Genomic DNA, 115,343 nt, shown 5'->3' with positions numbered 1-115,343 from the left:
GCCATTCACCACACGCTGCTCATGGAACGATTATCATCGAGGGAGGCCGGCACGGCACAGCGCGTCCGGATTATTTTCCACATCACCGAATTTAACGACGGCGGCATTGAAAGCGCACTGATCCAATGGTTGCGCGTTTTCGATCGCAAGCATTTCAATGTGACGCTGTCAGTCATGTTCACGTCGGCTGCGTTGGAACGTCGTTTCCGTGCGTCGATCCCGGCCGACGTATGCATCGAGACGCTGGTCGATCGCAGATGGCTGAATTTTTTCCAAACACGACGACACCTGCACAAGCGCAGCAAACTCGAACGCATCGCGCGCGACATCTTCAATACGGTTGTTGTGCGCCGTTATGTGTCACAGCGCATCGCCCATCTTGCCCGCGAGCATCATCTAATCGTCGATTTCGATATGTCGCTGCGTCGCATCGCAGGCCGGTACGGTGTTGGATGGCTCGGAGTAAATCACTTCAGCTTCGATGCTCGGCTTGGTGGCCGGCCCCGCAAAATCCGGCGCTTGCTGAAACAATATCAAGCCTACGACCGGATTGCGGCGCTGACCGAGCACATGGCCGATGAAGCACAGGCGATGTTCGGCTCGCGGCTACCTCCGCTGCTGGTGCTGCCGAATGCGATCGATATCGCGGCGATCCACGAACGTGCGTCCCATCAGGACGGCAGCGCGTCAATGCCTGATGAGCCCTATATCGTCTCGGTAGCCCGCCTCGACGAGATCCAGAAAGACCATCGCACGCTGTTGCGAGCATATCAACGTTTGGTGATGGCGCACGTCGTACGCGAGCATTTGGTGATCGTGGGCGACGGAGCGTTTCGCGCCGAACTCGAGCAATTGGCGCGCGAGTTGGGTATCGGCGAGCGTGTGCACTTCACCGGTCAATTGAACAACCCGCATCCAGTGATCGCCGGCGCGACACTCCAGATACTGAGTTCGCGCTACGAAGGCATGCCGATGGTGCTGCTCGAGGGCCTCGCGCTGGGCAGGCCGATTATCGCAACCGACTGCCCGACCGGGCCCAGCGAAATCCTCAATGGCGGCCGTGCCGGCATTCTCGTTCCGGTCGGTGACGTCGACGCGATGGTAGACGCCATGCGCACGGTGCTGACCAACCCTGCGCTGCGCACCGAACTCGCCGGACGCGCTCGCCAGCGAGCGCAACATTACGGCATCGACGCAAGCAACGCGAGACTGAAGGCGTATGTCGACACGATTCTTGCATCCAGGCGCGCCGTACCAGCGGCGACCGGAACAGCCTGACCAGCGTCGAACAGCCGTCTTCATACCAATTGCACTATTGATTCGTTCGCGGCGATTTTGTCCGGCGTATGCTATAGGTGTCACGCCAGCTTGCAAGATACCCATGGAGATATGCCGCAATTACAAGGGCTACACGATATTGCCCAGCGCAGAGCCGCTGGGCAACGGCCTGTATGCCGCCAATCTCGACCTCGAAGGCCAGCAGCATGGCACACGGTCGCACGTGGAGCATTTCGAGGCGCTCGACTATTTCTTCGAGGCCGAACAGGCCACCGCATACGCACTGCATTGGGGAAAATTGTGGATTGATACACAGCACCGGCTCAAGGCAGCATGAGGTGACGTTCGGCATACCGGCGCCACGAGCCGGCTCGCGCGATGACAAACCGAAGACCGACCTAACGCTACCGGCGATCGAGTGCCTCCTGGCATTATCGGCGAGCGCGAGCCGCGTAGACCGGTTGCACTGCGTCGGGCAAAACCATTGACGGCAATACGAACGTGTCCCAAGGATTCACTAGGGACACGCCGGTTTCAACAAATCGGCCATATTGCGCGTCACAACGATCATGCGGTGCAGCTATGCCGTTGCGGTAATTAGATAGCGCCTGGATACCTTATAAAAGTCCGATGAAGTAACTAGCGGCCCAGCGCCATTCTCACGCCACCGGCAAGTCGGGCCACTTTCGCGGCACTGTCTCGGCTACTGGCGATCCAATGCCGGCGGCCGCCAGTTCGAGCGGCGCATCACTGCACTTGGGCCATAGATCCGCATGACCATCCTGAAATGGCCGGTCGGCGATACGAGCCAGTTCGCTGCGGCGGGGCGCGCTGGCGCGGTCGGCTGCACGGTGATATCAATCGACCCGTCCTGGTTGCGCACTAGATGATCGCGATCGGTCAGCACGACATGGCGATTACGCCACCCCGGCCTATGCGCGTCGCCCCTGAACGACGCGCCGACGCCGCCGGCTTCGTCGTCATCCAACGGCTCCGCGACGAGCGTCCAGCCGCCGGCCGAGACGGGCAACTGGTTACGCGCGAAATGCATCATGTAGCCATCCTTCCCCGATAGCGGGCGGTTGTCGCGGTCCACATCGGCGACCGGCGTCAGCACATCCTCCGTCAGACCTGCGCCGGGCACCACCGTGGCAACGTACGCGCGATACGCATAATCCTGTCCGTAGCTGCCCGCATCGTCATCAAACCAACGCCATCCGTTCGCCGCCACGACACCGTTCGGGGGCACGCTACGCACGCGTGCCCTGCCTTGCTCGATACCGGCCGCAAATGCCTTGGCCGAGACGGGCGACAGTGTAAAAGGCTGGCCCGGCACGATGCCGAGCTGCTTGAGCATTTGCAACGCGTGATCGTCCGTGTCAGCCACCGGTGGGCTATCGACCAGCGCCGCGGACAAGCGGGTAAAGAAGGTCTGAGCACTCATCTGATCGACGCGGGCGAGCGCGGCGGCAACGGTCGAGCCATCATCGGCCGGGCGCCACGCGCCACGCGCGGCGCTACCGGTCATACGGCTGCCTGTTGATGTGCCGGCCGGCGACGGCGAAACGCGGGCAAACGCCGACGACGGTACGGCGCCGTGCTTGCCCAGCCATGCGGTTAGTGGCGCGACCCGTGGAGTTGCATTCGGCTTATGCGACCGTGCGGCACCGCGCGGCACCGCGCGCCACCCCCGGCTCCACCACGCAAAGCATCAGATAACGGGTTGGCGAATCCACGCGTGCAACGCCAGGCGGCAAGCTGCCCATCCAGCCCGGCCCGACGAACGCGATGGTCTGCGCGCGCGAACCGGTCGTGCGGGTGCCGGCCGACACGGCGACGTTGGTCCACATGTCATTGGCCTGCACCAGTGTGTAGCGGCCATGCGCGTCGGGCAACGACAGCACGACCGGCTCAGGGCCGAGATCCAGCCACTCGCTGCTGACAAAGCCCGGCTCACCGGAGGTCCCCGTATAGAGTTGGTTGACCGGACGCGTCGCCGTCTGCGCCTCGCGCAGCACGTCCATCACCACCAGGGGATAGCCGAACACATACGAATCGGCCACCTCTGTCGTCGTCCAGCCGGCATTGCTCGCGCTCAACGGCGAGGGCCCCGCGCAGCCGATAGCCAGCACGGCGGCGGCCAATGCGCCACAATATGAAACAGGGGTAGGCACGCGTGCGACGACGCGCGACGCATGCAGCAGCGACTTGAGTTGCATCATCAGGATTGCCTCGTATTTGTTATTCGCAGACCACCCGATGCGGCCCATTCCGCCCCGGACCCCGTGCTGCGACCTGCGGCCGTGGTCCTCGGCCGGCTGCAAACTATGAACCGCGACAAGATTGTTGACATGCGGTTGGCTCTTGTCAATTGGACAACACATGCTGCACCTACCGATGGACGACACCCATGTTTCTGCAGCACGCCGAAGGCCAACCCCATGCCTTTCAAAATCGATGCCGGCGCAGAATGGCTCGACACGCCGCAGCGCCCCGTCGCATACCCTGATCCGGTGTGACGCGACGCGCGCACTGATTCGGACGCGCTCGCTTTGTTGCAAGGCTCAAGCGCTTACGTGTCGCCAGGCTGGTATCCGAGCAAACAACAGGCCCATCGTGCCGCACCGGCCTACGACTTATGCAGCGATGCACGCCTAGGACCGCCTCGTCGTACATGACGATTCGTGATAGGTGCGCGCGCTGTTCGCCCGGCTCATGCGACAGATGCAGGTACGTGTGACAGACTCGTCATGGAACGCATGTGACGGACTCACCATGGAAACTGAGCGACGCGCCGCCTGACTTTCTCGATCATTTAGCCAATCAAGTGGTCAGCATCGAATTAACGGTTACCCGTTTGCTCGGTAAGTGGACGGTTAGCCAGCATCGCAGCGCGCAGGATCGGGCACGCGCGAACGCGGGGTTGCGTTCAATGGCAACCACAGAGGCGGTCGCGATCGCCGAGTGGATTGACCGAGCAGCCCAGTAGGGGTGCACAGCCGCATGGTGCAACACGTGCCAGCCGCTTTGCACACCTTTGGTCACCACGATGAGGAGAACTTGTGTCAGGTTGAAGTTGAGCGCGACCATCAACTGCATCAGTGCGATCATCGGCAGCACGAATGTAGGGTGGTACAACTGGCGTTCAATCAGCGCTCTCATCGGATGCTCCACTTGCGATGCGACATCGCCTCGTGCATCGCGGCCACCGAGCCGCACGATATCGCTGTTCCTACGTCGATGCATGGCATGGTAGGAACCACGCGAGAACGGATAAATCGGCTGCAACGAAATGGACTTGTTGGATTGGATGAACAATCGGCGCGGCAGCCATCCGTCGGATGACCGTCGCGCCGATCAGCTGCATGGCCGCACGCTGGTTCTGTAGCACCGTGCGCTCCGAATCGATCACGTCCAGATAGCTGACTGAGCCCTCGCGGTACTGCGCGCGCGACAACTGTGCAGTCCGACCCGATGCCTGCACGGAGTCGTCGTTCTGCGCCTGGATCTGGTCGGTCAGGATGCGCAAGTTTGCGAGGTTATCCTCAACTTCCTGGAACGCGACGAGCACCTGCTGCCGATCGGATGACATGCGACTTGCGTCGCCATAGCATGCCGAATACACAACCAGCGGAGTAACGGAGCAGCACGATGCTCGATACATCATCGAACTCGCCCGATGCGTTTTCGTCGCTCGGAGACTGGACCCTGAGCACGCCGCTCTGGATGCCGTATCGACCGACGGTAGCCCCTTCGGTCGCGGCGCCGGACCCGGGATGGGCATCGTGGCGGTCGTGCTGTCGCGCGTGGCAGCGGCGTGACGGGTCGCCGTGTGACCTTGACTCTCCCATCATGGGAAGGCTGATACTGCATTCCTCCTGTATCGCGCCCCGACATGATGAAAACCTCCCCGACCTATACGACATCGCTGGATATCGAAGGCATGACATGCGCCTCCTGCGTGACGCGTGTCGAGCGTGCACTCGGCAAGGTGCCGGGGGTATTCCATGTGACCGTTAATCTGGCGACCGAGCGGGCATCGGTCACGGCCGGGCTCGATGTGGCGGCTCCCACACTCGTCGCCGCCGTCAAGAAGGCTGGCTACGACGCACGTCTGACGCCCGAGACGCCCGCTGCGGCTTCACACGAGAACGCAATGTGGCCGCTGGCGGCGGTGATCGTCTCCACCTTGCTGACACTGCCGCTGCTGGCGCCCATGATCGAGATGCTGGCGGGCGCCGCGCCATCGCCCCACTCCGGCGAGCCGATGGCGGACATACAGGCGGCGATAGGCCACGGTGCGCCGAGCGTGCCGATTCTGCTGCAAGCCGTGCTGGCGACCGTGATCCAGTTCGTGCTCGGCGCGCGCTTCTACGTATCCGGCTACAAGGCCGTGCTAGCGCTGTCCGGCAACATGGACCTGCTTGTCGCGCTGGGCACATCGGCCGCTTATGGATTATCCCTTTACCAATGGGCGACCCACCCACATGGCGGTGCTCCCCTCTATTTCGAGGCATCCGCCGTGATCATCACGCTGGTGCTGTTCGGCAAGTGGCTCGAAACCCGCGCTAAGCGACAGACCACCGCCGCGATCCGCGCACTAAACGCACTGCGGCCCGATACAGCCCGCGTGCGTATCGACGGCACTGAACGTGAGCTACCACTGTCCGACGTGCGCGTCGGCATGCAAGTGATCGTGCGTCCCGGCGAGCGATTCCCGGTCGATGGCCGCATCGTCGGCGGCCGCACGCACGCGAACGAAGCCATGTTAAGTGGCGAGAGCCTTCCCATGGCGAAAGACGAAGGCGACACAGTGCACGCCGGCTCGCTGAACGGCGAAGGCGCAGTCGTGATCGAGGCGACGGGGATCGGTGCACAAACGATGCTGGCTCAGATCATCCAGCTGGTCGAGACCGCGCAAGCCGCGAAGGCGCCCATCCAGCGACTGGTGGATCGCGTCAGCGCCGTATTCGTGCCGGCCATCATCGCGATTGCACTGGTCACGCTGTGCGGCTGGTTGCTCGCCGGCGCACCGGTCCAACATGCGATCTTGAACGCAATCGCCGTATTGGTGATCGCCTGCCCCTGTTCGCTTGGGCTTGCGACGCCAACCGCCATCCTTGCCGGCACCGGCGTCGCGGCCCGGCATGGGATGCTGATCAAGGACGCCGAGGCACTGGAGCTTGCTCATCGGGTTAACGTCATCGCGCTCGACAAGACCGGCACGTTGACCGACGGCAAGCCCGTCGTCGTGGCCTTCGATGCATTGGAGGGCACAGACGAGGACGCGCTGTCGATTGCCGCCGGTGTGCAGCAGCACAGCGAACATCCGCTGGCGCGCGCAATCGTCGCCTTGGCGCAGCAGCGGCAGGTGGTTGCCGCCAAGGCGCGCGACACCCGCGCTATCGCTGGACGTGGCATCCAGACAACGATCGGCGACGCGATCTTTGGCATCGGCAGCACGCGATGGCTGCGCGAGCTTGGCATCGCGCCCGACGCGGCACTGCAGGCGCGTTCGGACGCGCTGCAGCGGGCCGGCAACACCGTATCGTGGCTGGTGTGCGTGGCACCTTCGCCCGCCCCACTGGCGCTAATCGCATTCGGCGACACGGTCAGGCCATCGGCCCAGGCGGCGCTCGCCCGGCTCGCCACATCGGGCATACGTACCCTGCTGATGACGGGCGACAACGGCGGCAGCGCAGCGGCAGTCGCCTCAGCGGTTGGTATCGCCGAAGTGCATGCGGACATGTCACCGCAGGACAAGGCCGCGATGATCGCGCGGTTGCGCGAGCAAGGCAATGTGGTGGCGATGGTTGGCGACGGTGTCAACGATGCGCCGGCGCTGGCCGCCGCCGACTTGGGCATCGCGATCGGCAGCGGCACGGACGTCGCGATGCACGCTGCCGGCATCACGTTAATGCGTGACGATCCTGCACTGGTAGCCGACGCACTGGACCTATCACGACGTACATATCGCAAAATCTGGCAAAACCTATTCTGGGCTTTCGTCTACAACGTCGTCGGCGTGCCATTGGCCGCGCTCGGGTGGCTCAATCCGATGATCGCAGGTGCGGCGATGGCCTTGTCCAGCGTGAGCGTCGTGGGCAATGCGTTGCTGCTGCGGCGCTGGCGCAGCTGCAACGCACGGGTGCGCCGGCCCATGTAGAATCATTGGCATGCCCAACACTCCATCCCGTACTCCCGCTGCTCGCGCGGCGCAAGCCGGCTCACCGGTGGCCGATGTCACGCAGGCGTTGCAGCTCGCGCACGCGTACTGCCAGGAGCGCGGCGAATCGCTGACGCCGCTACGGCAGAAAGTCCTGTCGTTGCTGCTGCAATCCGGCCGCGCCACCAAGGCCTACACGCTGCTCGATGAAATGCGCAAGATTCACCCGGGCTCCGCGCCGCCGACCGTCTATCGCGCGCTCGATTTCCTGCAGTCCGTGGGATTGGTGCATCGGATCGAATCGATCAACGCGTTCACGGTATGTCATGACTTGACGCACTGCCGGCACGGAATCCTGATCGTCTGCCAGTCCTGTGGCGCAGTCGCGGAAATCGATGCGCCGGGTGTTCATCACGCGCTAGTGAACAAGATTGAATCGACCGGCTTCACACTTGTCCGAGGCGAACTTGAACTCAAGGGCTTGTGCGCAGAATGCGCGGCAAAGGCTGCGTAACGTAAAGCGTCTTTGGGTCAAGGATCGGGCCGTCGACCGGCCGATCGTTGCCTGATAGTCCATATCATTCGGGCCATCCATGGGTGAGCCATGAGAATCAAGGCGCTGAATACCGTTCTTGCTTCCTTCAAAGAAGCCTTCGCCTAGCAGACTCCAAGCCCAACTGGCCGGCGCCACCCGAAGACCGCCGGCTCACGCGGGGCGGCTACGCATCGCGACCGCTATTGCTGCACCCGGCGCTGCGCAAGAAAACGCTGCAGCATGCCGCCCGAATACGCGCTCGCCACCTCGGCGAGGAACGTCGAGAACGACACCGCGGCGTGTGCGTCAGCGACATCCGAGATCGTGCGGACCACCGCGCAGCGCACGTCGTACTCATGACAGACCTGCGCCAGCGCCGCCCCTTCCATTTCGACCGCCAATGCGTCCGGCGCGGCCGCTAGCACGGCTTCGCGTGCGGCATGGTCGGCAATGAACCGGTCGCCGCTAACGATGAGCCCCCGATGCACGCGCGGCATATCGTCGATCACACCACGGTAGCGCTGGACGAGCTGCATCGCCTGCGCGCGCACAAACGATGCCGCAGCCACTGCCAGCGCGTCCGACAAGCTATCGTCAGTGCCGAAGCGGGAAACGCCGAGCAACGGCACTTCGAATCGCGGAAACAACGGCGATGCGTCCAGGTCGTGCTGCATCAGCGCATCCGCGATGACGATGTCACCCACCCGCACCTGCCGCGCGACACCACCCGCGACGCCAGTGAAAATAATGGCATCAACACCGAATTGGTGGATCATCGCGGTCGCGGTGGTCGCCGCGGCCACCTTGCCCACGCGCGCCAGCGTCATCACGCACGGCAGGCCGCGCAGCGTGCCAAGCGCGTATTCGCGGCGGCCCAGCATCACCGTGCGCCAATCCGGTGCGGCACGCATTTCGTCGATTAGGGGGGCGATTTCCTCCGGCAGCGCGGCCATGATGCCGAGCGGACGAGCGTTCGATTCTTGTACTGTATTCATAGGTCGGAAAGGACGTTGCGTGCACCGGCCAAGCCGGGCGCGGCCGCCCATGGGTCGGGTCAGGTCGGGCTCTGGCGATACCGAGCCGCTAGCATAGCAGGCTGCCGGCCGCGCGCGACGGGTACGCACTCCATCGCCACGCCGACAGCAGGAAGGGGCAACAGTTGCGGTACACTCGCATCCTAGCCGTTCCCGGAAAAAAGCCTGTTGCATGAACCAGCCAAACTACGCCAGCGCAACCATCGACGAGTTGCACCAGCACCTGGCCAGCGTGATTTTGCCATTGTGGGCCACCCGGGGCTTCAATGACGCATTAGGTCTGCCTTATGACGTGATCGCGCCGCCAGGACAGCCTGCGTTGCCGCCCACGCGCTACCGGGCTATGGCCTGTGCGCGCCAACTCTACGTGTTCAGCGCAGCTGGCTGGCACGATCACGCAGACCGCTTGTTTGAATCGCTGCGCAGCCGGTTCGTGGATACGACACATGGCGGCTGGCACTATAGCATCGATGCACAAGGCGCGCCGCAAGAGACGCAAAAGGATTTGTACACACATGCATTCATCGTGTTCAGTTGCGCGGAATATTTCCGGCACCGGGGCAACCGGGATGCACTGGATCTGCTCGAAGCGACACTGCACGTGATTGAAACGCGCTTCGCGACCGACGCCGGTCTGTACAACGCGGTGCTATCCGCCGACTTTCGCACGCTCGTCGACGGCCCGCAGCAGAACCCGATCATGCACTTGGCCGAAGCCTACCTGTCCGCCCGCGACGTACAGCGCGACGCGTGGTTTTCCGATGCGCTGCAGCGTATCGCGGAACAGATGATTGCGACATTCGTGCATCGCCCGACCGGCTGCATCGCGGAGTTGCCGATCGGCTGCAGCGCCTTGCGCATCGAACCCGGACACCAGTTCGAATGGTTCTACCTCGCGTCGAGCGCGCCGGATGTCTTTGGACACAGCGACCTGCCCGAGTGGCTCGGCTCGGCCTATATGTTCTCGCTCCGGCACGGCGTGTCGCCTGTCACCGGCGGAGTGTGCGCTGCGTTGGACGAGCATGGCCATGTGATCGAGCCAAACGAGCGGTTGTGGGCGCAAACCGAATTCGCCCGCGCGCTGGCCACATCGCAAGCGCTGCGGGGCGCCAGCGAGGCGCAAGATGCGTACGTGTCCCTGAAGGCTCAACTCGGCCGTTTCAAGCAGCGCTTCTTGCGCGACTACGGCTGGGTAGAATCGATTGCGCAGGACGGCGCCGTGGTGCGCGCGGACATGCCGTCAACGACGCCCTACCACATGGCGACCATGTACCACGCGGTTGCCCGCTTGCGCACGGGGTCGTGACGCCGGTCCATTCGCAGCCCTATCGCAGGCGGGCCCCAGCGATAGGGGGCTCGTATGGGTACCTCGTCAATCAGTCTATCGCTTCCTCGAAGCGACGGCATTGCGAACATGCCGGGCGAGGCCCCTAGCAAGCTTGTCGGCGCATCACTCGATGACGCTGTCTCGCCGCCGCGGTGACTATTATTGCGCCACGAACGAGGTCTCGGCAAACGGCTACATGTCGTCCGTCCAGCCCACCCACGCGAGTAAAACCGGCCGTCTCTCCCCTCTGAGCGATCTCGTCCATGCTGTACGTCTAGATCGTCTCATGCTGCGCGGAACGAACTTCCAGGTCCAGGTCCGCCGCACGGCCTATGCACCAGCAGTTTTTAATATTCAGCCCAAGTTCACTGTCAGCCTTTCGAAACGAAGCACCGGTGCGGGCAAACGGTCGGTCTATGGCAGTTACATCGTATGTCTGTGCTGGTTTAATAAAACCACCGCCTTTTTATCTCGACGGCAAGCCAGTTTATGACAACCTTCTGTGTCGCGGCCAACACGCGAATTACAGCGATGATATCGGTGTGATTAAAGCGCAACACCCAAACGAACTCGCATAGGCAAAACAGCGACACCGCGATAAGCGAGGCGTTTTTAAGCGTTTTGTCTGCAGCGTGCGCTTGCTGTTCATCGTCGCGTACGACACAGCGAACTGATGACGCCCTACAGCAACGGCCTCGTCGAGGGGCATGTCAATCTCGTACACGCGTGTTGATCGGTGCTGACGGTGAAAAAGCCACTTCCAAGTTGCTGTTGACAGCATGGAATGACCGGGCGAGTTCCGTGGAATATGCGGGAAGGCAGCGTAGACCCGGAATGGGACCGGTAGGAGGAAAGCGCGGGTTGACCACGTGAGAGCATGCCTCACCTTATCGTTTGCCGCCAGAATGGCTCGCATGGCATGCCCTGGCTTCGGTTACTTCTCAGCGTCGTGCGGTGCGTGCCGCAACAATAACCTCACCTTTCTTGCCACCACAGGCAGCCGCCACGCGGCTGACACGCCCATAATGGATACTCGTTATTTGTTTGCTCCCCACACATCGGATCCGACCTCGCTTCGAACCGAGATGGACAACAGGGCCGAAGCGCCGACACCGCAACCCATTCAGCGACCAGCTCCGCGCTCGATGAGCGGGCATGCGTTACCGATGCTGAGTTGGTCCTCCAGCGATCGGCGTGGACCGCATACGCGGCCGGAGAGCCGCCACGCGTATGGCATGACGTGGCACCAGACGGTCCAGGTGGGATCCGCCCACCGCCCCACATCGTCTATGGCGTCAACGCCGGCGCGGCGAGCCGAATGGCCATCCGACGCCTCGCCGCCAGGCGTGGCGACCCGAACCGCGCCGGCCGGCCTGCGCAACGCCACCCGTGCCAAGGGTTACACGTTTCGTACCAATCCCCAGGACGCTGCGCTTCTCCAAGATCTGTCCGCGCGCCTGGCTGCCTATTTTGCCTATTGCGACTCGCGGGATGCGGATAAATCATTGAAAAAGAGTACTATAGAGCATCACGTGCGTAACTTACAAGGGCTATCGGAATGGCTGATAGAACAGCCTGAGCAAAGCCTGACCAATGTGCTGACACGGCTTGAAGCCGGTCATCTGTCAGATCTCGACCAAAAGCAATTATTCACTCGGTATCAGGCCAACCCGGTAGGCGGACGCAACGCCCAAGATGACGCTTCGTCCATCGGCGCCTCAATCCGGTGGCTACGAAAGTTGCGGGTATGGGAGTGCGAGCGGGCGTTGAACAGCATCGATTTGCCGGGAGTTGCTAAACACCCTGTGCCCGCAGAGATAGATACTCAGGTCAAACAGGAACTGATTGCGTACTGGTTGGCGACGCAATCTTCGACGCAAACCGATGAAAAAGTGCTTCAACAGGCTTCGCATTTGTCACCACACGATAAAACCGTCTTAAGATCATTGGCACGGTGGTTTTCCAAAACATACGATCAAACGGACAAACTGGATTGCATTGCCAAAAATGCAAAGCCGGACATGCTAGATTTAATCATTGAGCATTACAAGTCAAGCGCCAGTAAATTTTATAAAGAAAAAATCAATGCATCAATAAAACGCCTTATTTCAGGAGAAAAAATTGTATTCAACAGAAATCTGGATGCGCAGTTGCATACGGATGATAAGCTGGCAATCGATATTATCAAACAACATCCATTTGATAAGACAACTATCACGGCATTTAAACAGCTTGCCATTTGGGAAAGAGATCAGCCGCAGCCGGTGGACTTGGCACAAATTATTGCAAATCCGGCCTATCAAGCTCACTCTGACAGGTTATTGAAAGCATTCGACAATGATAATAATATATTACCTGATTATAAAATCCGTGTAAAACGAGAGATCCCCAAGGCTCAAGGAAACGACGAGTTGAAGCAAGCGTTGAGTAAGCTATTGCCTTAATGCGTGAAACGACCCGCCATCGGTCATCGAGCGATTGACATTGAATTTTAACATACGAGTGTCACGCCATTGACAAAACTTGGCCCTGCAATATCCGATACCCCTCCTATATCGTTATTGAGAGCGAAGTTGGCGATCGGGCAAGCCTTGAAAGTTACTGAAGATCAGCGGCAACTATGCCGAAACCAAAAACAAACCCGCCGCTGGCATTGCCAAAGGACTGAAGCGCCTGCGCTATCCGCTACACATGATGTTGTTATAAATATGCTAGAAGCTGGCTGCTCCACAGTCTCCAGCATACATTCAACTTGTCATACTGTGCCGCAATACCTACAGCCGGCATGCGCTTGAGAATCGCACATGGCGCCGGGGCTCGAACAGGCGGCACAGGTCAGCGTCGCGGCGCACGAACAGAAATAGTCTAGGCCGGAGACGGAAATGTAACGATGGCATCTGGTGCCTACTACTGTGAAAAACTCAAACTCCAGTGTTTGCTCCATCGGGCACAGGCAGTCATCGGTCAACAGATCAAGGCCCATCTCCCGTCGTGCCAAGTGTGCGGGGCAGGGCCAACGCGATGCGCTCACGCTGTTCCTCGATTGTACGCCGCCAGCTGTTATCGGATTCTTATACTGACACCAGATGTATTCGTGCAAGCACGTTGGCGATACCTGTCAAAGCTGGTGTCGCTTAATCGAACAGTGTGGCGACCTGCTCGGGCGGCCGTCCGATCACAGCCCGGAAATCGCGAACAACAATCGGGCGTTGCAACAATACCGGATGGTCGGAAACCACCTTAAGAAGCGTGTCTTCAGATAGCGAGGTATCGCCCAACCCAAGTTCGGCGAAAGTCGGCTCATTGTCCCGAATCATTTCGCGCACCGGCACACCCAACAATGCATGCAGCTGTTTCAAATCGTCGAGTGTAGGGGGTGTTTTCAAATATTCGACCGTTCGGACTTCCTCGCGTCCTGCCAACTCGTCAACCAGCAAGGCGTAGGCGGCGCGTGATTTCGAACAACGGGGATTATGATAAATCGTAATCATGGATACCTCGGTCACGACATGATGAGAAAATGAAGAGCATCATTGTGCACGGTGAATAACCTGCAAGCACGCACGTCACGCATCGCGCCATTGCGAACGCTCATCCGCAGTGCTATCAGCAATATAATTTCATAAAAATTTAAACTGTGTCGATATAAATCGAATGAAAGCGATTGTTGTGACCTGCGATGTTAGAGCCAATTGTGGCGCGTGAAAATTAGCCACTACGTAGTAAAGCAATACTGCATCAAATCCCTGGTTACCAGCGGCAACGATGAATGACTGATCTCTAGGAATGCATCGAACCAATAGAGGAGGCGAAGCTTTATGCGGATAAAGTCAGCACCGTATGTGCTGTGGCAGCCGTTCACCCATTCCATCTGCCTTAGCGACCGGAGCTAGCTTTTAACGTCGATCTCTGGCACCTCCTACGCAAAACGCCTCGCCAAAACATTGGCTTTGCTTCGCAGCTGAAGATCAACACATGTCTAAGGTTCACCGCATCATGCTCACGATTCATGCAAAAGCCACTGATCCATCCCTTGACATGGCCTCCGCACCACTCTCTTGTGTATTGGAAGTCATGTCTGATTAAGGCTGATAAAGCACTCGTCGCGGCAAAGAAGAAATCATCGAGCATCAAATATCTTATTGCCAATAGGCTGTCAAATCACCTCCTCCAGGTGTGCACAGCATTCACTGTCCGTGAGACCTATTGGTGGTTACCTGGATCGATTGGATAGACCAGGCGCCTCCAACCAGCTGGCTTCTGATATAACGCAACTATCGGTAAGTCATGGGACACCCTTTACAAAACAATCAGACAAGCCTTCGCCGATATCGCTGTTACCCACCTCCTGCCGGCAGGCGGGCATCGTCAAACCGTACCCTGTCGACCACCACGTAGGCAGCCCATGCGACGCTCTCCTGCCTCTGAGTCCCCATCCTAATTTATGCGCATAAAGTCTCGGCTGAACGACATCCTCCGAACGGGTTATGGATTTTCAACCGCAAACTCCGATATACTCCTTAAAGTTTATCTAAGGGAGTAACGAGTGGCAGCTGAAATCATTGCGGTTACTCAGCAGAAGGGGGGCGTGGGCAAGAGCACGATCGCAATGCATCTTGGCGCAGCGTTCCATGAAAGAGAAAAGAAAGTTTTGGTCGTCGACGCGGACGGGCAAAATACATTGGTCCACTGGTCTAGCGCCGCCAGTGAAGAATCAGGCATTCCGTTCCCGATTGTGAACTTAGCGGAGGCAGGGGGCCAGATCCATAGAGAAATCAAGAAATTCGTCAACGATTACGATCTCATCATTGTGGATTGCCCGCCATCGATCACAGAGAAGGTCTCCGGCGTTGTACTGCTGGCGGCCAGTATCGCGGTTGTGCCAACGTCTTCGTCGCCGGCCGACTATTGGTCGAGCGTTGGTCTGGTCAAGCTGATCCAGCAAGCGCAGACAATGAACGAAGATTTGAAAGCCGTCTTCCTCCTCAACAAGACCGAAGAAAAACGGATGCTGACACGCGAATTGAAGCGCGCGCTCGAGGAACTCGGCTTCCCACTTCTGAAGACTCAGATCCCTACTCGCGAGTGCTACAAGCAGGCGATGGCGTTGGGACAAACCGTCCTGCAAATGTCGGACCGTGGCGCCAAACTGGCAAGCGCCGAAATCCGAGCCTGCGCCGATGAAATCGCGGCGCTATTGCAGTGACTTTATGCGCATAAAGGAGCCGTATGAAATCCTCTCAACTCGCCCGAGGCTTCCAGGCACGGCCGGATACGACGACCAGCGAAAAGCGAACAGCACTGGAACGTCTCAACGCGATCGACACGTGGGTCAAGCAGCCCAGTAGCCCCGATACGCCCGAACCGGTCGCGATTGCTAAAAAGGACGGGGCGCCTGATCCGTCCGAGACCATCACCCCGCGCTCCAACGAATCGGCGGCGTACCGCGCGTGGCGTACTGCAAATGGATATACACCGGGACAGGTCATTGAGTTACCACTAAAAGCGATCAAACCCAGTCCCTTCAATCCGCGCCATTTCTACCTGAAGTCGTCGATTGCCGAACTTGCCGTGAACCTTGCCAAGCAAGGTCAGCAGCAGGCTATTCACGTCATTCCGGATCATCAAAACCCCGGCACATTCTTCGTCAGTGACGGCGGCCGCCGCGTGCGGGCATTGAGAGAAGCCAACAAGGAAAGTGTCAGGGCAATCGTCGTAGACTTGCCTATTGGCATTGAGAGCTATAAGCTCGGCTATGATTTGAACGTCCAGCGGGACTCGCAAACAGTCTTCGACAACGCCATCGTATGGCGACGCTTTCTCGACGAGCAGCATTTCCAAAGTCAACGCGAACTTGCCGAGCATCTTGGCATTGATGAGTCGACAGTTGCCGTCGCATTAGGCATTGCGAAACTCCCGGAAGCCGTCATGCAGGAAATGGTGGCTAGGCCGGATCGGTTTGGCTCTAACATGGCGTACCAAGTTGCCCGATATCATTCCGCAAAGGGTACAGATGCCACGCTTCGATTGATCAACAAAATCGTCGCCAACGACCTCAGCACCCGGCAAGTTGCCGATATCGTCAAGGGCAGGGGAGTATCTAGTGACGCGCCCAAGCCGCTGCGCCGACAGCGCTACGCGCAACGGCTGGAAATCAAAGTCGGCGGAGCGACGCTTGGCGACCTAAAGTCGTATGGTGACGACCGCCTTGAGTTGAAGCTGAAGGGACTGACACGGGAAAAGCGCGACGAATTGTTGGCACAGATCGAAGCGCTATTGATGCCAAAAACCTCGGACACCAGTGGCCACGGCGCCAACACAACCGACGCGTAACACCCCGCACGCGCCACCGGCAGCATTCCGCAAGACGATTATGCTGCGGCGCGTGCGTGGTTCAACGTGAACGCGAGCAGGTCGCCATCCGTCGGCTCGCCCCACGTTTTCAGCGCCAGCCAATCAAAAAAGGCCGTCTCGGCGATCTTTGACGCGATGCCACGCTTACGCCATTCGTCCCGCAGGTGAGCGCCCAGACCCGGCAACGCTTCGTCCTCGAATGATTCCCGGGCAAGCTCCCGCCCCGCATCGTCCTGCTCGTCATAAAGCTCACGCGCCTGTTTGCGACGATACGCAGCGTATTCAGCCAATAGCCGGGCCTTTGGATCCTCTTCTCCAGCGACCTTCTTGACTTGCAGCGTTGGGACTTCTTCGACCGGCGGCGCGTAGCCTTTCTTCAGGGCATCCTTGAACAGCGCCGCAGCACTGCGTACCGCAGGCAGCGTCGTGCTGCGCATCCGTTGCTCGGTCATCTGCAACGCGGCGCGAATGCGATTTTCTTCACTGTCGGCGTACAGCGTCTGCGCCTCTTTCAACGGAATACCGAGCTTGACCATGCGATCGACCAACGTGCTGTCGAACACGTTTGGATGTTCATCGAGCGCCAGCATCGGTTGCTTGCGCTCTGCTACTCGAAACTGGATTTCCGATACACGCCGTCCTTCACGATGCTCGATCAATTCAACATTAATATTGGTTACCGCATTCACTTCCGCGATCGCAGGACGAAGATAATCGCGCTTGAAATACTTGTATTCGCGCTTGGCTTCATCGCCAGCCTCCGAGTCCGGTGTTCCGGACAAGATGGGACGCCACCACTCCCATGGCTCACGCATCGTAAGATGGCTTGGATTGGTTAAGTAGCGTACGCAGATCTCATACAGCGCCAACCCGGCACTGCTACGCAGTTGGCTTTGAAACTGCAAGCTCAGGCGGGCATACTGGACCGGATCGAGAAGCTTCTTCTTGATCTTCGGGGCAAACGAGAATTCGACCCATACGCGCCGGGTAGTCGCATCCTCGAGAATTTCGGCGTCCGCGATTAACGTTGAGATACCCCACTTGCGTCCCGGTTTCTGGCTCGATGTCCCAGTGCTCCATTCGACCTGCACCGATACCATCCGACGCAAATGTTCCTTGACCAGCGCCGTGTCATTAGAGTCGAACGCGGAATTTGCGACGATATCCGAAAGCAACGCCCGATAGGTGTCGCCCGACTCATCGGCTTGCTGCGCAACAGCCAACAGCACATTGAACAGCTTGCGAGTCAGCAAGGTAATCTTACCGCTCTTGGGCTGAATCGCGATGGCTTCAACGGCCTTGCGCAACTCCGAGGAGTTCGGGCTGACAACATCGGTCTTCTTCTTTGCAACGCGGGTGGCCATGTGTCAGGTCCGGACAGTGGTTGCTTGAAGAATACCCGCTATGGTGAGAGCCGTCTACATCCATCGTCTCACCCCTGATGGGTGAGACACCGCGAAAACACCCACCTCACCGCGAGGTCCCCCGAAGATTCTCACCTATGAAAATCGGGCTGATACGGTAACGCCCCTTGTAGTCGGGGCTGCAGACGTATGCATAACCGTCTCCCCCTCTACGAACCCTAAAATTGAGTCCCGAAAAGCCTCACCTTTGGCCTGTCGCAAAATTCATACGTCGGCTGAAATGGACTGCATGTCCTTGTCCTTAAAGCGGTTTTTGTTACGATTGCAGATAAGCAAAGGTTTATTGCAGGCCTTTCCTGAAAACGCTCACCGTTGATCAACGACCTGCGCCCCGCTGGCGGGGGATCGACAGAACAACGCTCTCTTATTGCGCTGCAAAACCTCCCGAAAACGCTCACCTTTGTCGGGAGGAAAGCCGCCACAGTCCGTCATTGGCCATATAACACGCCGAAAACACTCGTCATAGCGCTCGAAAAAGGGGCACCTACCCGTTAAAAGTGCATGCGGCTTCGAGGCCAAATGCTATAAGTCCCGAAAACCCTCACCCTTACGCAGAACATTGAACAGCATCAACCCCGGCGACAGTGCCCCCCTTCTTCTGTCCTGAGGCCCCGAAAAAGCTCACCTTTATAGTATAGCAGCAATGATACGGTGCTCAGAATCCCTTATAAATCAAATACTTCATGAAAAGTGACGGCTCACCCCACGTAACGGAACGGCCGAAATGGCATTGTATGCTCACGCTGGCCGATCCTGTAAAATCTCACCTTATTGCCCGGTAACGCCTACTGAACGGCCTACCTAAGCTGCAATCCGGCTCCCGAAAAGACTCACCTAACGGTGCCGTCATGCTTACTTGAGCAAATATTCGTACTGAACTCCCGCTCAATGCGCCTTCATGCCGTTCGGAGGCGAGCCATGATCCGCGAAGGAAGAGAAAACCACCGCCCCCGAAAAAGCTCACCTTTGCAGCGCCACGATACGCAGAACGCCGTCTACCTTACGTCTACTCCCGTATCGGCTCACCTTGAAAGGCGCTTAAGTCCCGAAAAACTTCACCTTGCCAAAAAATTGAGCAACGAAAGGCAGCCCCGCACGGCGACCACTACCTCCTGAAAAAGCTCACCATAATGTTTTTCAACCAAATACTCCACCGCACCAACGCTTTACTGGTTGGGGGCCCGCGCGGGTATCGTCCTGAAAAGTCTCACCTATAGCCACCAAAGCTGCGTGACCTGCCCCCGAATCCGCTCACGATGTTTCCTGTCACTCCTCACCGGACTCCCTGAACCCCATCACCGTGGCATCCCGTGAAGTCTCACCTGAGTTCCTGGAAACCCTCACCTTGTCGCCCGGAAAGCCATGCCAGACAAGGGTTTGAGCTGGCGTTAACGTTTTTAAAGATACTTCTACGTGTTTCTGTTAACTGACTCAAGAAACCCGCGAGTCTCTGAAAAAGCTATGGCATAACGCGCTACTGTGGTTACCCTGTACCACTGCAATCATCAAAGTAGCAACCGCTACGCTTTTTCTCTTTAGCTAGCCGGCGTTCTGGGAGCACCCAGCGGGGATTAACTAGCCTAACCAACTGGGCTAACCGGGCTCGTGAAACATTAAGTTAAATCCTGCGGAGTGCGCCAAGCACTTGGAACATAAGGATATTTTTGACCGCCCTATTTAATGTTTCACACCGATTCCAGTTCCTTTTACTCAAAATATGGTGATCCAACACCATGGCAGGGAGAGTAACGCTCAGTGAATAAATTGGTAGCAAATCTTACGTAGTTTGTTATGATTGCTCCAGTTGACTATGCTAGGCTTGCTCCGATGAATGATGAAGACAAGCAGGCGATACGGGACGAACTGCTAAGCTTGAAAGCGCAGGGCACCCGGCGTCGCGAATTGTCGCTGCATGCGTGTAAACGTCTATTTTTCGATCACGCGGTCCGCCCAACACTAGCCAATGTCCGGGAATTGACCGGTGTCGGCAGCGCCAGTGACATTCCGAAAGATATCGAGTTTTTCTGGGAGCGAGTGCGCGACACGTCAAAGGTGCGGATCGATGCCGGTGTACTGCCGCCAGCGCTCCACAGCACCGCTGGCGAACTGCTTCGCAGCCTTTACGATGCCGCACTTGCCGCAGCACGGGATGAACTCGCGCAAAAACGTGTCGAGATGCAACAGACTATCGCCGCAGCAGAGCAAAAAGCCCGAGATGCGCAGCTATTGTATGAGCATGCCCGTGCCGAATTACAACGGCATCATGACGCGTGGACTGGTGCAACGCTCAAAGAAGGGGAATTGGCCGAGCGGCTGGCAACCGAACGGACCATGGCCAGACGGGCGCACGAACAAGTGATCTTGCTGAAAGGCCGGTTGGCGGATAGCGAAGCAGAGATTTCGACGTTACGCAATAAAGTCGAGTCACTACAGACTGAGTTGAAAGCCCGTACTGAGCACTATGCAGCCGAGATTAAGGATGCCATCGCGAACGCTGAGCGCCGAGTCAAGCCGTTATTGGTCGAACTGGACACGCTACGTTCAGCCTCGTCTTCGTACCAAGCCGGCTTGCGTGAGCAAAGCCGTAAGGAATTCGAGCATGTCCAGCAACTAGCGGCAATCAAGGCGCGTGCCGACACGCTGCAAAACCAACTGGATACAAAGTCGGACGAAGTTGACCGATTGAGTCGGCAAATAGAGCAGTTCCGCGTACAAGCGGGCGTACCGTCGACACTTGGCAAATTGGTTGCCGACCTGGCGCTAGCTGGCCGTCTCACCCATGAGGAAATTGCGTCGATTGGTACCGCTGTTGACGGTTTCGTCGCACTGCCATCGACATGTGCGGCATGCGGTGATGCGGAGCCTGAACTGTATGAGCACGATGGACGCTTCGAATTGCAATGCCCAGCATGCGAGCGCACCTCCGGTGAAGCCCCTTCTCGGCTGTCCGCTTATAATCGATTTGCCGCTGCCGTCTCATCATCGGTATCAAGCTGAACGTGGGACAAGCGGCTTGCAACGCTGTCAGCTTGGCGGCTTACGATACAGCTAGGCTAAGCGATGCGCTGACGCAAGGCGTCACACTGCATTCAAAGGTGAGATTTTTCGGGAGCTATCATTTGGTACATTGCACTGCGGGGCGGCCGCGCTCGCATCTGAATAGGCCGTAAAAGGGCATTGCGGCGCTGGATATCTTTTGAGGTGAGCTTTTTCGGGAGATAAGGTGATATTTTACAGGACATTGATGGAAGCGCTTTCGCAGAAAACGATGGTGAGAATCTTCGGGGGCTGAGGAGTGAGCTTTTACAGGATCAGGACATGAGCCGCCACGGGGGGGACCTGAGGCCTGCCGTCTTGCTGCGCCATCCGGTTGTTCGCTGAACGCGTCCGACCACGTATCCTCGTTTGACTGGATGTCGGGGCTGAGCACGTGCCTCTGCATCTGCGTTTACCATCGACGGATCCCTGTCATCGTGCTGCTGCCTGCATAAGCATAAAGGTGAGGGTTTTCGGGGCCTATAGCAAAATCCAGGCAATTCGTTCCACATCGCGGATGTCATCTTTCCCTCGGTAATCAGTGGAACGCGATGGATTGGCGGAGAGCCGCTGGCTAGAGCCTCTCCCTTTGACATGTCAGTGTTTACGCGTCGATAGCCTTGATGCGCCGTGTACAACCAGCTGTTCAGTATCGGGATCTATCTGCATTACTAGAAAATGGCCTTTGCCGTGCGTGGCAAGGTTTGGCAAATCGTGCGCATAGGTACGACCCGCCCCCCGGAAAAATGGCAACATGGACGTTGATCGTGGTGTGACCAACAGAATCCCGTGCAAAAAATCGCAGATATGCCAACGATTGCCGACCTCGATTTAACATCGGACAACTAATGTTTGAAAAGATGGAGAGCAGCCGGCGTGAATGCGGCTTCTACGGCTAAGGTGAGGATTTACGGGAGAGGGGGAGGCTTTATCGGCGAGCTATGGTCGTGACTCGCCGACGTGGATGGGGATCACGTTGCCGTCGTTATGGGTGTACGACGACCAACAGTGCCGTGGCTTTGCCCTTGCCGGCGTTGCGGATGGCGTGCGGTTTATCTGCCGGGTAGCGTGCCGTTTCCCCCGCCTTCAGTTTGCGGCTCGACGGACCCGATTCCAACTCGATTGTGCCATGCAGCACGGTCAGGTGTTCATGCGTATGGGGCTCGTGTGCACCGGAAACTAGCGCACCGGTGGACTGCAGTGTCAATTCATACCACTCGAATCGGCCTGCCAACTCGATCGGGCCCCAGACCCGCAGCTGATATTTCGCGTCCGTGCCGGACAGCGTCGGGATGTCATGCGGGCCGGCGACCTGTATGGGATCCGCGTCATGGCTTGCCGATGCAAACAGGCGATCCAGGTTGACGCCGAGCGCATTGGTCAGGCGCCAGGCCACTGCGATTGTGGGATTGGCTTTGTCGCGTTCGATGTCGGATAGCATCGACTTCGATACCCCCGCCGCGCGGGATAAATCCTCGAGCGTCATTTTGCGTTCGTTGCGCAACCGCTGGATGTGGGCGCCAACACGGGGAGGCGTAACACCATCGTCGCTCCGCGTGCTGCCTGGCGGTTTGCGCGGGGGGTACGGCGCGCCGGCGAGCGTGGGCCGGAACTTGTCATGGATGTCTCGGTAGAGTAAATTGTTCGATATACCGAACATGGATTCGATATTGAATCGGTTCAGCAAGCCAGAATGCTTGGATGTTAACAGGCTAAGCGCTGCGGCTTGCATCGGCATTATGCATCCCACCTCAGGAGTGTTCATGAACGACGCTTATCTCGCGCACGTGCGCACTATGCTGGAGCAGATCCGTGCAGACGGATTTTATAAGTCAGAGCGCGTGATTGTCTCGCCACAATCATCGAGCATCGCGCTGGTGGACGGTGCTCAGGTGCTAAACTTCTGTGCGAACAATTATCTGGGCCTTGCTGATGACCCGCGCATCGTGAAGTCAGCAAAGGACGGCTTGGACCGGGATGGGTTCGGCATGGCGTCGGTACGCTTCATTTGCGGGACCCAATCGGTTCACAAACAACTCGAAGCGGCACTAGCCTCGTTCCTGCACACCGATGATGCTATTCTTTACTCTAGTTGCTTCGACGCAAACGGTGGATTATTCGAGACCCTGTTGACGGAGGACGACGCGGTCATCAGTGACGAATTGAATCATGCAAGCATCATCGACGGCATACGGTTATGCAAGGCCAAGCGCTTTCGATATCGGAACAACGACATTGACGACCTGCAAGCGCAGTTGCAGGCGGCCGACGCGGCCGGTGCGCGGTTCAAGCTAATTGCGACCGATGGCGTATTCTCCATGGATGGGAGCATCGCGCAGTTGAAGGCGATCTGCGATATGGCGGACCGTTATGGCGCGCTGGTCATGGTCGATGACTCGCACGCTGTCGGTTTCATTGGGGAGCACGGACGGGGCACGCCCGAGCACTGTGGTGTGCAGGACCGGGTCGACATCATCACCGGGACACTGGGCAAGGCGCTGGGCGGTGCATCGGGCGGATACGTCGCGGCCCGTGCGCCGATCGTCGAGCTGCTGCGACAACGCTCGCGGCCATACTTGTTCTCCAATACGCTCGCGCCCAGCATCGCGCATGCGTCGCTCACCGTGCTGGAATTGCTGCGCAGCGACGAAGGGGCGGCATTGCGCCGACGCGTTCGCGAGAACGGCGCCCGTTTCCGTCGCGCAATGAGTTCGCTGGGCTTTACATTGATTCCGGGTGAGCACCCGATTATCCCGGTCATGCTTGGCGATGCGCAACTCGCCGGCCGGATGGCCGAGGCATTGCTGGCCGAGGGAGTCTATGTAATCGGGTTTTCGTATCCGGTGGTGCCGAAAGGACGGGCGAGGATCCGCACCCAGATGAGCGCCGCGCACACGCCGGAACAGATTGATGCGGCCGTCGATGCGTTCGAGCGCGTCGGCCGAGCATTGAATGTCATTTGAGGAGCGCCCATGCGTGCGCTGGCGAAGCTGGAGCCGGGACCAGGCCTGACATTAACTAGGGTGAAAAAACCGGAGATCGGACATAACGACATATTAATCCGCATCGGCAAGACGGCGATCTGCGGCACCGACCTCCATATCTGGAAGTGGGACGAGTGGGCGAGCAAAACCATCCCGACTCCGATGCACGTCGGACATGAGTACGTCGGCGAAATTGTCGACATCGGGCAAGAAGTGCGAGGGTTCAAGGTGGGCGACCGAGTATCCGGCGAGGGTCATATTACTTGCGGGCTCTGCCGGAACTGTCGCGCCGGCCGGCGTCATCTGTGTCGTAATACTATCGGAGTCGGCGTAAACCGCGCAGGCGCGTTTGCCGACTATCTGGCGATTCCGGCCTTCAATGCTTTCAAGATACCGGATGACATCGACGACGAGTTGGCCGCGATCTTCGATCCATTTGGCAATGCAGTGCATACGGCGTTGAGTTTCAACCTTGTCGGTGAGGACGTGCTGATCACCGGTGCGGGGCCGATCGGCGCAATGGCCGCGGCAATCGCCCGCCATGTTGGTGCCCGCAATATTGTGATCACGGACGTCAACGAATACCGACTCGAGCTTGCCAAGAAGATGGGCGCAAGCCGTACTGTCAATGTGTCGCGCGAATCATTAACGCAGGTTATGCACGAACTCGGCATGACCGAAGGATTCGACGTCGGACTCGAAATGTCGGGCGCGCCGAGCGCGTTTACATCGATGCTGGAGCATATGAATCACGGTGGCAAGATTGCGCTGCTGGGGATCCCGCCGGCAAGCACTGCGATCGATTGGAACCATGTGATCTTCAAAGGACTGGAGATCAAGGGGATATACGGACGCGAAATGTTTGAAACTTGGTACAAGATGATCGCGATGCTGCAAAGCGGGTTGGACTTGTCGCCGATCATTACGCACCGCTTCCCCGTGGAGGCATATCGCAGTGGTTTTGATGCAATGTTGTCCGGACGCAGTGGCAAGGTCATCCTGGATTGGACGGCGTAGTCGATTCTGCAGGGCGTATGAACCGAGGTTCCCCGCTGGGGATGCGGTAAAGTGCGTGTTTTCCGGCCCTGGCTTGCCTTTGGAGAAAGCATGCCTATTCGAACGATGTTTCAGCATCGCGATGCTCGCGTGCGCGTCAGCTTGACGTTGTTGTGCATAGCGATATCCGGATTCGGGGCGCCGCGTGCCTACGCCGGCTGGTGTGACCAGGGTATATGGATCGACGCAATGCTGAGGTCGTACCATATTGATCCCGATCCGTCGAAGCGCTTCGAGCAGTTTAATCCGGGGGGCGGCGTCGAGTGTTATTTCTCGCCGCAGTGGGGTGTGACGGCAGGGTACTTTCGCAATTCGATTCGGCGTCCATCGTTCTACGGCGGTGCTGTATGGGCACCGGAGTTTGTCCATTGGAGATGGTTTCGGGTTGCCGCGATGGGTGGCGTGATTTCCGGCTACAACTACGGTCGTTGGGGAATGGGACACAATCGGACCGTCGGGCCGGTTCTGGCCCCCGTACTAATGGCGAATTTCAAGCGTGTTGGCGCGAATTTCATTTTGATTCCGCCGATACCGTCGGAGAAACTGCCGTTCACCGTGGGGTTCCAAATAAAGGTTCGTGTCGATTGAATCTCTAACGAAATCCAATAGAGGCCGCCGCCTGCGAATTTGAAGATCTGCGGGCACAGGCTAGTAGCCGATCATCGTGCATTCAGGTGAGATTTTTGGGGGAGTGCTATCGGTGTGACCGATGTCGCCCGGACGCTTGGGTTGACACGAAGGCGACAGTCATCGTCCCGCGTTACCCCCACCGTCGGAAGTCGCTGGTATTTTTCCATCTCTTTTTAAATCTTTCGATTGCTGGCTCCATTACCAACGTGGACGAAACCAAGATCCTTGGAACGGGAGAATGCTCGCCGCCACGTCGCTGCAGCGCGACGCGACGAATCGGTGGCGCTTGAGTACAGCAGCGTAGACCTGCTGCGTCATGGTCGATTTGCAGCCGGATATTGATAATTGGGCCCGTAGGGCACAGACTTCAAACCGCGTGGAAGCGTCACTGCGGTCGCGGACCGGCTCGGTTGCGGCACTGGTATTACCGATTCATATAGTCAATAACGAATATTTGATTTCCGCGCACGAGGTGCCTCTCATAGACTGCTCTTAACTCTTGAATACGCAGGAGTTGTTGTGAGCATCGAACCGGTCACCGCGTCGCCCCAACCCCGCTTGTTACGGCACTACATCGATGGTGAGTTCGTGGTGGGTGATGTCACGTTCCAGGACTTGAGCCCGGTCGACGGCTCGCAGGTTGCGTTGGTCTGCGAAGCTGACGCGCACGCCGTGGACCGCGCGGTGCGAGCAGCATGGACGGCCCAACTAGCCGGTTGGCGTGACACGAGGCCGGCGCAGCGGGCGGACTGGCTGTACCGGATTGCTCAGGGCATCGAAGCGCGCTTTGATGCATTCGTTGCCGCGGAAGTGGCGGACACCGGCCGTCCGGTTGCTCAAGCGCGGGCGCTGGATGTGGCGCGGGGCATCGCTAATTTCCGCATGTTCGCTGACTTGGTGCGTACCGCAAACAGCGAGTTTTTCGAAACTCATATGGCGGACGGCGGTGAGCTAATCAATTATGTGACGCGCAAGCCGCTCGGTGTGGTGGGCATCATTTCGCCATGGAACCTGCCGCTGTTGTTGCTGACGTGGAAGGTGGCGCCCGCGCTCGCGATGGGCAACTGCGTGGTGGCCAAACCATCGGAGGAAACGCCCGGCTCGGCGACACTGCTGGCCGAGGTGATCCATGAAGTCGGCTTGCCACACGGGGTATTCAACTTGATCCATGGTCATGGGCCTAACGCGGCAGGCGAGTTCTTGTCCCGTCATCCGGACATCAGTGCAATCACATTCACTGGCGAGTCGCGCACCGGCAGCACCATCATGAAGACGGTTGCCGATGGCGTGAAGAACATCTCGTTCGAGTTGGGTGGCAAGAACGCAGCGGTCGTGTTCGCTGACGCCGATTTCGATGCTGCGGTCGACGGTGTGGCCAAATCGAGCTTCACGAACGCCGGGCAGGTCTGCCTGTGCAGCGAGCGAGTGTACGTCGAGCGGCCGATCTTCGAGCGCTTCGTGGCCGCACTGAAGCAAAAGGCGCAGGCGCTGCGCGTGGGCGCGCCGGAGGATCCGACCACTACGATGGGGCCGTTGATTTCACAACACCATCGCGACAAGGTGCTGTCGTATTTCCGGTTGGCCGTCGAGGAAGGGGCCAACGTGGTGACCGGCGGCGATGTCCCGCATTTCGGCGATGCCCGGGATCGTGGCGCATTCGTAAATCCGACCATCTGGACAGGCCTGCCGGATACCGCGCGCTGCGTGACCGAGGAGATCTTTGGGCCGGTTTGTCATGTGGCGCCGTTCGACAGTGAGGAGGAGGTGATTGGCCGCGTCAACCATAGCGCCTACGGTCTGGCGGCAAGCGTCTGGACGACGCGCCTGGCCCGAGGCCACCGTGTCGCGCGCCAGATCGAGACTGGCATTGTGTGGGTCAACACGTGGTTCGTGCGCGACCTGCGCACGCCATTCGGCGGTGCCAAGCTGTCGGGCATCGGTCGCGAAGGCGGTCGACATTCACTCGACTTCTACTCTGAACTTACCAATGTTTGCGTGAAGATCGGATAAACGCACGAAATACGGAACCGTTATGACTGAATCGACTTCTCAAGGCCGCGTTGTGCCAGGCAAGGCCACGCCGCGCGGCCGATTTCCGCACCTGCAGCGTGCCGGTGACTTCTTGTTCGTGTCGGGCACCAGCGCGCGCCGTCCCGATAATACGATCGTCGGCGCGTCGGTCGATGCGCTCGGTACGGTCAACCTGGACATTCGGGCACAGACCCGGGCGGTGATCGAGAATATTCGCGATATTCTGCGCGCCGACGAGGCCGAACTCTCGAATCTGGTCGACATCTCGGCGTTCCTGGTCAACATGAATGACTTTGGCGGATACAACGAAGTCTATGGCGAGTTTTTTGACGAAACTGGCCCAACCCGCACGACCGTGGCCGTCCATCAGCTACCCCACCCGCACCTGCTGATCGAGATCAAGGCTGTCGCGTATGCGCCGCGCCAGCGTTGAGGGCGGGCGTCAGGAACGGAGTGCGGGACGTCTGGCACGTCGGCTATGCCGGCGTGACGCGGCGGCGGTACCGTGCATCAATAGAGGAAACCAACATGCTGGGATATGGGACGCCGTTCAACTTCCAACGCTGGATTGACGAACACATGCACTTGCTGCAGCCGCCGGTGGGCAACCAGCAAGTCTGGCAGAACAGCGACTTGATCGTGACGGTCGTGGGCGGTCCGAATCATCGTACCGATTACCACGACGATCCGCTCGAGGAGTTTTTTTACCAGCTGCGCGGCAACGCGTATCTGTATCTGTGGATCGACGGTCGCAGGGAGCGTGTGGACCTAAAAGAAGGCGACATATTTTTGTTACCGCCGCATGTGCGGCATTCGCCGCAGCGGCCCGAGGCCGGCAGCGCGTGCCTGGTGATTGAGCGTCAGCGGCCACCAGGACTGCTCGACGGGTTCGAGTGGTACTGCGACGCGTGCTATCACCGGGTGCATCGGGTCGAGGTCCAGCTCAAGAACATCGTGACCGACCTGCCGCCGTTGTTCGACGCATTTTACGGCTCCGAAGACAAGCGGCGATGTCCGCAGTGCGGCCAATTGCATGCGGGCAAAGCCGCTTAATTAACCGAACTTGATTGGATTGCCACACTGACTCGCGATGAAGCTTCGAATCGACATGCATTCTCATTTCTTCCCGCGCATCACGCGAGAAGAGGCGGCGCGCTTGGACGCCACACATGCCCCCTGGCTGAATATCGATGCAGATGGCCAGCATGGCATGATCATGACGGGGGACCGGTCATTCCGGCCGGTGTACCGTGCGCTGTGGGATCCGCGCACGCGTATCGCCGAGATGGACGAACGCGGCATCGGCATCCAGATAATGTGCGCAACGCCGGTGATGTTCGGCTATCGCTACGACGCCAGGGTGGCCGACGAATGGGCGCGACGGATGAACGATCTCGCGCTGGAAATGTGCGCGTATGCACCGGACAGGTTGATGGCGCTGGCGCAGGTGCCGTTGCAGGATGTCGAGCTGGCATGCCGCGAGGCGACGCGCGCGTTCCGTTGCGGACACCACGGTGTGCAGATCGGTAACCACCTCGGCGCGCGTGACTTGGACGACGAGCAACTGGTCACGTTTCTCACACACTGCGCAAACGATGGGATTCCGGTGCTGGTTCATCCGTGGGACATGATGACCGATGGCCGGATGAAGAAATGGATGCTGCCGTGGCTTGTCGCCATGCCAGCGGAGACGCAGTTGAGCATGGTGTCGTTGATTCTCTCCGGTGCCTTTGAGCGTATCCCGGCTTCATTGAAGCTGTGCTTTGCGCACGGCGGCGGCAGCTTTGCGTTCTTGCTCGGTCGCGTGCAGAACGCGTGGGAAAACCGGGATATCGTCCGTGAGAATTGCCCGCACCCGCCGCTGTCATACTTGAATCGGTTTCATGTAGACAGCGCGGTCTTCGATCCACGTGCGCTGAAAATGCTGGTCGATACAATGGGGGAGGACCGGGTGCTACTCGGCTCCGACTACCCGTTCCCGCTCGGGGAGCAGTTGATCGGCGAACTGGTTGCGACGCATCCGGAACTGAGCGATGACGCGAAGAGCAAGATTCTCGGTCAAAACGCGTTGCGCTTTTTTGGTTTGTCGGAGCTGGCCGCCGTATAGGTGAACAAGCTTGCCGCCCTTTAAAGCAGCAAGCCCGACGTGATCTTGACTGCCAACATCGGGTGCCAGGCCCATCTGAATGGCGCGGGGCGCACGTCGGTCATCTATTGGATCGAACTTGTCGACGCGTCGCTCGGCTAGAGTCGGTCGGCAGTGTGGCGCGGCTCCCCGTGTGTCCGACGAATTCTCGATAAGCGCGGTGGCAGTCTTACTCGTCGGTATTGTTATTCGGAATCGTGACGCGGCGCTTTCGGGTGACCACCACCGGTCGGGAAGCGGTGCCTGCTGACGCACCCGCGCGCGGGAGGACCGACAGGCGGGACGTCGGCCCCCCGCGGACGGGTCCGGCGCCGCGGCCCGATGTTGAGGGTCGGGCGGCACGGCTGTCGGGCGTGTCGTGCTGGACCGTCGAAATCGCTTTCTTATAGATGACCTGCATGCCGCCAGGGGTACGAAGCATCACGACGTATTGATCGAATGATTCAACATGGCCGACGATACGGATGCCATTGACCAAGTAGATCTGGACGCGCTTGCGTTCTTTGCGCGCTGAATTGAGGATGTCGTTTTGCGACAGGCCGGATTCTGACGCCATGCGTTGTGCTGAGCGTGCGTAGTGATCGATGCCAGGTGCATGACCACTGGAGGTTGATGGATACGGAACGCGGCGAAGTGGAACCACGGTTCAAGCCCAAATGGTATCAGACTGGCGGCGCGCCGGGGCGGCACGCTTTTTATCGCGCTCCGGCGCGGCGGTTATCCGGTGCTTACTTCGCACCCGTGGCCATTGATCACCGCCGGCAGGTCCCGTGCCAGCCAGCCGTCAATCTCGATGCCGATCCTGTAGTGCAGTGCGTGGTTTTGCCAGTGTAACGAGAACAGGCCATGCGCCATCCGTGTGAGGAATGCCGCGTGTCAGTGCGATGTGGTTCTCGCCATCCGCGACCGGCCGTGTGATAGAGCGGTGTGCGAAGATTACCCGGGTACCGATGCGCGCGCATAGCTCAGCAGCGTATCCTTGCCCGCGCCGGATGACCCCCTGACGTAAATGACACATGGTCCGTGCCGTTGTGCTCATCGCGCGTGCCTGGTGGGGGCTAACGGGATCCGCTGCAACAGTTCGAGAGACGCGCCGGGGCCGGTGTCACGCCAGGTCCGCATCGGAAAGGCGTCACCAGGATTGCGTACTAGCCGTAACGGCGCTGCGCATCGGCGGCGGTTGTCGTTTTGAGGCGACAACCGATGCGAAGCCACGACCGGTTAAGCGAGGTGGCGCGCTAGGGACAGCCCAGCACAGCGTCAATATCATCAAATGCGGCGTCGCTAATGTTGCTAAGCGGATAGAATGCCGCTCATGTCCATCCAGCACGCCCTCCTTACGTCGCTGCTCGAAAAGCCAACCTCGGGTTACGACCTGGCGCGCCGCTTCGATCGCTCGATCGGCTATTTCTGGCACGCCACGCACCAGCAGATCTATCGCGAACTTGCCCGCATGGCGACCGTCGGATGGGTGGCGTCCGTCGATGACGTGAACGATCCGGCAAGGCGCAAGAAGTGCTATCAGGTACTGCCGACCGGTAGGGCAGAACTCGTGCGGTGGATCCGCGAGCCTTTGGACGACAGCGACCGGAACTGCCGGCAAGCGTTCCTAGTCAAGCTTCGTGCGGCCGCTGTGGTTGGCCCAGACGGGCTGGGGGAGGAGCTGGCACGACTGCTCGAGCAGTGGCAGGCCCGCCTCGACACCTACCGGAACATCGAGCAGCGGGATTTCTCCGCCCCCGTCCTCTCGACGAAGCAACGCCTGCAACACGCGGTGCTGCGGTACGGCATCCGTGCCGAAGAAACCTGGATCGAATGGGCGCACGACATCGTGGCACTGTTGCACGAACTCAGCCACTGAACGCATCGCGCGCGATGCTGCGCGATCGGGCACGAACGCGCAGCATCGGTGTCGCGCTTGTCGATTAAATTCGCGAACTAGCCTCATTGCTGCCTTTACCACGCCTTGTCCCCTTGGCGGCCGCGCGCGGCTTGCCCATGAAGGTATGGGATCCATCGCGACGCAGCCGGTCGAACGTGATCCCGGACATCGAGACGTCGACCAACGGCTTGATATTGACATCGGTTGCAAAGCGGTGGTGAACCACTTCGTTCTCGTCGACCCGAGCCGCGCCCACGTTGGCATCCACAAGTAGCAGCGCCGTCGCCAGGCCTCTTGCCCACGGGGACAGGATCGGAGCAGACTCATGGGCCTCGCTACGTTCTTTCGTGATCAGGGAAGCCAATCTCCACGAAGTGGGATCGGCCAGGATCTGCTCGCGTTTGGCCTCGATGACCTGTTTCATTTTAGCGAGGTCTTTCGCGGACACGCGTTCTCGCGAGCCGGCCTCCCAAGGACGCAGGTAATGTTGCTCGAAGTGCGCCTGCAACAGGTTGATCTGTTCCGCAGCCGGGTCCGTCAGCGCATAGCGATGGATATGGCTGTGCATTTGCCTCGTCCCGTTGCCCAGCTCCAGCACGTTTTTTACCGCGCTGGCCACCTGGTTCGCTAGCGGCTCGGTAGATTGAGCCCGTTTCTGTTCGAGATACGTGCCAACCGCCTTGATTCCGGTATCGTCATGGTCGCCATCGTGGTCAAGCAGCTGGCGCGTCGCATATTCATATGCGGTTGCGTCCGGGAAATCGACATCCAGAAAGCAGGCGCGCGGGTCGATTTTGCCGTGGTGGGTTTGCAACTTGCGCGAAAGCGACACCTTCACCTGGTAGATTTGTTTGTCCCATAAGCGTTTGGAGGTTGGGCCGGTGCTGACACCGCTCTTCGGGCTGCTCGAGGTGGTGGCTGAAATGGAAGCGCCGACCTTGGCCTCTATCTTGACTTCGATGCTGCGCTCCGTGTGCCGCTTTTCGGTTGACATGCGGCCGGAGTCGCTGCGAGACGTCGATATGCTGTTCACGTGCTTGCCAGACACCGGGACGGAAGCGCTGACGGACGTACTGAGCGGTGCCGGAAGCCCGATGGGAACGCCGGTGCTGACGAGGGGTCCCATCGACGCGCCATGACGTTTTTCGTCCACGGTGCCTTCGATCCATCCGACGGACACATCGCGCGCGCCGACCAGCGATTGCGCCAGTGTGTTCCAGCATTGCTCGCTGGTGCCGCGTGATTCGGCTGCGGCGCCGGCGGGTGATAGGCTCTTCATAGTGTCGAGGATGTGATTCATGCTAGCTTGCATGGCTTCGTCGTCGTAGCCGGAACCGTCCTCCTTTAGTTGACGGGCCACTTGAACGAGGATGCCGCGGGGGCGCGCGTGCTCCGAATCGTAGAATTGCACACCGACGGTGCCACCGGCAAGGCTGCCTGGTAACGAGGCGCCGACCAGTACACCGACGCCCGCGCCGTCGCCCGTCGCATGGGCCGTGCCGATAAAAAGCCAGGCGTGCTGCTCGGTACACCCCATTTGCACCGTGGCCTTGCGTTTGCGTGAGCGCTTGGCGTTGATGCTTGGGACCACCACGGGTAAGGGTACCGGGCTCGCTTGGGCGGCTTGGCTTACCGCCGCTGTTACCGACGCTGATACCCGTTCTGTCGTGACGGCGAGCTCGCCTCCGTCACTGAATTCGACCGCCATGCCGGGACGCAGTGACGGCACGATGTGTTTTAGTGCATCCCAGCCGCTATCGGTTGCGTCAGCAACAGCAGTCGTGACCGACTGAGTCGCGGTCGATGCCGCACGGGTCAGCTCGGAAGCCTCTGCAATCGAAGCCGCTGACGCGTCGTCTGGCGCCGAGGCCTGCATGTCAGCAGCGCTAGACTTCTCGGCGGCTCTGCTGGCGCCTGACGGGATGCGGGTTGCGATCATCGGGGCTTTCATGGCTCCGCGGATCCGCTGTATAAGGTGGGAGCCACAATGTTCGCGGTCCCTGAGCGCGACTTCCGACACAAACTTGTTCAAACGGTGCGATGCCTTCGCTTTATCGGTTTCGTGCAAGCCTGGTCGCTGATTGAAAAGTGCGGCAACCTTGGCAGGCACGACTTTTCCTATAATCGAAGTTACGACCTTTCTAACATTATTCAACCGGCCCGATGCCTTCGCCTTGTCCGTTCCCCGGCCGCTTTCATGGAAGCGCTGTTGCCAGTCAAATAATGCCTCTTTTTCGCTGGGCGCGAGTGTTCTAATGAACGAGGCGAAGCGGTCCTCTGGCGTGGAACCACTCGTGCTGTGCGGGTGTTCGGTTTGATCGAAGTATTTCTTGGCGATGGCAAAGACCTGGCTGGCCAGTAGCGTGGCTTTGGCGTCCTGCCCGTTCATTGCCAAGTGACTTTGAAGCCACTGCTGACGCTTGGCGGTTCCCGATGGCGATGGGTCGTCAAAATCGAGCGCGGCGTGCACCGACGTCGCGTGACCGTCGCGCTGCTGAGCTAAGCGTACGTGGTTCTCGATCCACTCGGCCGTATCTAACAGCACGTGGAGCATGTCCCGATTCGCGCTGCGGGACAGCTGCGCGCACTTCTCTGCGCGCAGCTTGAGCAGCGTCTCAAAGCCGTATTCCGTACGCGCGAGCACGCGAGCTGTTTCCCATGACGCGCGCCACGCTTGCCGCTGATCGGGCAAATGGGCGCCGCCCACTGCGGCGGATGCGTCGTGGAACGGCTGATCGAAGTTCAACGCGCGCAGCTGCCGCAGCACCATCGTGGCTGTCGTGCTGTCGCGTAGACCCGCTTCATGCATCGCAAACAAGACCAGCTGGGCGCGCGCGGCGCTTACCTTGCCTGTGCCGTCATCCAATCCTGTATGGAGCTGGTGCGCCAGTTCGGCTGTTGCCAGGTTCGGGCCTGGATAGTTGGCTTCGACAAGATGGTTCAGCAACTGCGCGCGCGTCCAGAGGCGCGGTTCGTCGACACCTAGCACGCCTATCGTGTCGATGCTGTAGCCGGGCGTGTCGTAATCTGCTGGCGTGACTCCGATCGCACGGGCCGGTATGGCGGCTCCCACCGACGGACGGGGCTGCTTTCCGCGAAGAGGAGCGCCGATTTTAGAACGCAGCTCGTGCAGGGCAGCCGTGCGTCGTGACGTGGCAGCAGGCTTGGGAGCGGTGGATCCGAGCGATTTTTTGCGATTGGATTTCGGGCCGGCGTGCTCAACCGCCGGGGACGCAGTGTACACGACGCCTGAGGAGGGCGAAACGATCACATTGGCGGGCATGGTCGGCGCTGGCTGAAAATGTCAACGGCTTCACTATTGCACTCCGGTGTGTCATATCGTCACGTTTAGCGCTCCGATGGCGCATCGAACGAAGTGTGCCACGGGTTTCCGGTGGTGTTTTCATCGATGCGCCAGAACGGCGCATCGGCGTTGGCGGCGAGCCACTCATTGACTTTCAGCATCGCTTGGCCGGCAATGCCGATGTCCCGTATCAAGCGTGAATCGATCAACCTCGACAGCGATGCATCGAGTACCGCGTTGTCCGGCATTGACGCCAGCTGTGGTATCCCCCTTAATCGATACAGCACTTCATCGTATGTCACGGCGTGCTCGAAAGTGGCTAGGCTGCGTAATATGACGTGCTCTAATGAGCCCAATTGGGCCATGCACTGCCGGATAAGCGGCAGGAACGCCGCCGCGCCGGGCGCTGCCATGCTTGCGTGGCCGGTATTGATGTTGCCGGCGGCCGGACGCATCGTGTCGGCCAGCGTCGCCAGCGCTGTCTCGAGCGACTCCCCGACACGAATCCGCTGCGCGAGTACAAACGCGGCCAATTCCAATGCGAGCGGCATGCCCTCGGCCAGTGCCGCGACCCGCGCCGCCATCGCGATGGCCTCCGGGCTTGCGTTGGCGTACCACATCGAACCGGCAGCTGTCGGCGGGCGTCTTTGTTGCGTGGCGCCGCGCGGGCTCGTCAGGATGTGCAAACGGGCGAACAGTAATTGAAGCGCGTCGCATTGCGGGATCAACGATGAAGCGCCACAAGAAGGGGAGGGCGTCTGTAACGGCGATATGCGCACGACGTGTTCGGCGCGTATGCCCGGCGCATCCGTGGCTGTTACGATCACGCACGCTCCTGGCGCTGCGTCGATCAGTCTATTGATGTACCGAGTCGTTTCGACAGGTAGTCCGTTTACGTCATGGATCAACAGCATCATACGGCGCGGCTTGAGCCATTCGCGCAAGTATGGGCCCGGCGCGTCGCCGCGGTACGCTTCGATGTGCGATGCTCGAATACATGCTCGGGCAAATGCATCGACGTGCTGCTGCGGCGCGCAGTGCACAAGGGCGGCGCCGTGTGGATACAACGCGCCCAGACGGCGGACTAGCTCCAACGCGACGCGTGTCTTGCCTATGCCCGCTGGGCCGGTTAGTGCGACGACGCGGGCCGTTGGAACCACTGCCAACAACTCTGATATTTCGGCATGGCGCCCGACAAACGGTGTCGTACCGTGCGGCAGCATCAAGGTTGTCCGGGTTTGCGGCGCGCCGGCCGCCTCTTCGGAAAACGGCTCGGCCTGTGCCGATTCGACGCGAGGATGAGGCGGTGCCTGAGCGGTGCTTGCGCTTCCCATCGCCGTGACGGCGCCGTCGCCAGACGGTGCTTCGGGCGCAAGCGTTACGGAACGTTGCTCGCCGGTGAACCGGTATCCCTGGCCTCGGACCGTCGCGACCAAGTGCTCATCGCTGCCGAGCGCGCGCCGCAGTGTGGCAACCTTCGACTGGATCGAGTTGACGCTGATGTCCGCGTTGTGCCATACCTTCTCGCGCAATTCACCGGTGCTGACTGTGCGGCCGTTGGCCTCCAGTAGTATTCGAAGGATCGTGAGCGATCGGGAGCCGATCGTGACCGGTTTGCCGTCTACGTTCAGTTGTGCCGGATCGAGGATCAGTTGGTATCGCCCGAATGCGATAGCCACCATCGCGGGTTGAGTTGACATCGATGCAGGCTTTCCCTATAGGTGTGTCGACGGTCCACGCGAGCGCAGTGAAGTGAGCCTATGGACGGAAATTGAACAGTGATAGTGACGAACTACGCGCAGGCAACAGTATGTTGTAATTGCGTATCGTACTGTTATATCAAAATAGATGGCATGCTCGGATAGGCGCAGCTTACGCACGCAGCCACGTGAAATCGCCTGCCACGATGCCTTCGAACATCTCGTCCGTCGATTCGATGATGTTACGCCGCCAGTAATGACCGTGCTCAGCGTAATGGGACAACAGGTCGGCTAGGGTCTCGCCGTCCAGGTCGGGATCCATCGGTATTCTAATGATGAGGATGATGCCGCCGGTATCGGTGTCCAGACCCATTTGAGCCTGATCTTGCGCGTAGATCAGCAAGTTGGCTTCGAGCATCAACCGGAATACGTTCAGCGTGCGGCCTGCGGTTACTGTGCCGAAATGGAAGTTTAGGTAGATTGCGTCTAGGTCGTTGTCGAAGTATTCGAGGCGTACGTCGTAGCCTTGGACTTCTATGGTCCGCGTTTCCAGCACGTATTCTGGATCGGCGAGCCCGACGACATCGCACAGTTCGCGAACTAGTTCCCCGTACCGTTCGCCGTTCATTGGGGACCATTCATTTGAGGTACATTGGGAGACAGTAGACCAGTGCGCATCAAATGCGCACTGACCAATTATATTATATCTGTTTGCTGCCGACCTCCTTGACGGCTTGCGACAAATTCTCCTGGAATTGGCATGCCATAGAATTCAACTGACTCTCAGTGATCATGTTGGCGTACTCTCGCATCTCAGCATTGGCAGCCGTTTGGGTCGTCTTGCCCGCGGCGGCACTCGTGCCAAAATGGGCCAGCGACTCTGCTGTGCTGGCAATGTTAGTGCCGTGGTTGATTCCACTAGGGATGTTCATATATCACTCCATTTGATCAATAGTCGGATAGAGAAGCGACAATGAGTCAGCCGGTGCTTCGCTTCTCGTGCAGCTGCGCGACGATCCGGCTCGCCGCGAGAAGACCGCGATAAAGTTTAGCCAAGCTATCGCGATCTACTTCGGTTTCACCTGTATCCTCGGCAATCCGGCGCGCGGTGGCATCAAGTGCCGAGCGGATCGTTTCGACCTTGGACGCATCGGTGAGGATTTTGGGCAGATCATTGAAATCTGCTGCGCATGCTTCCAGTGCTTCGTACATGGATATTCTCCTGCTCTATTTACCGACTTGAGGTCGCTGCGACGCAGTGGCTTGAATCGCCGTGCCGGTTGCATCCTGGCCTAATGGGACAGGAACGTTATCCGGACGGATGCCGCCACTTTCCGGGGTTTCGGACTGGTCATTCGGCTGCTGCGCAATGTATATGTGCTTCGTGCCGTCAGGGGCCTGGGCATACTGGATCGCGTCGGAGGCGATCATTTCCGAGTACGTCGAGGGCAGCAAATCCTTGTCAATGGTCGTGATGTGAGTGCGCAGCGTTCTAACATTTCCGTTCAAATCGTGCCTTACCCGCTCGAGTGACTCCCGGAATTGTTGGGGGTCAGCGACCTTCGCCGTCACGTCAAATACACCGTTTCCTGCGTAGGTGATTTGGACGCCTGGTGTACCGAGCGATTCAGCAATGCTGCGTGCATCGACCTCGGCCACGTCATACTGCCGTAGTGCGATGCCGGCTGCGGCACGTTGCAGAAGCTCGCGTGTATTGGCATCTTCCGCGGGTGTCTGAACCATCCCTGTGACCCGAATAACAGATCCGGATACCTGTGCACGTAACTCCGTCAACTTCTGCTCCGCGAGCAAATGATTGATGTGCTGTGCAAGATCGTTGATGTCATGCCTGCGGGCAGCTCGGCTGTCCTGCGCCGACATTAATAGCGCACTGAGCCCAATGATCATGCCGATCGCCGTACAGGCAAGCGTGATGCCTGCGATTTTGCGATGGCGGGCACGTTTCGCTTCGCGTTTTTCTTGGTCCGGTTTAACCAGCAACGTCGATAGTAGTTCGACGTCCGACGGCCATAGGGAATCTGCCGGGCCAACGCAGATGACGGTATCGTCGAATTGCATCGGCACGAAGTCCAGCAGCAGAATCAACTCCTCGTCCTGCTGGGTGACTTCTGACGAGAGTGTGGTCGTGCGTTGGTCTAGCGCCTGTCCCAGCGTTTTTGCATGTTGCTCAATAGGTTCGTCGCGGGTTACGGCGTGATGCGCGTTGACATTATCGCCGTTTGCCGGTGCTGCGCCGCGTCGTGCATGTACTGTGTCTTGCGAGTCGACCGTCAAGACAAGCTCCGCACCAGTCCAGTCGGACAATCGGATGTCGGCGTCATCGTCTGCTGCCAGCCGATATGCGCCGGGCACCAGCTTCAGCTGGGCTCCTGCGTGGATACCGGTGAGAATACGTAACAGCTTCATGATCGTCAATTTCCGATGGGTCGACGTACATTCGCCTTTGGGCGCGATATTGGCTTGCAACTACTCTAACGCGGCGGATTAGAAAAGCAATGCGCAACGCGAACCGGATGTGGATTACGCGAAGCTCACATCGGCTAGTGGTGAAAGCCGGCGCTATGCCAAGGTGTCGACGTGTAGGGCGATCGTCGAAGCAATTCGCAGTTCTTGGTAACACTTCGCACGTTTAAGTTGGCTCGGTGTTCTCGGCCGCAGTGCATTGAACGCGATCAGCGGCATCATGGGATTGAGCCGCTGTCCGCGATTCAACTCGCCGGCGTAGCTCTGTGGGCTAGATGAAGCGGGTTTCTGTCGGGTATTGACCAACATTTCGATCACATGCTGTAGTGGCAGCGGTTCCGGCGGCAGGCGGGCTTGCAGGTCCAGACACTCGCTCATCAAATGATAAATATCGGCATCGATGCTTGTGTGTGGGTTTTTCTGCGACTGGTCAACCAGGTCCCGTAGTTTCGCGATTAATACGCGCATCACATCATTGCTGGCGATCGTCTTACCCGATCGGGTCAACTCGTGCAGTGGACCTGCGTCGAGCCCCGGTATGCCGACACGTCGAGTAGTCCTGTTGTGCCGAAAGCCGGGAACTTTGCTTTGGGCGTCGACGTCCTGCTCTTCTTGGTCACGCTGTCCCCTTCCATGGCCACTGCCACCGTCTGATCCGTCACGCTGTCCAATACCCGTGATGTGTGCCGGCGTATCCGCTGCGCGATCTTCTGACCCATCCTCCTCGTTTTCCAGCAGGCTTGTCCTGCTGCGCGCCCGGCGGCGAGTCAGGCGCGCCGACGAACGTATCGATGCCAGCAAGCGTGCTCGGGCGGCTGCCCGTCTTACTTGCTGCGCGTTGGTCTGCGCGGTATCGGAATGGGCGAACACAATGGATCCTCGATGCAAGACCGCCTTGCGGGGCCGTCGCGCAGGTGTACGGACGCGCTGATGGACGGATGATCCGGTCAGACCGCCTGCATGATCTGGAGGAGCTGACTTGCGGATGCTTGTCATTGTGGTATGGCGACCTGAAACACTTCGTTAGCAAACTGGAGTACTGTGGCGGCGGAAACGGGCGCTCCGACAACGATCGCAATCGTTACAGCGATGAGCTTCACTCCGTGGGACAACGCCTGGTCCTGCATGGATGTGATCGCTTGCAGGAAAGACACAGCCAACCCCACCGCCGCGGCGACGATGACGATCGGTAGGGACACGTACATGCATAACAGCATGCCGTGCATCGTTAGCCGGATCAGTGTATTGATGTCCATGGCGGCGCCTAGCGATATGTCAGAATCAATCCGTGGATCAGCGTTGACCAGCCATCCATCACGACGAACAGCAGTAGCTTGAAGGGTATTGCAACGTTGGTCGGCATGACCTGGTTGAGTCCCATCGCGAGCAGCACATTGGCGATGATCAGGTCGATGACCACAAAGGTAATATAGAGAAGAAACCCGATCTTAAAAGCGTCGGTCAACTCGGACAAGGTGAATGCCGGAGCCAGTACGATAAAATCGTCCTCACGGAGGCTGTCGGCCACCTCCTTGGGCCAGATGACAGTCGCCGTACGCATGAAAAAGCGCTTTTCCCTCTCGTTGGCGTGTTGTTTCAGGAATGCACGGAATGGCTCCTGCGCCGCACCGAATACTTGCACGACCGACTGGGAGGGGGTGCCGGCATTCGGCTGGTTTTCCAGTTGCTTTGCTGCAGCCATGCCGATGGGGGCCATGACGTAGAGCGAAACAAGGATCGCAATACCGTTGAGTACCATGTTCGGTGGAACTTGCTGTGCGCCAAGTGCGTTGCGCAGCAGGCTGAGTACCACGACAATCTTCGTATATGACGTGATGACGACGGCGACGAGGGGGACGATGCTGATTGCAAGAACAATCAGCATCAAGCTCGTCAGTTCACTGGGCTGGAGCATTGCCTTGCACCATTCGGAGGATTCGGATGCCGAGATGATCACCGACGCTGACGAGTTCCGCGTAGCCTATCGTGCGCCCATGGGTGACAAGTTTGATTTGGACAGCGTCCACCGGATTGGGCAGCTCAAGGACGTAACCGGCGCGCAATGCGCAGATTTCGTGCAACGGCAGTGCGATGGTGTCGATCTCCAATTGAATCGGCAGCTCGAGTTGATCGACGCAGGCAGCCTCGTCGCGCGCTTCGGCGGTAAGTGTGTCGTTGGCGAGCGACTTATCGACATGTTCGGTCATGTACGGGTCCTTCAAAATAGAAAGCGTCTGGCCGCCTATTTCGGCTTGTGCGTGGAGGCGGACGAGCCCGGGCGTACCCCACGCGACGGTCGTATGGACTGGAGCGTGGTGGCCGGCTATCAGCGGCTCGACATCTGCTGATACCGCGCGCAGGATGACGTCGCCAGGAGCAAGTCTGTCCAGCGTGGACACTGTCAAGGTCTTGTATCCGATGATCAGCCTGCCTGGCACGCGGACTTCGGCGAGCGGGTGACCGCTGTGCGACGGGCGCTGAGCGGCGGTCGTAGCGTGCTGGTCCAAGCAGTGCTGCATCAACTGCAAGAGCGGAGCATCCGGTACGACGATTACCGCGTGGGTGCGGCCGTGATGGACAAACGTCATCCGCATAATCGGTATGTCGACAGACGGTCGAATCGGCAAGCCACCGCGTTGGGGAACCCGGTATAGGCCAGCCAGGCGAAGCTCCTTGAGGCCGACGGCTGCCAGCGCAGCTAGTACCGGTTGGACCAGTATATGGGCGATTGCCAACTGCAAAGCCGGATCGCCATGCGACCGGTCCGAGTCCGACACATCGTCCGCGCCGGTAACAGGCCCCAGGGCCGGGTATTGTGCCAGGTCGAAGCTGATTCCCAGCCGTCCGGACGGATGCGCAAATTCCAACCATGCCGGTTCGATCCACCGGGCTGCGCCGACGAGGTCCATCGCCGGTGCGGATGAAGGTTCCAGCGTCGCGGTCCATTGCTCGATGCCGCACAGCCTCTCGAGCGTGTCGGGTAGGCGATTGTCGCAAAACAAGCGCGCAGCGCGAGCGATGGCGGGCTGTAGTGGCCGGGGGAGCCAGCGCGTGTCGCCAACGTCACTGGTCAGCAAGTCGACGGTCGGATCAATCATCCACTATGGCGGTCATATTATGTGAAGGTCCGGCGGTGACGGCCCCGGTGACCAAAGTCGGTCACCAGACCGTGAGCTGGATCTGGCGCGGCACGTCCCATGCTCGCATCAATGCGTCGAGTTCGCGTTCGAGCATTGGTGTATGAGTCAAGAGTAGTTGCTTGATATCGTCGTCGTCTGTGTCGAAGCGAAGTGATAGTGTCGAATACGAAAGCGTCAAATTGAGTGTCGTGTTTCGCAGCAGGCTGGCATCGAGCGGCAACTGCGCGTCCCAGGTCCCGGTCTCGTTAATCGAGCGGTCACCGCAGAAAGCAGCGATTTCCTGCGTGAGTTTGCAAACCAGGTCCATCACCTTATCTTGGGTTCGAAGGATTTTCGCTACGACAGGCTGTAGCGCTTTGCGTAGCCGTTTGTCCACCATGGACGATGCGTCTGCTGTGCCGTCTTCCGAGGATTGCGAATCATCGTCGCTCGTGTCGGCGTCTTGACCGGATGGATAGGTCAGCGCGAGTTTTGTACTGGCTATGCCATGATGTAAAACCGGCAAGGTGTCTTCATGCGTGTCGGCCGACCTGCCGCGGCGCGCGAGCGACGCATAGTCGGGCCGCGCACGGCGACCGTACACGGGAGCGGCGTGTTCACTGTCGCGAGCGATGATTCGTACCGGCCGGTGTCGAATGGATGTCATGGCGCGCAACCCTATGCCGTTACCCGCCCGAGCGGTTTCAGCTCGACGTGCTCGCCAAGTTCCTGATAGGAATAGACTGGCAGCCAGCTGATGCGATTCTCTACCATGCGCCGAACATAGCGTCGGATGTCCATCGACGTGACCAGCGCTACGCCGTCACGCTCGTCAGTACCCGCCAACGATTGGATCTTGTCTACCAGAAAGGTCACCTCGTCGGGGGCTAGCGCCAGATAGTTACCGGTGGGTGTCTGCTTGATCGCTTGACGAATGTGTTGCTCAACGGGCAGGTCGAGCAACACCGCCTGGAGCACGCCCGCACCTGCGGCAGCACGATGGGCGAGGAACCGCGCAAGGTCTCCCCGCACATACTCGGTGAGCATCAGCATGTCCTTTTCTTTCGTTCCCCATGCAAGCATGCTTTCTAGGATCGTCCTCATGTTGCGGATAGGTACTTGCTCTTCCAGCAGGCGCCGCAATACCTCGGCGATACGCTGAGGCGGTACAGCTTTCTGCACTTCAGCAACCAGCCCGGGATATTCGTTACCCTGCTGCTCGAGAATCCATTGAACTTCCTGGATGCCCAGGAACAGTGATGCGTGACGTCGCAGCAACGCAATCGCACCGTGAGCAATGACGTGCTCGGCGCGCCATACCTGGACCTTTGGAGGAACCGCTTTATCATCCACCCACCAAGTGGGGCCTGCGCCACCGTCTAGCCCGGCCCTAGGTTCGGCACGGGCGCGCAATGCAGCCAGCACTGCATCGGCCTGATTGGCGTCGAGATCGCCATTGCCTGGTGGTAACATGAACTTGCCGGGCGGTAGTTCGATTGTCACGTATGGCACGTCGTGTATCAGGATCTCAAAGTGTGACGCACGGATATTCTCGCCTACCCACATCGTGATACCCGGAAAAGGCAGGCCCAACTCCTCCTGGAGTTGGTTGCGCTCTGACGCAAATGACTGGTCCAGCGCGGCAGCGGACAGGCGTGGCATCAAATCGGGTGCGATTCTGACGCCCACTGCAGGCGTGAACTGTGGCGCACGTGGCAGGATGCCGCTTGCTTCCCCCTTGCTACCTGCGCGCTGCATCGAAGTGACCGGCTCGCTATGATGTTCGCCCGAAAGGGGGCGCTTATGGTTCAGCTTGTAACCGCAAAATGCCAGCATGGCGGAGAGCAGTAGGAACAGCGGGGCGGGAAAGCCCGGGACGGCGGCGAAGCCGAGCAACAAAATCGCTGCAAAAAAAAGCGCTCGCGTGCTTGAACTGAGTTGCCGACCCATCTCGCTGCCAAGCGACTGAGGATGCGCGTCGCGTTCGTCGGCTACCCGGGTGATCATGACGCCGGCAGCGACTGATAGAAGCAACGACGGAATCTGCGAGACCATCGCGTCGCCAACCGACAAGACCGAAAACCGATTGGCTGCTTCCCCGGCACTCATGCCATGGTATGCGACGCCCACGGCGATGCCGGCGATGATATTGATTCCGGTGATGATCAACCCGGCTATCGCGTCGCCCTTGACGAACTTCATGGCGCCATCCATGCCACCATGAAGCTGGCTTTCGATGGCCAGCGTTGCACGTTTGCGGCGTGCTTCGTCAGCGGTGAGCAGATTGGCTCGAAGATCGGCATCGATGCTCATCTGCTTTCCGGGCAGCGCGTCCAGCGTGAACCGGGCGCCGACCTCCGCTACCCGCTCCGACCCCTTGGCGATGACGATGAATTGAACCGTGGTGATGATGACAAAGACAACCAGGCCGACCACCAAGTTGCCTCCGACGACCAATTGCCCGAAAGCCTCGATAATATGTCCCGCGTCGGCATGCAACAGTATGGATTTTGTCGATGCGATATTCAACGACAAGCGATATAGTGTCGTGAACAACAGCAATGACGGGAACACCGATAGCGCTACGATGTCTGGTACGTACATGGTGATCATCAACAATGTGACGCTGATCGCGATGTTGCATGCCAGCAGTACATCGATCAAAAGAGTCGGAAGCGGCAGGATCATCAGCGAGATGATTGCCACCACGACGAGGGCGACGCCGATTTCGCCGGCGGCAGGCAGCTTCAGTGCTTTCGACATGACAGTATGGGGCTGGAACTCAGTGGGTCGAAGTGGCAGCGCCGCCAGAGTCCGTTTGCCTTGGGCCAAGGGAGTCGACCCAACGCAGAATGGCTGCAACTGCTTCGAACAGTGCTTCTGGAATAGGCTCGTCAATCTTCACGCGGTGCAGCGCGCGGGCGACTGGCGGATTGCCGATGATCGGCACGCGCGCCTGCGCGGCGTACCGTCTTAACTCGGCCGCGCTCTCATCGTGACCCTTTGCGATTACGACGGGCAGTGGACACTCTTCGGGTGCATAGCGAATTGCTACAGCATAATGAGTTGGATTGACGATGAGTGCGTTTGCAAGGCCGACGCGCAGCCTCGGTGGTGCTTCCTGTGCCCACTCCCGCGCGATGCGCTTGCGTTCGCCTTTGAGTTGGGGATCGCCTTCCTGCTGCTTGTACTCCCGCTTGATTTCATCCTTGCTCATGCGCATTTGCCGCGTGAAAAGAAATTTTTGCAGCTTGAAGTCGAGCGCCGCAATCACAATGAAGACCAGCGCGGCGGCGGAGAATAGCTTGAGCAGAACCGTCCAGAACAGTCTCGATAGTTCGGGAAGTGGCTGGTACAGCGAGGTGGCGATGAGCGGTATCAGCCCGCGAATCGTGTACCACATGACGCAGGCGACCAGCGCCGCCTTGAGCAGTGACTTGGCCATATCGACCACAGTACGAAGCGAGAAGATCCGTTTAATTCCGCTTGCAGGGTTGACCGCCGTGGGATTCGGAGTTACGGGTTTCGTGCTGATTTGGAAGCCCACTTGTGCGAACAGTGCTGCGAACGCGCAGAGCGCCGCCGCGGCCACGCATGGCACGATGATGGTCAACGATTGGCGACCGAGCTTGAATGCTGATGCGACCAGCATCGTATTGCTGCGGTCCGTTGTAACGAAGTCCAACGTCGTATGGATCAGCGCACGAAAGGCGTCGGTGAACATGCTGGCGGCAGCCACTAATACGGCGATGGATGCGCACATAACCGCAGCGTCGGCCAAGTCAGTGCTTTTTGCTACTTGACCGTCGCGTCGAGCGTCACGTAGTCGCTTTTCGGTCGGTTCTTCGGTTTTCTCGTCGCTCATGATGCACTCTCCGTCGATCCGGTCCCGGACCGGGGGCAGGCCGTTGGGCGAGGGCCCACACTAACAACATCTCGCTGAACCTGGTGTAAGAAGGCGAAGCGGGAACTTGACTATGCGAAGCAGCCGGCATGCTTCGCATGGACGACGTGTGCTTCGCGGCCGCTAATTGATTGTGGCGGCCGTTACGCTAATGTTGTCGCATCGGCATCGCGTATGAGGCGAGTTGGCGTCGTCGTACAAAAATAGAAGGAGCCTGCGATGGGATTTGTCTGGAGCCTTACACCATGAGCATTTCGTCACAGCAGTACATGAAGGCCGACAAGCTTATCGTCGGCGGACTGATCGAGGTCGTGTCGCTTTTTCTGCAGGTAAATTTTCAGGCTGCATCTGGCGATACTGAGGATGCGGAAATGGTTATTGACGCGTTGCGGGTCGTGCGCCCTAACGCTCCGGAGTTCGAAACGCTGGAAGGCATGTTATGGCTCTCTCGGGGACGATGGGATGACGCAGTACAGGCGCTGGAAGCGGTACTGCACGAGCGCCCTGGCTTCTTGTATGCAAAGGCATTACTTGCACTCGCGTTGTTTTATAGAGGCGATTCCGCATGGCAGGTGCTTGCCGACGAAATTGATGAATCGGACGCGGGCGAAGACAGCCGCAAGCTTGTGCGCGCCATGCGCGCCCGTGCTGATTTGCGTATGGCCATGGATGCGTATCGCAGGACAGGTAACTTTGTGCTACCCGAGTCTTGCGCAGAACAAATGCGGGAGATTGAGCAGCAAGGGACGGCGCCGGACAAAAGCGAACTGACCGATGCTGGTACTGCGTTTACCCCGCAGGCCAACTTTCTTCGACTGTAGTGTTTGATCCGATATGGAGCAGTGACATGACTCAGCCGCTTCAAATGGCAGGTATGGAGACCATTCTGGGCCGGGCTCAGGACGCTGACAAGGCGATGCTTTCACCGGAGGCGGTCAGTCGATTTCAGGCGTTGATGCAGCAAGCCGACGTCGCAGCACCTACCACCGAGCCGAGTGGTGATATGTCGGCGCTAAGCAAGATCGTCGGCACACACGATGTACAGATGGAGCAGGTGCTAAATGACGTCGATGCATTACAGCATAATATGGGAAGCTTATCTCCTGGTGAGACGGCAGCGGCATCAAACTTGGTGATGACCAGGATGGCGAGTCTTAATGTAGAGACCACCGTTGCGATGTCGTTCGCAACTTCGACAAAAGGTTCTATCGAAACATTGCTGAAGAATCAATAGCACATGTCGACGGGACAACAAACTATTATCATCCGAATCAGCCGGATGGTGCTGGCTCTGCTGGTGTGTGTCTCGTTATGGGGTTGCCATAAGGAGCTGTATAATAACCTGTCCGAACAGGACGTCAACGAAATGATGGTCGCTCTGCTGGAGCGCGGCGTAGACGCATCCAAGAGCACGCCAGATAACGGAAAAACGTGGTCGTTGAGCGTAGAAGAAGCAGAGATTGTGCGTGCGATGGAGGTGTTGCGTGCACGTGGATTGCCGCATGCCAAGTATGACGACCTCGGAAGCCTGTTTAAACGAGATGGGTTAGTTTCCACGCCGACTGAGGAGCGCGTGCGGTTCATATACGGACTGTCGCAGGAATTATCCAACACGTTGTCCAAAATCGATGGTGTTGTAGTCGCGCGGGTGCAAATCGTATTACCCAATAACGATCCACTTGCCTTGCAGACCAAGCCCTCGTCTGCATCGGTATTCATCAAGTACCGGCCGGATTCCGATGTGGCGGCATTGGTGCCACAGATTAAGACGCTGGTGGTACACAGTGTCGAGGGTCTGACCTATGAGGCGGTCAGCGTTACCGCGGTCCCGGCGGATCCACTGGATCTATCGCGTATGCCAAAGAAGCAGTCCTATATATTGCCCGTCGTGGTGGCGATACTGCTTTTGATACTGCTGCCGACAGCTTGGTGGCTGTTTCGCAATGACGCGAGCGATGGCCGTAAGCTGTTTGACCGCATAGCCGGGCTATTGCGCGGGCGAACGAAGCAGGATGGTGCGGCGTCGGCTCCGTAAGCGGGATGGTCGCGATGTCGCCTTTCGACCGTGCCGCTGCAGCGCTTCAAGCATACGACCGTAACGTACGCGACGCGATTTGCTGGGCGCACCCATCGTGGCTCGCCGGGGCACTGAGCATCGATGTCCGCGCAGCCGAAACGTTACGAGCCGCGTTGTCTAGCGGGCCGCGTACGCAGCTGGACAAAGCTTCCTTCATTCTATGTCGTGCCAGCGGCGTGCCGATGCCTAGCATGACCTCATTCCTTGCGCCAGGCGCGGCGATGTTGGATGCGCTTCCGCCCGAGCAGGGCTTGCGCATGCTCAGAGTGCGCGCGCTGTTGTTCCGTAGTGCGCAGATCCGTCACCTGATTGATAAGGGAAGCCGCATGCGCTTGGTTGACTGGACGGGTGTTCCTCTCGACTCGATTGTACAGGCATCTTCTGGCGCGCCCGACATTTCGACGTTTGAATTGGGTGGAACAATGCTGCCATTGGATGAAATAGACGCGCAGACATTGGCGCAGGAAGGCTACTTCCTGGTTATCCGGGATGAAGAGGGTGCTGCGGCCATGACCACACGCCGTACGCTTTTGCGGCTTGCGTTGCCACGTGATGCTGGTCCGTCGCGATGGTTCAATGGGCGCGTGGGCGGACTGGACAAGCAAGGAACGCGCAATATGATAACTCATTTGAGCGCGTGGCTACCGGAGTGGAAATGGCTATTTGGCTGAGGTCGCCGTATTGCTTGCCTGAGACACTCGTTGCTCGCGTTGGCGCCGGCAGCGACATCATTCCGGCGCAAGAGTTTGGCGCACTGATGACTATTGAGCAGGCCTATGCTCAGCTGGAAGCGGATCGGCGCGCGGCAATCGAGCGTGCAGAGAAAGAGGCTGCTTCATTGATCGACGCAGCGCACGAGGCTGCCCAACAGATACTCGATGATGCCAAGCGGGAGTATGAGACAGCGGCAAAGCGCGGATATCAGGAAGGGGAGCAGCGCGCGCTGTCCGAGTGGATGGAGCGGCTGGCGGAACTGGCCGACGGCGAGCGTCGAATGCAGGTCCGCATGCGTGAACGATTGGCGCAGATAGTGACTGTCGGTGTCGAACAGATCGTACAGGTTCAGCATAGCGACGCACTGTTCGAGCGTGCATTGGAGGTTGTCGACCGAATCGTCGAAGGCGCAGCATATGTGCGGGTGGTTGTCAGCGAGGTGGATCACGACAAGGCTTGTGTTGCGTTTGAGCGCTTGGCAGCGCGGTGGCGGGAAATGGGGCGCCCGTTTCCACTCACTGTCGTTGCGGACCGGCAATTGCCCGCCGGAAGCTGCATTTGCGAATCAGACTTTGGTTCGATAGATGCGAGCCTTGCTACTCAATTGCGGGCCATGCGTACCGCAATCACAAAAACCCTGAAACGTTCGTTGGTCGAGATGGAAGAAACCGGAAAGGGGACGGACCGTGTCGCGCAACCAGACGTCCGCCTGTCCGCCGACGGCGATGAAGATCAACTGGGCGACGATGTGTATGATGAAGGGGCAGGTGACGAAGAGATTTTGGATGGCTATCTTGTTGATGATACGGATGACGAAGAGGATGCCATGAATGTCGGCGAGGACGCCGCGGATGCAGAGGAGGAAGACACCGCGGATATCGGCGAGGATGCTACGGATGTTGAGGAATACGTCGCGGATGTCGATGAGGACGAAGGCGAGTTGGACGACGATGCGGACGTCGTGTCGGACGAATGGGGCCGATTCACTCGTGGGGAGTCGGAGCGCGCGCCATGAACCGTGCACACAACGTCGGCCGTACCGGTGACGCCGAATATGAGAAAGCGCTTGAGCTTGATGCGCATCGCCTGACCGATGCAATCGAGAAGGCCATTCTGTCGACCCAGGCGATCGCGCGCAACGGTAAGGTGCTGGAGGTCATCGGCACGCTTGTGAAGGTCGGCGGCTTAGATGTGACACTGGGCGAGCTATGCGAGTTGCGCGCGGCGGACGGCAGCTTGCTGCAGCATGCCGAGGTAATTGGTTTTACGCGCGACGTAGCATTATTGTCGCCGTTTTCGCGGTTGGAGAACATATCACGCTCGACCCGGGTGATCGGGCTTGGACGTCCGCTGTCGGTTCCCGTCGGCGATGTGTTGCTTGGCCGTGTGATTGACAGCCTGGGCCAGCCGATCGACGGGTTGGGCTCCATCGACGCAGACGAGGAGCGCCCGATCTTTGCGGATCCTCCCGATCCGATGAGTCGTCGTATGATCGAGTACCCGATGGCCACGGGCGTGCGTGTCGTGGATAGCATGATGACGCTCGCGGAGGGCCAACGCATGGGCATTTTCGCACCCGCTGGCGTCGGCAAGAGCACGCTGCTCGGTATGTTCGCGCGCGGTGCGCAATGCGACGTTACAGTCATTGCGCTGATCGGCGAACGGGGCCGCGAGGTGCGGGAATTCGTCGAGTTGATTCTCGGCAAGGAGGGCATGGCACGATCGGTGGTCGTCTGTGCAACATCGGATCGGTCCTCGATCGAGCGCGCGAAGGCGGCATATGTCGCCACTGCAATTGCCGAATATTTTCGCGATCGCGGTCAACGCGTGTTGTTGATGATGGATTCGCTGACGCGGTTTGCCCGTGCGCAACGCGAGATTGGACTGGCAGCGGGCGAGCCACCGGCGCGACGCGGTTTTCCGCCCTCTATTTTTGCTGAGCTGCCGCGGCTGCTGGAGCGTGCCGGCATGGGCGCGACCGGCTCGATTACGGCGCTATATACGGTATTGGCCGAGGACGAGAGCGGTAGTGACCCGATAGCGGAAGAAGTCCGGGGCATCCTGGATGGCCATATGATCCTGTCGCGCGAGATTGCAGCGAGGAACCAGTATCCGGCGATCGACGTGCTCGGAAGCTTGTCTCGCGTGATGTCGCAGGTGATGCCCCGAGAGTATGTGGACGCCGCCGCGCGCGTGCGCGAAATGCTCGCAAAGCACCGAGAAGTTGAGATGCTGCTGCAGATCGGTGAATACCAGCCCGGGGGGAATCCGCTTGCCGACGAGGCGATCGCCAAGATTGACGCAATCCGCGATTTCCTGAGCCAGCGCACCGACGAGCGGGCGGACCCCGACGATACACAGTCCCGCTTGTTTGATCTGGTAAGCAACTAGCGAGAGCGTCATGCGAGGCTCAGATCGCCGAATCACTGCATTGCGCCGGGCGGTGGCTCGCCGAAAGCGCATAGAAGACGAATTGCGCGAAATGCTCGCTCGGCAGCGCGACGAACAAGCGACGTTGCTCCATAGCTGTGAAGACAAAGGCACCCAGATCGAGCGGGAGCGGGACGTAGTGCGCGCCCATGAAGAGCGCATTGCCCAAATGATGACCGGCAGCAGTTGCTTTTCAATCGCTGAAATGCAGGCTTCGATGCGATATATGGATCTTGTGACGGATCGTATCCGAGTGCTGCAACGTGAGTTGGCTGCGCTCGAACAGCAATATCGGGAAAAGACCGATGAAATCTCCCGTACTGCACAGGCCATCGCGAGCAACCGTGGTCGGATCGATGTATGCGAGCGTCGCATTGGCGTGTTGCGCCGCAAACTTGATGAACTTGCGAGCGACATCGCTGACGAGGAAACTGAGGAAGCGGCGTTGGCACGAGCCAGAAACCATATACGATTAGGAACGGGGCGGAGATGAACAAACTATTGGAGATCTATGGCGAGTATCACGACGCGATACACGGCTATTTGGCAATGCTGACATTATGCTCAGAACGCGCCTTTATTTTATTCTTTATGTTTCCACCGACCGCCGACAGCGTTCTGCAAGGCGTTGCGCGCAATGGCGTTGTGCTATTGTTCAGTTCATTCATCGCTTACGGCCAGCCCGTGGCTTTCTTTGAATCAATGTCGAGCCTAAGATTTGTTGAAATCTTCGCACGTGAGGCCGTCATCGGACTTGCACTCGGCTTTTCGGCGTCGATCGTATTCTGGGTTGCGGAAAGTGCCGGGACGTACATTGACGATTTGACCGGCTACAACAATATCCAGATTACTAATCCGGCCCGCTCCGAACAGAATACACCTACTGGTACATTGCTGACACAGATCGCCACCGTGGCATTCTGGACCCTTGGCGGCATGCCTATCCTGCTCGGCGTGCTATACGACTCATACAACTGGTGGCCGATCACGTCTCGTACACCGATTGCCGAGAATATCCTCAAGAGCTTCGTATTGCATCAAACGGATACGTTGATGCAAATGACGGCAAAACTGGCTGCTCCGATCATGTTCATTCTTCTGCTGGTCGATTTGGCTTTTGGTTTCGTCGCCAAATCGGCGCAGAAGCTAGAAGTCATGCAACTGAGCCAACCCGTCAAAGGCGCATTGACCGTCCTGATCCTCGCGCTATTCGTCGGCATCTTTGTCGAGCAAGTCCGCGGTCAACTCGTGCTGGCAGGGCTGTCAGACTATATGCGGGAGTTGGTGCACGGACCGCGGTGAAAAAAGAGCCGGCCAGCGACAAATTCACAGTCGGCATTGATTCTGCCGCTGGTGTGCGGCGATCAGCACCGCCATCACATCGCCATCACGCACAGCGCGACAGTGACATGAATATGCATACGTACTATGCATCCGAACGGCAAAGCCAACCGGCCGTTCGTCATGGTCGAGACAAACGCAAGCGTGCCTCAGCGGCAAACTATTTCACCCCACACGCAGGCATCTCAGACTTGCAATTCGCCTCCACTGCCTGCTGGGAGACATCGGTCGTGCCATCACCCGGCGTGACGGGCTGCCCGCGCCGATAAAACAGATAAGTAGCCGAGTACGGTACATAAAGCGCCGTGCGTTCAACCGAGCAGACGGGATCGGGAGGCAGTCCTCCAGACGTTTGCACGCGCTGTATCGACGTGATGTTGGCGAACCTGCCGGCTTCTCCGGGTTCCGCGGAGGAATGGACGGCGGTCAACCGTTGCCACGGCAGCGTCGACGCACTGATTATTTCCTGCGCAAGCAACCTTGTCACGACGTAGCTGCCGTCGGTTGCTATGAAATATCCGCCTGGTGATATAACTCCGGCGCTGTGGCGCGACGCATCAACCAGTGTCGCCAGCGTTCCGGTGGCATGCCAACTCAGTTGGTTACCGTTGCGTTGGCACACATACGTTTCATTCCCGTGTACGCGGAATACTTCCTGCAGTACTTCGACTGGCTTGGCTTGGAGCGAAGCGGGCAGTGTGCTGTTCGACGGCGGCACATCGGGCGCCGCACAAGCCGCCAGCCCTAGCGCGCAAGCGCCCGACACCAGTATGACGGCGCGTTGGCCATGCGCGGGCGGCCGGCGCGCCGGCCCGCCGTCGTTGCCGCTTGACGGGACTCGATGTGCCCGCGCCCAGTTTAGAAGATAGGTAAGAGAATTCACCGTGCGGCATCCGTCAAGATCGGCTGGAAAGAACCGAAGTACAACGCTATCGGGCCGCGGCCGCTTGACGGCATGCGAAACGATGAATGACCAGGCGTAGTAATGGGCTGCTGTCTACATCCCACCAGCGGCGGTTCCGATATGCTCTGTGCCGGTGTCGCGTTCCTAATTGCGCGGAAGAATTTCAACAGTCCTCAAAATATCGCAGTTTGGTCAGATTTGTTGAAAATGTTGCAGGATGGTTCGACTAGATTCCGATATGTCAGACCCGCAAGGGCGCTTGTAATGACGTCGTGCGTCAGGCCATGAGGCGCGCGCATATTGGAGTCTCACGATGCTCATAACACCGTATTTCCCGTTGGCTGCAGCCCTGTCGTCGAAAGACGTGCCAGCCGAATTCATGAACAAGTTGGTCGAAGCGAATCTCACCGCCGCAGGTGGCCAGGCAAGCCGGTGGGGCGAGGATGAGCGCGAGGACCAACAGGTCGCCGGGCTGCTGCAACTGCACGCCGATATGCAAATGACGCTGGGTATCGATGACGAGGCAGAAACGTCGTATCGGCGCGCGCAGCGCGCGGTGCGAGAGTGTGCTCATGCAGTCCGGGCCGCCTCTTGTCGCAATGCCGGCTGGCAGGCGCTGTTCCGCTGCAGGCTGGCGACGGCGCTGTCTTGCTTTGTCCGCCTGGTCGACGACGCGGAGCTGGGTCCGTTGCAGCGCCTGGAGGCTCAGTTCGGTCTGGTGTGCACATTGCACGAACTCGGGCAGGGCCGCTTCCTGCGCGATGCGATCAAGCAGTTGATCGAGCTTACCGAGGAGGCGCCGCCCGAGGTGGCGGAACGCTGGCAGGAGGTTGTGCTGACGCTGCGTCTGGATATCGCGGTGCAGCGCGAGTTGAGATTATCGTCCCAGCTTGGTGACCACGCCTACTGGCTGTCTGGTGCTGGTGACGAACGATCGCTTGGCAGCCGTGACTCCGGTGCGTTGATCGAAGCTTTGGAGACCGATGCGCAGCGTGTCCAGATGCCGTTGCTTAAGCAACGAATCATATACTTGCGTCATTTGCGGCTGTTGTCGCACGGCGTGCGCGACGCAATGATGAACATCCAGCAACACTTGGACTGGGCGTCGCGTAACGGATTGTCCGAGTATGGGCGATCAACTCGGATCGAGATCGGATTGGCGGCGTTGCACGCAGGCGCGCCCCAGCTGGCCGAGTCGGTGGTGGAGTCGCTGAACCGCGTCGATTACGTTTCCAGTACCGGACGCCGGCAAATCGACTATCTCTATTGCCTTGCCAAGATCAGGCAAAGCCAGGGTAAGGTCAACGAGTCGATGCAGTACTACACGCGCTATGCGGTTGTCTCAACGCAATGCCTGCGGGATGACTCCCAGGCGTTGGTGTCGTTCTCCAGCCGTGCGACGCCCCAGACGGGCCAGCTGGACGACATCAGCGCGCGGCTGCCGGCCAAGTACCGGCGAGCGTACCGATACATGCAGGAGAACCTGAATCGGCATGACCTATCGGTGCGCGAGATCGCCGCGGAGGTTGGCGTGACCGAACGGGCCTTGCAAAGTGCTTTCAAGAACTTCCTCGGATTGTCTCCAACCGAATTGATTCGACGCCAGCGCATGGAGCGCATCCGGGCGGAGCTGTTGAGTGACTCGCTGGAGAGTGAACGCAGCGTGCTGCGCATCGCGAACAAGTGGGGCGTGCAGAACCGGTCGACGTTGGTGAGCGGGTATCGGAAAGAATTTCAGGAAGCGCCGTCGGAGACGCTCGACCGGTAGACGAATACCCGTTAATCGTCTTGCGTGTCCGACCGTTGGTGAAGGATCCATGCAACCTTGACAACGCGTAAATCGATGACAACAATGAACTGGATGCAGTCAACTCGGGGTGTGGTTTCAGCAGGCGCGGGCACAATGCGCAAGAAGCTGGTCTGTGCGGCATGCATTGCATCGCTTGCTTTGGCCGCCACGCCGGTCTTCGCCGATGACATACCGATACGCTGGCATAGCCGAATGGTCCATGTGTCCGTAGAGGGCAAGGATATCAAGGATGTCCTGCGAGACTTGGCGTCCAGCCAGGGTGTGCCCGCGACGATATCCGGCGATGTTCACGGTAAGGTCACGGGCCGTTTCGACATGCCACCGCAACGATTCCTCGAGACCTTGGCATCGACCTTTGGCTTCGTCTGGTTCTACGACGGAACGGTGTTGTCAATCAGCGATTCGAGCGGCGTGACACGGCAGGTCGTCCAGTTGCAGCACGCAACCATCGACGACTTGAAGGCGGCACTCGACAGACTGCGGATCACCAATCCGGCCTTTCCGTTGTCCTACGACGATACCCGCAATACGGTACTCGTTAACGGGCCGCCGCAGTACGTCCAGCTGATCGCCGAGGTTGCGCGGCGAGTCGACGCGGCCGTGGCCCGGCAAGCCGGTTCGCAGGTACGCGTTTTTTCACTCAAGCACGCCTGGGCCGCTGACCATAATGTGGACGTCGACGGACAGCGCTATGTTGTTGCTGGCGTAGCCAGTGTGTTGTCAGCGCTATACCACCCTGAGAGCAAGGCGGCGCTGGGCGGATCGGAAAACGGCTCGCAGAGCGGCTTCGCGAAGGCTTACATGCGGCGTGTCGATCCAATGGCCGACGCTGGCGGCAATCTTGGCGGTACGGCAGCCGGCGGCGGACCGAACGGTTCCACGGTGTTGATGCCGCCCTTGCCGGATAACATGCCCGCGGGTACTGTGTCGCCAGGACTGGCTGGGCTGCTGGGCGGGATCGGCTCAGGTGGCCGTACCATGGGCGGGAGCATGGCCGGGCTGCCGGGGCAAGGCGCAGGCGATTATGGCGGCGGCGCCGCACGCTACACGGCTGGCTTCTCCGGTGATTTGGGGCCGGCCGCCGATACCGCGTCACTGCCCGTCATCCAGGCGGACGAACGCACCAATTCGGTGCTGATCCGCGATTTACCGGAGCGCCTGGCACAATACCAGTCGCTGATTGATGCGCTTGATGTCAAACCACGGCTGGTGGAAATCGAGGCTCACATCATCGAAGTCGACGATGACGCGCTCAAGCAGATTGGGGTGGACTGGCGGGCACACAACAGTCATATCGATTTGCAGACCGGCAATGGTTTGCACAGTCCCTCGTCATACGACGGTACCCTCAATCCTACATTTACGTCCAAAAGCAGCGACGGCACGACCGTTATTAGTACCGCGCCTCTTGGCGCGTCTCTGACGGCTGTGCTGGGTAATGCCGGACGCTACCTGCTGGCGCGGGTGGACGCGCTGCAGAGTGCCAATCTCGCGCGTATCGACGCAAGCCCGAAGGTCGCGACATTGAGCAACGCGGAAGCCGTCATGGATCACAAGACACGCTTCTTCGTGCGCGTGGCCGGTTACACGTCGGCAGACTTGTACAGTGTGTCAACGGGCGTGTCATTGCGTGTTCGGCCCCTGGTCGTGGAAGAGGATGGGCGCACGCAGATCAAGCTGGAAGTTCACATCGAGGACGGGCAAGTGACTAATCAGTTGGTAGATAATATCCCTGTTGTCACGACTAGTACGATCAATACCGAAGCGTTTGTAGGGCAGAATGAAAGCTTGCTGATAGCGGGATACCGAACAGACTCCTCGTCCAATCTCGAAACGGGGATACCGCTGTTGTCCAAGATTCCGCTGATCGGCGGCTTGTTCAGATATCGTAGTGACCAACGCAGTCATATGGAAAGAATCTTCCTGTTGTCACCGCGCATCATTGAGTTCTAGGATCGGTGCTACGGACGCCGGGCACTGCCATTCGTGCCTGGCGTCGAGCACGCATTCCACCGTCGGATTGACGTCGTCGTGGCGACGTAAAACCTTTTCGTCGCCGAGCGACCTGTGGGCCGTGGCAAGCGGAGTCTCGAGGGGGCTGTCCATCATCGCCGACGTCGCGGTATCGGCCTCAGTGGCTTCGACCCGATAGCCATGTGCATACATGGTGCGCAGACGCAGGCCATGCGTGCCATGTAGTTCCAGCTTTTTGCGCAGCTTGTAAATATGCTGCTCCAATGTTCGGCCTACGATGTCCTCGGAACTGCTCCACACCGCACCAGCGATTTGCCGACGGCTGACATATTCCCCGTAGTGTGAAAATAGCAGCCAGGCAATCGCGAACTCTCGCGGCGTCAGCCGCACCGCATCGCCGTTGACGCGGACAATGCACGTATTCGGATCGAGACGATAAGGGCCGCACTCGATCACGCCGGCATGGTCTGTACGACGGGTGACATTGAAGCGTCGGATCGCCAGATGCACCCGCAGCAACAATTCTCGTGGATCGATGGGTGTGAGCACAACATCATCCGCGCCGGCATCCAGCACGTGCACGATACTCGCCCGGTCCTCGAGGGCCCCGATGACGATCAAGGGCGCGCGACGGTCCGCATAGCAGGCCCGGCGCGCGAGGAATGGCCGCAAAGGGTGAATTCCAATGGCTGAATCGACCAGGATGGCTTGAAATTCCTCACGATAGACTGCACGGGCGAGCGCCACATCGTCGACGAACTGCTGGCATGGCTCGTCGTCGGCCTTGAAGCACGCTTCGATAAACTGAAATAAAACTCTATTTCCGGTAAGAATGGCAATTCCCATTTCTTCTCCAGTAGATTCTTAATTGAACCGCTTTTCGCGACTGGCGCTATGTCAGGGAGCGGACAGGGATGCGACATTCCAACTGTACGGCAATACGAGTGCCAACTATGTAACGCGTTGTTTCAAACAAGCGAACGCGCATTGCTTTATCCGCAGCGTAGGTGAGTTGTCGATAGCACTGTCCAATATTTGTCTTGTGAGCCAGGATCAGATTTTTGAGATTTGTAGACTCGGCGCGACTGTTTGTATTATCGGATACCGCTGTGCAGAGCGTCTCCGAGTCCATGCAGCCGGTAAGCCCAGCGTAGCGGTAGTGTGGTGGCTGCTACAGCGGATGGCTGTTTTACGGGTAGCCTGCGCTAAATTGATGTGTATGGATTTTGAAAGGGAATTGTGATATTTCAGTAAGCGATATATTGCTGGTACCTTAAATCTGCCACTTACCGCAGGTACGCGTCGGCATAGGTATTGCACTATTGGAACCATTATTCTTTATTGCGACACCTGGAAAGCTGATATTCTGATATTGAAATAGTACAAGCTAATTTGCTTTGTGCTCATACTGCGTAAAGCGGCGTCATATTGACGTGCCCTGTCGTCGACAAGAATGGATTACTTGCGAGGCACGGCCGCGGACTCAGGGCGCTGGGTTCGCGTCATCGTGCCAGCAAGAATAGATTAAGAGTCGCTAACACAAGTCGTCCACGAAGCGCGAACAGATCACGGCAGCGGCCAAGCAGAGCAAGGCGATATGAATGTCCAGACGCCGCTCGAAGCGGACGCGCAGCTTACCAAAACCGGCAAACCAGGCGTGCGTGCGCTCGACTACCCAGCGATGCCGTCCAAGCCGCTCGTGCTTTTCTACGCCGCGCCGGGCGATACGTGCAGTGATTGCGCGTTGTTTCAAATAGCGCCGGCAGCGGACAAAGTCGTAGCCCTTGTCCGCATGCAGTTTGCCCGGGCGTTTGCGCGGCGAACCGCTCAAGCCCGGCACGGCTGGGAGGGTATCGAGGGTGCGCTCGAAGGCCATCGAATCATGCCGGTTGGCACCCGTGACTGTGATCGCCAAGGGAACGCCTCGGGCATCTACGACCAGATGCCTTTTGCTCCCGAGTTTGCCCCGGTCCGTCGGGTTGGGGCCGGTTTCCTGGCCCCCCGGGGGCTGGCAATGCTGGCCGCATCCAGGCTCGCTCGCTCCCAATCAATCTGGTCATGTTCACGCAACCGGCAAAGCATCGCCAGATGCAGCCTGCTCCACACGCCTGCGGCCTGCCAGTCGCGCAATCGGCGCCAGCATGTCATGCCGCTGCCAAAGCCGAGCTCCTGCGGCAAGTCTTCCCATGGAACGCCTGTATGCAGGACATACAGAATACCGTTCAATGCCGCCCGGTCGTCAACAGTGCGCCGACGCCCGCCTTTAGGTGAGGGCGTGAACGCTGGAATCAACGGCTCCAGCACCGCCCATAATTCATTGCTGATTTTGCGTCTTGCCATGACCTTAGAATACGCGCCTTACGGCCTGACGTCCAGGTTGCGTTAGCGACTCTAAGCCGACTGGCGTAACGGGTAGATTGGCCGAAGGACGATAACAGAGACGCTGGTGTAACCTGACCGACCGAAGCGGAGTTGGAGTTGTATGACCGGCCTATTCTAGTTACTAGCCCAGCCCAGCCCAGCCCAGCCCAGCTCAGCCCAGCTCAGCCCAGCTCAGCCCAGCTCAGCCCAGCTCAGCCCAGCTCAGCCCAGCTCAGCCCAGCTCAGCCCAGCTCAGCATCCGTCTCGGATGTAGTCGGCGGCCAATGGCCACTCCGCGCAGGGCACGCTCGGCAGGTAGGTTGTCGATCTCAAGCCGCCTATCATCGCAATAGTGTGTCAGCGCCTAGGCGGGCGGCAGGTCGGCACGATATGCTGATTGTGCCCGGCGGAGCGCCGATGCGGATGCCGCACTATCGTCGTAGCACCGGTGTGACCCCGGCTCGCGCGTTTCTGCGCCGTTTGCATGTCAATCCGTCCGACTGTCGCCGGTTCTCATCGGGGTCGTGACGGTGCGGCGGTGCGCCTCGCTAGTACGGTAACCGGTATTCAGCGTGCACACGCCACCGCATGCTCGATTTGTGCGCGCATATGCTCGTGAGCGTCGCTGTCCACGCCCGAGGTGTTGCCCCCCGGGCGCATATTGAGCCGAAGAAAGGTGGCGACCACGGACAGGGCGACTGGATTGCCGTCTTCTAACACCAGCTCGACATAGCGCCGCCATTCAGTGTCCCGCAGGTGATAAAGGCAACACGCGATCAGGGCAGCACAGGCCGCGCCGCCTTGATGCCGTGCCTCTATCGACTTGAGCACGCGCAGCGCACCGATCCAGTCCGACTGCCGCACACGCAGATTCGCTTCGCTGAAGTCGACGTGGGTTGACGATGGCTTGAGCACGCGCAACGCCAGCAGTAGGTCGTCGAGATCTTCGGATGGCACACTGGCCATGCCCAAGGCGAAGAGCCGCAGCAGCGCGCCAACTGTCTTGTCGCTGCAGTTTAGGTAGGAGGCGCGGCGAACGGACGATAGCGCATTCATGACGATGTCGCAGTGTGTTATCAGACTTGACGTGTCGCCGATCACGTGCCGACGACCCTGTCGATGGTATGTCGACAGACGCAACGCACCGGCCATACGTGCGAACTCATGGATGGATATCGGAAATAGATGCTCGAGCCAGGCCGACTCCGCGTCTGGCTGCGTGCGTAACGGATTGCATGTGGTTGGGTTGCCTGATCGTCGAGCGTTTCGTGCTGATAGGCGTGTGGTTTGATCACCGCGGGCCATCCGTTGTCTTATACCTTCGTTGCTTAACCCTATATCGTATTGTGCTTCTGAATATTTATAAGAAATACTAATGAAATGGATTTAATAAGGATAACGATTTATTGGGAGAGTGGGTAAGACTTGGATCATGGCGTGGCTTCAGCGGTGACGCGTCATCCGGTGATTGCGCGTCAGGAACGAGCGTAGGCCGTTGCGCGGTTCGTTGACTGGGTCGACGGCTTCGCATAACCGCCATGGTGGTCCGCGATTGTCGAATAAGCTTCTGCTCCTCGACACTGTCATCGTGGTGCGTTTGCATTCTTTGCCTGCAGCCGATTTTCAACTGCATCGTCAGCGCGGAGCGCGAATGTACTAACGCGTGGCCCGACCGCCGCGACCACGCGGCTTTCGCGTAGCTGCGCCTTCCTGCGGGAGGCGTGTGCTATGCAACGACTCCGGAGGTGCGTCAGCCGCCGTGATACACCGGTCGATCCGTGCCGTAACAGTCGATGTCTAATCGCATTTGCCTGGCGTGGCATTGGCGATATGTTGCTGGCTGGATGCGACTTATATGGCCTTTGTGAGCGGAATAATTTAATGAGCGTGCCCGATTTATTGGCAAATTGTGAAATTGCTCAACGAGTTGCATATGGCCTAGCCGACATATCCCTTTTGATTTCCGCACGAATATTCTTGTCCGATTGCATTCGGAAGTGCGTAGACATACATTCCGCTTACATCCCGTTCCGAGGTCAAGCGCCTACAAGGGGAGTCAAATGAGCGGATTTACGAGAGGACTCGGTTATGAAAGGCCAACGTTGATGCAACAGATCGCGTTCCAGTGTCGCTCGAATTACCCCCTATTTAGAGCATCGGGTAACTTGCGCATGCTTGGTATTGCTGTGGGAATAGCGCTCTCACAAGCGGTAGCGGCGGCGGATAATGTTTATGTTAATAATGGCGTCAGCCCGTTCGATCCTGCCTTTTCAAGCGCTGCGAGAAACGTCGTAGACCATTACACTGTTGACTTGTTATCTCCAGTAGTGTCGCCGCTTCCACGGCGCTTGGATTCCCGTAGCCAGCGTGACTTGACCAGTCCTGGCATTGAAGGCAACAATGGAAATGGGGAGCGACTTGTTACCCGCAAAAGTCAGCAAAGTCCGCAGCATCAGATCAGCCCTGAGCTAGTTTCGCGCCTAGACGGGATGGGTCGTCAAATTCGGGCGCTGATTGAGGAAGGTGCGGCAGCCCTTGTAATGCCTGCTCCTAAGATGATGGAGCCGAACTCCCCGTTGCCTCTGTATGTTCGTCCTGTGCAGCTGCCCCACGCGGGAGAGCGTGCATCCATGTTGGAGGAGGTCCATGAACTGGTCGATAAGGCGATATCGCAGTGGGAAGCGGCCAACGAAAACTCGGCGGCGATCAGTCAGCGGTTCGCCGCTGAAACGCACATGAAGAACGTCTACGCGCATTTGCTCAAGCGCGAGAAAGCAAAGGCGAGCATTGCTGCTGCACAACTGGCTCCTGCTGAAGACGGCAGCGTTGTTATCAATACACCTTCCCCCACAGGTTTAGTCGAGGCTGGACATCCGGACTCGGATCAGCCTGTGCCGAGCGGATCGATGTCCGGCGGTGAATCACTTAATTATGCCCTACATCCCGAATGGCTGCACTCATTGGTCGCCGAGATTATCTCAACAACGCCGTTGAGGTTGCCTCCGGGCATTAGCATCGATGACGCTCGCATGTCCGTCGGGGCGCCAGGTAGCGAACGCAAAATCGTCAACGTCGCGCGTGGCACTCATTCCACCGACGCAGTCAATAAGGGGCAGTTGGATGAGGCTGTTGCCCGCGTTGATGGCGACGCGTCCGCCGGCATCGCGTCGGCGATGGCCGTCGCCGGATTGCCACAACCCACTTCTGCTGGACGAAGCATCGCGACAGTATCCAGTGCGTCGTACCGCGGTAGGCCAGGCATGGCATTGGGCGTATCGCACGTGACGTCGGATAACCGTTGGGTGATGAAACTTGCCGCAAGTGCCAATGGACGAGGTTACTTCGGAGCGGTCGCGGCAGGCGGTTTTCAGTGGTGATGGAGCGGTCGATGGCTTGTAACACGACGTCGCGTGCGGTCCGGATCGATGAGGCTTCCCCCATCCGGCGCGTGCTTGACGCGGCGACGGAGCCGAATCGCAGCACAGGCAACCGCGCGAGTCTGGGTCTGTGGGCATGTCGTGGCAGCCCGCTATGGCGCCGGCCCAATGCCAGGGGTGCTTGCCGAAAGATGAAAGCAAATTAGCGGATACCCGCCATTAGTTTTCGTTCATCCGACGCGCAACGTTCGAAAACCGGCAATGAAGCTTACGATGCATGTTGATGCATTGGCTCTTGCCAAAGATAGTTTTGACAGGCCATATGGGATACTTAAGACATACAGAGTTATTGGAGGAAGTCAGGGGCGACGTCGGGGTAGCCAAAGCCTCAACCGACCGGGTCGTCGTGATCTTTCTCTACGAGTCATTCTCGCTGGCGGACGTCGCTGCCGTGGCGGATGTGCTTAGCGTCGCTAACCGGGTGCTGGAGCGCAGCAGTGAATGGCGCAACCGCTACGTGGTCAGGCTGATGTCCACGCGTGGCGGCGTGATGGCCTCGACCTCCGGCATTCGTGTGTGGACGGATGGGCTAGACGCTCGCTATTTCGGCGCTTCCACGGATACGGTGCTCATTGCCGGCGGCCCAGGCGCTCGCGCGGCGTCTGAGGATTTCGGGCTGGTCGGCTGGTTGCGTAAAATCGGTCCGTCCACACGGACCGTGTGTGCAGTGGGCGAGGGCTCAATGGTGTTGGAAGCAGCCGGCGTGCCTGCTTGGCCTGAGCAAAGTCTGCGGCGTATTCGCTCCTCGCCAAAGCCGGGGCCTGCGTCCGGTTGTGTTTCGGACTGCTATCGATCTAACGATGGCTTCTTTACTGCGATGTCGCTGGTTTCGCGCGATTACAGCCAAGAGGTTGTCCGGGACGTAGCTGAGTTTCTGATGCCCCGTTGTGCGCGCCGCGTTATCGAATGGATGGGGCATCCGACCGCGGCAGTCAGCGACACGATTCGCGCCGCGGCGCGTCGGTTGCAGTCTGGATGCGAGCGCGCCTTATCGATTTCAGATGCAGCACGGGCAGCCGCCATGAGCGAGCGTAATTTCCTGCGCCGTTTCAAGCTAGAAATGGGTATTACGCCGTCGGAGTTCCTGCTCCGTTGCCGCTTGGAAAAGGCATGCGAATTGCTAGTCCGCTCAGACTTACCGGTCGACAAAATTGCCCGCCGTACCGGCTTGGGCAGCGGTGTGCGGCTGGCGACATTGTTCCGTAAGCGCATGTTCACGTCGCCGACGTCTTACCGAAACGCCGCCCGCAGGCGCATGGATCAACCCTGATCGTCTTGCGCGCGGTCAGACGCGCAGCGCGCGACGCAACCAACGGATGAGCGCGGCCGCGACGGGCGACGCTGTATTATGGAGGCGGCTTACCCGAGTCACGGGTGAACGGATGATCATGGATATGCAAAGCAGCCTGCGCAGGGAGCTGGATATCTACACCAGGCGTTCCAAGGCGTTGGCTGAAGCAGCATGGATCGATGCCAGCCGCGTGATCGATCTCATCGCCCGCGATGGCTTGGATGTGCGCTATGTACCTAAGATCGCCGCGTCGAACTTGCAGTGCGTCGGATTCGAGGCTCTGGCCCGCCTCAAAGGTACGTTCGGGCGTGCCGGAACGGACAGCTTCCTCGGTTGCCTGGAGCGCGCTGGTATCGTCAGCCCAGTGGATGTGTGGCTCTGTGAAGAAGTCGAGCGGGCCATTGGTCGATGGGCGCAGCGCGAGATGTACCCGGCTGTCTCGATCAAGCTTCATTCGGATACGATGGCATGCGGTCCGGCATTTGACGAAGTGATCAAGGCGTTGCGCTACTTGAATGTCGAGATAGAACTCGGTGCGGGTGTGTCGCTTGCCAAGGACAGCACACTGAGTTGTGTTGGGCGCTTGCGTGACAGCGGTGCAAGAGTGATTATTAATGACTTCGGCGTCGGCTATACGAACTACCAGCGATTTGCCGGCACGCATTTCGACTCGGTAAAACTGGATAAGGACCTTATTTGCGGATTGGATTGCGCCCGAGGGCGCGTCGTTCTCGCCGGCGCGTGCGATCTGTGTCGGAAACTCGGTTTGAAAGTCATCGCGGCAGGCATCGAGACGCAGAACCAGTTGGAAATCGCCAGAACGCTGGATATCGATTTCTTTCAAGGCCTATATTTTGGACCGGAGTTGTCGTGGGACGAGGCGAGCGAGTATTTTGCCATGCAGCGCGTGCGTCACACGGCCTGAACGGTCAAGCTGGGCAAATATTATGCGCTCGTTGAGATTTGCCAGATCCGCGCTCCTCGTGCTGATAGCAGGCAGCGTCAGCTTTGAGGCATTTCGTACTGCTTATCTATTTTACTACGGTGGCGCTGCACAAGTGTTCGACCACGGCGCCGAGACGTTGCACGCGCTGTGGATGGGTTGGCGATTTGACTTAAGGGTGCTGTCGATCGCGATCCTGGTGGTGCTGCTGCCCGTCTTTGTGGTGACGAAGTGGCGCCCCCTTAGGCGTGCCGCCGGGCTGCTGCAGCGCCTGTCCATCGCAGCGATACTGCTGTGCGTGAACCTCGGCTCCGCTTGCCAATTCTATTACTACGATTTCTATGGCAGCCCATTTAATCCGATGGTGTTTGGGTTGCTGGGTGCCGATCCGTGGGGAACACTGGTGGCGGCGCGAAGTCAGTACCCGGTCGTGCGATGTGCACTACTGATGGCTCTCGTTACCGCTTTGCAGATGTGGGTCATCCTGCGGCTTTCCGGGAGCGCGCGTGTCGATCGAAACGGGCAAGCGCGGCCTCGCGAACGCATGCGTTGCGTGCTGGACGGCGCAGTGCTGGTCGTATTACTGCTCGGCTTGGCCCGTGGTGGCCTGGGCGAGGCTGCGCTCGGCTCGCGCGAGGCGGAGATTTCCACGCGTGCATGGATCAATGACTCGGTGCGCAACGCAGCACAGGCGCTATACGACGCCTATGCCGACCGGCGCAGCCAAGCCAAAATCGACGAAGACCCCGCATGCCAATTGGCGCGCTATGGGTTCCGCTCTACCGATGAGCTGGCCCGCGCGGTCGGCGCCGCCTCCGGTGCGCCGCCGGATCTGGAAAGCGTGGTGTTCCGCCGCACTCCGGAGAACCGATTTCTGGCCGCGCATCCACCCCATGTGGTTTTCGCGCTGATGGAATCATGGGGCGCGCATCCGCTCGAATTCAGCACGGCCTCCACCGACCTGGCGGGCGTGATGGCAGAGCACTTGCAAAGCGATTACCTGTTCCGCAATGTTTTCCCCGCTCGGCTTGGCGGCCACGCGGCGCTCGAGGTGCTATTGCTCAACTCGCCGGTCTCGCCGCTGACGCAAGGTGACCAGGGGTTTGTCACGTATTCGACATCGGCCGCGCTGCCATTCAAGACCAAGGGCTATCGAACCGTGTTCGTCTATGGCGGCAGCGGTGCGTGGCGATCAGTGTCGCGTACGATGCGGCGTCAGAACTTCGACGAAGTGTACGACATGGCAGACATCATTGGCAGGTACCCGGATGCAAAACGCACGATCTGGGGCGTGTACGATGAGTACCTGTTTCGATTCGCGTTCGATTTGCTTGCCACTCGTGACGCGCTGGGCCAGAAGATCCTCCTGTTCGTCATGAGTACGACGAACCGCCCCCCTCACGTCGTGCCGAGTCATTATTTACCTCCGCCGCTGGACTTGAGCGACATGCGCCGGCATTTCGCGGCCGATTTCGACAAGGGTAGCCGTATGGTGCAGACGTATCAGTATGCCACTCACCAACTGGGCATGTTCGTCAGCCGGGTCGAGGCCGCACCGTTCGGCAGCAAGACTATTATCGCGGCAACCGGCGATCACAACATGCGCGGGCTGTTTCGGTATCAGCGGCCGGAGCAGAGCCGGGAGCTGTATCGTGTACCGGGTTTCTTCCGTGTGCCGCCGCCGTACCGTCCCCGCTTCGTGCCGGATCTGGAGCGATACGCCGGGCACGCAGATTTCTTTCCGACACTGTATCATCTCGCGTTGTCCGACGCGCGCTATCCGGCGTTCGGGCACAGTTTGTTTGCGCCCGCCCCGCAGACCGAGCAATTTGCCGTGATCGGCTTCAAGACGATGTTCAGCCGCGACGGCGCGATGATGCCGCTGGTCGGCGAGCCAGCCGCATTCCGCTGGCAGGGCCCCACGTACGCGCTTGTGCCGGATGAGGCACCATCAACGCTGCTGCGCGAGCAGGCCGCACGGGCGCGGGCGCGGATCGCGCTGGCGGACTGGTACGTGCGCTACCAGGTCATTCGTGCGCGCACGGGAGAAGGATACTGACTGATAACGTGTTGGCTGCGGCGCAGGCTGATGCGCCGCTTCAGGTTCCCGTCACGTTGCGGCCGCAGTACGCTGCGCAACTGCTACGATTCGCAGTCTGAGACATGCTCAGCTTGCACGGTACGTGCAAATCGACTACGGCCGGGAGATGGCGCTCATTGCGTGCACGCAGTAGGACACGCGCCCGGTTATTCATGGCGTGGCGCGAGCGGGAACTGATTCGGACAACGACAAGGCTGAGTTCGCGAATGTTGTTGTTTGCGCGGGACTGTGGGTTTGCGCTTCACAGCGACGATCCGGAGGTCGTCGAAGTCGAATTGCCGCTTCGGTAGCGGGAGCGCCACTCCTTTGTGGCATCGGGAGCTTCGCCGCGACGGGCGGCAACCGTATGCGTCACGCGGTCGCATTCACGGCGCGGGGCGCGATTCATGCCGCCGGCATCGGTATAATTTGCGCCATGATTCTCTCCATAGCTGAACACCATGCCGGGCCGCCTGCCGATGCTGCACATCGCGCAAATGTGGCGAACTGTCACAGCGTGCATCACGTCGACGAGCATGTCGCGGTCAACAGCGGCGAATCGATGCGGCGCGACGTGTCGCGCTGCTCGGGCTGTGCATTGCGCAATCTGTGCTTGCCGCCGGAATTATCGAGCGACGACATCGAGCAGTTTCATCAGGTCGCCAGCATGAAGCGTCTGGTGCGCCGTGGCGACGTGCTGTATCGTTGCGATGATCCATTTCGCAATATCTTTGCCATCAAGACCGGCTCGTTCAAGACGGTCATGGTGCTGCGCGATGGTCGCGAGCAGGTTACCGGCTTTTACTTGCCGGGCGATGCGCTAGGCCTCGATGGTGTGTGTTCGGACCGCCATCGTTGGGATGCCGTTGCGCTCGAAGACAGCCTGGTGTGTACGGTGTCGTTTGCTCGGCTCGAGGCGTTCTGTCATCGGCAGCCGGCGATGCAGCGGCATCTGCACCGGATGCTCAGTGGAGAGATCGTGCGCGAATCCGGGCTTAACGTATGGCTGGGCACGATGAACGCCGCGGAACGCGTGGCGGCGTTCTTGCTGAACCTATCGAAGCGCTTCGCCGTGCGGGGTTATTCGCCGAACGAGTTTCAATTGAGGATGACTCGGGCGGAGATGGGCAGTTATCTGGGTTTGAAACTCGAAACCGTGAGCCGGATATTGTCCGGCTTCAGCCGGGCAGGGCTGGTCGACACGCAGGGCAGGAACATTCGAATCCTTAATGCGACTGCGCTCGCCGCCGTCTAGGCGCGCCGCTGCCCGCTTGGACGGGGGCGCTGCCTGGCGTGCCGATGAGGGAGTGACCCATTCGCGCACGCCGGTGACGGACCACGCCTGCCGCGTGGCTTGTTGAATCTGTTGCAGTGTCGTACGCCAAGCCTGCGAGTTCAACTCCGTCACCTTTTCGACACCATCGAAAACTTTGCCGGCTAACCCGAACAGCGTATTGATACCGGATTTTTGCGCAGCGGCAAGTTGTTCCGTGATCACGAGACTCATGACTAGGCTTGTTGGACGTTAGAGGCGGACGCGGGCTCGGATGGCTTGGCCGGCGGAACTACGCGGAAAATCGCACACGCGAGCATGCGTCGAGGATCGACTGGCCAACTCGCGTCAGCTGCGGCGAACGGCCGCCGGAGGCCTGATCGTGTAATACGACGAGTTGGCGCTCGAGCAGCGTGCCAAGTTCGGCGCGACTCAGATCGATCTGGTCTGGCGAGTGCTTGATGAGCATGAGGGTCGCGAATTCGTGTGGACTCAACATTTTCGGCTCCTGACTAACAACCCCGGTTCTGTAAAAATGACTTGGCTCGCAAAAAATCCGGTTAAATATGCCAATTTTCCTCGGCGGCTGGAAAACAATTCTTCTCCCACCATTGGACGGAATTTTTGACTGTGTCCAATGGATTAACCGCAGCGAGTAGGTATTAATTGCAGCCTGGACAGAATAATGTGCTGGCTCGAATTGCGTTGCACCACAAACGTTTTACGACGCCAGGAGCGCATATTAATCTTCTCTAAATCGCACCGCAATAGCTGAAGAAAAATTATACGGTTGCTTAAATCACGATGTGATGAATGGACAAGCGCAGGAACCGTTTGAATGAGGTAAATGAACGGCAGAGCGCGGACTGGGGCTTGTATGTGGACACCTCGGCATCTAACAGGCGTTTGAAACAAGCATCCTGCTGCCGTTCATTGATACGGAAATGCGGAGCGGTGGGATGCCGCAGGGATGCGACGTATTGAATCTTGAAATAATGCTACGCAGCTAATTAACTTGCTATTAATGGACACGGCAAATTTATCGCGCGCTGCGTTTACTTTACGACAGCATGGGAGAGACGACGCTCGAAGGACTGGGATACCACCCGAGTTGTTAGATTCCCATAATCAACACCCGCCAGAGTACTTCATTCGTGGCACGAGGCAAACGCCCTGCTCGCGGAGGGCGACAATGAAGAGGCAATCTCGACAGCCTGGAGGAGCTTGAAGCGCGCGCGACTACTGGCTTAGGCATATGTAATGCCAAGCACTTTCCCTGCGGTTATCCAGAATCTTCTGTACGAACTTCCGTGCCATGGCTGGCATGCTCCGATACTCGCTGGAATCAGGCGAAAGCAGCCAGCAATGTGCGCTGCTTCGTGCCGATCCACTGCGCGAACTATTGGACATGCATTGAGGCAGTCGCCGAACGGGAGGTGGTAGCGGGCGCTGGTCTATGCAAGCCGCTCATGCCGCAAGGTTCGGCGCTCCAGTGCATCAACGTGTGTATGCATAGTTGAATGATCGCATCGGCGCCTTGTGTACCATACACCGAGTGATCGAGTTGCGCGATGGTTTGCACGTCGATCTGCCGTTGCCTGCGAAATGCCCGGTGAGCAGGCCCGAAGTGACGGGACAGTTCGTCCAGTCCCGGGTCGAACTCGCCATAGACCAATAGTGCCTTCACACCACGGCGCGCCAACGCGTGCATCACCCCGCGCTCGGAGTGAGCCGGCGGGCGCCAACCTGCCCGTTCGAGCAGCCGCATTGCTGGCACGCGTAGCTTGGCGGCCGTCAGCCGTACGAGCGCCTTGACAACGGGGCGCAGGTCACGCCGGCGTCGCAATAGGCTTTTCCACTTCTGCGGGTTGCGTGCTGACGCGAGGTAGCCGCGTGCCGAATTGGTCTGCTGAGCAATCGCGTCTGCGAGCGTCAAGCCGGCCGGCCAGATGAACCGGGGCAAGTTGATCACGATCATCCCGGTGACGGCCGCCGAACGCGATGCAGCCTGAAGCGACGCATACGCACCCGAGCAGATACCGAGCGCCACGACATCGCGGTATCCCTGTTCCACGAGCCAGTCCGCGGCCGCAACCACGTCCGTTACGGCTTGGTCAGAGTACGGGACGACGGATTGGTCGTCCAGCACGCAGGCGCCACTGTCGCCGACGCCGCTCACGTCCACGCGCAACGAGGCGATGCCGTGGGCTGCGAGTTGCCGCGCGACACGCACCGCGAGTCGTGCATCGGCACTGCGAGGATTGGAGGCGGTCGTGACGAACAGCAACGCCGGCATGCCCGAGCGGCCCGGCATCGGGGTGGCCGGCCGACACAGCGTTCCGATCAGCGGTGCGGCGCCGATCTGTACGGTGCTCTCGGTGGCGTCGGGCAGCACCAGGTGCGCACCCGTCGTACGCAACGAAGCGGCCGGTTCTGGCATAGGTTGCGCCACGGGGGCATCCTGCATTTGCCGCGTGGCGATCCATGCGACGCTCGCTTCGATGGTGGCGAGCGGCAGTCGGGAGCGGATGCTTTCGACCAATGTCGTGGCGGACTCGGGAAACGGCTGCACGGTGGTCTGGACGCCACGCGCCTGCAACGCCGTTTGCAGCACGGCACTGTCACCACGATCGGTATCGATGAGCAGTACGGAGCGTGGTAGCGAAGCCGCGCCCCCGATGGCGGCGCACAGGTCAATTGCTCGCAACGCGGCGACGAAGTCAGCAGGATAGCGATGCCCGAGCACGCTCAGGCAGGGCTCTTTCGCATGGGCCTGCTGCACTGCGGGCGGCGTCGTGTCCAGCCATTGACGCTCGACCATGGCTACTTCGCGCATATAGGCACGCCCTCGCACGACGGGCGACAGTGCGACGAGTGCATCGACCTGCAGGGCGGCAGGTGTATCCATCGTGCAGGCCAATAGCGCCATGGCGGCACCGGTGCGCAGGCCGACCAGCGTCACATCGGTCAACTGCGCATGGGCGCGCAGTGCGTGCACAGCCCGGCCGATACTGGCAATGCTTTTGTCAAACCGGCCGCTGTCCAGGTCGTCGCCCGCCGAGTCGCCGCAGCAGGGGTAGTCGAACCGCAGCGCCCAGATGCCCTCGCGCGCCAGCCGCTGCGCTAGCGCACGCATCAGCTTGTGGGTCCACAGACCTTCGTGGCCGACGGCGGCGCACAGCACGACGCCTCGTGACGAGCGTCCTTCGTGCAGCCATCCGACGCAATTATCGAATGTAATTGGTATCACGATGGTTTCCTCAAGCGAATGACTTTGTTGGAATTGACGGCGCGTATCTCAATCGTTCCCGGGCCGTCGTGCGTGTCCAGATGCGGGGTTCCCAAGTAAAATGACATAAGAGGGGAGTGCAAGGGTGTCGATTCCGGCAGCAGCGGGATAGACACGTTCGCGCCGGGCGCCAGATGGAACCAGTCGTCCTTCGGCAGCAGACCTGGCGCAGTGATCTGCACATAGCGCGCGCTCGCGCGCGTGCCGACATTGATCCACCATTGGCCGTCACGCTGTTCCAGCGAGGCGTTCAAACCGATATCGTCGCGTTCGAAGACGGCCGGCGCGGTACGTTCGGGGAAATAGAACGATTGCGCGAGCAGCCGCTCCTCGTGGTCGTACAGCGATGCGATGACCGTGTCATGTTCGCGCGGGCCAAACCGATACGCGTAGGTGAAGTCGAAGAAGCGCCCTAGGCACTGCGCCGCGCTGACCTGGAGTGCACCGTGCGGTTCGATATGAAGATCGCAACGGGCCCGTGTGACCGGCACGACGGCGTCGCGCAACGCGACCAATTCCAGCCGTCCCCGCAACGGGGCGGGGCCGTCGTTGAACACGTGTACGTCCAGTCCATTCAACCCCTCGTCACACAGGCACACTTGCTGCGGTTGGAGCACGTGCTTGAGTGCATACCAGGTCGACTTGGGACGCCGGAACGCGTCCACGATGCCCCATCCGGCGCCTGGCATCACGTCCTGGAATTGCCACAGTAGTGCGCCCGTGCAGCTGGACGCAGTGCGGCGCCATTCCACCATTATCTCGGATACGACGTCGGCGAGCACGGCTCGCGATAGTTCGAGGTAGCGTGACGGATCCTGTCCCCTGAGCCGCGCCGGGTCTTGCCCATACAGCTCGCGCAAATAATGATCGCGCACATCGTCGAAATCCCATGGCGCGCCGGGATCGCGCGGCACGGCCATTTTCCACGCGATTTCGTGCACCGACGGCGAGCCGATTGCGGCGAGCGTTGCATCGGCGGGAACGTGTGCAAACGCTAGGCATTCGCTGGCGAAGCGGACCGCTGCGCGGCGCGCATCGTCCAAGGGCCGCAGATAGGCGCCGACCCCGTAGTAATGCGAGATGCCCGTGCGGGGATAAAATGGCAGTACCTGCCCGGACGGCGTGTCCGATACGTACGGTACGTCGCCCCGATGTGTCGCGGCAAGCTCGGCGAGCAAGCTGGCAGTCAACGGCATATCGCGCTGCTCGTCACTCAGGCCGACCATTGACGCTTGCTGCGCGATTTCGCTGCCTCCGCATAGCACGGCCAATGAAGGGTTGCCTGCCGTACGCGCGAGAAACTGGCTGGCTTCCAGCTTTACCGATGTGACGAAATCAGGAGCGGTGCACGGATAGTCGAAATTGGCGAACATGAAGTCTTGCCAGACCAGCAGGCCCAGCTCGTCGCACGACGCATAGAACGCGTCGTCTTCGTACGTCATGGTGCCACCGACGCGGATCATGTTGAAGCCGGCGTCCCGGGCCAGCGTTAACCACGTGCGATAGTCGTGCGCGGACACGCGCAACCCCAGCGGATCGGCGGTGCTCCAGCACGCGCCTCGCACGAAGATCGGCAGCGCGTTGACGGACAACGCGAAGCCCTGGCCGTCGTGGCCGCGCGTGACCTCGATGGCACGGAATCCGACGTATCCCAGGGCCACGGTCGTGTCGCCCAGGTGCAGCGAGACGGCGTAGCGCGCTGGTTCGCCATGCGTGTGCGGCCACCATCGCTTGGCGTTTGGCACGGTGAGCCGCGCGCGCAGCGTGAACCGGTCGTGGCGTTGCAGGCGTACATGATGGCCCTCGCAGTCCAGGACCGCGTCCAAATGGCCGGAAACCGGTGCGGCAAATGTGATGGTCGCCTCCACGATTCCATCGCGGCCTTCGATCGAGGCGCTCAGCTTGTGGTGCACGATCTGCGCGGCCGTATCGGCGTCAGCGTTGATGACGGCCACGGCGCCCCACGGGCCGATTGGCTCGATGCGCGGAAACCAGCCTGGCATATGGCCGAACAGCGAGATTCGTACCGCCCGCAGTGCTGGCGCATCGACCAGGCGCGTGCGCCAGCGGGCGCGGCGGGGCGCGGGCATGGTATCGAGGTGGCGGGCCAGTGACCGAAAGCATAGATACAACGCGCTATCCTCGGGCAGCGGGTCGATGTGCACCTGCTGCGAGACGAACATGTTCGTCGACTGCAGCAGCAAAGTGTCGTTCAGCCAGACCTGCGCGATGCCCGCCAACCCGTCAAACCGTATCAGGCGGGCGCCGCCGCGTCGCAGCGGTAGCCGGTACCAGTGGTCGTATTCACCCAGCCGGCTTGTACCCAGCGGGGTGAGCCGGTTCGCGGCCGCGAGTGCCTGGCCGACGGTCCCAGGCACGGGCGCGTCGATCCACTGCGATGCATCCACGTGCGGCAGATCGCTTGGTCGGGTAGCGGTGTCGGCCGGGGTAGTGCACAAGCGCCACATAGGCGAAGCCGCGCGCCCATGAACAGTTCCGGGGCCGGCAGTGCTGCGCCCGGCCGGGGCAGGCTGCGGATTCATTGCAACGAGGACCTGGCGTCGGGGCGGGCCGTGTTCGAGTCGTGGCACAGCCGTGGCGGTGCATCGTTGTCGCCCAACCGCACACCCAGTTCGTCAATCAACGACCCGTACGCGTGCTCGATGGTTTCCAGCGTACTTTCGCAACGGTCCTCGTTGCGTCGCGCGCAAGCCCTGGCGAGCCGGAATTCGAGCACCATCGCCTCGGAGGCGATCGTGTTGCAGGCGGCCACGCAAGCGGTAAAGGCCCCGTTGCCGTCGGTACCGTTCGCATCGGGTGCGTCCAGCCATCGCAGGCAGCGGCCCAGTAGCTCGAAGTTCGCACCGAGTTGACGCAACGTGTTGAATGAATACGAATGAAAGTACGAGATCGGGCGCGATGCGATGACTGCAGCGTCTTTGGCAAGCGCAGCCCGAAACGCGGCGATCGGGCTACTGGCGGGGCGGCGTTTGAAGTGCCGCGTCAGCAGCGAGAGCGCGGTTTCGTGCAGTGCCGGGCCGCGCAACGGCTCGAAGCGCCGCTTCGCGCATTCGACGTAGGGCGCCAGCGACGTACTGGAGCTGATGTCGAACAGCCCACGATAGTCGTCACCGGCGGCCCGATAGTATCCAGCGTTATGGAAATAGCCGATTTCGCCAGCTTGCAAGTCGATCGCGTCGATGCCGATGGTCGTCTTCGTGTGCTCGCGTTGATAACTGATGCCACGGGTGTCGGGCAGATGCCACGCGTCCACCTCGACCAGCATCACGTTGCCGCGTCGGACCTGCTGCTCAATATGGTACGGCAGTGGCTCGAAGATGGCGTGCTCTTGCACGACAATCCCGTACAGCCGCTCTAAGTCTTCCAACGGCACCTTGAAAAAGGTGAACTGGTCCCCCTCAAAGTCTTGCGTGACTGTGAAGGACAGCATGGCATGGGGCTCGAAACCCCATTGTGACAGCAGCTCAATCCACAGGTCGACGTAGCAATTGGTCTGCTTCCAGACCATGGTTGAGTCATGTAGCGCGTGCGGACGATAGCCAGCCGGGTCGCGCGGCAACGTCATCGGCAGCGCTGGCCGTGTGAGTGCGTGCGGCGTGGCCATGGGCGAGACGACGTCATTCATTAGCTCCCCCACAGCGCGTTGCGTACCGATTCTGGCCACGCCTGCACACCGAACCCATGATGCTTGAACAGTCCGAGCGCCAGGCGTTCCATGCCGAAACCTACACAACCGGTATGCGCGACGCCGGCATCGCTCGTCTTAATGCCCCACAGCAGGCCGAAGTGGTCCATGTGGTAGTTGAAGCTCAGGCAGGCAGTGAGTCGGGTGTTGCTCTCGATCGGCACCAGCATTTCGAATTTCAGGTTTTGCTCACGCTGGCTCGACGCGGCAATGCGGCCGCCGCGGCCAAAGAATGGGTCGTTGGCCAAGTCTACTTCGTGCGGCAGCGCCAGTATCGCCATCATTCGCTTGCCACGCTCGATCCACTCGGTGCGAAATGCCAGGATCTGATCTGGCGTACCCAGGCGCACATACTCGCGCATGCGAAACAGCTGCATCCGGGTTGCGTCCAGCGACGGCTCGTGGCGAAAGCAATACGAGAACAGATCCAGCGTCCTGCCCTGCGGTGGCAGCGCGCCGCGCCGCGCGATGACCGGATAGGCGGGATAGCATGCAGCCGGCGTCATGACCACGTAGGTCGGCTTTTGGAACTCGGTCCAATCCTCGCCCCGGTCCAGGCATTGCAGCACACGTTGATGCTCGTGCTCCGAGCCGCAGAAGCTATGGACCGTCCCGGCGAGCTGCGGAAATCCCTTCAGGTATTCGCTATGCTCAAAATCGGTCCGGTTCATTGCGGGCGGAAAGCGCAGTACCTCGGCGTGCTGATCAGCGCCCAGGCGCGTGACCAATGCATCGATGGCCCCGATCACGTTCTCGAACACTTCGCTCCTGCCATACAGGCCTTGCACGCCCATCGGGATTAACAGGCCCGCGTCCACGAGCGCATCGCGTAGTGCGTTCACGCCGTGCCGATCATCGATGTCGGCCGCGTGCGCCGGTGGGTTTTGCAACGTGATATCACCCATTATTCTTTCTCCAGCGAAGCGGGCCGTTGCGCCAGCAATAGGCTGGCCGTATTGGCATCGATACGGTCATTGTTGATCATAAGGGGTGCAGAATAGAGATCGCGAATGTGCCGGCTCAGCGTGAACGGCGTGCCGTTCTTGTACGCCGCCATGCCGCAAATCATCACCGCATGCATCACGACCTGTAGCGCGGTGATGGACACGTAAGTCTTGAGCGTGTTGATCTGAGCCGCGTCTGCCATTGTCTCGGACCACGAGCGCGTGGCCGATGCGCTGGCGCGCGCGTGGACGCGCAGCGCGCTGTCGATGCGTCCCTGCATGGCTTGCAGCAGGCCGAGCGCTTCGGCGATTCGACTACCGGCGGGCGATGCGCCGGTCGGCTTGTCTTGTGCCTGTGTGCGGAAGTAGCGATGCGCGCGGGAAAACGCGTCGCTGGCGATGCCGGTCCACAGTGACGACCACAGAATGTGGGAGGCCGGCACCATCGTGCGCTCGGCGATCTCGCCGAACGGTACGGGGAAGACCTGTTCCTGGCGGCCGCGCGACTCGAGCACGAAGCCTTCGCTGCACGTGCCCCGCATGCCGAACGTATCCCATCCGCTGCGGCGAGTCAGGGTCGTGTCGTCTTTCAAAATCGTCACGAGCACCTGCTCCACGGCCGGCGCGTCCGGCGAGCGCCGGGCGGTCGTCAGAATGGCGTCGGCATAGGCGCCGTAGGAGATCGTCGGCGTGCGCTTGTGCAATGTGAACGCACCGTCGCCGTCGGGTTCGATCGCGCAGCGGCTGTTGCGCAAATTGCCGCCCACGCCATCTTCGGACGTCGCGGACGCCAGCAGCCACTCATGCTCGGCAACCTGTCGGAGAAACCCGCGATGCCACGGCACCGACATCGCATGTTCCAGTACGCAAATCACTTCGATCTGATGCATCGCGTAGATCATCGCGGCGGACGAGCACGCATGGCCGAGAATGCGGCACGCTGAAGCGACCGCTTCCAGCGACGCGCCCATGCCGCCCAACTCGACGGGCACCATCGCGCCGAGCAGCCTATGCTCGCGCATGGCGTCGATGGCTTCGCTTGGGAATCTGGCTTCGCGGTCCACGGCATCGGCGAAACGCGCCGCGACCTGCGCCACCGCGATCGCGGCTTGGTCCAACGCGTGCTCGCCGGCGCCCGACGGGTGCGCGTCAGGTTCGGGCAATGCAATGGCGTGCACCGGCTCACCACCGTTGGCGGATTGGATAACGCTCATGCTGATTGCACGTCGCGCTGCAATTGCGAGACGGCCTCAGCCAGTGAATCGATGCTCTGAAACAGATGGCGATTCAGCATGCGGTCGGGAATTTCGACGTTGAAGTGTTTTTCGATCGCAAGCATCAATTGAATCGTGTTCAGCGACGACAAACCTGCTTCGTAGAGGTCGTCACTGTCGGAAAGGCGGTCAACGGATAATTCCAGGTGAGCGACTTCCTGGATGATCTGTCTTAATTCGTTTTTCATCGGATGCTCCGGTATCAATCATTTTCCGGCTCGGGTCGTCCAAATCCCGGCGGCGGCACTCCCCGTGCGCGAAGCTAGTAGACCAGTCCGTACTCGCGAGATCTGTGCGGCACCCGACAAAACGCCGGTGCCTCTAACAGCGTGAAAAAGTGCGTGCAAAACGCAGCGTTCACACAAAGAAGCGCTGTGCAACGCGGTTTGGAGGCGCTGCACACTACGGCGGAGCACCAATCGGCGGCGCCGGGCAATAAAAAACCCGGTGGCAGCAGGTGCAATTGGCGGAAAAAACGGTATCCAAGACCCGCAGCCCGAATGCGACTACGCTGATTGTGCGCGCTCGCACGTTGGAGGTACTGATTCGGCATGCAAAATACCTGGCATGGCTTGCGGCGCAGACGGCGGGAAGCGAGCGAGATGGATTAACCGGCCTGCCCGCCTGAGGGACCAGCGGCGCGATGCTGGAGCGGTTCGCGCGACAGCCGGCTGCGCAATGCGTCGCGCAACGGTGCGACGATCCGCTCCTGGCACACCACTGCTGCCACCACAGTGCCAACCAGATAGGCCGGGTAAAGCGCCATCGACGGCACGACGTCGCGTGACGCGTTTACACATGCCGTGAACTGCTGCACGCATTGTAGCGGGTCCATGCCGATCGCCAGCAACTTTCCCAGCTTGGTGAAGACGAGAAACAATGGCAAATGGATGGCGAACAGCGACAGCGCTGCGTTGCCGAGCCGGGTGGCGAGCCGCGCGGCCGCGGTGGGCATCGTAACATGAGCACACACCAGGATCAGTGCGGCCTGGGATGGCAGCAGCGCGCCGTTATGCACAATGTACTGCCAGCCAAATCCGCCATGCTCGAGCGCCTTGACGCCGCCGATGAAGGACAGCGCGACGAAAGCGAGCGTTGCGGCACGGACCGCCCGCGCCCGGCTATGCCAGGCGTGGGCGCCCATGATTGAGCTAGATGTGGATGAACCGGGGAGGACGCTTGGGGAACGACGGAATGAAAGTACGGAACCGGTCGGTCCCCGCCGGCGGCGAGCGCCGGACAGACAGCATGGGAGGGACGTTGGCGCACGTGCGGCATGGCAGGGCGCAACACGCGTCGACGCAGCACAGCCGTCCGTGGGGGCAGCTGCAGCGGTCGCTGTCGTGCGCTTGCTGCGGCCGGGCCGTCGCTTGCGTCGCGTATGCCGTCGCGCGCGCGGCAACGCGTGCGCCGTGGGTGCGCACCGCCGGCGTCGCGCCAGGCGCGAACGCTGGAACCAGCGTGTTTCTGACGTGGTGGCTGTTGTATGCGTACGACAGCGATGGCATTGCCGTCGCAATATGTCGCGATGGCGATGAATCCGTGCCGGCCGGCTGTTACGCTTGAACGGGCGACGGCTCCTGTCGGTGCTGCGTATTGTGCGACTGCCGCACGCCGACGTCGCCAAGCAGGTGTAGCGGCGTTGCCGCACACGGGATTTTGTGAACGAATTGGTAGCGTAGTGCGTGGTAGCTGGCATCCGGATCATCGAAGGCTGCCTTCATCCGCTGCAATTCTTCGTCCCGATAGGCTTGCAGCGGCTTGCGTCGTTCGTCCATGCTTCGCACGCGCGCCTTGATGTTCAGATACGTCGAGAACCGTTCGTCCTGCGCGATCGTCTGGCAATGGCGTGACAGCAAAGCGTGATATTCAGTCCAATCCTCTGGCAGCACGTGGTCGACGAGGTTCATGCCTAGCGCTTCGTCCGCCACTACCGGCAAGCATGCGTCGACTAGGGCCTTCGCTCGTGCGGCGCCGGTGCGACGCGGCAATAGGTAAGTCCAGTACTCGGAGCCGTATAAGCCCATTGTCTGGTAGTGTGGATTGAGCACGACGCCGCGGCGGGCCAGCACGAAGTCGCATGCCAGTGGCATGATGGCGCCGCCGGCGCCGGCGTTGTTGCGCAGCGCGGCAATGGTGATCTTGCGTTCGGTCAGCAGGATGGTGCGCACTAAGTCGTTTATCGCATTGATGTTGCGCCACGACTCGCCGGCCGGATCCGGCGATGCCTCGATGCAGTGCAAATGAATGCCGTTGCTCCAAAAATCGTTGCCGCCCATTAGTACGATCACGCGCACGTCGTGGCGCCGACTCAGCGCGTCAAGCACATGAGTCAGGCGCGTGCATTGGCCGGTGCTCATCGCGCCGTTGTGGAAGTCGAATTCGACGTATGCCACCCGATGTTCGACATGGATGCGGATATCCTCGATAGCAGGCGAGTCCATCTCGGGTAACTGCTCTAGCCAGGCTGCGTCGCCGAACGCGGCGCGCAGCGCCAGCATCGCCGGGAGCTTGATGCCGGCGCCTGGACCGCGGCTCCCCGCCTTCATCTGCTTGATCCATACGGCACCGTCCCGCGTGGCGCGGCACACCGCGCCGTGCCGCTGGCCCAGCCATGCCCCCGGCGTGGCCTCATGTGCGATGCCCGTATCCGCTACCGCACCGAACAGATACACCGGCTGGCCATGGATCTCGTCACGCACGCCGGGGAAGCCGTCAGCCGCATGGATGCGGTTGACGATCGTATCGGTGTCGTCGGTGCTCCAGTCGATGCGGCGTGCATCCTGTCGCATCAGCACGTGGGGACGGCCCTTGACCGACGGGCGAGAATAGTCTTGCGGATGCGGCCGGAACCGCGGATTCGCGAAATCGACCAGTGCCTGCCGGATGAGCTTCACCGCGCCGGGTATGACATCACGTCGATAGATGCTGCCTTTGCTGGCCGTGCGCATCGCAAACCGGTGCGTCCCCCACACATCGCCGCCGTCCATTTCGGCGCTGGCTTGCAGCAGGGTAACGCCCCACTCGGATTGCCGGTGGGTAATCGCCCAATCCAACGCGGACGGCCCCCGATCGCCCTCGATTCCCGGGTGCACGACCAAGCACGGCCAGGCGCGCCATACCGTGTCGGGAATGCGATGTTTCAGGAATGGACAGATGATCATATCCGGATTGACCTGTTCAGCGCGAGCCAGCATCGTGTCCGGGTCCGGCGACAATTCAATGCAGACGCGATGCTCCAGTGCAATGAGTTCGCGATGAACACGCTGGACCATGCCGTTATAGGCCGAGGCAAACAGCAGAATATCCAAGCGCCCCCCAGATGGTGTTTGCGATATCGAGCAATCAAAAAACGCGAATACAGCGTGAAGCGTAGCAATCCCACCTCGCGCGACGACAGGGATGCCGAAGAAAGCGACGGGAAGGCGAAGTGATGGGCGTTGAAAGGGTGCTGTGTGGCGCCTAAGCAAACAGAAATCCGCTTTCGGAAACATCGACCGGTGATGCCCGGATGCCCGGAAAAATGTGCCGGACTCAGCCCGGCCGGACTACCAAGACATGGGTAAAACTGAGCTGTGAAGCAGGCATATCATGCCGGCTACCGTGATGTCGCGGAAAATTAATCCATATTGTCCGATGAGTTAGCAATCCAAAACAGAAAGACCCAATTTGTACTATACCAATAAAACCGGTGTGGGTGACTTGATTGGTTCATATATTTCGCCCAAATCGTTATATAAGCAACGATTGTTTCCTTATTGATCTTTACTTGGCGCTTCGCGCGTGATACGTTTCGCGCCTCATACTTTCAATTGCATTACATGCAGTTCAGCCAGCAAATGAGTTGACGCGCACGCCGGTGCCGAGGCAGCGCTATTGCTCTGCGTCTAACATTTAATAGAAGGCCGTCGGTCTTTTTTAAAGATTATCCGGTTCTTCGGAGGGCTGCTTTTAACCACTTAAAATGGTGACCATCATGAAAATGGAATTAAATAAATGTCTTTGCCGGTTGATTAAGCCAGGTCGAGTATCCTCCAGCGCAATGGTGATCGCTGTTGCGCTGTCCATGAATGCGTGTGGCGGAGGGGGAGGCGAGCCCGGTGTCGGCGACGCGATGGTTGCCGGCCAGCCTGATACGCGGACTGTGACCGTCCTTCATACTTCGGCGCTGTCCAAGCAGCCGGCTTCGATGTCCTCCGAAAACTCGGCTTCGGTGCTGTCCGAAGGGCCGACTTCGGCGTCATCCGAAAAGCCTGCTTCAGGGCTGTTCGGGGAAGCTGTCACGAGTTATTTTCAAATGCAGGCCAGTGACGGAACACGGGATTTAGCGGCTACCGTCGGCATGGTGCCTATTGAGGGCGCATCCGACGACGACCGGATCGTCTACGTGGCCTATACCCAGCGCGATGCGGAACCCTCGTCCCGCCCAGTCACCTTCTTGTTCGGTGACAGCGTTCGACAGGATCCGCTGCGTTCTACCGGCTATCTGTTGCTGGCAACGGTCGGTCCTATCGTCGGGAACCTTTCGGGCCGAGAATGCTGGGATCGATATGACAACGTCTCTACGTTGCTCGACGTGTCCGATCTGATTTTCGTCCATCCTACCGGATCGGGATTGGGCGATTTCTGGGGCAGCCCTCATGCGGGGAGAACGGCAATGCGTTTCATTGATAACTATCTAGATGCGCATCAGAGGCGTGGCTCGCCAGTGTACCTTGTCACTCACGGTGCACGTGTGGCCGGTCATGCAATGGATTTATTGAAAACGAGGCCTCACGGGTTCGCCGGCATGGCGATGCTCTCGCCGGTCTTGGGGCCGGACGGGCGTGCCGAACATCGGGAGCCGCCTGCCGAGATATCGTGGGAGCTGGGCGCGCAATGGCTCCTACACCTGGATGCCGATCTTGGTCTTGACGCCACGCGCCATTTGCCTACCGAGCTCGATCGTCTGTGGCAGTCGCCGTACGATGTCGCTGGCGATATCCGACGTTGCGCCAATGATTCGTTCTGCGCCCAAAGCAGCGAGGCACCGCCATGGTCGGCAGGCGCGCTAGTCGATGCGTTGTCGGTAGCTGACGCGCCTCGGCTGTTTATCGCATATGGTTCAGACGTTCAGGAGCAGGCGTTTTCGTCTGAACTGAGCCGCCTGAATGTGCATCCCACGCTTGCCAATCGAATCCAGGTGGAAAGCTATCGCGGCTTTCAAGAGGGTGATTCACGGCGAGACTTGTTTTATCTGGACGAAGTATCGCGGTTACTCCTCCGAGGAGGCCTCCAGTGGCTTTATGCGTCGCGCGATGATGCATCCGTTGGCGGTTTGTCACACAAGGAGAAGCCAAGTCGAACGATCGCACGATCCGATGCATTGTTGCAAGAACGCGATAGCGGCCTGGAGCTGGACATGATGGGTGACACGACGCGCGACTCACCGGCGGACAGCGTGCTTGTGCAGCAGGAGGACACCTGGATATCGATGCCGCGCCAGTTGGACCGCAGTTGGCTCGACCAGCTAAGCAATCCGTTCCGGGAAGGTCTGTCAGAGGACGAGTGCCTCGAACGAGCGTGCCAGTTAACCTTTGCACTGTTGCAAGAAGCCGAAAATTGTTTGCGGACGGGCCCGACATGGCAGCCGAGAAGGCGCCAGTCGGCCGATAGTGTTTTCGCGCAGGACGATGGCGTGCTCCATCTGCCGCGGACCAGCGTATCGGAGACGACGGTGTCTGGTTATGGCGATGTGCGGAGACGGGGTTCAAGGCTGACGCCAATCCGAGTCGAGCCAGAATTGACAGAACCGCGTTGGCCTGACCTACCGACGCCGCCGGCCTCGCCCGAGAAATAACCCTCCAACGGTGCGCGTGGGCAGCGTGCGAGAGAATGCGCACGCTGCCATACAGAGGTGACCTGGTGACACAACGTCACATGCTACCGGCGCAGGCGCTGATAGACGGATCACTCCAAGTGGACACTTTGTTGCCGGCCACCACCGGATTTCGCGGTCACGGTATGAAGCAGGCAAGCAGTGCTGCACCCGCTTGCTTGGTGAGGTGGTTGCGTTGGACAAAGGCTATTGTCTCTCTCACGGCATTTTGCCGTTGTCCTTTGCCCAGCATGTTAATCACGCCATCGCGCCGGGCCGCATCCAGCACTTCCAGCGCATCGACGCCGTTTGTGTCACTGCCATCGAGCAAACGCAGCGCACGCTGCCAAATCTGCCGCGACAGCGTGTCGTGCAACCGAGGCGTGGTTTCGATCAGCCGGTGGACTGCTTGTATGCGCACCGGAGGGGGCGTGCGCAACAGTGCGGACTCCAGCATCGAGAGTTTGTCGGCGTGCTGCGCTGCGGGCAAGGTGGTCAGCCCCAGCAGCAGTTGTTGCAGCGTGATCATCAGCTGTTCGGATGGCAGCCCCAACGCCAGCTGCTGCATGTCTGCGTAGCGAAACGGGCGTTGTGCATCGGGCAGTCCGCTCACAGCCGCGGCTAATGCGCCGACTGGCGCACCTTGAAGCGAGGGCGGCAGGCGCCGTGTCCAGTCCTGCAATATTCCGTATTCCATCGACACGTCGAGGGCCGCGCCGTGGCTGCTGTCGCGCAATACAGATAGTTGCGTCGCCAACACGGCGATGAGTTCGGCTTGTTGCGTCTGGTCAAGCGAGGGTAGGCGGCCCAACAGCGCCTGATACCGCGCCGCGAATTGCGACGGCCCCAATGGCAGGCATGACAGCGTCGAGGCAAGCGACGCCCACAGGTTCTGATGGCCGTTCCGATGTTGCTCGGCAATCGCCTGCATGAAGTCGAATAATTCCACGCGCTGTTGCGGTGCGTATTGGGCAATCGATACGATCATCAGTTGTTGGATGACATGGCCATGTCGGGGGATTCCGTCTGCCGCGCGGAATAGGCGTTTGAAGGCCTCCGGTCGTTCGGCGGCCGGCAGCCATGGCAGCCGGTACCAGAGCGCCACGACGGGGTCGGTGCGCAGGCTGGGCTCGAACTGGAGGTCCTGCGTATCGTCGAGCAACTGTTGCAGCGACGCGAGGTCCACGATCGTTTCGGCCCGTCGGCAGTTGCGCCATGCCAGTCGTCGTTCGCGCAGGATCCCATAGGAGCGTTGGTTCAGCGCGGAAAGCTGTGCGATATCGTCGCACGACAGGTACGACGCGATTTGCTGGATCACCTCCGGCGGCAGATCATCATACGTGGTTCGGCTTGCTGGCGCGAATGCAGCGTTACAAACGACGTGACCGGTGCGCGCGGGCCGCGGGGGCGCGGCAGCGGCCTGCACGGAGTGTCGGCCGTCGGTGGCATAAACGGCGAACTTGACGGCATTAAAAGCGTCGTTGAAGTCGAGATCCATCGGCGGGTCAGTTAGTCGTGATCCACGTTAGATGAAAGCCATCCGAAAGATTGTACGTCAACAAGGGGCGAAGATCAGTCATATTTTTTCTTGATGCGCGCCAATCTAAAATATATTGGTTAATTGGTTACAATTCCGACACTGTTGCGCGTACCCGTGTCGCGGCCTGTGTGCCTACGATCGCGTGTCCTCGCGCACGAACACGCGCAGGCGCTCGTGCGTATCGCCTTGGCGGGCACCTTGCCACACGCGCTTCCAGCCGTCGTAACCTGCGTCCAGCTTCGACGTATCATCCTGCACGATCAGCCAGCGGCAGGCGCTCGACGCGGCCATGTCGAGCGGCACAGGCCGATGCACGATACCGGTCACGTATTCGAGCATTGGCGCTTCCGATTCGCCGAGGCCAACGCTGGCCATGCAATCGCCGCTGTGCCAGTCGGCATGGAGCGACGCGGCCAGTTGCTCGAACACTGGCGTATAGCTCTTTGCGCGGTCCAGCCACGGCAGCAGCAACGTGAAGACAAGCCCCCAGGCGAGCGTCACGCCGGCGCACCAGACAAATGGCGCTTGGGCGGGTCCGAGCCGTCGTGCATATTGGCATGCGGCGAACCAGGCGATGCACAACGCAATGGCCAGCGCCACCGCTGGCGGCTGGAACGGAACCACGTAGTCCAGCGGCAGCCACTTTTGTAACCATCGGGCGGCGTCGTGCGCCGCGATCGGCCGCATCATCACCGCCCAAACGAACCAGGCCAACGCGCCGAACGCGGTAAACAGCACGAGGCTCAGCGCGCTCCATCCGCGTCGCAGCGCGGCGGGCAATTGGGCCACTCCATCCGCGCCGAGCACGGCGAGTGGAGCCACGAACGGCAACAGGTACAGCACCCGTGCGGTCGCTGACAGGCTGAGCAGTCCGATGCCGAACACGCAGAAAAGCAGCGCAATGCCGGTCGCCGGCTGGGTGATCTTGCGCCAGCCGCCGTGTGCGAGTGCGTACAGGGCCAGTGGACCGCTCGGAAACGCGCCGATCAGCAGCGCGCGCAGTACCACCGCATGATCGTTGTCGGAGCCCAGCCGATCCACTGAGAAACCGAGAAAGCGGCCCACGTTGTTGTCCCAGAACCAGTCGATGAACAGCTCAGGCGAGCGATGGGCGAGCAGTGCCGGCCAGACGAGAAAAAACGGTACGCTTAGCCCCATCGCGAGCACCACCGCCGCGACGTAGCGGCGCGAGCGGCACGCGGGCGTGAGCGCCGGTAATGCGGCCGCGGTCAGCGCCAGCACGCCGGGGATGAACAATCCCTTGGTCATCTGCGCGATGCCGGTGCCGATGCCGAACCATGCCACGTCGGTGAACGTTGCGCTGTGACCAGCCTGCATGCGCAGTGCGATCCGGTATAAGCCGTACAGTGCGCAGACGGTCCCGGTTACCAGTGCGACGTCCGTGAACAGGTCGTGTACGTGCTTGACCATGATCAGGGTGCCGCTGAACAGCGACAGTGTGACGAGCGTCGCTTGCCATGGATCGCGGCACTCACGCGCTGCTGCGCCGCCGGTATGACTCTTGTCGCGCGCGCGCAGGCGGCTCCACGCCGCTAACACCAGCAGTGTGACGGCGCCGCACAGCACCGTCGTGAGCCGGGCGCCGTCATGCAGCGGCAGCCATCGCGACAGGCTCCCGGCTACCAGCGCTGCGACCCAGTAGTACAGCGGTGGCTTCTCCATGAACGGCTGCCCAGCGTTGATGGGGACGATCCAGTCCTTGCCGTGCAGGAACGATTGGATCATGCCGAACGAATAGGTCTCGTCTTGCTTCCACGGCGCGTGGCCGAGTATGCCGGGCAGCAGGTATAGCAGGGCGGCGAGTACGATAAGTGCAGTGCGACGTAGCGCGAGGGGCGGCGCGGCCCATGAGTTGCTGGCCGACAGCGCATCCGGCGTCGGCGCACCTGGATGCGTGCCGCGAGCCGGCTGCTGCGGCGTGCGAATTGGCTTGGACTTCATACAGCGTTGTGAGAGGGTACTGACCATTTCAACGGCCAGGTTGGCCGGCAGGAGTGGTGAGCATACAGGAAGCCGCCCTGTCCGTTTGTCAAATGGCGGATCGCACGCCTGTTCGTTGCGGCTTCGGCGTTCGGCGCCGGGCATCGCCGGTCCTCGTGCTGCGGCACGGGGCAAGCTCGACTATAGTGTCGGACATGAGGATCACAATCATTCAACTGGTCCAGGCACTGGCGGTGTTGCTGTTGTATTTTGCCCCGTCGATCGTGGCTGACCGGCGCAAGCGGCCGGATACGTTGATGCTGGCTCTGTTCAATGTCTGCCTGGGGTGGACGGTTCTTGGATGGCTGCTTGCGCTGCAATGGGCGCTTGGGCCAGTCGCGCATACGGTCGATGTCGGCAAGTTGACGGTGCGGCGGCGCACGTCGACCATGCGCATGTTGTCGAACAGCTTGACGCAGCGCGCTCGGCGCACGGATGTGCGCGATGCGCAACGGGAAGCGGACGTCAAGGCGGCGCGGGCGCGGGCGCGCCGCGGTGAATTCTAAACCGTAAGACGGCCGCATCCCCCGGCGCGTCGCCGCTCGAGCCGCACGGCAAACAGGCGCAGCCTCCCATCGCGCCGTGCACGCTGGCGCAGCGTTTGCGACACTGGCTGCGTTGCTCAGCCCAGGCCGTCGAGCATTGAGCTGAGCACTTCGTCGAACGCCTGTTGGGCGTCTTCCAGTTCCTGCAGTGCCGCGTCAAAGGTACTCAGCGCGAAGCCCGATGGGCGGCCGTCGCCTTCAGGCGGGAATTGTTTCTGCAGCGCGGCGAATGCACTTTGCACGCCAAGGGTCGCGGTCACCACGCGCTGCATGGCCCGCGTTTCCGCTGCCCGGATCTGTTCTACCGACATGGTGTGCATCCTGAATGGTTGGGACAAAAAGGATACTATCAGGGCTCATGCGTCGTTTCGTCGTTCTATGCTGGATCTTTTTGATGACGTTCCGAAACCGGACATAGATTGGTATCCGAATTGCCTCACACCTGCCGTGGTGGCGGACTCGCTGCGCCAGCTTATGGACGAGGTCGCGTGGCGACAGGACTGGATCAACACGCCGCGCGGCCGCATTCCGCTGCCGCGGTTGACCGCTTGGCAGGGCGATCCCGACGTCGTCTATGTATATTCCGGCATTGTGAACGTGCCGGCGCGATGGACGCCCACGGTGCTGGCGCTGCGTCGAATCGTGGAGCGCGTGGCCGCCACGCGGTTCAATAGCGTATTACTCAATCGCTACCGTCACGGCAAGGATGGCATGGGTTGGCACGCCGATGACGAAGCGTCGTTGGGCCAGCAGCCTATCATTGGCTCACTCAGTCTCGGGGCGGCGCGCACCTTCGAGTTGCGCCATAATGCGACCGGGGTCGTGCATAGGCTCAGGCTCACCAGCGGCAGTTTGCTCGTGATGCGAGGCCGGACGCAGGCTGAATGGAAGCACCGCGTGCCGAAGGCTGCTGGACTGGCTGCTGAACGGCTCAACTTGACCTTCCGTTGGGTCGAGTCCACACAGCGCACAGCGGCCGGGCGTGCGTGAATGCGGCGCCTGTGCCAGACTCGATCACGGTCGCCTATGCGCTCGGCATGGGCGAGGTGAAACTGCTCGGCAAGATCGGCACCACGAAGGCGGACATCGATCACTTGTGCAAGCGACTGCATCGGCCTCAGAAACCTTTTGGCCTGGACTTCGAGCGGCTTTGAGATTAGAGACCTGCTTCGCCGGTTTCCTGATAGCGACGTAGCCATTTGCGAAGTGTCGGTCGGGAGATGCCACACCGAGCGCACACGGGGCCGGCGTTGCCGGCCTCGTGATACATGTGCACCCAACGTAATCGCGCGGCGATCTCTCGGTCCATCGCCTCATTTTAGTTGAAACGATGTCTGTGAATCGCACACCACCTGCCGACTCAAGTCGCCTCGTGCACTATACCCAGTTTTTCAGGATGAGCGGCGCTTCGATCCGATCGTAACGGCGACTGTTGTTGGTGACCAATATCGCACCCGCTGAAAGCGCGTGCGCGGCAATCATCATGTCCATCTCGCCAATAGGTTGCCCGGTGCTGATCAACTGGTGACGAATCTCAGCATACCAATCAGCCGCTTCGGCGTCCTACTGTAAAGTACGAACGATTTTGAGGAACTGACGTACCGCCAAATGCAAACGATGCCCAAGAGGCAAACGCTTCAGGCCGTACAGCAGTTCGGCCCGGGGCATCACCGAAATACAGACCGTCGCTGGTACTAAACTCACCAACTTGGCCTCAATCGCGGGCGACTTGTCTTTGATTAGATAGCTGGTGATGTCGGTGCCCAAGAGATACAGCATAGTTACCGACACGCTTGGTTCTTCAAGGGAAGTTCATCACCCAAAATCCCTTGATCTTGCGGCGCCATGTTCAACGGGCGGTCGCCAAGAAATTCGTCCGGCACATCAATGGAACGGAGTAACTCGAAGAAATTCCAGCGGCAAGCGTACTGCTTGGCTGGCCCCATTTTTGAAAAGCTTGGCAATACGGGTATCGATCATAAAAAAACTTTACAGACTGCGTATATACAGCAGTATAGATTTTTTGGCGGCGACTGTTGAACACTGTTTTCCCCGCCCTGAATGACGAAGCTTGTCGCGCTTCGGATCAGCCTGCCAACCAACTAGCTAGCATCATCCCAAAAAGCAGCCAAACGATTTGGCTAACCTTATTAGTTGTCCGCACGCCAGCATTGTAGATCCGGCCTACCCGATTCAGTTTTGCGTCGCTCACGACGCTTTCTTGCATCGACCCTCAGCCACACAGGCTTTCCAAATCGCAGCGCGCCAGCTGTAGTCTAGCGAGCGCGCCCACTGAATAGCTTCGAGCGACGTATTGGCCTCAACCATGGTTCGAGCCGCTTTCTCACCATCGCTTCGGCTTCTACCTCGGGCGTTTTGTCTCCCTTATACGCAATAATGATCTGCACAACGACACCGCGGGGAGAAAAGGTCACCTGGCGCACATCGACGACTGAATATAGACTGAAATCTCCCGCAGGCGGCCAATTCGGCGAAACGGCGATCAGCAACGCCGGCGGAATCGATCCGACCATTTCCGCAACGCCCGTTGTCAGGCCAGGCACCTCAAATGCTGGCTGACGGTTCTGTTGTGCTGACAGTAGATACACATTAGTTTAGTGTATCTGTTGTGTATGCAAAGGAGCTTAACATGCGAGACGCCGCTATTAATCTGCGTGCATTGCCTGAACAGCGCGATCTAATAGACCATGCCGCAAGCCTACTCGGCAAGAACCGCTCTGACTTCATGCTTGAAGTTGCGTGCGAGCGAGCGCAAGCGGTTGTGCTGGATCAGGTCTTTTTCCATCTGGACGCTGACAAGTTCCAGCAGTTCGTGGCAATTTTAGATGCGCCGCAAAGTGCCAATCCGGGCCTTAAGCGCTTGATGAAAATTAAGGCCCCCTGGAAGTGAGGGTGGAACTTTTTGCCCTACAGCCCCTATGCGCTCAGCATCGGCTTGACGAGTTCGACTGTGGCGAGTCAGCTTTGAATGAATGGCTTAAGCGTCGAGCGTTAATCAACCACCTGAGCGGAGCCAGCCGTACATTTGTCGCGGCTAATGCTGACCATCGCGTCTTCGGTTACTATGCGTTGGCAGCAGGGGCGGTTTCACATCAGCAAGCCACTGGCGCGGTTCGTCGCAATATGCCGGACCCGGTTCCGGTAATGGTACTGGCTCGGCTTGCAGTCGACCTACGAGCCCAGGGCATTAAATTTGGCGCAGCCTTGCTGCAAGACGCGGTATGCCGGGTGCAAGCTGTATCGGAAAATGTCGGCGTTCAAGCTTTGCTTGTCCATGCGCTGCATGAGCGTGCGCGTCAGTTTTACGAGCGCTACGGATTCCAATCCTCGCCAGTGCATCCTATGACGTTAATGCTGCGCTTACCGCAAGACAGCCACCCGTAAAGGATCGCTGGCTGTAACGATGCGAGCCGCCAATGCGGCGTCGAATTCGTCCAAGCGCTCGTCTGTCTTACGGCGAACGGTTTGATCGCGTTTATGCCGAAAACGAGTGCGAACCGCAAAAAGGTTCGATGCCAACGGAAAGCCGATCACGGCAAACTTGACTGGCGCCAACCGTCACGATGTAACACAACTGATTCCGCTGGTTGAGGCCATCGTGCCAATTGTGGCGTACGTGGGCGGCCTCTGAACTATTCTGGCCGCGTGTACGCCGATCGTGATTGCGACCACAAAAAATACCGACGCATCCTTAACGAGCGATACATTCCCACAAGCATTGCCCGACGAAGCCACTCACACGGCAGTGGCCTCGGGAAGTTGCGTTGGGCCACCGTCGAGCGTACGCATGCTTGGCTGCATCATTTCCGCCGTCTGCGTATTCGCTTTGAACGTCGCGCTGACATTCACGAAGCGTTTCTCAAACTCGGTTATTGCTTGCTCTGCTAGAATACCCGTCAGTGAGCGCAATAGTCTTTACGAAACCGTCTCTTAATAGTGAGATATTGGAAGTGCTGCTTCTCTAGTCCGCAAAGTGTCGTTACCTGGACACTGGTAAAGGCCGGTGGATGCTAGCGGGGATAGGGCTCCAGCATCGCGTCGCAATCGAGCAACATAAAGCATTGCCTATCGTTATTGACTCGCCCAAATGATTTGGATAAATCCAATAAATTCAGGCATTAACGCGCGCCATGCGCTTTATCACAGATAACGAAAAGGACTATTGCGCGATGCGGCATGCGACCCTTCCAGTGTGGGCATACACTCGACTTAATCCCACGGCGTATGCTGGACTATCGATTAGCCGAATGCACAAACGGCACGGTCTCGGGAGGCCCAATCTAAATAGCATAGGAGAAGCAGATGAAAAAGACTCTATTGGCTGCCGCGGTGTGCGGCACGTTTGCTGTCTCGGCTCACGCGCAAAGCAGCGTGACACTTTACGGCACGCTTGATGCAGGTCTGGTCTATACCAACAATCAACTGGGCCACAGCAATTGGCAGCAAGCAAGCGGCTCGGTATCGAATACCTATTTCGGACTGCGTGGCGATGAGGACCTGGGCGCCGGCCTGCATGCCCTCTTCAAGTTGGAGAACGGCTTTAACTTGAATAATGGACGATATAGCGAAAGTGGTTCGATCTTCAATCGGCAAGCTTATGTCGGGCTACGTAGCGATCAGTATGGCGCGTTGACCCTGGGACGCCAATACGATTCGGTGGTTGATTACTTGGCACCGCTGTCCGCGGCGGGCTATGGGTATAGTAACAACCTCGCTGGCCACCCGTTCGACAACGACAATCTCGACCACGCGTTCTCGATCAAGAACGCGGTTAAGTACACGAGCCCAAACTATGACGGCGTGCAGTTCGGCGGCTTGTATGGATTCAGCAACGCGGCCGGCCAGTTCTCGAACAACCGCGCATGGAGCGTCGGCGCGTCTTATGCGAACGGTCCGCTCAACGTGGCCGCCGCGTATCTGCAATTGAACAATTCGGGCAGCACAAATACCGGTGCGGTGGCTCTGGGCAATGGCGATGCAAACGTAGCTGCTGTGCTTCAACGTACGTATGGCGTCGGTGCAAGCTATGCGTACGGCCCGGCGAATGTCGGTTTCGTATGGACGCATACGCGCTTTGACAATATGCAAGGTGTAAATCTCGGCGGTCAAACCCTTGGCGGCCTCGGCGGCACGAATCTCGGGATGGACAACTATGAGATCAACGGCCGCTATGCGCTGACGCCGGCGCTGAGCCTTGCAGCGGCTTATACGTACACCGACGGGCGCGTCAGTAGCGCGGACGGCAACGGCGATCCGAAGTGGCATACCGTCTCGCTGCAGGCGGATTACGGCCTGTCTAAGCGCACCGATGTCTACGTCGAAGGCGTGTACCAGCATGCGTCCGGCCAGTTGGGTAAGCTCGGCGCGAACTTCGCCGCGATCAACACGCTGTCGCCGTCGACTACCGGCAACCAGGTTGCCGCGGGAATCGGCTTGCGCCATCGGTTCTAATCGCGGTACGCGACGCTTTGCTCGAAGCGTCGCAAACGAGTGGCACGCTCGTGATTCGCAGTGATCGCACTGCGCGGCGTTGCGCCCGATGCCGCGCGCGATCCCGCCCGCCTCTATCTCGGCAATTCGGCCGTATTGGTCACCGAATACGACCGCCAGAATCTGTGTTTTTCTAGATCAGTCCGGTGACGTAGAATACGGCGATCACGAAGAACACGGCGAGCGTCTTGATGACAGTGACCGCGAAGATGTCGCGGTAGGATTCGCGGTGAGTTAGACCGGTGACGGCCAGCAGCGTGATTACCGCGCCGTTGTGCGGCAGCGTGTCCATGCCGCCGCTGGCCATGGACACGATTCGGTGCAGCACGTCCAGCGGAATCTGGGCAGCCTGTGCGGCCTCCACGAACATGTTGGACATCGCCGCCAGCGCGATGCTCATGCCGCCGGACGCCGAGCCAGTAATGCCGGCGAGCGAGGACACCGAGATCGCGGCGTTGACCAGCGGATTGGGAATGCTGCGCAGTGCGTCGCTGACCACCAAGAAGCCGGGCAGTGCCGCGATCACGCCACCGAAGCCGTACTCCGATGCGGTATTGAGCGAAGCGAGCAGCGCGCCGGCCACCGCGGCCTTGGTGCCGCTGGCAAAACGCTCACGAATGCGGGTGAACGCGCTGAGCAACACCAGCACGATACCCAGCAGCAGCGCGCCCTCCACTGCCCAAATCGCAATCACCCCCTTGGTGGCGATACTCAGCGGCGGGTGCACGCCGGGCAGCACGCTGGGCGCCACTGTATATTCGGCGCCATACCATTGTGGGAGCAGTTCGGTCAGCGCGAAGTTGGCCACCCCCACCAGCACTAGCGGCGCGAGGGCCAGCGCGGGATGTGGCAGGCTTGCCGACTCGACGTGCTCCGGTTCGTTGACCAGTGACGTGCCGTAGCCCTCGCCGCGCTTGAGGGCAGTGCGTCGGCGCCATTCGAGATACGCCAGCCCCACGACAAGGATGAATGCTGCGCCAATCATACTCAGCGCCGGCGCAGCCCAGGCGGTGGTTTTGAAGAAGGTGGTCGGGATGATGTTCGGGAGCTGAGGCGTGCCGGGCAATGCATCCATCGTGAACGAAAACGCGCCTAGCGCGATCGCGCCGGGCATCAGCCGCTTCGGAATGTTGCTTTGCCGGTACAGTTCGGCGGCGAATGGATACACGGCGAACACCACCACAAACAGCGACACGCCGCCGTAGGTGAGTAGCGCGCAGACGGCGACGATGACGGCGTTGGCGCGTGAGCGGCCGATGTACCGGATGGCCGCGGCTACGATCGACTCGGAGAATCCGGATAGCTCGATGACTTTGCCGAACACGGCGCCGAGCAGGAATACGGGGAAGTAGAGTTTGATGAAGCCGACCAGTTTCTCCATGAAGATACCGGAGAATACCGGGGCGACGGCGGTCGGGTCGGTGAGCAGTACCGCGCCCAAAGCGGCCACGGGGGCGAATAAGATCACGCTGTAGCCGCGGTAGGCGGCAAACATCAGAAACGCCAATGCGGCAATTACGATCAAGAACGACATGTCGACTCCCGCTCCATGATGGCCTTCGAAGGCCACTTGTGATTTTCCTTGCAGTGCCCATGGCGTGGTGTAACGCTGGCTTAAGCACGAGCGCGCCATTGTGCCGCAAGCCGCATCCCACCGGTGATAAAGGGCACCTAAGGCCAGCTGTATCGATACTCGACCGGTGATAATGCCGCAAAGCGCCAATATTGTCTCATGATGTCGGTATGATGGGGTCGGGACGTAGATTCCGACAGGCACTCAAAATCGCTTGGGGGTATCAGGTATCGGGTATCGGGCGGCGGAAGCCGTGCCGATTGCTGGTAAAGTTTCGAATCCTTGTTTGACGAAGTAGCGAGGTGGATGTGGCAGTTTTGCAGATTTCCCGGCATAGGCGGCCGATCGCGGCCGCAACAATCGCTTTTGCGGCATTGGCGTGGCTCGGCGCGTGCGCACCAGTCGCCGGCCCGAGCGAGGTGGATCCCGCCGACGCAGCGGCGCTGAGGGCCGGGTCTGGGCGCGGTGGGCAGCCGTCCTTCGCTGCCCCAGCAACGGCCTCGACGCTCGCGGCGGCACCTGGCGCCGAAGCCACGTCGTCAAATGCCGAAAAAGGACAGAATGGTCTGGCACGGGATATCGTGGTAGGCGGCGTTTCAGGCTATCACGTCACGTTGAGAATGACTCCCCCGGCGCAAGTGTGCGATGCCGATGCGTTCGTCGATGGTGTGAGAACAGGATATATCACCACATGGAACGGCCTGGTTGCCGCCTCCGGTGGCGCGTCCGACAACGGCGCATTGCATCGGCCGGTGTTCGACCCGGCGCCTGTCGTGCCGTCCGATGAGCGTTACCGATTACAGTGGAAGGGCGGCCCTGAACCGGCCAATGCGTGTGCGGCGTACGGCTATCAGATTGGCAAGGTCATGGGCACCCGCCAGGCGTACATCGACGCGCGTGGTGCTTCCTGAGCGCGGCGCTCGCGGCGATTTCCGAGCGTGCGTAAGGCGGACGTCGCAGATGCTGCTTCAGAGCGCCACCGCTGAACCGTCAGCATCAACGATGGCCGACGATGCGGTTCCAGCCGTGCCGGATCGACGCCTTCAGACGGTGCCATCCATCGCTCGCAAGGGCGAGCCGTGATGCACCGCGCGTGGCGCATACGTTACCGGCCTGTGCAGGCGGGCGACTCAATAGTCGGAGAGAGTTGTCCGCCAGCGGGTCGGTAAGTCCCAGTTCATCAGTCAGAGAGCGGACGGTGTTGTTGGCGCCGTCCGGATCGCGTGGCGGCGCGGGCTCGGCACATGAGGCATCCGTGCGTGCGGCACGTGATGCAGCCGGATGCGCGGTGCGGCTCGTGAGTACATCGTCATTTTGTGACGGGGTGATGTGGCTGTCGACGTACCGTGCGCCGGCGCATAGCAATGTGTCTCGCGCCACCGGCACCTGCAGGTGCGCGTAGACGTCGACACTGACTAGCGCCGATCCGTCACGCGACGCTTGCCGATACCGGGCAGCTTGGAATGGAAAGCGTCGGTGGTGGAATACGGCGGCAAGCCATTGCTCGATCGGCTCCCACGGGAGATGGACTGGCACCTCGTTAGCGCCTGCCGGTGTCTCGGCATCACGTGCAATCGGCGCCGATAGTCCGGTGCTGAGCGGCGATGGCGTGTCTCGCGCAGTATGCTCGGCGGCGGTTTCATTGCGTGGCGCAGCGGGGGCCGGCTCGGCGTGCGCCGCTTCGGCCTGCTCCCGATTCTCGCCGAGTGGGTGCGCGCTGCAGCGCGCGTCATGGATTTTGATGTCTGGACGTGGGAAGCCGGCTTCGGCCAATGCGTGTTCGGCCCGCATCGCATCGTTGCGGTTGTCGAACACGCCGATCAATGTGTGTTTCATTTCACTACTCCATTGGGCAGATGTTCGCTTATGCAACGGGCGCGCAATTTTCAGGCCTAGTCAACGCTATTACGAATACTGCGATATTGAGTTGCTTTGCCAGCACTTTATTAAAGAATTATGCAACTCTGTCCTCCATAGCGAGCACCGTCACGCGCCCAGCGCATCGCCCGCGTCGGACACGTCGGTGTCGCCTTGCCGCACGTGGCCTTGCGAGATCGCGCTGCCTGGCGGCACGCTGTGTGTGAGCCACACATTGCCGCCGATCACTGAGCCGCGACCGATCGTGATGCGACCCAGGATCGTGGCCCCCGCGTAGATCACCACATCATCCTCGACGATGGGATGCCGTGCATTGCCCTTAATCAGCGTCCCATCTGCGCAGGCCTCGAAGCGCTTCGCGCCGAGCGTGACCGCCTGGTACAGCCGTACGCGATCGCCGATGATCGCAGTCTCGCCGATCACCACGCCGGTGCCATGGTCGATGAAGAAGCTGCTGCCGATTTGCGCGCCAGGATGGATGTCGATGCCCGTTGCCGAATGGCCAATCTCCGAGATAAAGCGCGGTAGCAGCGGCACGCCGGCGCGGTACAGCGTATGGGCGAGCCGGTGGTTGATGATGGCTTCAACGCCGGGGTAAGACAGCATGACTTCACTGGTGTTCTGGGCCGCTGGATCGCCGGTATAGGCGGCGTGGATGTCGCTGACCAGCAGCGCGCGCGTGGCTGGCAGCGAAGCGGCGAAGTCCCGCGCGATCGTCTCGGCGTGCGCGCGCAGCGCGTTCTCGGGCAGGTCTTCCTTGTCCTGGGCAAAACGCAGTGCACGACGCAACTGCTCGTACAGCACGCGCAGCGTCTCGTTCAGCGTATTGCCGACGAAGAAATCAATGCTCTCGTCGGTCAGATCGGGCGCGCCGAAGTGCGTTGGGAACAGCACTGCGCGCAGGTTCACGATCACTTGCGCCATCGCCGTGCGCGACGGCAGTTCGCGCAGCCCTTTCGGGTGCCGGGTGCGGTGCTTGCCTTCACGCGACATGCGAAGCTCGGCGACGACGCTATCGAGGTTCCAGTGCGGGTGCGTCGAGTCGTAGCTGGGTTTGATATCGGCCATGTGGTTCGGGCGGTCAGGGCGCAGGGCCGGCCAGGCCGCTGCACCGCCGGTTCGCCTCGGTTGATCCAATCCATCGCCCATTGTCGCGCATGTTCAATCGCGGCGTCTCGAGTGGGGAAGCGTACGGTAGGCGGAAAAAACGGGTTGACCCGCAATGCCCCGTCGCTGCAGCGGGCGGTCACGACATACGGCTGGTAGGTCCCATCCGGCTTGCGCGCGGGCGAGCCGCTCACGAATATATCGGGACGTCAGCGTACCGGCAGGCGTCCCAGCGCCTGCTCGACGTCGTCGCGGAATTGCACTAATGCAGCCCATTCGGTGTGGCTTGGCTGCAGCGCACTCCACAGCATGTCGATCAGTTGCTCGGCGGTTGCTTCGATATCCGCAGCCCGCTTGGTCAGTGCCGCATCCCATAACACGTGCTCCATCGGACCGAAGATCATCGAGCGCAACAGGCGCAGCGGCACGTCACGCCGGATCTGCCCCAGCTGCTGGCCGTGGGCCAGCACCTCCATTAGCGGCTTTGTATAGCGGCGTTGCAAATGCACGAACGTTTCGCTCAATTCGTGGTGCTTGGTGCGGCCCTCGGATAGCACCAGCGAACAGAGCCCGGTGCCGTTGAGCAGCATCAACCGCAAGTGCGTGCGCACGATGAACGCGAATTGCTGCCGCACCGAGCCGTCGCGCGGTAAGCCGCGCTCGATCGCGTCAATGATCTCGTCGTACCAATCGCTGATTACGCGTGCGCACAACTCACGCTTGCTGGAGAAATAGCTGAACACCGTCGCCTCGGCAATCCCCACGCGCTGGGCGATCTCGGCGGTCGTCGCCTGTTCGTAGCCGCGTTCGGAAAATACGTCGCGGCCCACGCTCAGAATCTGTCTGACGCGTTGCTGTGATTTGGCGCTCATTGGCACCCGGCGTGTGGTGGCGCTCCGTGGCGACGGGGGCCCGCCAGAAGCGGGGGCCGTGAGCGCGACGATCGAGTCGTTCATGACAGTGGTGGAATCGATTGTGATGTGAGTATCACTCAAAAAACCTTTACGTCAAGCGCCAGAATGGATGAGAATTGCATCAGATACTCGATCGACGCTGGACTTTCTGGTAGATGAGCGTTGTTCAATTCTATGCCAAGGTGCCGTTGACGGCGCACGGGCGGACGTCACTGGCGCGTCGTGCGCCGTTCGGAGCAGAGAGATGAGCCACATTCCCGGATTGCAATTTTCGCTCGGCGAGGACATCGAGATGCTTCGCCAGAGCGTCGCCCATTTTGCCGAGAAGGAAATCGCGCCGCGCGCGGCCGACGTCGATCGCACCGATCAGTTCCCAATGGACCTGTGGAAAAAATTCGGCGACCTTGGCGTGCTCGGCATGACGGTATCCGACGAATATGGCGGCGCCAACATGGGTTACCTCGCTCATATGGTGGCGATGGAGGAGATTTCGCGTGCGTGCGCCTCGATCGGCCTGTCGTATGGCGCGCACTCGAACCTATGCGTGAACCAAATTCACCGCAATGGCAATGAGGCGCAGAAGCGTAAGTACTTGCCCAAGCTGGTGTCCGGTGAGCACGTGGGCGCGTTGGCGATGAGCGAGCCGAATGCCGGCTCGGACGTGATCAGTATGCGCTTGCGTGCCGACAAAAAGGGTGATCGATACGTGCTCAACGGTACCAAGATGTGGATCACAAACGGCCCGGACTGCGACACGCTGGTGGTGTACGGCAAGACGGACCTGGAGGCCGGTGCACGCGGGATGACGGCGTTCATCGTCGAAAAAGGCATGAAGGGTTTCTCAGTCGCGCAAAAGCTGGACAAGCTCGGCATGCGTGGCTCTCACACCGGGGAACTCGTGTTTGAGGACGTCGAGGTGCCGCACGAGAACGTACTGGGCCAGGTTGGCGGCGGCGTGAAGGTGCTGATGAGCGGCCTCGACTACGAGCGAGCGGTGCTTGCCGGCGGCCCGACCGGCATCATGCTCGCCTGTATGGACGCGGTCGTGCCGTATATCCACGATCGCAAGCAGTTCGGCCAACCGATCGGCGAGTTTCAATTGATCCAAGGCAAGGTCGCGGACATGTACACGACGTTGCAGGCTTGTCGAGCGTACCTGTACGCGATCGGCGGCCAGTTGGACAAGCTCGGGAGCGAGCACGTGCGCCAGGTGCGCAAGGATTGCGCCGGCGTGATCTTGTACACGGCGGAGAAGGCGACGTGGATGGCCGGCGAAGCGATCCAGATTTTGGGTGGTAACGGCTACATCAACGCGTTCCCAGTTGGCCGTCTGTGGCGCGACGCGAAGCTGTATGAGATCGGCGCCGGTACCAGCGAGATCCGCCGGATGCTGATTGGCCGGGAACTGTTTGCCGAGACGATGTGAGGGATGTCAACGATGCCCGTACTCGAAACCAAGCTGAATCCGCGTTCCGGCGAATTCCGTGCGAACGAGGCGGCGCAGCAGGCGCTGGTTGCCGACCTGCGCGAGAAGATCGCCGCACTCGCGCAGGGCGGCGGCCAAGCGGCCCGGGACAAGCACTTGGCCCGCGGCAAGCTGTTGCCGCGCGAGCGGATCGCGCAATTGCTCGATCCCGGCACGCCGTTCCTGGAGCTGTCGCAGCTGGCCGCATACGGCATGTACGGCGGCGATGCGCCAGGCGCGGGCATCATCACCGGCATTGGCCGCATTGCCGCGCAGGAGTGCGTGATCGTGTGCAATGACCCGACGGTCAAGGGCGGCACTTACTACCCGATGACCGTAAAGAAGCACGTACGCGCACAGGAGATCGCCCAGGAAAACCGGCTGCCGTGTCTCTACCTGGTTGACTCAGGCGGGGCCAACCTGCCGAACCAAGACGAGGTATTCCCGGATCGGGATCACTTCGGCCGCATCTTCTACAATCAGGCGAACCTGTCCGCGCAAGGCATTGCGCAGATTGCCGTGGTGATGGGGTCGTGTACCGCCGGCGGCGCTTACGTTCCCGCCATGAGCGACGAGTCGATCATCGTAAAGGATCAGGGCACGATTTTCCTCGGGGGCCCGCCGCTGGTGAGGGCCGCGACCGGCGAGGTCGTCACGGCCGAGGATCTAGGTGGCGGTGACGTGCACACCCGGCTGTCCGGCGTCGCCGATCATCTTGCGCAAAACGATGCCCATGCGCTCGCGATCGCGCGGCACATCGTGAGCAACCTGAACCGAGTCAAACCGCAGCCGCTTGCACTGCGTGAGCCGAAGCCGCCCCGCTACGACGCGCGCGAGTTATATGGTGTGATCCCAACCGACACGCGCAAGCCGTTCGACGTGCGCGAGGTGATCGCGCGCCTTGTCGATGATTCGCAGTTCAATGAGTTCAAGGCGCGCTACGGTACGACACTGGTGACCGGGTTTGCGCACCTGTGGGGTCATCCTGTCGGCATCGTCGCCAACAACGGTATTCTGTTTTCTGAATCAGCGCTCAAGGGGGCGCACTTCATCGAGTTGTGCTGCCAGCGCAAGGTTCCGTTGATTTTCCTGCAGAACATCACCGGCTTCATGGTCGGACGCAAGTACGAGAACGAAGGAATTGCCCGTCACGGCGCAAAGATGGTCACCGCGGTTGCGACTGCGCAGGTGCCCAAGTTGACGGTGATCATCGGCGGCTCGTTCGGTGCCGGTAACTACGGGATGTGCGGCCGCGCGTACTCGCCGCGGATGCTATGGATGTGGCCGAATGCGCGAATCTCCGTCATGGGCGCTGAGCAGGCAGCCTCCGTGCTGGCCACGGTACGTCGCGACGGCATCGAGGCGAAGGGCGGGACCTGGTCCACCGAGGACGAAGAAGCTTTTAAAGCATCCATCCGTGAGCAATACGAGCATCAGGGCCACCCCTACTACGCGAGCGCCCGCTTGTGGGATGATGGCGTCATCGATCCGGCGCAGACCCGCGATGTGCTCGGCCTAGGCTTGTCGGCCGCGATGAATGCGCCGATCGGCGAGACGTGCTTTGGCGTGTTCCGCATGTAGGCGCTGGCGGCTCCCATGTTCAGCGGATGCGAGGAGACGAAGCAATGCAATACGACACCTTGACACTCGATTGCGAGGATACGCTGGCGACTGTGACGTTGAACCGGCCGCAGGTGCGCAATGCATTCAACGAAACGATGATTGCCGAGCTGACGTCGGTATTCGACATGCTGGGCCAACACCGCGAAATCCGCGCGATCGTGCTCGCTGCCAATGGGGTGGCGTTCTGTGCGGGCGCCGATCTGAACTGGATGCGCAAGATGGCCCGCTACTCGGACGACGAGAACCGTGCTGATGCGCGCGCGCTCGCGCGAATGCTGGCAACGATTGACCGCTGTCCCAAGCCCGTGGTGGCACGCGTCAATGGCGATGTCTACGCCGGCGGAATGGGATTGATATCGGCCGCGGACATGGTTGTCGCGCAGGAAGAAGCACATTTTTGCCTGTCCGAGGCGCGGCTCGGCCTGATCCCGGCGACGATTGCGCCCTATGTGATTCGCGCGATGGGCGAGCGTGCGGCGCGGCGCTATTTCACGACCGCCGAGCCGTTCGACGGCGTGACCGCGTTGCGGCTCGGGCTGGTCAGCGAACTCGTGCCGCAAGTCGCGCTGGACGAGACGGTGCGCCGGCTGGCTGATGCGCTTAGGGCCAACGGTCCCGGTGCGGTTGCCGCATCCAAGCGGCTGGTGCGGGACGTCGCCGGCAGGCCATTGACCGACGAGTTGATGGCTGAGACCGCCGAGCGGATCGCACGCGTGCGGGCCTCAGCGGAGGGCCGTGAAGGGGTGACGTCGTTTCTCGAGAAGCGCGCGCCGGGGTGGCGCATCTGAAACGGGTCGCGCGTTAGTTTGGCCGCGGGCCATTGCGGTGTGCCGCCAGCGCGGTTCAACGGGATAGTACGCCATGTTCAAGAAGATACTGATTGCCAATCGCGGTGAAATTGCCTGCCGTGTGGCTGTGACGTGCCGCCGCCTGGGTATTCACAGCGTGGCGGTCTATTCGGATGCCGATGCGAAGGCCAAGCACGTCAGTATTTGTGACGAGGCAGTCCATATCGGCGCAGCGCCGACGGCCGAAAGTTACTTACGCATCGAGCAGATCATTGATGCAGCCCAACGCACCGGCGCGCAGGCGGTCCACCCAGGCTATGGCTTTTTGTCGGAAAACGAAGCATTTGCGCAGGCTTGCGCGGCGGCCGGCATCGCATTTATCGGGCCGCCGGTCGATGCGATCGCTACGATGGGTTCGAAGGCAGCGGCTAAGACGCTGATGCAGGCCGCTGCTGTGCCGCTAGTGCCGGGCTATCACGGCGAAGATCAGGACTGGGCACGATTGCAGCGCGAAGCAGATGCGATCGGCTATCCGGTATTGCTCAAGGCCAGCGCGGGCGGTGGCGGCAAGGGCATGCGGGTTGTCGAGCGGCGCGAGGAATTCGCCGCCGCGCTGACTTCGTGCCAGCGCGAGGCGGCAAGCAGTTTCGGCAACGATCGCGTGCTGATCGAAAAGTACCTGGTGCGTCCGCGCCATGTCGAAGTGCAGGTTTTTGCGGATCAGCATCGCAACGCCGTGTATTTGTTTGACCGCGATTGCTCGGTGCAGCGGCGTTACCAAAAGGTGCTCGAGGAGGCGCCGGCGCCCGGCTTGTCAGACGATAAGCGTCGCGCTATGGGGAAGGCGGCGGTTGCTGCGGCCCGCGCGGTCGACTATGTTGGCGCCGGTACCGTTGAATTCATCATGACGCAGGGCGGCGAGTTCTATTTCATGGAGATGAACACGCGGCTACAGGTTGAGCATCCCGTCACCGAGATGGTGACGGGACTGGATCTAGTCGAGTGGCAACTGCGCGTCGCCGCCGGCGAAAAGCTGCCGTTGCAACAACACGAGCTGCACGTGAGTGGCCATGCGATCGAGGCGCGGATCTACGCGGAGAACCCGGCGCGCGACTTCCTGCCGTCGACCGGTACCCTGTTGCATCTGCGGATGCCAGACGCCGTCGAGTTCAGGCTCGGTGGACAGGACAGCCCGGCATCGCGTGCGCCAGTGCGCATTGACAGCGGGGTGCGGCAAGGCGATACAATCACGCCGCACTATGATCCGATGATCGCCAAGCTGATCGTGCACGGCACGGACCGCGGCGACGCGCTGGCGCGGTTGTCACGCGCGCTGCGCGAGTTTGAGATCGTCGGTCCGCATACGAATATCGAATTCCTGCATCGAATCTCGACCAGCGAGCCGTTCACGCATGCCGATCTCGACACAGGCCTGATCGAGCGCCATCATGCGGTATTGTTTGCGCGCCGAGAAAAGCCGGTTGGCGAAGCCCTTGCGCTTGCCAGCGCCGCGCTGCTGGCGCGTGAGCGGGATACGTCGCCTTGGACCGCCCTGTCGCATTGGCGCTTAAATGGCCCCTACACGCAGGTCATCGAATGGCGCGATGTCGAGCGCGCAGACGATACGACGATCGCGGTGCGTTTCCAGTGCGATGCAAATGGCGCGGTGCTGGAGCTGAACGGCAAAGCCTTGCCGTTCGCGTGGTGGGACGGCGACGGCGCGCATGAATGGGGTATGACGCTCGGCGTACAGCGCATCACCGGACGCGTATTCGTTGACCGCGATACCTTCCATGTTTTCTCGCGCGGCGACGCGTTTGCGTTCGAATGGAAAAATTTACTGGCCCACGCGGCGGATGCCGAGCACGACGAGGGGCGGCTGACCGCGCCGATGCCCGGCAAAGTGATTGCGGTGCTGGTCGAACCCGGCGCACGGGTCAACAAGGGCACGCCCCTGATCGTACTGGAGGCAATGAAGATGGAGCACACGATCGCGGCGCCGGCGGCCGGCAAGATCGAGCAGATCTTGTACGCGGCCGGTGACCAGGTGGCCGACGGCGCACAGCTATTGACTCTGGAGGTGACAGCATGACGGAGGGACGGAGCGGTTTGGCGGCCGCGTGCCGCCGCAACATGCCCAGTTTGCCCGGCCGGGTGAAGATCGTCGAAGTGGGGCCCCGCGATGGTCTGCAAGCGGAAAAATCGCAGGTATCGACCGACGTTAAGGTGGAACTGATCGACCGGCTGAGCGCAGCCGGTTTCACAAACATCGAGGCGGCGTCATTCGTGTCACCGAAATGGGTGCCGCAAATGGCCGACGGCGCTGACGTGATGGCCCGCATCCAACGGCGGGCGGGCACGCTGTATTCGGCGTTGACGCCCAACATGAAAGGTCTCGAGGTCGCGCTGGCCGCACGGCTCGATGAGGTGGTTATTTTTGGTGCGGCCAGCGAAGCGTTTTCGCAACACAATATTAATTGCTCGATCGCTGAATCCCTTGCGCGGTTCACCCCTGTCGCGAAGGTCGCCAAAGAGGCCGGACTGCGGTTGCGCGGCAGCATCTCGTGCGCCTTCGGCTGCCCGTACCAAGGGGACGTCGCGCTCGATGCCGTGGTCGATGTGGTGACCCGGATGCGCGATCTTGGATGCGATGAAATTGACATCGCTGACACCATCGGCGTAGGTACTGCAAACCGTGTGCTGGAGGTGGCTGAGGCCGTATCACATGCCTTTCCGCTCGAGCGTATTGCCGGACACTTCCACGATACTTATGGACAAGCACTGGCGAACATCTATGCGGGACTGCAGGCTGGTATCGCCATCTTTCATTCGTCGGTCGCGGGCCTCGGTGGCTGCCCCTATGCTAAAGGCGCGACGGGCAACGTGGCTACGGAGGACGTGTTGTACCTGCTTCACGGACTTGGAATCGAGACAGGCGTTGACCTGAACGCAGTCGTTGCGGCGGGCGACTTCATCAGCCGTGCGATGGGTAAGCCCAACGGCGCGCGCGCCGGCAGGGCGCTGCTTGCCAACGCAGCGTAGATTAACCTCAGAACCCCCCACACGAGCGATGAACGAGGACGCGACACACATTACGATGACAACCCTGCTGCACCCCGGCGGGTGCTGGCCCGATGACGTGATGCTGTGGCACGTGCGGATCCCACTCGCTCCCACTGCATGGAACCGGCTGCAGGCGTGGTTGTCCGCCGATGAACAGCAACAGGCCTTACGCTATCGGCGTGACGAGGATCGGCTGCGCTTTGCCGCGACGCGTGCCGTACTGCGAACGTTGCTTGCCAGGCATATCGGTGGTGTGCCGCTGTCGCTGCGCTTTTCGTCGGGGCCGTTTGGACGGCCGGAACTCGACGGCTACGGCGACACATTGTCGTTCAACGTCACGCATGCAGGCCAGCATGCGCTGATTGCGCTATCGGACAGGCGCTGCGTGGGCGTGGACATCGAGTGCATGAACCGTATGATCGACTGGCAGGCGTTGCTCGGAACGGTGTGCACCGACGCCGAGCAGCGTGCGCTGCGCGAGGGGGGCCACGTGCGGGGCGCTCAAGGTTTTTTCCGCTGCTGGACGGCCAAGGAAGCCGTGCTCAAGGCGCTGGGCGTCGGTATTGGGTATGGCTTGCAGCAGGTGTCGGTGGATCCGTTTGCCCAGGGCGTGCAGCGCGTGGATGCGCCGGCGAGTGGCGCATGGGGGGATATCGCGGCGCTGCAACTGCACTGGATCAACGATGTTGCCGACTATGCTGGCTGTATCGCGTTCGGGCCGCCCGGCAGCGTCAGCGCACGTCCGCGCCAAGCCCCCACTGCTGGCTGATGCCGCGGATACCCGCCGTCATCGAGCGTCGCGTCGGCGACCTTGCCGTTGAATGCTGCGCATTTGAGGTCGGATGAACCAACCGTCAGGAGTCGGCAGCGCCGCGCCGGCATGGGAATGGTTGTTGCTCACCCCATTTTCCTACTGCTCGACTTTCCGGAGCTTGTTGCCATGACCCAGCGACGCGTCATCGATGTCTTCCGTTACGATCCCGACCGGGATGAGCGCCCCCGCATGCAACGCTACGAGATCGAGCCGCAGCCCGAAGACCGGATGCTGCTCGACGTGCTGGGACGGCTCAAGGCGCTCGATGAGACGCTCGCCTACCGTCGCTCGTGCCGCGAAGGGATCTGTGGCTCGGATGCGATGAACATCAATGGCGTGAACGGGTTGGCCTGTCTGACAAACATGCAATCGCTACCGGCGCACATCCAGCTCAGGCCATTGCCCGGTCTACCAGTCGTGCGTGACCTGATCGTGGACATGACCAGCTTTTTCAACCAGTACCACTCGGTCCGGCCCTATCTGGTCAACGATACGCCGCCGCCGGAGCGCGAGCGATTGCAGACACCGCAGGAGCGTGACCAACTCGATGGGTTGTATGAGTGCATCCTTTGTGCGTGCTGCTCGACTGCGTGCCCGTCGTACTGGTGGAATCCGGACAAATTCGTTGGTCCGGCCGGCCTTTTGCAGGCGTACCGGTTCATCGTAGATTCGCGCGACGAAGCCACCGGCGAGCGTCTAGACAATTTGGAGGATCCGTATCGACTGTTTCGCTGCCGGACGATCATGAACTGTGCGGATGTATGCCCAAAGGGTTTGAATCCCGCGGCCGCTATAGGGCATATTCGCTCCATGCTGGCGCGCCGTGCGCTTTAGCCGGCCCCGGGGACGGCTCGTCCGTGCGCAATATCACACCCCGCGATGGCGCGCCGCGTTAGAGTACTTTGTCGACTGCGAGCCCATGCCTATGTTATCGCGGTAGCGAACGAATGTCCCCGGTCGAATCTTTACCGGTGCGCGTCGCGCTGTCTCGCAGGCCCGTGACGGCCGCAACGCCGCCGGCCACCTCGAGAGGACGAGTACCATTGCCGTTTGCGCGGATGCGCGCAATCAACGGCAAATGATCAGACGCGAGGCGCGCAAGCGCGCTACGATGCACTTGGACATCGATCAGCCATTCCCCAGGATGGACCCAGATGCGGTCCAGCGAGAGGATCGGCCAGCGTGCCGGAAACGTGCGTGGCGCCGGCGCCCGTCGAAAATGCCCGACCAGCGCGCGCAATGCACGGCCGTGCACAAACCATTCGTTGATGTCGCCCAACAGGATTACCGGCAACTCGCTGCTGTCGAATGCGGCGAGCAGCGTGCGCACCTGTGCGCTGCGCTCAATCGCCGACAGCCCCAGGTGCGTCGCGACTACGCGCAGCACGCCGTCCGCATATTCGATGTCCGCATCGAGCGCGCCGCGCGGTTCGCGTCGCGTAAACGACAAGTCCAGTGTGCGTGCCGCGCGAATCGGTAGCCGCGACAGCACCGCATTGCCGTAGTCTCCACGCTCGGTCTGCAGCGTTGGCCCGGCCACCGCCTCCATGCCGGTGGCATGCCGCAAATCGTCCAGCACGCCGGGCGCGTTAGAGGCGCCGTTCAACGGGACCTCCTGAAGGGCGACGATGTCGGCGTCTAGTTCGGCGATAACGTCAGCGATGCGTTGCGTTGAGCGTTGTCGCCCTCGGCCAACAGCGCCATGGATGTTGTAGGTCGCAATACGCAGTTCTGAGTAGGGCATGGTGGTCAATATTTTTTTAGCAGCTTGTGCAATAGAATCGACAGCGCCACCAGCGCGGTGCCGATGCCGATGAGCAACGCGAGCGAGCCCGCGTCGGGATGCCGGATCGATGCGACCAGTTGGTGTGCGAACGTCACGGTCAGCACCGCGCCCGGGGCCATGCCGAGCAGCGTGCCGAGCAGGAATTCGCGTATCCCGATATGGGACGCACCGGCTACTAGGTTGACGATCGAGAACGGCGCGACCGGCACCAGTCGTAGCACCAGGATGGTCAGCAAACCACGCTTGCCGATGCGCTCGCTCAGGCGATTCGCGCGGGAGCCGGCAAGCCGGCGCACCGCGTCGCGGCCCAGCCCGACGCCGACGTAGTAGGTGGCCGCCGCAGCCAGCATCGTGCCAACTAGCGCGTATGCTGCGCCCGGCCATGTGCCAAAAACTAGTCCAGTGGCGGCAATGATCAGCGTGATTGGCACGGCCGCTAGCGAAGCGACGACGTAGCCAAGCAGCACGATCGCTGGTGTCAGCGGCAATGCGGCCAATCGTTCGCCCCAATGCACGACATGGGCTACGCTCAATGCCTGACCGGCGGGAGTGAAGCGCCACAGCGCGGCTAACGTGGCTAATGCGAGTGCGAAGGCCCCGAGAAGGAGCAGCCGGGTCGCTGGGCGCGCGCCCTGACCATCGTCGAGGAACTGCCGGACCAGCGCGTCCGGTTCTACCGGGACTTCCGGGTCCGCCCACGCGCTAACCGGCACCAACGCTTCGAGTTCGGGCGGGATGGTGGGATCCAGTGGCGTGAGCGTGCGTGCGTCGTGCCGCAACGCGTCGATCGCACCGTTCAAGCGACCATGATGCTGCAGCGCGGCAGCCACCGCTTCAGGCGAGACATCTAGGTGTTCGGCGAGTAGCCGGTCTCGGATTGACGCGATCACTGCACGCACGCGGTCGCTGCCATTGGCGTCCAATACGACGTTACATTCCGTGTCGAGCACCATTGAGCGGTTGTTCAGGTTCGCGCTACCGACGCAAAGCCGCTCATTGTCACTGATCATCAGCTTGCTGTGTACGTTCAGGCACCCCGTGTGCAGCCCGTCGATATGTGGATACCAGAGCCGGTAGTGTCCGTGGCGATCGGCTCGCGTGAGCGCGCGGTGTAGCCGCGCACGCAGCGCGCCCATGGTGGCTTCTTGCAGCCAGCCGCTGTGGTTGCGTGGCACGACCACCGCGACGTCGGGCGCGTGCAGGTCCTCAAGCCGTTGGCTCAGCGCGTCGCGCACGACAGCGGCGGTCAAGTACTGATTCTCGATATAGAGATTGTGCTGCGTAGCCTCAATGATGTCGACGGTGAGCGTACGGATGTGCTGCACGCCAAGCTCGTTGCGGTAAGGCGGCGCGGTCAACGCAATGCCGAGCACGACGTCGTGCACGTCCACTGGCACGCTTGACGGCCATGGGTCGGTGCCGCTTAGGTTGCGCTCGGCGCGGATCGCCAGCGTCTTGCCGCACGCGCGGCGCCAGCGGCCTCGTGCCAATTGGCCGAGCGCACGCGCGGCTCCGCCATCGAAGACCGTGTGGACATCATGGAACGGGTTGTACGGCGAGCCGTCGGGGTTGCGGCGCCAAGGATCGTTTGCAGCATGCGCCGGCGTGTCCCAGCGCGCGCGGGTCAAGTCCAACCCGCCGACGAACGCGAGCCGGTCATCGACGACGACGAACTTTTGGTGATGCGAAGCACCGCGTGGGTGTGTGTTATCCATCCGGAACAGGATCCGTCGATGCGAACGCCAGCCGGTCGGATAGACAGGCATCCATTCTCGTTCGAACGCGTAAATCATGGCGAAATCCCATGCCAACACGTAAATCCGCAGCCGCCGGTTGGCGCTGGCTACGGCTTGCAGGAAAGCGCCAAGCGGCTCGGGGAAGCCGTCCGCCGCGCCCTGCGGTACCAGCTTCATTCGACTGTTGATATCCCAGCCGACGATGAAAACAGTATGCTGCGCGCCACGGATGGCTTCGCGCAACGCCGAAAAATACACGGCGGCGTCGATCAGCACGCTGAAGCGATCGGCATGGCACAGTGAGTCGCAGTTGCGGCCGACTTCCAGCAGCCCATGGGTCGAGCGAGTGTTCAACGTTGTTCCTCTAAACGCGGGATATGACGCAGGAGGGCATCCCTATCGACGCGCGTAGCAAGCCGCGTGCCGGTGGCGTGTGAGCCATATGTCGGTGGAGCATGGATGCGCGACAATATGTCGGCAATGCCGGTGATGGTGACGAGGTTTAAACTCGGACGACGCGCTGATCGTCGTGTGGACGTAGCGGCGCAACGGCGTGCTAACTTCGAGCCAGTTGAGCATGGCCTTTATTGGGCCGGGTGCCGCGGCGTTTGGCACGGCGATGCTCGCAACAGTAATCGCTCGCACATGGCTGTATATTGGATTCGTGCTGGCCGATCACGCTGCTGTGTGCTTACCCGCGCCATGCGTGCCACACTGGATGACGAGACGATACGGTTGCCCCGTAACCCGCTGGTCATCGAGCCCTCTCGTCATGGCCTTCGGGCACTACAACGAAAAGCATCCGTATGGCGCATTGAAATATCGCTCGCCACGCGAGTTCCGATGCAGGACCGATTCATCTACTTTAGCGTGAACCGTGTCCGGGAGTACGGGGGAAATCCGATTATGGTTGGATCAGTAAGCGCGGCAATTTTTTGATTATTTCTCAAAACATCGTATAAAGTTGGTTTTTGGGATAATTATTTTATTGAACTTACTCATGTGCCGTTTTATAAATATGAATAACATAAATATCTTCGTATTTCTCGCTTGCTGCCATATTCTGGCCATCAGCGACATGCTGTTTAAATGCTTTTTTGTTCCGATTTTGTCGGTTTTTAGAAAGGAAAAGTGCTTTGACCGCTCAAAATTACGATATATAGTGGTTTTGCCCATGTTAAGCATTCCACGGGAATGGAGCTTTATCCTTGTGCGCGGTGCGGTTTAGCCAAAAAATGGGATGATTCGTCGGCAGTCGTGACTGCCGTTTCATACAGGCGATGTCTGGAGTGAACGTAATGACGAAGTACCCCAATATAGCATCAGCGCAAGTTGTCCTTATGCGGTATGCTCACTTCTCTCCCTATCCTTCTTGCCTCGAACCCGCTTTGCAAGAGGTGACGCGGTGGTGTCTTAAGTGCGGGCAATAGCTCGCACGGGTGTAGGTATCATTAAGTTGTCCACGTTTCAGTTGTTAGTCTGCAATGTTGCATCGCCCCATTGGGGGTGGCGCTTTGTCGAGTTCAGTTGATTCCTTAAGCAGGGAAGCGGTTTTGCGGATTCCATGCGAATGCCACGCTTAACATCAGGCTGCCTAAGCAGAGCGGTGAGCCACTGTAGCCGGTTAGGTATGGGCATTAACAACGTTGTATTACGATAGATCGTTAGGCTTGGTTCCGCATGCCCATGAAATGTCATATTGGCCAACGATTGCGTCCGACCTTTCATCGTGGCACGGTATCTGCTCACATCTGTAGAGCTACCCTTTGAAAGACCGACAATTGGTACAAGCAGAAGCAGGCAAGATGATTGTTAGGAAATTTGTACTACTAAAAATTGCAAAGTAACAGATGGTTAGCTGACTGATTCGGCTATGTAAGCGGATTGCTTTCCGTCTGATTTGGAGCCCAATTATGTCTATTAGCGTCACGCCGCTTACGTATCCGTTATCCACTGCTCAAACGGAAGTCTGGCTTGCTCAGCAGCACTACCCAGACAGCCGCGCCTATACCATTGGTCAGTACACAGTCATCGAAGGGGCCGTTGATCCAGCCTTGTTTGAAGCGGCGTTGCGGCAGGTGATCAATGAAGTAGATAGTTTGCGTTTGCATTTTGTCCAGACCGATGAAGGAATTCAACAGTATGTGGGCTCACCAGCATGGTCGCTATCGCGGGTTGACCTCAGTGCGGAAGCGGACTCGCAAGCTGCCGCTCAAGCATGGATGCGGGCTGATTATGAGCGGCCATTGAATATTTTACAAGGGCCGCTGTTCCATTATGCATTGCTGCAAACCGCTTCAGACCAGACGCTGTGGTACCAACGCTATCACGCTATCGTGATGGACGGCATGGGTATGCACCTTATCGCGCAACGCACTGCACATGTGTATAGCGCGATGTGTAAGGGTGACAAGCCTGCTCCTTACCCTTTCAGGTCCGTCTCTCAATTGTTAGAGAAGGATGCTCAATATCGCAATTCGGCACAATGGGCACGCGATGAAACGTATTGGCTCAAGCGTTGCGCTAATTGGCCTGAACCGATGATACACGCAAGCCAGCTTGCGAGCCCTGCTCATCATCAATTACGCCATGTTCCTGATCTTGCCCAGTCCGATAGCCAGAGGATTGATACATTTGAATTTTCTGCAATTGATTTAGTCCAACTCGTTACTGCCGCCATGGCGGCCTATTTGCACCGGCTAACTGGGGCGCAGGACGTGGTACTTGGCGTCCCGGTTGCTGTTTGCTCAAGTATGGATCGATGCGTCCCTGGCAGGGTATCTAACATACTGCCAATACGGCTGACTGTTCGACCAAGCACAACCCTCTCGTCACTGGAAGACCAAGTAGCACAAAAAATCCATCAGGGACTGCGGCACCAACGCTATCCGATTGATGCATTACGCCAAGTATTGAAATTGGCGCCCACTCAGCGATTGTTTGGCTCGCTATTGGACGTTGCGATGGTGGATAATCATCTGTTTTTTGGTGCGTATCCGTCAACAAGCTATCTTTTAGCCACGGACTCTATCGAGAATCTCCTTGTCGTGGCCCATGCTCAGCCCGATAGCCCTATGCTGCGGCTTGCTCTTGATGTGGACCGCGCATTCGACACGGCAAGTGAATTCATCCAATCGCAACATGGTTTTTTAGTGTTCCTAAAAGCGCTTCATGCCGAGCCTACTCAGTCTGTCAGTGACGTCGACTGGCTCAATGCAGCGCAGCAGCAGCGCCTGCTTGTCGAATGGAATACCACTGCGCAACCGGTGCCTGACGGGACGCCGCACGAGCTGTTTGAAAAACAAGTCCAGCGTAACCCCGATGCGACTGCGTTGGTATGCGTAGATCAGACTCTTAGTTATGCGGAGCTGAATGCTCAGGCGAACCGTTTAGCCCACCGGCTGATCCGGTTGGGGGTGGTGGCGGAGACGCCAGTGGCCGTGCTAATGCAACGCTCGCCCGAGCGCGTGGTGACAGCGCTGGCCATCCTTAAAGCCGGCGGCGTCTATATGCCGCTGAACGAGCAATGGCCTGATAGCCGGCTGCACACGTTATTGGGTGAAACACGCGCGCCCATCGTGCTGACGGATCGCCCATTGCAAGCGCGCTGCGATGCGTTCAGTGCGCATGTCATTGCCGTTGATGCTGATGCGTCACTCGCTCAGGAGCCAAGCGATAACCCTACGGTGGCGTGCTCACCCGAGCAACTGGCGTATTTGATGTACACGTCGGGTTCGACTGGTCAACCCAAAGGGGTGGGCATTGTGCATCGCACGGTGCGCTATATGGCCTTAGACCGGCGCTTGTCCGCCGTGCGCGATCGCGTGCTGCTGCATTCGTCGCACGCCTTTGACGTGTCCACGTATGAGCTGTGGACGCCGCTGCTCTGTGGTGGTCAGGCCGTCATTGTGCCGCCGGGCGAATTGGACGTGCATGTGCTGCAAGAGACCATCCGAGCGCATCAAGTGAGCGCGCTATGGTTGAGCGCAGGGCTGTTTCAAGTGATGGCCGAAGGTGACTTGAGCTATTTGCGCAGCGTGCGTCAGCTGACGGTGGGCGGCGATATTGTCTCCGCCGCGGCGGCGCAGCGCGTGCTTGAGCACTGTCCAACCCTGCGCTTTATCAACGGATATGGACCGACCGAGACGACCATTGCCACGTGCCATCTAATCGAGGCACCGTATCAAGCGCAAGCGTCGATGCCGATCGGCACGCCGCTGGATAACGCCACGGCCTACGTGTTGGACGCGTGCTTGCGTCCGGCGCCGGTGGGTGTCGTGGGGGAATTGTATATAGCCGGTGAGGGCGTAGCCAGGGGCTACTTCAATCGACCGGGGCTGACCGCCGAGCGCTTCATTGCTCACCCATTCGATGCGAGCGGTGCGCGGCTGTACCGGACGGGCGATCTGGCGTATTGGCGCTCGGATGGCGCGCTGGAGTTTATCGGCCGGGCGGACCAGCAAGTTAAGATTCGAGGCTTTAGGGTTGAGCCGGGCGAGATTGAGGCGGTGCTGCAGCGTCACCCGGGCGTGGCGCAAGCTGCGGTGATTGCTCGAGAGGATCGGGCGGGCGATACGCAGCTGGTGAGTTACATCGTACTCGATGAAGCCCCTGCCGAGCGAGATCTCACGACGGAGGCAAACCAAGTCGAAGAATGGCAGAAGGTCTACGATACGTATTATCAAGACGACGCAGACTATCCATTTGGTGAAAACTTCAATATTTGGAAGAGCAGCTACGATGGCCAGCCGATTCCGTTGTCGGCGATGCAAGCGTGGCGCGCCGATGCGGTTGAGCGTATTCGTGCGCTGCAACCGCGGCGGGTGCTGGAGATTGGCGTAGGCACGGGGCTGCTACTTGCACACCTAGCGCCCCATTGTGACGCGTATTGGGGCACAGA

Annotated in this window: 96 protein-coding genes and 7 pseudogenes (1 of these 103 running past the window's edge); 53 read left to right on the top strand and 50 right to left on the bottom strand. The window is 59.8% G+C overall.

All coding sequences use genetic code 11. The features are described 5' to 3' along the window. Nucleotides 1-21: 21 nt before the first annotated feature. Both RA167_RS15360 and RA167_RS15355 read left to right on the top strand, forming a co-directional pair. Nucleotides 22-1,278 (top strand): glycosyltransferase, encoded by a 1,257-nt coding sequence (locus RA167_RS15360; protein WP_076788513.1) that lies wholly within the window; start codon nucleotides 22-24, stop codon nucleotides 1,276-1,278. Between the two features lie 103 nt (nucleotides 1,279-1,381). Further along, the gene (locus RA167_RS15355; protein WP_076788511.1) at nucleotides 1,382-1,615 is read left to right on the top strand and encodes a hypothetical protein; all 234 of its coding nucleotides are present in this window, start codon (nucleotides 1,382-1,384) and stop codon (nucleotides 1,613-1,615) included. A 366-nt stretch (nucleotides 1,616-1,981) separates the two neighbouring features. Here RA167_RS15355 and RA167_RS15350 read toward each other — a convergent pair whose 3' ends face one another. After that, nucleotides 1,982-2,806 (bottom strand): DUF1214 domain-containing protein, encoded by an 825-nt coding sequence (locus RA167_RS15350; RefSeq protein WP_139337218.1) that lies wholly within the window; start codon nucleotides 2,804-2,806, stop codon nucleotides 1,982-1,984. A gap of 121 nt (nucleotides 2,807-2,927) precedes the next feature. Beyond that, complete coding sequence (locus RA167_RS15345; protein ID WP_175972494.1) at nucleotides 2,928-3,500, bottom strand: DUF1254 domain-containing protein; 573 nt, start codon at nucleotides 3,498-3,500, stop codon at nucleotides 2,928-2,930. Between the two features lie 105 nt (nucleotides 3,501-3,605). Between RA167_RS15345 and RA167_RS15340 the strand changes: the two genes are divergently transcribed. Further along, nucleotides 3,606-3,797: a hypothetical protein gene (locus tag RA167_RS15340; RefSeq protein WP_170872326.1), complete on the top strand. Its 192-nt coding sequence runs from the start codon at nucleotides 3,606-3,608 to the stop codon at nucleotides 3,795-3,797. A gap of 57 nt (nucleotides 3,798-3,854) precedes the next feature. Continuing rightward, entirely contained in the window at nucleotides 3,855-3,956 is a 102-nt protein-coding gene (locus RA167_RS15760; RefSeq protein ID WP_422393169.1) for a hypothetical protein, read from the top strand. 145 nt (nucleotides 3,957-4,101) lie between these two features. Here RA167_RS15760 and RA167_RS15335 read toward each other — a convergent pair whose 3' ends face one another. Then, entirely contained in the window at nucleotides 4,102-4,440 is a 339-nt protein-coding gene (locus tag RA167_RS15335; protein ID WP_338877541.1) for a hypothetical protein, read from the bottom strand. Nucleotides 4,441-4,618: 178 nt separating this feature from the next. Then, nucleotides 4,619-4,861 (bottom strand): annotated as a pseudogene (locus tag RA167_RS15330) (TolC family protein); the annotation flags it as partial. Between the two features lie 312 nt (nucleotides 4,862-5,173). Between RA167_RS15330 and RA167_RS15325 the strand changes: the two are divergent. Next, complete coding sequence (locus tag RA167_RS15325; RefSeq protein WP_083706144.1) at nucleotides 5,174-7,444, top strand: heavy metal translocating P-type ATPase; 2,271 nt, start codon at nucleotides 5,174-5,176, stop codon at nucleotides 7,442-7,444. Nucleotides 7,445-7,454: 10 nt separating this feature from the next. Continuing rightward, on the top strand, nucleotides 7,455-7,958 hold the full coding sequence (locus RA167_RS15320; RefSeq protein WP_076788501.1) for a Fur family transcriptional regulator: 504 nt from the start codon (nucleotides 7,455-7,457) through the stop codon (nucleotides 7,956-7,958). Nucleotides 7,959-8,179: 221 nt separating this feature from the next. Here RA167_RS15320 and RA167_RS15315 read toward each other — a convergent pair whose 3' ends face one another. Next, the gene (locus RA167_RS15315) at nucleotides 8,180-8,974 is read right to left on the bottom strand and encodes a 5'-methylthioadenosine/adenosylhomocysteine nucleosidase (protein ID WP_076788499.1); all 795 of its coding nucleotides are present in this window, start codon (nucleotides 8,972-8,974) and stop codon (nucleotides 8,180-8,182) included. Between the two features lie 211 nt (nucleotides 8,975-9,185). Between RA167_RS15315 and RA167_RS15310 the strand changes: the two genes are divergently transcribed. The 3 genes from RA167_RS15310 (at nucleotide 9,186) to RA167_RS15295 (ending at nucleotide 12,784) form a co-directional block, all read left to right on the top strand. Continuing rightward, nucleotides 9,186-10,319, top strand: coding sequence for an AGE family epimerase/isomerase (locus tag RA167_RS15310; RefSeq protein ID WP_076788497.1), 1,134 nt, complete (start codon nucleotides 9,186-9,188; stop codon nucleotides 10,317-10,319). A 151-nt stretch (nucleotides 10,320-10,470) separates the two neighbouring features. Then, the gene (locus tag RA167_RS15305; protein WP_139337216.1) at nucleotides 10,471-10,833 is read left to right on the top strand and encodes a hypothetical protein; all 363 of its coding nucleotides are present in this window, start codon (nucleotides 10,471-10,473) and stop codon (nucleotides 10,831-10,833) included. Nucleotides 10,834-11,629: 796 nt separating this feature from the next. Then, nucleotides 11,630-12,784 (top strand): hypothetical protein, encoded by a 1,155-nt coding sequence (locus RA167_RS15295; protein ID WP_076788495.1) that lies wholly within the window; start codon nucleotides 11,630-11,632, stop codon nucleotides 12,782-12,784. Nucleotides 12,785-13,474: 690 nt separating this feature from the next. Here the strand turns inward: RA167_RS15295 and arsC are convergent. Then, nucleotides 13,475-13,831 carry an arsenate reductase (glutaredoxin) gene (arsC, locus tag RA167_RS15290; RefSeq protein ID WP_076788493.1) on the bottom strand — a complete coding sequence of 119 codons (357 nt, stop codon included), beginning with the start codon at nucleotides 13,829-13,831 and terminating at the stop codon, nucleotides 13,475-13,477. A gap of 1,055 nt (nucleotides 13,832-14,886) precedes the next feature. Between arsC and parA the strand changes: the two genes are divergently transcribed. Both parA and RA167_RS15280 read left to right on the top strand, forming a co-directional pair. Continuing rightward, nucleotides 14,887-15,546: a ParA family partition ATPase gene (parA, locus tag RA167_RS15285; protein ID WP_076788492.1), complete on the top strand. Its 660-nt coding sequence runs from the start codon at nucleotides 14,887-14,889 to the stop codon at nucleotides 15,544-15,546. A 23-nt stretch (nucleotides 15,547-15,569) separates the two neighbouring features. Then, nucleotides 15,570-16,673, top strand: a complete 1,104-nt coding sequence (locus tag RA167_RS15280) for a ParB/RepB/Spo0J family partition protein (RefSeq protein ID WP_076788490.1) — start codon at nucleotides 15,570-15,572, stop codon at nucleotides 16,671-16,673. A 38-nt stretch (nucleotides 16,674-16,711) separates the two neighbouring features. On the opposite strand, the gene RA167_RS15275 is transcribed toward RA167_RS15280, so the two are convergent. Continuing rightward, nucleotides 16,712-18,058 carry a replication initiation protein gene (locus tag RA167_RS15275; RefSeq protein WP_076788488.1) on the bottom strand — a complete coding sequence of 449 codons (1,347 nt, stop codon included), beginning with the start codon at nucleotides 18,056-18,058 and terminating at the stop codon, nucleotides 16,712-16,714. A gap of 1,887 nt (nucleotides 18,059-19,945) precedes the next feature. Here RA167_RS15275 and RA167_RS15270 point away from each other — a divergent pair. Further along, entirely contained in the window at nucleotides 19,946-21,115 is a 1,170-nt protein-coding gene (locus RA167_RS15270; protein WP_076788487.1) for a DNA-binding protein, read from the top strand. 1,024 nt (nucleotides 21,116-22,139) lie between these two features. Here the strand turns inward: RA167_RS15270 and RA167_RS15265 are convergent. Then, nucleotides 22,140-22,691, bottom strand: a pseudogene (locus RA167_RS15265) (helix-turn-helix domain-containing protein); the annotation flags it as partial. A gap of 226 nt (nucleotides 22,692-22,917) precedes the next feature. Between RA167_RS15265 and RA167_RS15260 the strand changes: the two are divergent. The 7 genes from RA167_RS15260 (at nucleotide 22,918) to RA167_RS15230 (ending at nucleotide 29,962) form a co-directional block, all read left to right on the top strand. Then, nucleotides 22,918-24,117 (top strand): glycine C-acetyltransferase, encoded by a 1,200-nt coding sequence (locus RA167_RS15260; RefSeq protein ID WP_076788482.1) that lies wholly within the window; start codon nucleotides 22,918-22,920, stop codon nucleotides 24,115-24,117. 9 nt (nucleotides 24,118-24,126) lie between these two features. After that, nucleotides 24,127-25,155, top strand: a complete 1,029-nt coding sequence (tdh, locus tag RA167_RS15255) for an L-threonine 3-dehydrogenase (RefSeq protein WP_076788480.1) — start codon at nucleotides 24,127-24,129, stop codon at nucleotides 25,153-25,155. A gap of 90 nt (nucleotides 25,156-25,245) precedes the next feature. Next, nucleotides 25,246-25,782, top strand: coding sequence for a hypothetical protein (locus tag RA167_RS15250; protein WP_076788478.1), 537 nt, complete (start codon nucleotides 25,246-25,248; stop codon nucleotides 25,780-25,782). A gap of 561 nt (nucleotides 25,783-26,343) precedes the next feature. Beyond that, nucleotides 26,344-27,834, top strand: coding sequence for a 2-hydroxymuconic semialdehyde dehydrogenase (locus RA167_RS15245; RefSeq protein WP_076788477.1), 1,491 nt, complete (start codon nucleotides 26,344-26,346; stop codon nucleotides 27,832-27,834). A gap of 22 nt (nucleotides 27,835-27,856) precedes the next feature. Beyond that, a complete protein-coding gene (locus RA167_RS15240; protein ID WP_076788475.1) occupies nucleotides 27,857-28,288 on the top strand; it encodes a RidA family protein in 432 nt (143 codons plus the stop codon). A gap of 95 nt (nucleotides 28,289-28,383) precedes the next feature. Further along, nucleotides 28,384-28,908: a 3-hydroxyanthranilate 3,4-dioxygenase gene (locus RA167_RS15235; protein ID WP_076788715.1), complete on the top strand. Its 525-nt coding sequence runs from the start codon at nucleotides 28,384-28,386 to the stop codon at nucleotides 28,906-28,908. A gap of 37 nt (nucleotides 28,909-28,945) precedes the next feature. Then, nucleotides 28,946-29,962, top strand: a complete 1,017-nt coding sequence (locus RA167_RS15230; protein WP_076788474.1) for an amidohydrolase family protein — start codon at nucleotides 28,946-28,948, stop codon at nucleotides 29,960-29,962. Nucleotides 29,963-30,170: 208 nt separating this feature from the next. Here RA167_RS15230 and hfq read toward each other — a convergent pair whose 3' ends face one another. Continuing rightward, nucleotides 30,171-30,557 carry an RNA chaperone Hfq gene (gene hfq, locus RA167_RS15220; protein WP_076788472.1) on the bottom strand — a complete coding sequence of 129 codons (387 nt, stop codon included), beginning with the start codon at nucleotides 30,555-30,557 and terminating at the stop codon, nucleotides 30,171-30,173. A 759-nt stretch (nucleotides 30,558-31,316) separates the two neighbouring features. Here hfq and RA167_RS15215 point away from each other — a divergent pair. Then, the gene (locus tag RA167_RS15215) at nucleotides 31,317-31,862 is read left to right on the top strand and encodes a PadR family transcriptional regulator (protein ID WP_076788713.1); all 546 of its coding nucleotides are present in this window, start codon (nucleotides 31,317-31,319) and stop codon (nucleotides 31,860-31,862) included. Nucleotides 31,863-31,926: 64 nt separating this feature from the next. On the opposite strand, the gene RA167_RS15210 is transcribed toward RA167_RS15215, so the two are convergent. Beyond that, a complete protein-coding gene (locus RA167_RS15210) occupies nucleotides 31,927-34,437 on the bottom strand; it encodes a hypothetical protein (RefSeq protein ID WP_175972492.1) in 2,511 nt (836 codons plus the stop codon). Nucleotides 34,438-34,686: 249 nt separating this feature from the next. Between RA167_RS15210 and RA167_RS15205 the strand changes: the two genes are divergently transcribed. Then, nucleotides 34,687-34,869, top strand: coding sequence for a hypothetical protein (locus tag RA167_RS15205; protein WP_175972491.1), 183 nt, complete (start codon nucleotides 34,687-34,689; stop codon nucleotides 34,867-34,869). Between the two features lie 362 nt (nucleotides 34,870-35,231). On the opposite strand, the gene RA167_RS15200 is transcribed toward RA167_RS15205, so the two are convergent. The 12 genes from RA167_RS15200 to sctU all read right to left on the bottom strand — a co-directional run bounded on the left by RA167_RS15200 (nucleotide 35,232) and on the right by sctU (nucleotide 46,355). Further along, nucleotides 35,232-36,887, bottom strand: coding sequence for a winged helix-turn-helix domain-containing protein (locus tag RA167_RS15200; RefSeq protein WP_083706143.1), 1,656 nt, complete (start codon nucleotides 36,885-36,887; stop codon nucleotides 35,232-35,234). 172 nt (nucleotides 36,888-37,059) lie between these two features. Then, nucleotides 37,060-37,515, bottom strand: coding sequence for a CesT family type III secretion system chaperone (locus RA167_RS15195; RefSeq protein ID WP_076788468.1), 456 nt, complete (start codon nucleotides 37,513-37,515; stop codon nucleotides 37,060-37,062). A 73-nt stretch (nucleotides 37,516-37,588) separates the two neighbouring features. Further along, nucleotides 37,589-37,819 carry a type III secretion pilus protein SctF gene (locus tag RA167_RS15190; protein WP_076788466.1) on the bottom strand — a complete coding sequence of 77 codons (231 nt, stop codon included), beginning with the start codon at nucleotides 37,817-37,819 and terminating at the stop codon, nucleotides 37,589-37,591. A gap of 46 nt (nucleotides 37,820-37,865) precedes the next feature. Further along, on the bottom strand, nucleotides 37,866-38,099 hold the full coding sequence (locus RA167_RS15185; protein WP_076788465.1) for a type III secretion protein: 234 nt from the start codon (nucleotides 38,097-38,099) through the stop codon (nucleotides 37,866-37,868). 15 nt (nucleotides 38,100-38,114) lie between these two features. Next, nucleotides 38,115-39,314: a type III secretion protein SctD gene (locus tag RA167_RS15180; protein ID WP_076788712.1), complete on the bottom strand. Its 1,200-nt coding sequence runs from the start codon at nucleotides 39,312-39,314 to the stop codon at nucleotides 38,115-38,117. Nucleotides 39,315-39,467: 153 nt separating this feature from the next. Further along, entirely contained in the window at nucleotides 39,468-40,241 is a 774-nt protein-coding gene (locus tag RA167_RS15175; RefSeq protein WP_237574415.1) for a hypothetical protein, read from the bottom strand. A 122-nt stretch (nucleotides 40,242-40,363) separates the two neighbouring features. Then, entirely contained in the window at nucleotides 40,364-40,627 is a 264-nt protein-coding gene (gene sctS, locus RA167_RS15170; protein ID WP_076788462.1) for a type III secretion system export apparatus subunit SctS, read from the bottom strand. 8 nt (nucleotides 40,628-40,635) lie between these two features. Next, entirely contained in the window at nucleotides 40,636-41,286 is a 651-nt protein-coding gene (gene sctR, locus RA167_RS15165; RefSeq protein ID WP_076788461.1) for a type III secretion system export apparatus subunit SctR, read from the bottom strand. Continuing rightward, on the bottom strand, nucleotides 41,270-42,469 hold the full coding sequence (sctQ, locus tag RA167_RS15160; RefSeq protein WP_076788459.1) for a type III secretion system cytoplasmic ring protein SctQ: 1,200 nt from the start codon (nucleotides 42,467-42,469) through the stop codon (nucleotides 41,270-41,272). The genes sctR and sctQ overlap by 17 nt, the downstream gene beginning before the upstream one ends. Nucleotides 42,470-42,530: 61 nt before the next feature. After that, nucleotides 42,531-43,157 carry a type III secretion system protein SctP gene (sctP, locus tag RA167_RS15155; protein ID WP_076788710.1) on the bottom strand — a complete coding sequence of 209 codons (627 nt, stop codon included), beginning with the start codon at nucleotides 43,155-43,157 and terminating at the stop codon, nucleotides 42,531-42,533. Nucleotides 43,158-43,168: 11 nt separating this feature from the next. Continuing rightward, entirely contained in the window at nucleotides 43,169-45,253 is a 2,085-nt protein-coding gene (gene sctV / locus RA167_RS15150) for a type III secretion system export apparatus subunit SctV (RefSeq protein WP_076788458.1), read from the bottom strand. Between the two features lie 19 nt (nucleotides 45,254-45,272). Further along, on the bottom strand, nucleotides 45,273-46,355 hold the full coding sequence (gene sctU / locus RA167_RS15145; protein WP_076788456.1) for a type III secretion system export apparatus subunit SctU: 1,083 nt from the start codon (nucleotides 46,353-46,355) through the stop codon (nucleotides 45,273-45,275). A 308-nt stretch (nucleotides 46,356-46,663) separates the two neighbouring features. Here sctU and RA167_RS15140 point away from each other — a divergent pair, with 308 nt between their 5' ends. The 8 genes from RA167_RS15140 to sctT all read left to right on the top strand — a co-directional run bounded on the left by RA167_RS15140 (nucleotide 46,664) and on the right by sctT (nucleotide 52,917). Further along, nucleotides 46,664-47,215 (top strand): HrpB1 family type III secretion system apparatus protein, encoded by a 552-nt coding sequence (locus RA167_RS15140; protein ID WP_235090609.1) that lies wholly within the window; start codon nucleotides 46,664-46,666, stop codon nucleotides 47,213-47,215. Nucleotides 47,216-47,241: 26 nt separating this feature from the next. Then, nucleotides 47,242-47,628, top strand: coding sequence for a type III secretion protein SctI (locus tag RA167_RS15135; RefSeq protein ID WP_237574414.1), 387 nt, complete (start codon nucleotides 47,242-47,244; stop codon nucleotides 47,626-47,628). 3 nt (nucleotides 47,629-47,631) lie between these two features. After that, nucleotides 47,632-48,429, top strand: coding sequence for a type III secretion system inner membrane ring lipoprotein SctJ (sctJ, locus tag RA167_RS15130; protein WP_076788451.1), 798 nt, complete (start codon nucleotides 47,632-47,634; stop codon nucleotides 48,427-48,429). Between the two features lie 5 nt (nucleotides 48,430-48,434). Continuing rightward, complete coding sequence (locus RA167_RS15125) at nucleotides 48,435-49,142, top strand: type III secretion protein HrpB4 (protein WP_076788450.1); 708 nt, start codon at nucleotides 48,435-48,437, stop codon at nucleotides 49,140-49,142. Further along, the gene (gene sctL, locus RA167_RS15120; protein WP_076788449.1) at nucleotides 49,127-50,200 is read left to right on the top strand and encodes a type III secretion system stator protein SctL; all 1,074 of its coding nucleotides are present in this window, start codon (nucleotides 49,127-49,129) and stop codon (nucleotides 50,198-50,200) included. The genes RA167_RS15125 and sctL overlap by 16 nt, the downstream gene beginning before the upstream one ends. Next, nucleotides 50,197-51,576 carry a type III secretion system ATPase SctN gene (gene sctN / locus RA167_RS15115; RefSeq protein ID WP_076788448.1) on the top strand — a complete coding sequence of 460 codons (1,380 nt, stop codon included), beginning with the start codon at nucleotides 50,197-50,199 and terminating at the stop codon, nucleotides 51,574-51,576. The genes sctL and sctN overlap by 4 nt, the downstream gene beginning before the upstream one ends. A gap of 82 nt (nucleotides 51,577-51,658) precedes the next feature. After that, nucleotides 51,659-52,108 carry a type III secretion protein SctO gene (locus RA167_RS15110; RefSeq protein ID WP_237574413.1) on the top strand — a complete coding sequence of 150 codons (450 nt, stop codon included), beginning with the start codon at nucleotides 51,659-51,661 and terminating at the stop codon, nucleotides 52,106-52,108. Next, nucleotides 52,105-52,917, top strand: coding sequence for a type III secretion system export apparatus subunit SctT (sctT, locus tag RA167_RS15105; protein ID WP_076788445.1), 813 nt, complete (start codon nucleotides 52,105-52,107; stop codon nucleotides 52,915-52,917). The genes RA167_RS15110 and sctT overlap by 4 nt, the downstream gene beginning before the upstream one ends. 199 nt (nucleotides 52,918-53,116) lie before the next feature. On the opposite strand, the gene RA167_RS15100 is transcribed toward sctT, so the two are convergent. Beyond that, on the bottom strand, nucleotides 53,117-53,839 hold the full coding sequence (locus tag RA167_RS15100; protein WP_076788444.1) for a DUF3455 domain-containing protein: 723 nt from the start codon (nucleotides 53,837-53,839) through the stop codon (nucleotides 53,117-53,119). Nucleotides 53,840-54,173: 334 nt separating this feature from the next. Between RA167_RS15100 and RA167_RS15095 the strand changes: the two genes are divergently transcribed. Both RA167_RS15095 and sctC read left to right on the top strand, forming a co-directional pair. Further along, entirely contained in the window at nucleotides 54,174-55,628 is a 1,455-nt protein-coding gene (locus RA167_RS15095; protein WP_076788443.1) for a helix-turn-helix transcriptional regulator, read from the top strand. Nucleotides 55,629-55,712: 84 nt separating this feature from the next. After that, nucleotides 55,713-57,623, top strand: a complete 1,911-nt coding sequence (gene sctC, locus RA167_RS15090) for a type III secretion system outer membrane ring subunit SctC (RefSeq protein WP_370643044.1) — start codon at nucleotides 55,713-55,715, stop codon at nucleotides 57,621-57,623. Here sctC and RA167_RS15085 read toward each other — a convergent pair. The 4 genes and pseudogenes from RA167_RS15085 to RA167_RS15070 form a co-directional block, all read right to left on the bottom strand. Continuing rightward, a complete protein-coding gene (locus RA167_RS15085; RefSeq protein ID WP_076788440.1) occupies nucleotides 57,600-58,490 on the bottom strand; it encodes a response regulator transcription factor in 891 nt (296 codons plus the stop codon). The genes sctC and RA167_RS15085 overlap by 24 nt on opposite strands. Before the next feature lie 688 nt (nucleotides 58,491-59,178). Further along, nucleotides 59,179-59,984, bottom strand: a protein-coding gene (locus tag RA167_RS15080; protein ID WP_139337212.1) for an IS5 family transposase whose coding sequence is annotated in 2 segments (ribosomal slippage) — nucleotides 59,179-59,654 and nucleotides 59,654-59,984 — 807 coding nt in all. Because the reading frame shifts where the segments join, the coding sequence is not laid out codon by codon here. 295 nt (nucleotides 59,985-60,279) lie between these two features. Continuing rightward, a pseudogene (locus RA167_RS15075) lies at nucleotides 60,280-60,369 on the bottom strand (IS66 family transposase); the annotation flags it as partial. A 203-nt stretch (nucleotides 60,370-60,572) separates the two neighbouring features. Beyond that, entirely contained in the window at nucleotides 60,573-61,157 is a 585-nt protein-coding gene (locus RA167_RS15070; RefSeq protein ID WP_076788439.1) for an HrpB1 family type III secretion system apparatus protein, read from the bottom strand. A 953-nt stretch (nucleotides 61,158-62,110) separates the two neighbouring features. On the opposite strand from RA167_RS15070, the gene RA167_RS15065 reads away from it, so the two are divergent. From RA167_RS15065 to RA167_RS15050, 4 genes are all read left to right on the top strand, one after another. Beyond that, nucleotides 62,111-63,382, top strand: coding sequence for a YadA family autotransporter adhesin (locus RA167_RS15065; RefSeq protein ID WP_175972490.1), 1,272 nt, complete (start codon nucleotides 62,111-62,113; stop codon nucleotides 63,380-63,382). A 322-nt stretch (nucleotides 63,383-63,704) separates the two neighbouring features. Next, entirely contained in the window at nucleotides 63,705-64,712 is a 1,008-nt protein-coding gene (locus RA167_RS15060; RefSeq protein ID WP_076788709.1) for a GlxA family transcriptional regulator, read from the top strand. Nucleotides 64,713-64,758: 46 nt separating this feature from the next. Next, nucleotides 64,759-65,658, top strand: a complete 900-nt coding sequence (locus RA167_RS15055; RefSeq protein WP_076788436.1) for an EAL domain-containing protein — start codon at nucleotides 64,759-64,761, stop codon at nucleotides 65,656-65,658. A 22-nt stretch (nucleotides 65,659-65,680) separates the two neighbouring features. Next, on the top strand, nucleotides 65,681-67,735 hold the full coding sequence (locus RA167_RS15050) for an LTA synthase family protein (protein ID WP_237574300.1): 2,055 nt from the start codon (nucleotides 65,681-65,683) through the stop codon (nucleotides 67,733-67,735). A gap of 283 nt (nucleotides 67,736-68,018) precedes the next feature. Here RA167_RS15050 and RA167_RS15045 read toward each other — a convergent pair whose 3' ends face one another. Further along, the gene (locus tag RA167_RS15045) at nucleotides 68,019-68,294 is read right to left on the bottom strand and encodes a hypothetical protein (RefSeq protein ID WP_286133152.1); all 276 of its coding nucleotides are present in this window, start codon (nucleotides 68,292-68,294) and stop codon (nucleotides 68,019-68,021) included. Between RA167_RS15045 and RA167_RS15040 the strand changes: the two genes are divergently transcribed. After that, entirely contained in the window at nucleotides 68,274-69,011 is a 738-nt protein-coding gene (locus RA167_RS15040) for a helix-turn-helix domain-containing protein (RefSeq protein WP_286133151.1), read from the top strand. The genes RA167_RS15045 and RA167_RS15040 overlap by 21 nt on opposite strands. A 114-nt stretch (nucleotides 69,012-69,125) precedes the next feature. Here RA167_RS15040 and RA167_RS15755 read toward each other — a convergent pair. The 10 genes and pseudogenes from RA167_RS15755 to RA167_RS14995 form a co-directional block, all read right to left on the bottom strand. Then, nucleotides 69,126-69,263: pseudogene (locus RA167_RS15755) on the bottom strand (phasin family protein); the annotation flags it as partial. A gap of 58 nt (nucleotides 69,264-69,321) precedes the next feature. Continuing rightward, entirely contained in the window at nucleotides 69,322-69,528 is a 207-nt protein-coding gene (locus tag RA167_RS15035; protein WP_076788431.1) for a hypothetical protein, read from the bottom strand. 900 nt (nucleotides 69,529-70,428) lie between these two features. Continuing rightward, a complete protein-coding gene (locus tag RA167_RS15030) occupies nucleotides 70,429-72,279 on the bottom strand; it encodes an alpha/beta fold hydrolase (protein WP_076788430.1) in 1,851 nt (616 codons plus the stop codon). After that, a complete protein-coding gene (locus RA167_RS15025) occupies nucleotides 72,276-74,786 on the bottom strand; it encodes a glycosyl hydrolase 2 galactose-binding domain-containing protein (protein ID WP_076788428.1) in 2,511 nt (836 codons plus the stop codon). The genes RA167_RS15030 and RA167_RS15025 overlap by 4 nt, the downstream gene beginning before the upstream one ends. 71 nt (nucleotides 74,787-74,857) lie before the next feature. Then, entirely contained in the window at nucleotides 74,858-75,904 is a 1,047-nt protein-coding gene (locus tag RA167_RS15020; RefSeq protein ID WP_237574308.1) for a DUF1839 family protein, read from the bottom strand. A 59-nt stretch (nucleotides 75,905-75,963) separates the two neighbouring features. After that, complete coding sequence (locus tag RA167_RS15015; protein WP_076788424.1) at nucleotides 75,964-76,929, bottom strand: amino acid--[acyl-carrier-protein] ligase; 966 nt, start codon at nucleotides 76,927-76,929, stop codon at nucleotides 75,964-75,966. Next, nucleotides 76,929-78,182 (bottom strand): acyl-CoA dehydrogenase family protein, encoded by a 1,254-nt coding sequence (locus RA167_RS15010; protein WP_139337210.1) that lies wholly within the window; start codon nucleotides 78,180-78,182, stop codon nucleotides 76,929-76,931. Before RA167_RS15010 ends, RA167_RS15015 begins: the two co-directional genes overlap by 1 nt. Then, entirely contained in the window at nucleotides 78,179-78,430 is a 252-nt protein-coding gene (locus tag RA167_RS15005; RefSeq protein ID WP_076788423.1) for an acyl carrier protein, read from the bottom strand. The genes RA167_RS15010 and RA167_RS15005 overlap by 4 nt, the downstream gene beginning before the upstream one ends. 419 nt (nucleotides 78,431-78,849) lie before the next feature. Next, entirely contained in the window at nucleotides 78,850-79,386 is a 537-nt protein-coding gene (locus RA167_RS15000; protein ID WP_175972489.1) for an acyltransferase family protein, read from the bottom strand. Between the two features lie 412 nt (nucleotides 79,387-79,798). After that, nucleotides 79,799-81,553, bottom strand: coding sequence for a hydrogenase maturation protein (locus RA167_RS14995; RefSeq protein WP_076788421.1), 1,755 nt, complete (start codon nucleotides 81,551-81,553; stop codon nucleotides 79,799-79,801). A gap of 653 nt (nucleotides 81,554-82,206) precedes the next feature. Here RA167_RS14995 and RA167_RS14990 point away from each other — a divergent pair. Then, nucleotides 82,207-84,081 carry an acetoin dehydrogenase E1 component beta-subunit gene (locus RA167_RS14990; protein ID WP_076788420.1) on the top strand — a complete coding sequence of 625 codons (1,875 nt, stop codon included), beginning with the start codon at nucleotides 82,207-82,209 and terminating at the stop codon, nucleotides 84,079-84,081. A gap of 157 nt (nucleotides 84,082-84,238) precedes the next feature. On the opposite strand, the gene RA167_RS14985 is transcribed toward RA167_RS14990, so the two are convergent. Both RA167_RS14985 and RA167_RS14980 read right to left on the bottom strand, forming a co-directional pair. After that, nucleotides 84,239-85,597, bottom strand: a complete 1,359-nt coding sequence (locus RA167_RS14985; protein WP_076788418.1) for an F-box protein — start codon at nucleotides 85,595-85,597, stop codon at nucleotides 84,239-84,241. A 174-nt stretch (nucleotides 85,598-85,771) separates the two neighbouring features. Beyond that, on the bottom strand, nucleotides 85,772-87,601 hold the full coding sequence (locus RA167_RS14980) for an ArnT family glycosyltransferase (protein WP_237574302.1): 1,830 nt from the start codon (nucleotides 87,599-87,601) through the stop codon (nucleotides 85,772-85,774). A 194-nt stretch (nucleotides 87,602-87,795) separates the two neighbouring features. Between RA167_RS14980 and RA167_RS14975 the strand changes: the two genes are divergently transcribed. Continuing rightward, on the top strand, nucleotides 87,796-88,146 hold the full coding sequence (locus RA167_RS14975) for a superinfection immunity protein (RefSeq protein WP_076788415.1): 351 nt from the start codon (nucleotides 87,796-87,798) through the stop codon (nucleotides 88,144-88,146). A gap of 116 nt (nucleotides 88,147-88,262) precedes the next feature. Here RA167_RS14975 and RA167_RS14970 read toward each other — a convergent pair whose 3' ends face one another. Continuing rightward, nucleotides 88,263-88,496 carry a hypothetical protein gene (locus tag RA167_RS14970; protein WP_076788704.1) on the bottom strand — a complete coding sequence of 78 codons (234 nt, stop codon included), beginning with the start codon at nucleotides 88,494-88,496 and terminating at the stop codon, nucleotides 88,263-88,265. A gap of 67 nt (nucleotides 88,497-88,563) precedes the next feature. On the opposite strand from RA167_RS14970, the gene RA167_RS14965 reads away from it, so the two are divergent. Together RA167_RS14965 and RA167_RS14960 are read left to right on the top strand one after the other, a co-directional pair. Then, nucleotides 88,564-89,175: an alpha-ketoglutarate-dependent dioxygenase AlkB family protein gene (locus RA167_RS14965; protein WP_076788413.1), complete on the top strand. Its 612-nt coding sequence runs from the start codon at nucleotides 88,564-88,566 to the stop codon at nucleotides 89,173-89,175. An 11-nt stretch (nucleotides 89,176-89,186) separates the two neighbouring features. Next, nucleotides 89,187-89,339 (top strand): hypothetical protein, encoded by a 153-nt coding sequence (locus tag RA167_RS14960; RefSeq protein ID WP_175972470.1) that lies wholly within the window; start codon nucleotides 89,187-89,189, stop codon nucleotides 89,337-89,339. Between the two features lie 5 nt (nucleotides 89,340-89,344). Here the strand turns inward: RA167_RS14960 and RA167_RS14955 are convergent. The 3 genes and pseudogenes from RA167_RS14955 to RA167_RS14945 all read right to left on the bottom strand — a co-directional run. Further along, nucleotides 89,345-89,494 (bottom strand): annotated as a pseudogene (locus RA167_RS14955) (helix-turn-helix domain-containing protein); the annotation flags it as partial. 68 nt (nucleotides 89,495-89,562) lie between these two features. Continuing rightward, entirely contained in the window at nucleotides 89,563-89,706 is a 144-nt protein-coding gene (locus RA167_RS14950) for a type II toxin-antitoxin system VapC family toxin (RefSeq protein WP_217697114.1), read from the bottom strand. Between the two features lie 42 nt (nucleotides 89,707-89,748). Then, a complete protein-coding gene (locus tag RA167_RS14945) occupies nucleotides 89,749-89,952 on the bottom strand; it encodes a hypothetical protein (protein ID WP_217697113.1) in 204 nt (67 codons plus the stop codon). A gap of 883 nt (nucleotides 89,953-90,835) precedes the next feature. Here RA167_RS14945 and RA167_RS14940 point away from each other — a divergent pair. The 4 genes and pseudogenes from RA167_RS14940 (at nucleotide 90,836) to RA167_RS14925 (ending at nucleotide 93,657) form a co-directional block, all read left to right on the top strand. Beyond that, nucleotides 90,836-91,096, top strand: coding sequence for a DUF1778 domain-containing protein (locus RA167_RS14940; RefSeq protein ID WP_076788410.1), 261 nt, complete (start codon nucleotides 90,836-90,838; stop codon nucleotides 91,094-91,096). After that, the gene (locus RA167_RS14935) at nucleotides 91,093-91,590 is read left to right on the top strand and encodes a GNAT family N-acetyltransferase (RefSeq protein ID WP_076788409.1); all 498 of its coding nucleotides are present in this window, start codon (nucleotides 91,093-91,095) and stop codon (nucleotides 91,588-91,590) included. The genes RA167_RS14940 and RA167_RS14935 overlap by 4 nt, the downstream gene beginning before the upstream one ends. 127 nt (nucleotides 91,591-91,717) lie before the next feature. After that, nucleotides 91,718-92,094 (top strand): annotated as a pseudogene (locus RA167_RS14930) (transposase); the annotation flags it as partial. 414 nt (nucleotides 92,095-92,508) lie between these two features. Further along, the gene (locus RA167_RS14925) at nucleotides 92,509-93,657 is read left to right on the top strand and encodes a porin (protein WP_076788407.1); all 1,149 of its coding nucleotides are present in this window, start codon (nucleotides 92,509-92,511) and stop codon (nucleotides 93,655-93,657) included. A gap of 172 nt (nucleotides 93,658-93,829) precedes the next feature. Here the strand turns inward: RA167_RS14925 and RA167_RS14920 are convergent, their stop codons facing one another. Beyond that, nucleotides 93,830-95,230 carry a GntP family permease gene (locus tag RA167_RS14920; RefSeq protein ID WP_076788701.1) on the bottom strand — a complete coding sequence of 467 codons (1,401 nt, stop codon included), beginning with the start codon at nucleotides 95,228-95,230 and terminating at the stop codon, nucleotides 93,830-93,832. Between the two features lie 659 nt (nucleotides 95,231-95,889). Between RA167_RS14920 and RA167_RS14915 the strand changes: the two genes are divergently transcribed. Continuing rightward, nucleotides 95,890-96,180: a hypothetical protein gene (locus RA167_RS14915; protein WP_237574303.1), complete on the top strand. Its 291-nt coding sequence runs from the start codon at nucleotides 95,890-95,892 to the stop codon at nucleotides 96,178-96,180. An 85-nt stretch (nucleotides 96,181-96,265) separates the two neighbouring features. Here RA167_RS14915 and RA167_RS14910 read toward each other — a convergent pair whose 3' ends face one another. The 3 genes from RA167_RS14910 to RA167_RS14900 all read right to left on the bottom strand — a co-directional run bounded on the left by RA167_RS14910 (nucleotide 96,266) and on the right by RA167_RS14900 (nucleotide 99,126). After that, entirely contained in the window at nucleotides 96,266-97,105 is an 840-nt protein-coding gene (locus RA167_RS14910) for a hypothetical protein (RefSeq protein ID WP_237574304.1), read from the bottom strand. A 150-nt stretch (nucleotides 97,106-97,255) separates the two neighbouring features. Further along, complete coding sequence (gene epsC, locus RA167_RS14905) at nucleotides 97,256-98,215, bottom strand: serine O-acetyltransferase EpsC (RefSeq protein ID WP_076788402.1); 960 nt, start codon at nucleotides 98,213-98,215, stop codon at nucleotides 97,256-97,258. Between the two features lie 248 nt (nucleotides 98,216-98,463). Beyond that, entirely contained in the window at nucleotides 98,464-99,126 is a 663-nt protein-coding gene (locus RA167_RS14900; protein WP_076788400.1) for a TetR/AcrR family transcriptional regulator, read from the bottom strand. 286 nt (nucleotides 99,127-99,412) lie between these two features. Here RA167_RS14900 and RA167_RS14895 point away from each other — a divergent pair, with 286 nt between their 5' ends. The 7 genes from RA167_RS14895 to RA167_RS14865 all read left to right on the top strand — a co-directional run bounded on the left by RA167_RS14895 (nucleotide 99,413) and on the right by RA167_RS14865 (nucleotide 107,755). Next, the gene (locus tag RA167_RS14895) at nucleotides 99,413-100,594 is read left to right on the top strand and encodes an isovaleryl-CoA dehydrogenase (protein WP_076788399.1); all 1,182 of its coding nucleotides are present in this window, start codon (nucleotides 99,413-99,415) and stop codon (nucleotides 100,592-100,594) included. 12 nt (nucleotides 100,595-100,606) lie between these two features. Continuing rightward, nucleotides 100,607-102,214 (top strand): carboxyl transferase domain-containing protein, encoded by a 1,608-nt coding sequence (locus tag RA167_RS14890; RefSeq protein WP_076788700.1) that lies wholly within the window; start codon nucleotides 100,607-100,609, stop codon nucleotides 102,212-102,214. Nucleotides 102,215-102,258: 44 nt separating this feature from the next. Then, a complete protein-coding gene (locus RA167_RS14885; RefSeq protein WP_076788397.1) occupies nucleotides 102,259-103,044 on the top strand; it encodes an enoyl-CoA hydratase/isomerase family protein in 786 nt (261 codons plus the stop codon). A 73-nt stretch (nucleotides 103,045-103,117) separates the two neighbouring features. Beyond that, on the top strand, nucleotides 103,118-105,136 hold the full coding sequence (locus RA167_RS14880) for an acetyl/propionyl/methylcrotonyl-CoA carboxylase subunit alpha (RefSeq protein WP_076788396.1): 2,019 nt from the start codon (nucleotides 103,118-103,120) through the stop codon (nucleotides 105,134-105,136). Next, nucleotides 105,133-106,086: a hydroxymethylglutaryl-CoA lyase gene (locus RA167_RS14875; protein WP_370642967.1), complete on the top strand. Its 954-nt coding sequence runs from the start codon at nucleotides 105,133-105,135 to the stop codon at nucleotides 106,084-106,086. The genes RA167_RS14880 and RA167_RS14875 overlap by 4 nt, the downstream gene beginning before the upstream one ends. A gap of 55 nt (nucleotides 106,087-106,141) precedes the next feature. Then, the gene (locus tag RA167_RS14870) at nucleotides 106,142-106,876 is read left to right on the top strand and encodes a 4'-phosphopantetheinyl transferase family protein (RefSeq protein WP_237574305.1); all 735 of its coding nucleotides are present in this window, start codon (nucleotides 106,142-106,144) and stop codon (nucleotides 106,874-106,876) included. Nucleotides 106,877-107,047: 171 nt separating this feature from the next. Continuing rightward, nucleotides 107,048-107,755, top strand: a complete 708-nt coding sequence (locus tag RA167_RS14865; protein WP_076788393.1) for a succinate dehydrogenase/fumarate reductase iron-sulfur subunit — start codon at nucleotides 107,048-107,050, stop codon at nucleotides 107,753-107,755. A 94-nt stretch (nucleotides 107,756-107,849) separates the two neighbouring features. Here RA167_RS14865 and RA167_RS14860 read toward each other — a convergent pair whose 3' ends face one another. Further along, nucleotides 107,850-108,665, bottom strand: a complete 816-nt coding sequence (locus RA167_RS14860) for an endonuclease/exonuclease/phosphatase family protein (protein ID WP_237574306.1) — start codon at nucleotides 108,663-108,665, stop codon at nucleotides 107,850-107,852. Nucleotides 108,666-108,670: 5 nt separating this feature from the next. After that, nucleotides 108,671-110,797 (bottom strand): VTT domain-containing protein, encoded by a 2,127-nt coding sequence (locus tag RA167_RS14855; protein WP_076788389.1) that lies wholly within the window; start codon nucleotides 110,795-110,797, stop codon nucleotides 108,671-108,673. A 1,559-nt stretch (nucleotides 110,798-112,356) separates the two neighbouring features. On the opposite strand from RA167_RS14855, the pseudogene RA167_RS15750 reads away from it, so the two are divergent. Next, nucleotides 112,357-115,343 (top strand): annotated as a pseudogene (locus RA167_RS15750) (amino acid adenylation domain-containing protein) (its annotated part continues 187 nt past the right edge of the window); the annotation flags it as partial.

Source organism: Mycetohabitans endofungorum, from assembly GCF_037477895.1.
In the GTDB taxonomy this organism is placed as follows: Bacteria; Pseudomonadota; Gammaproteobacteria; order Burkholderiales; family Burkholderiaceae; genus Mycetohabitans.
The sequence above is the reverse complement of the archived record's forward strand: the minus strand, read 5'-3'. Positions and strand labels throughout refer to the sequence as shown.

Excerpts from the sequence above, each read along its gene's own strand:
- RA167_RS15270 (WP_076788487.1), top strand. The coding sequence starts at position 19,946 with ATGAATGATGAAGACAAGCAGGCGATACGGGACGAACTGCTAAGCTTG.
- RA167_RS15315 (WP_076788499.1), bottom strand. The coding sequence starts at position 8,974 with ATGAATACAGTACAAGAATCGAACGCTCGTCCGCTCGGCATCATGGCC.
- RA167_RS15235 (WP_076788715.1), top strand. The coding sequence starts at position 28,384 with ATGCTGGGATATGGGACGCCGTTCAACTTCCAACGCTGGATTGACGAA.
- RA167_RS15140 (WP_235090609.1), top strand. The coding sequence starts at position 46,664 with ATGAAGGCCGACAAGCTTATCGTCGGCGGACTGATCGAGGTCGTGTCG.
- RA167_RS15335 (WP_338877541.1), bottom strand. The coding sequence starts at position 4,440 with ATGAGAGCGCTGATTGAACGCCAGTTGTACCACCCTACATTCGTGCTG.
- RA167_RS14880 (WP_076788396.1), top strand. The coding sequence starts at position 103,118 with ATGTTCAAGAAGATACTGATTGCCAATCGCGGTGAAATTGCCTGCCGT.
- RA167_RS15025 (WP_076788428.1), bottom strand. The coding sequence starts at position 74,786 with ATGTGGCGCTTGTGCACTACCCCGGCCGACACCGCTACCCGACCAAGC.
- RA167_RS15070 (WP_076788439.1), bottom strand. The coding sequence starts at position 61,157 with ATGGCCGGTGCGTTGCGTCTGTCGACATACCATCGACAGGGTCGTCGG.
- RA167_RS15195 (WP_076788468.1), bottom strand. The coding sequence starts at position 37,515 with ATGAACGGCGAACGGTACGGGGAACTAGTTCGCGAACTGTGCGATGTC.
- sctP (WP_076788710.1), bottom strand. The coding sequence starts at position 43,157 with ATGACATCCATTCGACACCGGCCGGTACGAATCATCGCTCGCGACAGT.
- RA167_RS14900 (WP_076788400.1), bottom strand. The coding sequence starts at position 99,126 with ATGAGCGCCAAATCACAGCAACGCGTCAGACAGATTCTGAGCGTGGGC.
- RA167_RS15340 (WP_170872326.1), top strand. The coding sequence starts at position 3,606 with ATGAACCGCGACAAGATTGTTGACATGCGGTTGGCTCTTGTCAATTGG.
- sctS (WP_076788462.1), bottom strand. The coding sequence starts at position 40,627 with ATGGACATCAATACACTGATCCGGCTAACGATGCACGGCATGCTGTTA.
- RA167_RS14980 (WP_237574302.1), bottom strand. The coding sequence starts at position 87,601 with ATGAAGTCCAAGCCAATTCGCACGCCGCAGCAGCCGGCTCGCGGCACG.
- RA167_RS15275 (WP_076788488.1), bottom strand. The coding sequence starts at position 18,058 with ATGGCCACCCGCGTTGCAAAGAAGAAGACCGATGTTGTCAGCCCGAAC.
- RA167_RS15020 (WP_237574308.1), bottom strand. The coding sequence starts at position 75,904 with ATGACGTTGCCGCGCGACCCGGCTGGCTATCGTCCGCACGCGCTACAT.
- RA167_RS15345 (WP_175972494.1), bottom strand. The coding sequence starts at position 3,500 with ATGATGCAACTCAAGTCGCTGCTGCATGCGTCGCGCGTCGTCGCACGC.
- RA167_RS15060 (WP_076788709.1), top strand. The coding sequence starts at position 63,705 with ATGGGATACTTAAGACATACAGAGTTATTGGAGGAAGTCAGGGGCGAC.
- RA167_RS14910 (WP_237574304.1), bottom strand. The coding sequence starts at position 97,105 with ATGAAACACACATTGATCGGCGTGTTCGACAACCGCAACGATGCGATG.
- RA167_RS15135 (WP_237574414.1), top strand. The coding sequence starts at position 47,242 with ATGACTCAGCCGCTTCAAATGGCAGGTATGGAGACCATTCTGGGCCGG.
- epsC (WP_076788402.1), bottom strand. The coding sequence starts at position 98,215 with ATGGCCGATATCAAACCCAGCTACGACTCGACGCACCCGCACTGGAAC.
- sctU (WP_076788456.1), bottom strand. The coding sequence starts at position 46,355 with ATGAGCGACGAGAAAACCGAAGAACCGACCGAAAAGCGACTACGTGAC.
- RA167_RS15350 (WP_139337218.1), bottom strand. The coding sequence starts at position 2,806 with ATGACCGGTAGCGCCGCGCGTGGCGCGTGGCGCCCGGCCGATGATGGC.
- RA167_RS15355 (WP_076788511.1), top strand. The coding sequence starts at position 1,382 with ATGGAGATATGCCGCAATTACAAGGGCTACACGATATTGCCCAGCGCA.
- RA167_RS15055 (WP_076788436.1), top strand. The coding sequence starts at position 64,759 with ATGAGCGCGGCCGCGACGGGCGACGCTGTATTATGGAGGCGGCTTACC.
- sctV (WP_076788458.1), bottom strand. The coding sequence starts at position 45,253 with ATGTCGAAAGCACTGAAGCTGCCTGCCGCCGGCGAAATCGGCGTCGCC.
- RA167_RS15015 (WP_076788424.1), bottom strand. The coding sequence starts at position 76,929 with ATGGGTGATATCACGTTGCAAAACCCACCGGCGCACGCGGCCGACATC.
- RA167_RS15200 (WP_083706143.1), bottom strand. The coding sequence starts at position 36,887 with ATGTCAACTCAACCCGCGATGGTGGCTATCGCATTCGGGCGATACCAA.
- RA167_RS14915 (WP_237574303.1), top strand. The coding sequence starts at position 95,890 with ATGACTCCCCCGGCGCAAGTGTGCGATGCCGATGCGTTCGTCGATGGT.
- RA167_RS14890 (WP_076788700.1), top strand. The coding sequence starts at position 100,607 with ATGCCCGTACTCGAAACCAAGCTGAATCCGCGTTCCGGCGAATTCCGT.
- sctQ (WP_076788459.1), bottom strand. The coding sequence starts at position 42,469 with ATGATTGATCCGACCGTCGACTTGCTGACCAGTGACGTTGGCGACACG.
- sctN (WP_076788448.1), top strand. The coding sequence starts at position 50,197 with ATGAACCGTGCACACAACGTCGGCCGTACCGGTGACGCCGAATATGAG.
- RA167_RS15210 (WP_175972492.1), bottom strand. The coding sequence starts at position 34,437 with ATGCTCCACGTGCTGTTAGATACGGCCGAGTGGATCGAGAACCACGTA.
- RA167_RS15185 (WP_076788465.1), bottom strand. The coding sequence starts at position 38,099 with ATGTACGAAGCACTGGAAGCATGCGCAGCAGATTTCAATGATCTGCCC.
- RA167_RS15240 (WP_076788475.1), top strand. The coding sequence starts at position 27,857 with ATGACTGAATCGACTTCTCAAGGCCGCGTTGTGCCAGGCAAGGCCACG.
- RA167_RS15050 (WP_237574300.1), top strand. The coding sequence starts at position 65,681 with ATGCGCTCGTTGAGATTTGCCAGATCCGCGCTCCTCGTGCTGATAGCA.
- RA167_RS14875 (WP_370642967.1), top strand. The coding sequence starts at position 105,133 with ATGACGGAGGGACGGAGCGGTTTGGCGGCCGCGTGCCGCCGCAACATG.
- RA167_RS14865 (WP_076788393.1), top strand. The coding sequence starts at position 107,048 with ATGACCCAGCGACGCGTCATCGATGTCTTCCGTTACGATCCCGACCGG.
- RA167_RS15295 (WP_076788495.1), top strand. The coding sequence starts at position 11,630 with ATGGCGTCAACGCCGGCGCGGCGAGCCGAATGGCCATCCGACGCCTCG.
- RA167_RS15035 (WP_076788431.1), bottom strand. The coding sequence starts at position 69,528 with ATGTTGAGTCCACACGAATTCGCGACCCTCATGCTCATCAAGCACTCG.
- RA167_RS15085 (WP_076788440.1), bottom strand. The coding sequence starts at position 58,490 with ATGGGAATTGCCATTCTTACCGGAAATAGAGTTTTATTTCAGTTTATC.
- RA167_RS14975 (WP_076788415.1), top strand. The coding sequence starts at position 87,796 with ATGAGGATCACAATCATTCAACTGGTCCAGGCACTGGCGGTGTTGCTG.
- RA167_RS14895 (WP_076788399.1), top strand. The coding sequence starts at position 99,413 with ATGAGCCACATTCCCGGATTGCAATTTTCGCTCGGCGAGGACATCGAG.
- hfq (WP_076788472.1), bottom strand. The coding sequence starts at position 30,557 with ATGGCGTCAGAATCCGGCCTGTCGCAAAACGACATCCTCAATTCAGCG.
- sctT (WP_076788445.1), top strand. The coding sequence starts at position 52,105 with ATGAACAAACTATTGGAGATCTATGGCGAGTATCACGACGCGATACAC.
- arsC (WP_076788493.1), bottom strand. The coding sequence starts at position 13,831 with ATGATTACGATTTATCATAATCCCCGTTGTTCGAAATCACGCGCCGCC.
- RA167_RS15310 (WP_076788497.1), top strand. The coding sequence starts at position 9,186 with ATGAACCAGCCAAACTACGCCAGCGCAACCATCGACGAGTTGCACCAG.
- RA167_RS15250 (WP_076788478.1), top strand. The coding sequence starts at position 25,246 with ATGCCTATTCGAACGATGTTTCAGCATCGCGATGCTCGCGTGCGCGTC.
- sctL (WP_076788449.1), top strand. The coding sequence starts at position 49,127 with ATGGCTATTTGGCTGAGGTCGCCGTATTGCTTGCCTGAGACACTCGTT.
- RA167_RS14985 (WP_076788418.1), bottom strand. The coding sequence starts at position 85,597 with ATGGATCTCGACTTCAACGACGCTTTTAATGCCGTCAAGTTCGCCGTT.
- RA167_RS14940 (WP_076788410.1), top strand. The coding sequence starts at position 90,836 with ATGCGAGACGCCGCTATTAATCTGCGTGCATTGCCTGAACAGCGCGAT.
- RA167_RS14870 (WP_237574305.1), top strand. The coding sequence starts at position 106,142 with ATGACAACCCTGCTGCACCCCGGCGGGTGCTGGCCCGATGACGTGATG.
- sctC (WP_370643044.1), top strand. The coding sequence starts at position 55,713 with ATGAACTGGATGCAGTCAACTCGGGGTGTGGTTTCAGCAGGCGCGGGC.
- RA167_RS15305 (WP_139337216.1), top strand. The coding sequence starts at position 10,471 with ATGACGCTGTCTCGCCGCCGCGGTGACTATTATTGCGCCACGAACGAG.
- RA167_RS15205 (WP_175972491.1), top strand. The coding sequence starts at position 34,687 with ATGCATCGCAAACAAGACCAGCTGGGCGCGCGCGGCGCTTACCTTGCC.
- RA167_RS14925 (WP_076788407.1), top strand. The coding sequence starts at position 92,509 with ATGAAAAAGACTCTATTGGCTGCCGCGGTGTGCGGCACGTTTGCTGTC.
- RA167_RS15010 (WP_139337210.1), bottom strand. The coding sequence starts at position 78,182 with ATGAGCGTTATCCAATCCGCCAACGGTGGTGAGCCGGTGCACGCCATT.
- RA167_RS15045 (WP_286133152.1), bottom strand. The coding sequence starts at position 68,294 with ATGCTCGTCGACGTGATGCACGCTGTGACAGTTCGCCACATTTGCGCG.
- RA167_RS15215 (WP_076788713.1), top strand. The coding sequence starts at position 31,317 with ATGTCCATCCAGCACGCCCTCCTTACGTCGCTGCTCGAAAAGCCAACC.
- RA167_RS15190 (WP_076788466.1), bottom strand. The coding sequence starts at position 37,819 with ATGAACATCCCTAGTGGAATCAACCACGGCACTAACATTGCCAGCACA.
- RA167_RS15000 (WP_175972489.1), bottom strand. The coding sequence starts at position 79,386 with ATGGGCGCCCACGCCTGGCATAGCCGGGCGCGGGCGGTCCGTGCCGCA.
- RA167_RS14965 (WP_076788413.1), top strand. The coding sequence starts at position 88,564 with ATGCTGGATCTTTTTGATGACGTTCCGAAACCGGACATAGATTGGTAT.
- RA167_RS14920 (WP_076788701.1), bottom strand. The coding sequence starts at position 95,230 with ATGTCGTTCTTGATCGTAATTGCCGCATTGGCGTTTCTGATGTTTGCC.
- RA167_RS15280 (WP_076788490.1), top strand. The coding sequence starts at position 15,570 with ATGAAATCCTCTCAACTCGCCCGAGGCTTCCAGGCACGGCCGGATACG.
- RA167_RS15230 (WP_076788474.1), top strand. The coding sequence starts at position 28,946 with ATGAAGCTTCGAATCGACATGCATTCTCATTTCTTCCCGCGCATCACG.
- RA167_RS14860 (WP_237574306.1), bottom strand. The coding sequence starts at position 108,665 with ATGCCCTACTCAGAACTGCGTATTGCGACCTACAACATCCATGGCGCT.
- tdh (WP_076788480.1), top strand. The coding sequence starts at position 24,127 with ATGCGTGCGCTGGCGAAGCTGGAGCCGGGACCAGGCCTGACATTAACT.
- RA167_RS15260 (WP_076788482.1), top strand. The coding sequence starts at position 22,918 with ATGAACGACGCTTATCTCGCGCACGTGCGCACTATGCTGGAGCAGATC.
- RA167_RS15180 (WP_076788712.1), bottom strand. The coding sequence starts at position 39,314 with ATGAAGCTGTTACGTATTCTCACCGGTATCCACGCAGGAGCCCAGCTG.
- RA167_RS15005 (WP_076788423.1), bottom strand. The coding sequence starts at position 78,430 with ATGAAAAACGAATTAAGACAGATCATCCAGGAAGTCGCTCACCTGGAA.
- RA167_RS15360 (WP_076788513.1), top strand. The coding sequence starts at position 22 with ATGGAACGATTATCATCGAGGGAGGCCGGCACGGCACAGCGCGTCCGG.
- RA167_RS14970 (WP_076788704.1), bottom strand. The coding sequence starts at position 88,496 with ATGTCGGTAGAACAGATCCGGGCAGCGGAAACGCGGGCCATGCAGCGC.
- RA167_RS15320 (WP_076788501.1), top strand. The coding sequence starts at position 7,455 with ATGCCCAACACTCCATCCCGTACTCCCGCTGCTCGCGCGGCGCAAGCC.
- sctJ (WP_076788451.1), top strand. The coding sequence starts at position 47,632 with ATGTCGACGGGACAACAAACTATTATCATCCGAATCAGCCGGATGGTG.
- RA167_RS14990 (WP_076788420.1), top strand. The coding sequence starts at position 82,207 with ATGGTGACCATCATGAAAATGGAATTAAATAAATGTCTTTGCCGGTTG.
- sctR (WP_076788461.1), bottom strand. The coding sequence starts at position 41,286 with ATGCTCCAGCCCAGTGAACTGACGAGCTTGATGCTGATTGTTCTTGCA.
- RA167_RS15095 (WP_076788443.1), top strand. The coding sequence starts at position 54,174 with ATGCTCATAACACCGTATTTCCCGTTGGCTGCAGCCCTGTCGTCGAAA.
- RA167_RS15065 (WP_175972490.1), top strand. The coding sequence starts at position 62,111 with ATGCAACAGATCGCGTTCCAGTGTCGCTCGAATTACCCCCTATTTAGA.
- RA167_RS14885 (WP_076788397.1), top strand. The coding sequence starts at position 102,259 with ATGCAATACGACACCTTGACACTCGATTGCGAGGATACGCTGGCGACT.
- RA167_RS15325 (WP_083706144.1), top strand. The coding sequence starts at position 5,174 with ATGATGAAAACCTCCCCGACCTATACGACATCGCTGGATATCGAAGGC.
- RA167_RS15125 (WP_076788450.1), top strand. The coding sequence starts at position 48,435 with ATGGTCGCGATGTCGCCTTTCGACCGTGCCGCTGCAGCGCTTCAAGCA.